The sequence below is a fragment of the Microbulbifer variabilis ATCC 700307 genome (genome assembly GCF_000380565.1).
GTDB lineage: Bacteria > Pseudomonadota > Gammaproteobacteria > Pseudomonadales > Cellvibrionaceae > Microbulbifer > Microbulbifer variabilis.
Genome location: NZ_AQYJ01000024.1, coordinates 1 through 115343 on the forward strand (window position 1 = coordinate 1; position 115343 = coordinate 115343).

A 115343-nucleotide genomic window follows, 5' to 3' on the forward strand; every position below is an offset into this window, starting at 1 on the left:
GAGGATCGTGGTGAAGACCCCGATGGTGATGGCCTGACGAATGCCCTGGAATTTGAGCTGGGTACAAACCCCATTAATCCTGACACTGATGGGGATAATATCCCTGATAATACAGATCCTTCACCGGCAGAGTAGGATATTAGTTGAGTTCTGGAGCCTGGAAGGGAAAGGCAATAATTTCGCTGGTTTAGCAGGGTATTGATAGCTTCGAGGTGATTTTTGGAGCGGCATTTGCCGCTCCAAAAAATTAACGCAATAAGTTGGATTTCTTAACATCCGGCTTCTGCGCCGCACGGTAAATCAATGCAATCTTGCCAATCTCTTGCACCAGTTCCGAGGAGGATTTCGCACAGAGGTCGCCCACGATCTGGTGGCGAACTTCACGGTCGGCAATCATTAATTTGACCTTGATCAGCTCGTGATCTTCAAGCGCACGCTCCAGTTCTTCCATCACGCCATCGCTGAGCCCATTGCCGGCTACAGTCACCACGGGTTTCAGGTTGTGACCGAGAGAGCGAAGAGCTTTTTTGCGGTCGGCGGTTAAAGGCATACAATACTCCATTACCACTTTGTGGATATCGATGTGGAAGCAGCCACAGACCTCGATTGTCACCAGCAGACGTTTGGGACATGCGCGGTCTGTGGCCGCTCTTATAATTAAGCTGTAGTGATTGTAGGCATTGTACCTGATGGGCCGATCTAAGAGCAGCCACCGTTGGTTGCGTGAACATTTTAATGACCAGTACGTCAAGCAGTCCCAAAAAGAGGGCTACCGCTCCCGTGCCAGCTACAAGCTGCAGGAGCTGCACAATAAGGACCGCTTGTTCAAACCGGGCATGACGGTTGTCGACCTGGGAGCGGCGCCGGGTGGCTGGTCCCAGGTCGCAATGGAGCTGGTGGGGCACAAAGGCCGGGTTTTGGCGTCTGACATATTGCCTATGGACCCTCTGGCGGGCGTGGACTTTGTACAAGGCGACTTTACCGAGGAGTCAGTGCTCAATGAGCTGCTGCAACACTTAGGTGATGATCTGGCAGACCTTGTGATTTCCGATATGGCCCCCAATATGAGTGGGATACGCGACGTGGATCAGCCCGCCTCCATGTATTTGGTGGAATTGGCTGTGGATATGGCTCGCCAGGTTCTGAAACCCGGCGGGGCCTTCGTTGCCAAGGTGTTCCAGGGCGAGGGTTTTGACGAGCTGATTCGCGATCTACGCGGCAGCTACAACAGTGTTGTGACCCGTAAGCCCGGTGCTTCCAGGCCCCGCTCCCGCGAAGTCTACTTGGTAGCGCGTGGTTTTAAGGGCGGTTGAGGCGAGCGGTGTATTTCTGGTCTGGGCGCCCGATATGGTATAAGCGATACCAAGATCGGGGGCAGGGCTGTTGACCCCCGCACCTATACTGGTTTGAATCAGTGTCGATGTGACCGGCGTTGCCGGATGAACGGATTTTGAGTGCGAAAGCGAGAGGGCTATCCCTTTGAATGATATGGCAAAGAACCTTGTACTGTGGTTGATCATCGCGGCGGTGCTGCTGATGGTATTTCAGAACTTTAAACCGCAGTCACGGGATGAGGCTCTCAGCTATTCCGACTTTGTTCAGGATGTGCAGTCGGGCCAGATAAAAAGTGTGGTTGTAGATGGCCTGGTGATCACCGGGGAGAAGGCGGATGGCAACCGCTTTAAGACTATCCAGCCACAAATCATTGATGACGAACTCACTAATGAGCTAGTGCGCAGCAATGTGCAGTTCGTCGGTCGTGAGCCGGAGTCCCCCAGTATCTGGCAGCAGCTGTTGGTTGCCAGTTTCCCGATTCTAATCATCATCGCTGTATTTATGTTCTTTATGCGCCAGATGCAGGGCGGTGCCGGTGGGCGCTCTGGCCCAATGGCCTTTGGCAAGAGCAAGGCGCGTTTGTTGGGCGAAGATCAAATCAAAACCACCTTTGCCGACGTTGCGGGTGTGGATGAAGCAAAAGAGGAAGTGCAGGAGTTAGTTGAGTTCCTGCGTGACCCGACCAAGTTCCAGCGCTTGGGCGGCAACATTCCACGTGGGGTCTTGATGTGCGGTCCTCCTGGTACTGGTAAGACTCTGCTGGCTAAGGCTATTGCCGGTGAGGCCAAAGTACCATTTTTCTCTATTTCAGGTTCCGACTTTGTAGAGATGTTTGTCGGTGTGGGTGCTTCCCGCGTACGCGATATGTTTGAACAGGCCAAGAAGCAGGCCCCCTGTATCATCTTTATCGATGAGATTGATGCTGTTGGTCGCCACCGTGGTGCCGGTGTGGGCGGTGGCCACGATGAGCGCGAGCAGACACTGAACCAGTTGCTAGTGGAGATGGATGGTTTTGAGGGTAGTGAAGGGGTGATTGTTATTGCCGCAACTAACCGCCCTGATGTGCTTGACCATGCCCTTTTGCGCCCCGGCCGTTTTGATCGTCAAGTATTTGTGGGTCTGCCTGATATCCGTGGACGTGAGCAGATCCTTAAAGTGCACATGCGCAAGGTGCCTCTGGATGACAAGGTCAATGCCCAGACTATTGCTCGTGGGACTCCCGGCTTTTCCGGTGCTGATTTGGCGAACCTGGTAAATGAGGCAGCCTTGTTTGCTGCTCGTGCAAACAAGCGCACTGTGACTATGGAAGAGTTCGAACGTGCCCGTGACAAGATCATGATGGGTGCCGAGCGTAAGTCCATGGTTATGAATGAAAAGGAAAAAGTGAATACTGCTTACCATGAAGCTGGTCACGCTATTATTGGCCGCCTGGTGCCGGAGCATGACCCTGTACATAAGGTAACCATTATTCCTCGTGGCCGCGCGCTTGGAGTCACCCAGTTCCTACCGGAAGAAGATAAGTACAGCCTTTCCAAGCGTGCGATTGAATCGCAGTTGTGCTCTCTGTTTGGTGGGCGTATCGCTGAGGAAATGACTTTGGGTATCGATGGCGTAACGACTGGGGCCTCCAACGATATCGAGCGAGCCACTGATTTGGCGCGCAATATGGTGACCAAGTGGGGGCTTTCCGAGAAACTGGGTCCGCTGCACTACGGTGAGGATGACAGTGGACAGCCAGGGCAGGGCAACCCTGTTTCCGGTAAGACCTCCAATGAAATTGATGAGGAAGTACGCCGTATTATTGATAGCTGCTACGAACGAGCGAGTAAACTGCTCGAGGAAAACAGGGATATTCTTGAAGCGATGAAAGATGCGTTGATGGAATATGAAACCCTGGATGCAGAGCAAGTTGATGATTTGATGGCTCGCCGTAAGGTACGCCAGCCGCGGGACTGGCAGGACAATAATTTTGGTTCTGGCGGTAACAGCTCTACCGGCGAAGCGGATACTGAGACTCATGAAGCTTCTACCGAAGCCGATAAAAGTAATACCGTGGGCGGCCCGCTGAACGAGCATTGAGCTCCAAACAGAATTACAAGGACATAACTAACGGAATGCCCGATCGGAGATAAGGCGTATGCCTATTCCGCTCTGGCATTCCGTTTTTTTATCTTTGACATGAAAATTATTTGTGGAAAACATGCGCTGGACTTATCCCAGCCTGTTGTTATGGGGGTCCTGAATACAACACCGGACTCTTTCTCTGACGGCGGCAGCTACTATGCTGGCGGAAGCCTGGACCTGTCTCTGGTTCTGTGTCGAGCTGAACAGATGCTGATGGCAGGAGCTGCCATTCTGGATGTGGGTGGTGAGTCCACCCGCCCAGGAGCAAGCCCGGTTTCGGAACAAGAGGAGTTAGATCGGGTTATTCCAGTTGTTGAGGCTATTAGCTCGAACTTTGAAATTGTAATTTCTGTCGATAGCAGTACTCCTGCGGTGATGCAGGCCGCTGCCGAAGTTGGGGCAGGCTTAATTAATGATGTTCGTGCTTTGGAGCGGCCTGGGGCCTTAGAAGCTGCGGCGCAAACTGGATTACCAATTTGCCTGATGCATATGCAGGGACAGCCAGGTAGCATGCAGGCGGCGCCTTCCTATGGAAATGTAGTGGAGGAAGTTGCCGCTTATCTGGAGCAGAGAATCGCGATATGTGAAAGCCGGGGAATAGTACGCGAGCGGCTTATCATTGATCCGGGTTTCGGCTTTGGAAAAACTGATGCGCATAACCTAGCACTATTACGTGGTTTATCTCAGCTGGCCCCCTCCAATATTCCTATCCTTGCCGGGTTATCTCGCAAGTCAATGATCGGGCGGCTGCTAAAACGTGAAGTGGATGAAAGGCTGCCTGGAAGTCTGGCTCTCGCCATGATGGCTGCGCAGCGAGGAGCTAAGATCCTGCGGGTCCATGACGTCGCAGAGACCGTGGATGTGTTGCGCTTACAACAAATGGTTGACCGCGAAGGCTAACCCGTTCCACTGACAAAGTTAAACCGAGCCGCTGGGAAATTTCTGTATTTTCCGCAAAATAAAAAAGCGGTATTTGACGTTACTGAGAAGAGTTATGGAAAGAAAATTTTTTGGCACTGATGGTATCCGTGGGCGAGTGGGTGAAGGCGCGATTACCCCGGATTTTATGCTGCGATTGGGATATGCTGCCGGTAAGGTGCTGGGAAAAATGGCTGGCGAGAAGCGTCCGGGCAGACCCTGTATTTTGATTGGCAAGGATACACGGGTTTCCGGTTATATGTTTGAGGCCGCACTGGAGGCTGGCTTGATAAATGCCGGCGTGGATGTGGGATTGCTTGGGCCAATGCCAACGCCTGCAATCGCCTACTTAACCCGGACTTTCCATGCGCGCGCAGGTATTGTGATCAGTGCCTCTCACAACCCTTACCATGATAACGGTATTAAGTTCTTTAGTGCTGAGGGTAGCAAGTTACCAGATCAGATAGAGATGGAAATTGAGGCGGCGCTGAGCCTGCCTATGGAGACCGCAAAGGATCTCGGCAAGGCCCACCGAATTGATGATGCTGCTGCTCGCTATATCGAGTTCAGCAAGGCATCTACTCCCTGGAACTTCTCCCTCGATGGGCTCAAGATCGTATTGGATTGCGCCAATGGAGCGACATACCATATTGCCCCGAAAGTATTCCGTGAGCTTGGAGCCGAGGTCACAGCCTTGGGTGTCAGTCCTGATGGAATGAATATCAACCTTGAGTGCGGCTCGACCCAACCCCAGCAGCTCCAGAAGGCAGTGCTGGAACAGGGAGCGGATTTGGGAATTGCATTCGATGGCGATGGTGACCGAGTACTATTTGTGGATCGTAACGGTGAACTCGTCGATGGCGACCAGTTGCTTTTTATTATCGGCTTGCACCAGCAAGAGTTCCTTGGTGGGTGTAAAGGGGTGGTCGGCACCCTAATGAGTAACTATGGGTTCGAGCTGGCCTTGCGAGAGCGCAATATCCCATTTGAGCGGGCAAAAGTCGGGGATCGTTATGTCCTGGAGAAAATGTCTGCAAATGGTTGGATGCTGGGTGGTGAATCTTCGGGCCATATTATCTGTGCTGATGCCTCCACCACCGGTGATGGTATTGTTGCTGCACTTCAGGTACTTCGTGCTTTGCGTGAATTTAATGAGCCCTTGCATCAGCTCAAATCGCGTATGAGAATGCTACCCCAGCACATGATTAATGTGCGACTGGGGCATAGAGATGGTGTAATTGAGCACCGGGACGTGAGAGCGGCCGTTAGCGATGCAGAGGGCCAGCTTGCCGATAGTGGACGTGTACTCTTGCGCCCATCAGGCACTGAGCCACTGATTCGGGTAATGGTAGAAGGACGCGACAGTGCACTGGTTGAACAATTGGCAAAACAGATTTCCTCCGTGGTTGAGCGGATAGGGAATAGCTGATTCCGAATTGAAGAAAGCTTGGTAAGCTGGACTGAGCCGGGTATACGGTAAAGTCGTATATTTTTGGTTGTATGTTGGCGGCAATGTCGCTAAGATTTGCGCCCCTTGAAGGAGCACACATGCGAACACCGCTGGTAGCAGCTAACTGGAAAATGAATGGCAGCCGAGAGTTTGCCGAGCATTTTTTTGCAGACCTCGATCTGGAGGGAGTGACTTCCGACGTTGTTGTATGTCCGCCATTCCCTTACCTCCCCTTGGTTGCTCAGGTAGCGAAGGATAAAGGCAGCATTTGGGTCGGCGGGCAGAATATGAGCCAGGAGCCCGTAGGGGCTTTTACTGGTGAAGTTTCTGCAAACATGTTGCTCGACTGGAATGCCCGATATGTAATTGTCGGTCATTCTGAGCGCCGTAGCCTCTACGCAGAAACCAATGAGCTGGTAGCGAAGAAATTTGTTGCTGCTCAGCGGGCTGGCCTGATTCCCATTTTGTGTGTGGGAGAAACCCTTGAAGAGAGGGAAGAGGGGCGTACTCTAGAGGTTGTTACTGCACAAATTGCGGCGATAAGTGATCTTATTGATACAAACGCCTGGAAAGACGCTGTTGTTGCTTATGAGCCAATTTGGGCCATAGGCACAGGAAAAACTGCGACTCCAGAGGAAGCACAGAGTGTGCATCAGTTTATCCGTGCTCAGCTCGGTAATATTGGTGCTGAAGTGCAGATTTTATATGGCGGTAGTGTAAAATCCGCTAATGCCGGCGCGCTGTTTGCGCAGGCTGATATTGACGGTGCCCTTGTTGGTGGAGCCTCGCTTGATGCGAAAGAGTTCGCTGCAATTTGCCACGCTGCAATCTAGATTACAGCGGGTGGATTAGGGAATACTGAAAACGGGTTGGTTCAACCCCGGCAGAGAGTTTCCAGAAAATGGAAAAATTGGTATTAGTCGTACACGTTCTGACAGCGTTGAGCATTATCGGTTTGATTTTGCTGCAACAAGGTAAAGGCGCGGAAGCAGGTGCCTCTTTTGGTGCGGGTGCATCACAGACAGTTTTTGGTAGTCAGGGTAGCGGAAATTTCTTTTCTCGCTTGACAGCAATTTTTGCGACGGTATTCTTCGTCACCAGTTTGGGGCTGGCCTTTTTGGCTCGTCAGAACGCCGATGCTAATGTCGATGCAGACCTGCCGCAAATACCTGCTGTAATAGAGCAGGGCGCCCCTGCTACAGAGTTGCCCGAAATCGAAAGTGATATCCCGCAACTCGAAGCAGATTTGGAATCTGGTGATGTTCCCCAGGCTCCCACTGACAGTGACTCCACAGAGTCTGAAGCTGATCAGGAAAATGAGGAACAGCAGTAAATTTTAAGCCCAGGTGGTGGAATTGGTAGACACGCTATCTTGAGGGGGTAGTGAGCTATGCTCGTGCGGGTTCAAGTCCCGCCCTGGGCACCACATCAAGATCCGAAGAAGTTCGGAATCATCCAGAAAGCCCGGTAAATCCGGGCTTTTTGCTATCTGGAGGGTACAGCCCCCCCGCTCTTGTTCGTTGTCATCCGGTGCTATATTTGGTGCTACCTGGTTCAATTTAGAAACTGGTAACACCACTATGGCTCTGAATGCCCAAACCAAGCAGGTCAAACCAAGCGACAAGGACCAGTGGCTAACAGATGGCCAGGGGTTGTGCTTGTGCTCAAATCTACTGGAGTAAAGTATTGGCCGCGTGGATGCCGATTCCAGGCAAAGCAATGAACGCTGGCTCCGGGATTGCCTATAGCAGAAGTAGTAAAAGTTGCAGGAATAAATTTGCTATTCGTAGGAGGCGTGCCTCTTTTGGTAGAAAGCACATTGAAAAACACCAGGTGAGATTCGAATAGACTGAAATTTTTCTGCAGCTGTGGAAGAGTGATGAAATTATCAAAAAGGGATTTAGGCAGAAGGGATCGCCGATCATGTGCGAGCCAGGTTAAGAAATAATATCTTCTTTCAAATTGGGCAAAGGCCTAACACCTACCTGCATTCCCAAGATGAAATTTCTGTTGTCCGTCATATTGAGGAGCGGGATGTAATGCATGTTGCTCTACGGGTTTTGCGGGATATTCGCTGAATTTGTTGCTATGCCGTTCAGTTTGGCAAACTTGCTCATAGTTCCACAATTGTCTTGGCGGAGCAAAATATAGCTGGGAAACTAGTTACTGTACTTTCACTTCAAGAATCCGTAAGTCAATAATTTAGTTTGACGGCAGGCTTCAGCGAACAGTATGTGGCTATCTAGCACCCAATGATAGATAGGTAAATTTTCCCTGCAAGAAGTGAGGCCATTATTCATTATGTAGCTATGCCAGGGACTTGCAGGGTTCGCACTTGGGGCTTCTTACAAGTCAGCAGATAGAATCAAACTTTAATGTGCTCTTCGGAGTGAGAGCAACCCGAACTCTTCTGTTTAGCTAAGTAAAATTAGCTCCCCAGTCTGATTATTTCTAAATGGCACCGCGGTACATTCTATTAAGAGTAAAGTAGGGGTGAAGTTCAGCGTTTAATTGCCAGCGCCATAAATGATAATTGAGCTGAAATCCTTTGATTTATAGTGCGTCAATGTAATTGAGCTGACTGAGTTCGATACTTACTTGTTAGTAAATAAAAGGGTATTTATACTGCTGCTGCGTATGTTAATTTTTTAAGGATAAAAAATGAAGTGTTTTAAAGTTGTGTTATTGGTGTTGGCTTTTTTGCTCTCCAGCCCATTGTTTGCGGAAGTGGTTGCAATTGCTGGTGTTAAGCATAGTGTTACAGATTTTTTCCATAGTTCAGATACCCGGCGCATTGCAAATATTGAAATCTTCGGTGATAGTGGACAGGAAATTACCTTTGATATTACCGCAATCGTATCAGGTCTAGGAGAAATTAAACCAGACGTCATTTGTCGCTCTTCATACGCCAGAGAAAATTGTTATACCATGGATCGTCCCAAGATCTATGATTTTGTTTATGACATCAGGATGACAGCTAGCTGTATTGCTGAGGATGGTAGCAAAATTGCAATAGGAGCTGATAGGGACAACAAGAATATCTACACCAACGTACCTATTTCAGAGTTGCGTAAAGAGGTAATCTTAACTATCGATAATACCTTAATTACAGAAGGCAAGTGCGATAATTTAACAGTCGATATTCAGGGTGATATGGACGTGATCCAAGATGTAGATTTAGAAGTTTATATTTACGAGGTATTTTAGTTCGTAGATTGATAGTGCCGGTAGAAATACCGGCTATCCTATAGTCGGACTCTGTTTCAATGTAATATCCGTTACTGATTGTGGACTTATTATAAGACCCAAGTTAAACCCTTTGAGAATCTAAAATTACCTTGTATTGAGAAAAGTATGAGACCCCCTATCTTTGAGTAATTACTTAATATTTGGTATGGAGCTGTAGAGCTTGGGTTTTAGTTGTATCTCAAATTAGCTAGGCACTTAATAAGAACATGAGCTTAATAAAGCTGCTATTTTCTATGCGCTCGAGCGCCACTACTCCCTGATAGTTGCATAATGCAATTATATGAATAAATTTTATTTTTCTTAATTTTGTGGTGTTGCTTGCTGGGGGGGCAATGTCTTAACCACATGTCTTAGATAGATCGTCTGTATATCGTAGTTTATAAAAGTTAAGAGCGTTTTCAAAAATCTCTTAAGATTGCCACTTGGTCCTGTTTTGGAATTATTTATTTTTATTAAGCCTGTTTGTTGAAGCCATGATTAATGAGATTCTTTAAGATTTAAGGGGTGTTTACATTGGCCGTTGATAGAAGCTTAAAACTTTTAATATAAGCCTTATAAATCCAAGCAGCCAAAATCCTCGATGAGCTAGTGAAAATAATAGCATCACTTTAAGGGGCGTGAGTTCAATATCCAATAACCACAATGACCTCGGTCTCTATAGGAGGGCAATATTAATGAACTGGACAGTTACTCTACTGCTAAATTAATGAAGAGCCCTGGTCAATAAACGAAAAAAATACCTATTAATTGAGATAGATCATTTTATTGGGAGAAGAATCAATTAAATTTAGAATGTCTATTAGTGAGAGCCGATAGGCCATCAAATATTTATAGCGAGACCTCCAAGTATCAAGGTGAATGTAATTTCTGGTCCTTATGAAAAGGATTGGTAATATTGCTGCAATAAAACTGGATAGTATTTGATCAGGGAGGATCAAAGTGAATCTTATTAGTGACTCATGGATACCGGTAATTCGTCAGGATGGAGCAAGAGTTAAAGTCACCCCCTGGCAGATTACGGATCGGGATAATTCGATCCTTGATATTGTGACAGTACGTGCAGATTTTCGTGGGGCTTTGTATCAGTTTCTGATTGGCCTGCTACAGACTACTTTTGCACCGAGAAATGTGAATTCTTGGGGGAGGCTATATCAGGAATCCCCTTCACCAGAGTCACTCAAAGCTGTTTTTTCATACTATGAAAATGTGTTTGAGTTAATGGCTTGGACCGAGCCAGCTTTTATGCAGGATCTGGGTTTGGTTACTGGTGAGTCCAAGCCGGTTGTCTCCTTATTGATTGAAGCGCCCGGTAATAAAACCTGTAAGGCAAATTTGGATCACTTTATTAAGTGTAACCAGGTTCAAGGTATGTGTCCTAGCTGTGTTGCCACTGCTCTTTTAACCTTGCAGATTAATGCCCCTTCAGGTGGGCTGGGGCATAGAACCAGCCTGCGTGGCGGAGGCCCTTTAACCACGCTGCTAATGTCGTCTTCAGATGAAAGTAGTCTCTGGCAAAAGCTCTGGCTGAATGTATTACCAATGGAGGAAATACCCACTAGGCCGAGTAATAAGGATACCAGTGTTTTTCCTTGGCTGGCTCCTACACGACTTTCCAACACCAACGGGATGCCTACTTACCCCGAAGATACACACCCTTTGCAAATGTACTGGTCCATGCCTCGAAGGATTCGCCTGGATCTGGCGACATTACATATTGGCTCATGCGACTTATGCGGCGAGCACTCTTCTTCTTTACTTAGTCATTTTATATCCAAGAACTATGGTGTCAATTACGATGGTGCTTGGCTTCATCCGTTAACACCCTATCGATTTAATCCAAAGAAAAAGAGCCCACCAATCAGTTTAAAGGGGCAGCGGGATGCAATCGGTTATCAACGCTGGCTTGGCCTGTTATGGCATGACGATACTCTAGGTGATCGTGCCAGTGCAACTGTGCATTATTTTAATAAGGAGTATGGTGAATTAATTAATGAAAAGACTGGTGGTAATCATCTGAGTTTGTGGTGCTTTGGATATGACATGGACAACATGAAGGCCCGCTATTGGTCCGAATACCAAATGCCTGTAATTTTAGTAAAGCAGCACGAACAAGTGCATTTTGTTGAGCAAGTAAGTTTGCTAATAAAGATGGCAAGAGATGTGTTAAAGGCACTGCGCTTTTATATCAAATCTGTGTGGTTTCCTCAATATAAAGAAGCTAAAGGCAATCTTTTATTTATTGATCGAAATTTCTGGAGAATTACTGAGCCGGAATTTTACAAAATGCTGAGCATCCTCTCCACACACTCTCAAGAACTAAAATCTGTGTCACAAAATATGATAGCAAGCTGGTACAGAACTCTTAAAACTGTTGCAGAAGAAAGTTTTGATCGGTGGATACTTGACAATTTTGTAGAAGATTTAAATCAGAAAAGAGTTTTTGGAGCTAGGGAGGGTCTACAAGCCAAGTTAAGTCGTATGGCCAGAGTGAATTTACTGGATAGTGACGCTGAATTTGAGCAAGGAGAGAGCGTGATGGCGAGTTATCAATTTCTCAAAAGTGAAGATGTTTCGAAACTGCGTGCATGGCATACCTGGCTCAATACGTTAGAGGGACGCGCAGACCGTGCGCGGCTACGGCGTGCTGTAGAACCAATGGACGCTTTGGTTACTTCAGCATTCATTCGTTTTTTGAAGGCAATGCCCGACCGTTGGCAAAACAACGAAGATATTCGTCTGGAGGATGCTGCACTTGTAGCGACTTTGGCTGCTCACGTTAGCAGTGATACTCCTAGAGATGTGGCGAAAACAATTGCTCATTCTCTAGCTACTGTTGATGAAGGAAATGGACGGCCGGTGATGAGTGAGATGCGCTTTTCCCAACTGCAACGGAGTAGAGACACTCCTGAATTTTATCGACGTCTGGTCAGGGCTCTAAGATTACTTAGTGGAAAAGCAGATATCGCCAGTCTAGCTAATGATTTGTTGCATTGGCAGCATGAAAGGCGAGTGGCACCGGTGCGAAATGTAAGGGAGCGATTGGCTGTTCGTTGGGCAACGGACTATTACGCAAGGCTGTTAGATTATTAGTTAGTCTCAAGTTTAATATTTTTTAGTCAGCGAGTTGATTTTCAAATTATGAACTTCCTTTAGAGTTCTTATCGGTATCAAAGCTGGCGTGAGTGCTTTTGAGCGAACAATCGTCTCAAAACAAGGAGAGAGTAGTGAGTCGGTTTATCCAATTACATGTTTTGACTGCCTATCCACCAGCTAATCTGAACCGGGATGATTTAGGGAGACCAAAAACTGCCAAAATGGGGGGGTATGATCGACTTCGCATATCCTCACAGAGTCTAAAACGTCACTGGCGCACTTCAGATTTATTCCAGCGTGCCTTAGGGAGAGAGGCAGAAAATGGCTTAGTTGGAACGCGCAGTAAGCGACAAGGTGTTTTGGTTTTTGAAAAGTTACTTAGGCTGGGAGTAGCAGAGAAGAAAGCAAAACTATGGGCTCAGAGGATAGCTGAACAATTTGGCAAACTAAAAAAGTCGGAAAAAGATAATCCAAGTGCGGATCTCGAAATTGAGCAGCTGGTGCACCTGAGTTTGGCTGAGCAAAAGGGTATTGAGGATCTGTTACACAAACTTGCAGCAGAAGGTCGTGAGCCGGAAAAATCTGAGCTGGACTTACTGCGTAGAGAAAATATGGCGGTAGATATCGCCCTGTTTGGTAGAATGCTCGCCTCCAAGCCTGCTTATAATATCGAAGCCGCTTGTCAAGTGGCTCATGCACTATCAGTACATTCTGTAGTCATTGAGGATGATTATTTTACCGCAGTGGACGACCTCAATAATCATGGTAAGGATAATGGTGCAGCTCACCTCGGAGAAGCCGGTTTTGCCGCAGGACTTTTCTACTCTTATATTTGTATCAACAAAGAGCAGCTGATTGATAACCTTGGTGAAGATAAATCACTTGCCGATCGTACACTTGCAGCCTTGACTGAAACAATTCTCAAAATTGCTCCTGCCGGAAAACAAAACAGTTATGCCAGCCGTGCATATGCCTCTTATGTGCTCGCTGAAGTCGGCGATCAGCAGCCGCGATCACTTTCCGTAGCCTATTTAAAACCCGTGGATCGCTATAGCGAGGATTACGCTCAGGAGGCGATTGATGCGCTGCAAGGACAACTGCATAATTTCGACAAGGTATATGGCCAGTGTGCTGACAGCCGCTATATTCTCAATGCCGTAAATGGGCAGGGTAGCCTGCGAGAGTTGCTGGCATTCGTTAGCGAATAGGTGGCTTTATGGAACACTTGGTATTTCGCCTTTATGGCGCCATGGCATCCTGGGGAGAGGTTGCAGTTGGTGGAATCAGGCACAGTGCTTGTTATCCCAGCAAGTCAGCTATTGCAGGTTTGCTTGGTGCAGCATTGGGTATTAAGAGATCAGAGGAAACACAGCAGTTGGAGTTGGCGAGAGGGTATTGTCAGGCAATAAAAATAGTTAACTCGGGAGTTCTGCAAAGAGACTTTCATACAATACAAGCTCCAGACAGTGCCGGTAAATTCCGTTATCGCACACGTAGGGACGAATTGGTAGTGGGCTGCAGCCGGCTGGGCACTATCTTGTCTCAACGCGAATACTTAGCCGATGCTCAAGTATTGGTCGCTCTTAAAGCAACAGAGAGCGCGCATTGGTCGCTGAAAGATCTGGCTGGGGCACTGGCTCGCCCCAAGTTTCATCTGTATCTGGGGCGTAAGGCTTTTCCTTTGTCGGTACCCACTGCTGCTCATTTAATAGAGGCTGAGAATTTTCGGCATGCACTTGATCTGTACCCATTGACTGACGTCTTGCAGTATCAACTTACATGGGCAAGGCAGGAGCGCTGGCGACCTGATGATTTGCCTAGGCAATACTACTGGGAGGGTGATATAGAGGATTTTTCACAGGAAGATGAACAGTTTTCCTTGGGAGCTGTGCAGCAATTGAGTCGCCTGGACGAACCTCTATCTCGCAAGCGCTGGCAGTTCCAGCCGCGTATGGAATATCACTGGCGTTCATAAGGAAGTGACTATGTACTTATCCAGAATTCAAGTGTCCTCCAGTTTAGCCATACAAGCGCAATTGGCGACCCTGTTGAAAAATAACAGCTACGGTATCCATCAGATGTTATGGGAGTTATTCAATGGTAGCGAGCGTTTTCTGTTTCGTGAGGAATCAGCCTGTGAGCAGCTCCTGAGTGAGCGAAGTCTGCCAGTATTTTACCTGCTTTCTCGGAAGAAGCCGATTAGAGATGGGTCGCTGTTTAGTGTAGAGAGTAAAGCTTTTATACCTCGGTTACAGGCCGGGGATCGGCTGGCGTTTCGCCTGCGAGCCAACCCTACTATTTCACGAAAGTCGGCTGTGGCTGGCCGAGGTAAGCGTCATGATATTTTGATGGATGCCCAATATCATTGGTTACGTGATCAATGTAAAACTCATTCACTTTTGCAAAGCGGAAGAAAGGGAGAGTTGAAACAGCGCCTACTGGATGCAAAACCAGGTTTCTATGCAGGTGGGCAAATAGAATCCCGGCTCCAGGAGGTATCCGTGGTAGCTTCTCGTCACTGGCTGATTGATAGGGGCTCGCGCATGGGTTTTGATATTTACCCTCCAAAACTTCACAGTAATGGCTATCGCTGGAACCTTCTGCCGAAAAAAGGACGCGGTGCTGGTTTCTGCTCAGTAGATTATCGTGGAGAACTGCTGGTGACTGATCCAGAGTTATTCTCACAGAAGATTTGTACGGGTATTGGTCCGGCCAAGGCATTTGGTTGTGGTTTGATGCTGATACGCCGCATTTGACTTTTAGAAGAGTGGAGTATTTGCAGGCTGAGTTTTTTTGATGAGGGCGTATATATTAGACACTTTCTCGAGTATGAAACAAGTATTGTCAATTTCCCAGCTCAGGCAGGGCTTTACCGATAAAATCAATCCCGATTGATTTTCTCCAGGTGTGTTCCCCACATGGGTGGGGTTTAGCCGGTAGTATTTTTAAAATACAGATGAAGGCCAATATGTTCCCCGCTATGCGGGGTCAGTTTACTGTGGGAGCAATAGCTTAGCCTAAGGCGTGAGCTTCTCAATGGTCTGGAGGCAGTTGATAAAACTCGACTAAGGCTTTAATAATTTCCCTCCTTGTGTTGAATTACCTATTTAGGGGTAATGCACTTTCATAATTCTAGTGGTAAGTTATCGCGCCTATTTCTGGCGACGTAAATAATTAGCTGATTACTAAATCTTCAAAGTTTGAACTTTCCCTGTGCCCACGGGGATGAACCGACGATGGAGAAATCGTTAGTCGGAGTGTGGATGTTTCCCTGCCTGTGCAGGGTTGAACAAACTCTGGGGAATGATGTTATCTGCTAGAGTGTTTGCCGGGGATGGGGTTTGTGCTGTACGAGTGCAATGGCCAGCAGTCGATGTTCGGCTGCTGGCCACTACTTTTTAGGGCATCCTTTCCTTGGACCAGCTAACCGGATAGTGCTTGCATTCTCTATCTACCAGTTTCAAAAGTGAGGGTATTCTGTATTGGCCATACCTTGTAGGATATGAGGTTTTTAGGTTGTAAGGCCAACACCAAAACTACTTATATATAATGGCTTGATGCTATTACCTCGTAGAGTGTCAGCTTTGCCTGGAGTCCCTTTATATCGTTTTTTGGCGGATCCGATAATTGGGACTTTATATGTTAGCACTTGGTATAGATAGGTCCTTAGGTCGGGCTGCAGCTCTGAACCCAGTGTGACATAGTTATCAATCACAATAAATTGCGATTGTAGTTGGTTTTCCTTGATTAGAGCTAAAATGCAAAGTAGTCCTCGTTTGTGCTTGGTTGTTTTTTTATTTTCGTGTCTGTTCTTTACGGGGTAGCTGCTCCAGATAGTTTACATCAACAGCCCGGATCACTTACCAAGCTCCAGTATTAGAAAAGAATTACTTTCTTTAGAACAAAGTATTTAGGAGTAAGAATATTTCCTGCTTTATGCCTTATCCTGACAGTTCTGCTTTAGCCTGCTTAAGAATATCCTTATGGATGCTGCGGTAAAAACTGTTTGTTTCATCTGCATTTTTTAGGATTCTTTGCAGTATATTCATAGCTTTATCTCCTTGTTGAAGCCTTTTTAAAAAGATTGCATAGTAAAGACCTGCGGCGGGCCCACTATAATAGCTGTACAGTGTCTCGTATTCATGTTCAGCCTCGGCAATCATCTGTAAGGCATCCAGGGTGCGAGCATAGAGTAGATGGGCATCCTGATCTTTAAACTCTGGACTCTTGTCTATCAAAAAATCCAGGGTTTCCTTACAGTTGTTAAATTCTTTGAGCAAAAATAGACATCGAGCTAATCCGAACAAAATCTGAGGGTCATCCTTAAAGGGGCCTTGCAAGCTCTTTTGATATAAGTCCTTGGCTTCCTGGTTCAGCCCCTTCTCAAGGCACTCCTCCGCCATTTTTATATAGTTTTTTATGCTACTGGATTTGGCCAGATTTTGTGCTGCCTGATTGATATCTTGATTTGGATTCATCAGTTTCTGGACTTTTCTACGAGCTTTTTGTCCGTTTCGGGAATTATTCATTTCTGGCAATATTTCCAAAATCAGATAGGCAATAAGTCCCGCCAAAGGCAGCATGACCAGGATCCATATCCAGGTGGTATTGCGCCCGGTCTTCAGTACGTGAATAACAAAAGCGACTTGTATCAGGATGGAGAGAACTAAAAACGGCATATTGGGAAGACATTTATCCGGCTTAGAGGACTACACAGCTACTGCTTTTGCCAGGAACTGCACAAAAGGGGGGTAGGGTAAACGAGCGGCTTCGCTAAGCCAAGACTAAGTATGCCGGCTGTCTGACAGGTGTCATTGTTCCACAATCAGAATCATGGGAGTTCTAAGACTGATTTGCTCTTGTCTGTATTTGTATACGTTCTTACTGGGGCGCTTAAATTGGCATACTTTTACTTGTTCTAATCTGAAATGATGCTTGGCAGTTTATCCTGCAATTCAATACCCAACAGCACCTGCTTTTCTACTATTTGTGGATAGAGCTATCTATGTGCTTGGTTCCAAAGGAGGGAGGATGTCTCGTCTAACGCGTCGGGAGTTTTGTCTTGGTACTGGTGCTATGGCGGCATCGCTATTCACTGGTACAGAAGTAAGGGCTCAGGAGTCTTCTCTTCCTAATGGGGGCAAACGTTTGGCACTGCCTATCCCAAAGGAGTTGAGAGCTGATTCAGCGGGGAATATACATCTAGTGGTAAAACCGGATCAACAGAGTTTTATTCAGGGTTTAACCACACCTACCTATGGATTTAACGGGCCTTTCCTCGGCCCAGCCATACGCTTACGCAAAGGGCAGACAGTTACAGTGAGTGTCAATAATCAGTTAACGCAGAATGTGACAGCCCACTGGCATGGCCTGATTGTCCCAGGCTATGAGGATGGCGGCCCCTATATGCCGATCGTGCCTGGGCAGACCTGGCATGCAAGGCTGCCGATTATCCAGCCGGCAGCTACGCTCTGGTTTCATCCTCACCTCTACCCTACTACAGCCGAGCTGGTGCTTAAGGGATTGGCCGGCCTGATTATTATTGATGATGAAAATAGTGATACTTTGCCTCTGCCAAAAGAATGGGGCGTTGATGATATTCCAGTGATTATTCAGGATCGCCGCTTTAACAAAGATGGTAGTTTCTTTCATCGCTTCAATGAGATAACCGTAGCTGCAGGTTATTGTGGTGATTGCCTCTTGACTAACGGGGCCGTTAATCCAGAGGTGAAAACTCCCCGGGGTTGGCTGCGCTTTCGTATTCTGGATGGATCAAATGGGCGCAATTATCGCTTGAGTACTAGTGATAAACGCCCAATGTATGTGATTGCCAGTGATGGAGGCTTCTTACACGAACCGGTACAGGTGGATATTCTGCCTATTGCGGCGGGCGAACGTTATGAGCTGATGATCGATGCGCGCGATGGTAAGCCTTTTGATTTGATCACCCTGCCTGTGCCGCAGCCGGTAATGCGTTTACCCCCGTTTGATGGCCCTGTGGCATTTCTGAGAGTGATACCTACAGGAGCAGAGGGAAGGGGCACCTTACCGGAACAGTTGGTACCGCTGCCTCAAATACCACAAACATTGCCGCCTATCTCTCAGCGTCTGGTGATGCAAATGAACCGGCAGGCTCAGGCCAATAAACTGATTAACGCTACAGGTTTGCCACAGATGATCGCCACAGGGCGGACAGATCCAGCAGTAGTAGACAAAGTATTGCAATTAGTTACCCAGGCTCCGGCAATGCCGTTAAAGGCACAGCTCACCGCCAATGCAGTCAATGGGGTCTCCTTTGCATTTACCGAGCCAGGATTCAAGGTGCCAATCAATAGAGATCTTCACTGGCGTATTTCAGAAGGCAGTGATTTGATGCTGCACCCAGTACATATTCACGGCTGTCAGTTCCGAGTCGTTAAATTTAATGGGACGTTACCGCCAGCATATATGCGTGGATGGAAGGATACGGTACCTATCTCAGGTGGCGGCAGTGCAGAGATATATGTACGTTTTCCACGGGAAGCGATGCCAGATATGCCTTATATGGTCCACTGCCATGTATTGGAACATGAAGATTCAGGCATGATGACGGAATTCAGTGTTTCTTGAGTACAAGCACTATACCTTTAGATATTCTCTGTAGCTAATTTCGTCTACTAGGTTTGGTGGATTTTACTTTACGGTCTTCCTTGTGCTGCAGTTTCATCGCCTTCTTGATCAGCCCCTGGAAATTGGGGCATTCCAGCTGGTTCTCCTCTGGACAATTAGCCACATGTCGCAAACCATCGCGCATAGCCTTGAGCCGGCGAATGTTTTTGTCCAATTCATCAGCTTTATCAAGTAATTGTTCACGGTCGATATTGGGTTTGCTGCCATAGGTGAACAAAGAGGCGATTTCATTGAGAGAAAACCCGGCATAGCGCGCTAAGGATATCAATGACAGTTGTTCCACTACGCTGCCGGGAAACACCCTGGTGATACCACGCCTGCTGATAGACTTAATTAGGCCTTTCTCCTCATAATATCGCAGTGTTGAGGAGGGTAGTCCCGTACGTTTGGAGACTTCCCGAATATCTATTTCCCGATGATCATCCATCTCTATTGACCTCAAGCTGACTTGAAGTTGTATCCTAGTTTTCACTGTGGTCCCTGGCAAGTCTTAAATCAAAAAGAAAGACAAATAACTCAGGGAGTCAGGGGCTAAGGAGTGTGCAGGGAAGGATGGAATGTATACCAGTTACTCGCTATATACACTTAGCTTATCCACAGTTATATCGGAGCAAAAAGTGGTATATCCGTTAACGAGGTGAGTAAATAGTATTTTTTTCATGATTCTCCATATTTTCTGAGCACACTAATTTTTTATCGGTGTCTGGCTAACCACACTTGGGATTTTATGCTTGCAGTTAAAAGACTTCTGAAACCATTCAGCAAAGGTGCCACCAGCAACCTCTCCAGTCGGGGAATCCTGACCGCTTTATGCCTGGCAACCCTGCTCAATGCATTGGCGGTTAGCAGTGTTAATATTGCGCTTCCGGAGTTAGTTACAGACCTTGGAACCACCTACGCGCGGACGCAGTGGATCATTGTCGCTTTTATGATTTTTCTAACTGCGGCTCTGGCAATTGCCGGACGCGCCAGCGACAAAGTGGGGCGCAAGAAAATTTTTGTTCACGGCATGCTGCTTTTTAGTGTATCGACTTTACTCTGTGCTCTATCGCCAAATATCTGGGTATTGGTTCTCTTCCGAGCATTGCAAGGTATCGGAGCGGCAATGTTTACCGCTGTTTCTATGGCAATTGCCAGTGACGTCTATTCCAGAGCTCGGGTGGGCACGGTAGTGGGTCTCCTGGGAAGTATCTCGGCGGTGGGCACTGGCTCGGGGCCCGTATTGGGTGGACTACTACTGGAAGTTTCCAGCTGGCAAGCAATCTTTCTGGTCAAAGTGCCCCTGGGTGTCATCGTATACTGGCTGGCTCAGAAATATCTTCCCGAGGATGCCAGGTACATAGCTCTCGAACAAGCTCGTCATCCACGTAATATTCTTGCCGCATTCTGTATCTTTTCAGCAATTCTTTTTTATACCCTGTCGATAAAGCCCCTGAATGATAATTATGGAATTATCAATATATTGACTTTTTTATTGTCTGCCATCGGTGTACTGGGTTTATACCTGAGCAGAGGCATCGATCCTGGGCCCGCGCTGGGCGGTTATGTTTTGTATACGAACCTAGCTACTAATCTTTTGGTAGCTGCTTCGGTAATGAGTTCTCTGGTTGTTGGGCCATTTTATCTGACTTTGGCATTAGGATTGAGTTTCTCTCAGACAGGCCTGGTGATGTCTACGGGGTCTTTCGTCGTTGCCGTTTGTTCAAATATTGCTGGACGTTTGGTTGACCGATTCAGATCGCGAAGCATAGTGATTATTGGTTTGTTCTTCCTGGTACTGGGTTCTTTGGGGATGGCTAATTTGCAACAGGTCTATGGTGTAGCTGGCTATTTAGTCTGCTCAATAGCAATGGCCATAGGGTACGGGATCTACTTGTCTTCTAACAATACTTTTACAATGAACGGTGCTAGTAGAAAAGTAAAAGGCAGTATTTCAGGCCTCCTAAATCTATCGAGAAATCTAGGGCTACTTACAGGGGCGTCGTTGATGAGTGTGGTTTTTGCAAAAACCTCACACTTGTCATATTTGAGTTCTTTTGATTCAGGGCTGGTAGTTTCCGGCCTTAATCAAGTGTACCTGCTGGCTTTACTGTTTCTTGTCATAGCCTTTATTGCTCAGACGGTATCTATCCTGGTCAGTCGTAAATTATGAATCTGTGGATTAGTCATTACTTTATATTTGCCCTCTCAACAGCTAATAGGGTACCTGTTGGGTTGTTTTTTGGGTTAAGGCTTCTGGCAGAATTATGAGTAATTTACCTATTGACCTAAAGTGAGCTTGAAGTTGTAACTTATCCCTGTTTGGTGAGAGTACGCAATATACAAAATATCGATTGCAGATTTACGTTACCGGAATCTATTTTCCGATAGATCTCACCAGCTAAACCTAAATTTGACTGGAGATAAGTTATGGTAAGTAATTCTTTGGAGCGCCATATTGCAGAATTACGTAAATACTGGATGGGTTTGAACTCGGATACCGTGGTTCACTGTCGAGCAGTACTGGCTAAGTTGGCAAGCTCCTCAAATTCCGAGGGATGGCTTGCAAAGTTACACCAAAATCGAGAGGCAACGACTGAGCTATATAGGGACTCAGAACTTGGCTTTATATTATTGGCACATGTGGAGACTCAAGGTTTATATCGTAATCCACATAATCATGGCAATGGCTGGGTTTTTTATGCACTTCAGCATGGAGAGGTTGAAATGTCCACTTATGGACTGGTGAGAACTGTAAAAGGCGAAGAGCAGCTTGTAAGTCGGGGTTCTTATACTATGCATCCAGGTGATTGTAGTGCATTCCTCCCAGGCGATATTCATGATACTCGTTGCTTATCTGATTATTCCCTGATGTTTCGTTTAACCAGTTGTGATTTCTCTGAGGAAAAGCGGCAAGGCAGGCTACAACAATTTGCAGAATTATAGTTGGTGGCAGTTATTTATTGGACAAGCTCACATGATGAGGGCCGTGCTAGGCTCTCCTTCTCTTATGTAAGTATGGGTTTATTAGATAGAAAGCTTGACTTAGACAGGTGTTAATGTGGGCCGATAGTGTTTGGATATGAAGAGCGGGTTTTCATCTGTAAAGTGGTGCATTTTCTTGTATAGAAAAAAGTATATCGTGCTTGGGTTATGTCTTATGGTTTTTTGATCACGATTTATAAATAAGGAAGAAATGTGTAAGTTTTTATTTTTGACTTTTCCAGGTTGGATTTTGCTGTTCTCTTTTTTCAAAAGAAAAAATAAATAAAAAATGTAATTTCATTTTAATGTCTTTTGATGATTGATGTGACTCTGCTGAATCTGCCCTCTCTGGGTTTATGTTTTATTTAAAGTGCTTATAGTAGAACATTGTTTTTTGCTGGTGGTTGCTTCAGGTAAAGCTGTATTGCGAATCGGGAACCAATTCTTGCCTTCCTTATCGAATCAGCTGTGCTTGTGTGGGGTGTTATCGGCAGAGCGCAGAAAAATTTTAAGTTTTTGTGAAAATATTAAGAGTTCAATTTTCTGAACTAATAAGAGTAGAACGGGTAAGAGTAAAATGGGGTAGGGTGTCCTCACTCTCAGTGATGTATAAAAATCTAATACTGGTAATTTAGGTGTGGCTTCACTGTATTTAGCCTCTCTAGGAAAGAACAAGGCGGTTTCACACTTTTAGCTATCCAAATCCATTTGCCGTTACACATTATTCACGAAAACTCTTATAAGATTTTTTACTGCAATAACATATGATCTCTGCTGGGTGTCCCTATCGAGTACTGCGGTGTTTGTAATAAAGCCCTAAAAAAGATAACCGGAGACTCTATGACCCCTCTTTTTATTCGCACAGCTATAGCTTCGGCACTGATGATTGGCGCTCAGGGTGCGGCGGCCTCTCAGCCAGCCGATGACTATGTTGCCGGTGAGCATTATCGCGGTGGTAGCCAGGTTTGTTATGCCGGAGACCTGTTTAAAGCGCAGTGGTGGGCTACACCTGATCAGAAACCCTCCGATGCCCTGACAGCGCAAAATACCTGGGATTCTCCCTGGATTCTGGAGGGGGCGGGAGCCTGTAATAGCTCGGGCAGTAACAGCGATGATAATGATACCGGTGGTGAAAGTGATGATTCCAATAGTGACGATGCCTCGGATAACGATGGTACAGATGGTGGCAACCCGGATTCCGGCGATGGCTCCAGCTCAATAGCGACTTATCAGCCCGGACAGAATTACCGAAAGGGAAGTGAGGTTTGCTATGCCGGTGATATTTTTGTTGCCCAATGGTGGGCAAATGGAGATCAGCTTCCCTCTGATGCTCTGATCGCGCAAAACACCTGGGACTCCCCTTGGATTTTAAAAGAAACTGATGGCTGTACTGGCAGCAACGGCAATGGTGGTGATACCGGTAGCGATAATAGTGAGGGCACTGACTCCACTCCTATTTCCCTGAGTGTTTCATCCTCCCAGTCCCAGATCATTGGTGGTGGCACAGTCCAGCTTAGTGCAACTGCTTCTGGAGGAGACGACACACTGAGCTATAGCTGGGCCCAGCTTTCCCCCAGTTCGCCAGAGGCAAGTATTTCTACCGCCACCGGCGCTGTAACTTCAGTGACTTTACCGGCCGCGGCTTATGATATCAGTTATGTCTTTAGCCTGATTGTCAGCGATGGAGAAAGCACTGAAGAAGCGCAGCTAACGATACAGAATTTAGCGGCTGGGGATGACACTGGTGGGCCCGAAGAGAATGACGGTTCCGATGGTTCAGTAACAGCAATTATCTCTACTTCTGAAAATAGCATTGGTTGTAGCGGAACCATCACTCTGGATGGTTCTCAATCCACTGGCGGCGGCAGTATGAGCTATATCTGGAGCCAGACCAGTGGCCCCTCTGTAAAACTGTCCAGCTATGTAGGTAGTTCTACCCAGGCTGTGCTATCTGAGGTTTACAGTGATACAACCTATACTTTCCAGTTGACCGCAACCGACACCTCTGCTGCTAGTGATGTTGATGAGGTTACCATCAGCCAGGCGGGTTGTGCACCTGCAGCGGGCCATGTGATGGGCCAGAATGAATTGGAAGCGGCAGAAAATACCCTTGCCAATAATTCACTCCTGCAAGAAGTGAAAGATACAGTTGAAACCCGTAATAACGCGATTGTAGAAGCGGTTCAACCAGGTCGTAATACCAATCCGGAAAATGTGCTGCGCGTAGAGAGTATTATTTCCGAGGATACCTGGGATTACCTATTCCCTGTTCGGGCCGATGAGTATACCTATACCAACTTTCTGCGAGCGGTGGCTAAGTTCCCAGCGTTTTGTGGGGAATATACCGATGGCCGCGATTCAGATGCCATTTGCCGCAAGGTACTGTCAGTTATGTTTGCTCATTTTGGCCAGGAAACCGGTGCGCATGCGGCTGCCTGGGATGAACCGGAATGGCGTCAGGGCTTGTACTGGATTCGAGAAATTGGTTGGACAGAGGAAACTTCCGGAGGGTACGGTGCCTGTGATTCTGGTAGTAGCTGGGCTGCAGAGGTATGGCCCTGTGCAATCAATGCCGATGGTGGGTACAAGAGTTACTTTGGCCGAGGCGCCAAACAGCTGAGCTGGAACTATAATTATGGCCCGTTCTCTCAGGCAATGTATGGCGACATTTACACTTTGCTGGAGAACCCAGAACTGGTAGCAGATACCTGGCTGAACTTGGCGAGTGCCATATTCTTCTTCGTATACCCGCAGCCACCCAAACCGAGCATGTTGCATGTTGTTGATGGCACCTGGAAGCCAAACAGTATTGATCTGGCCAATAATCTAACTCCAGGTTTTGGAGTTACGACTAATATCGTTAATGGCGCTATCGAATGTAGTAAAGGCAGTGAAGACTACCGCTCGCAATACCGTATGGATTATTACCGGAGCTTTACCGAGTACTTGGGAGTGGATATTCCGGCGGATGAAGAGCTAGGATGTGCCAATATGGGCCAGTTCCAGACTGGTGGTGCGGCATCCCTGAATATCTACTGGGATAAAAATTGGGGATGGTCAGCGGATAACCCCAGTAATGAGAGCTTCGCCTGTCAATTAGTGAACTATCAAACAGCCTATTCTGCGCTCAATGAAGGCGACTATGCAAAGTGTGTGGAAGGCAACTTTGATATGACGATTGACTACCAGAACTAACAATAAGAGGCAGTTTAAATAGCGGCTTTACTCAATCAGCGAGCCCGGCAATAGTTTTATTGCCGGGTTTTTTGGAAGGGTCATCGGCTTCATTTGGGATACGCTGGGAAGTAAGTTCAGCAGTAAAAATGCTGCCAGTTATAAATTTTCACTCAAATTTTCTATAATAGTGCCGAGTCAACATAAACAGTACCTTCGGTAATAAGATTATTTTTAACTTTTACAATTCAGCAGTAGGTATTATTGTAGCGCCTGCCATTTAAAGTGGTGCAGGTGTTCTTCATTTCAGTTGCAGCGTAACGTCCATCAATTAGTGTCCGTTTTACCTTCATCGTCGCCTTTCCTCCTGAAGTACCTCGCCAATCTCTTTAAATGCTCTGTTGTCTCTTGGATGTGTACTTCCTGGCCATATCGTGGGCGCCTCTAATAATCCAGTGCACATTATTGGTAATGTATTCCAGGAATGGTTTTGGATCAGTACGTAAAGAATTAAATACCTCTTATACAAATTTACGTTTAAGCATGCCCACTACTTCCTTAACTAAAGAGAACTGGCGTTCCCTTCCAATAATCGTAGGTGAAAAACGATTGTTTTTAATATGTTTAATTTTTAGGGTGCATTGTTAATAGTAGGATTTTAGTTGACCTATTAGATGACAGAAACATTTGCTGAAACAGAGGGGGGAAGAAGCTTAGGTGATGTTAAGCAGTGCTTTTCTTTTTGGTCCAGACTAAAAGGGTTAATATCCAATGCAAAAAGTGCACTGTAAGATGAATAACTGATGTCTGTCCCTAAAACACCGTTATCCCGACAACAAATTATTGGCCTTACGGCGCTAACTTTTGCTATTTTCCTGATCGCCAATGACTTTACTGCCTTCTCTGTGGCAATTCCCGCTATAGAGAAGCATTTCAATTCCGATATTTCTACTGTCCAGTGGGTGATAAACGGCTATGCATTAGTTTTTGGAGTGCTAATTGTCACTGGTGGACGATTAGCGGATATGTTTGGCCGTCGCAGGCTCTTCTTTATCGGTACCAGCATTTTTATATTTTTCTCTGTTTTGGGTGGGCTGGCAGTCGATGACTGGATGTTGCTGGGAAGCCGAGCCTTAATGGGGGTGGGAGGTGCTTTGATGTGGCCGGCAATCCTGGGTATGACTTATCAATTGATGCCGGAGGATCGGGCGGGGCAGGCAGGTGGCCTGATTATGACCGTATGTGGGTTTGCTAATTCAGTTGGGCCTCTACTTGGCGGGTTCTTTACTGACTTTCTCAGTTGGCGTTGGATCTTCTTTATCAACTTCCCGATTGCACTGATTGCAATGCTTGTCAGTTGGCGGGTAATAGAAGATGATCGGCCAGAGGGTATTGAAGGCAGGGTGGATTATGGGGGTATAGTTTCCCTATCGCTATGTTTATTGACTTTGTTATTGGCACTAGATTTTGTTACTGATGCTGGTATTAGAAACCCGTTGATAATTGGCCTATTTGTGGTCTCAGTTTTGCTCTTTACAACTTTTGCCTGGATTGAATCAAACACCAGGAGCGATCCGCTAATACCAGCGGATGTAGCGACTAGCTGGCGATTTTTTACAGTGGGAATGACTACTCTACTGCTTTCCGTAATTTTTGTTTCTATGTTGTTGTATATTCCCCAGTTTTTAATTAAAGAGCTTGGTTTCTCCGCAGTCTGGTCCGGGGTTGGCCTGTTACCGGTGATGGTGACTTACGGAATTGTTTCCTATATCGCTGGCAGATTATTTGAGATTATGGGAGCCAAAGTAATTCTGTCTGCAGCCGCTATTTTTCTGGGCTTGGGAATGTTTCTATTGTCCGGCTTACTCGAGCAAAGTCGATATTTGCATCTGGTGCCCGGTATGATTTTCCTCGGAATGGGGTTAGGCTTATTTTTCCCCACAATTACCACGGCGGCAGTCACCGCTGTAGGGTCTAGCCGTTCCAGCCTTGCTGCAGCGCTCATATTTATGTTCCAAATTATTGGTGGTGCTATCGGGTTGGCGATGAACACAACAATTGTGGCCCTGGCTCCAAGTCTTGCAGAAGGTATTGACCGGGCCTTCAGTGTCAATGCATACCTTGCCTTGGCCGCACTTCTTGTCTGCATTTTGTTCGTAAAAGGCAAGCCTGCAAAAAGAGGGCCTGTCGCCTCAGGCTGATCTGTCTGTGTGGGCACAAGGCTGGACAGATACCAGGCTTTGTCCCGCATATCTTCGATGACTCTTTCTTCACTGAGGTTTTTCTCTGGCTGAACGCTAATAATGAAAGAGGCTTGCTTTTTTTAGCCTCGGGAGAACCCCAAATAGGTTAAAGTGCAACTTCAACTTATTTGAGGCGCTAAGTTTTATTTAATGCTGTATTTTATGTGGTTTTACTCACTTCATTTTTTTTGTGACTATTCGGTTTGATGAAAAACCTATTTTTTTGTGTGGTTATAGGCTGAAAATCCCCGGCATTTTCCTATTAACTAATCCTGTTAATTAGGTAAAAATAATCCTCTCATTTAATCCTCGGAATGGAATCTCAGGTGTTAATTTGCCTTGCGGTGGCTTATTCCCCATAGCTTTTATGGGAAACAGCGAAGTCAGGATTTTGGTTCCTGGCCAACAGCAAGGTGAATCACTCCGAGAGAGCCCTTTAGGTTGGATAGCCCTTGCGATCGCTGGGTTAATTGTCTCGGGAGAAATAGCCTCCCTTTAGGTAAGGAGAACAGATTGTGATACCCATCGTTGACCGCGTTAGCGCGGAATCCATAGCGCCCTTCTGGCGGATGCCGTTCCGCCCATTTTTCTGGGGTGGGGCACTCTGGAGCATGATTGCCCTGCTAATCTGGCAAATGCAGCTTTCTGGCTGGCAGCTTCCAGCTTTACGTGTCGGCGTAGCCTGGCATTCCCATGAGATGTTATTTGGATTTGCTGCGGCGGTGATAGTTGGCTTCCTCGGCACAGCCATGCAGACATGGACCGGAATTCCCTCACCTAAAGGGGGACAGTTAATGGGCCTGGCGGGGCTGTGGCTATTAGCTCGCTTGGGCTATCTCATAGCGGCAGTACCACTGTGGATGCCGGTTTGTGCTGAAGTGACATTTTTCCTATTGGCAGCCTTTTTACTCGGTGCACGGGTATTGCGCACCCGGCAATGGCGCAATCTGTTTGTATTGCCTGCTATGTTGGCTTTTGCCGGGCTTTCAGCCTGTCATTGGTTGCTGCCCAGCGCGCAGAGCAGGGTAGCTCTCGTGGCTCTGTTGCTGGTTACAGCAATTATTCTGGTGATTGGTGGCAGGGTGATTCCCTTCTTTACTGCAAGGCGCTTTCAGCTAAGTCAGCGCGATAAGCTACCGGTTATCGAGTGGGGTACCCACATAGCTGCTGTGCTGCTTCTGTTGAGTGTAGTGATTGATCTACCCCGTATGGTTTGGGCCTTGTTAGCACTGGTGCTTGGTGGGTTACAACTGGTGCGCGTACTGCGCTGGCACCCGACTAAGATTTGGAGTGAGCCTATGGTTTGGTCACTACATTTGAGTTACTGGCTGGTGGTATTGGGGTGCTTTCTTGCAGCGCTCTCCTGGAGCGGTTTAGCGCCCGGTTGGCAGAGTCCCGCATTACATGCATTTGCGGTAGGTGGTATTGGCGGTTTGATTCTGGCTATGACCAGTCGAGTCAGCCTTGGTCACACAGGGCGTATGTTGAAAGCACCGCGCTTGATGCCCTTGGCATTTGCTGCACTGGCATTGTCCGCGTTGGCTCGTATCTTCTGGGCCCCAGCTCCCAGCGGTTTTCTTGCAGCGATTATTGCTTGGATTGTAGGCTATTCTCTCTTCTTACTGTATTACACCCCGGTTCTTTTTCAGCCTCGTGTAGATGGGCATCCGGGGTAAGCACCTGGATATTCAGTATAGCGACGCTGGCTAGCGACTAGCGAGCGCCGCTCCTGTCAGGCAGCTGTCACTAATTATTCTCAATATTATCCATTTGGGGGAAGGCGTCGAACTTGAGCGCCTTGTCCAGATTCTGGTCCCAGTCCGCTTTACTGGCCATAAAAATATGTGCGGTGGGTTCCATGGAAACCTCACAGTCCAGGCTGCCAGCAGGTACTGCCAGGTAACCACCTTCTTTATCTTCAAAGGGTAGTGCCGAGCCACAATTATTACAGAAACTTTTTACATGGCGTGTGGCTGGCAGCTTGAATACTTTTACCTGTTGTTTCCCAGAGATCCAGTTTAATTTAGCCGATGTTGAAAACAGGCTGGCTGCGTGGGCAGAGCCCGTGTCCTTACGACAGTGGTTGCAGTGGCAAAGAAAAAAATTTTCAAAGTCACCGTCGACTTCGAAATGGATATCTCCGCAGAGGCAGGATCCTGATTTATTCATAGCTGCTCCTTAACAGTTGATTGTGAACCGTTATTTCTATAAGTAGATAGATTGGGTTTATTATCTTTTAGTCCTATTGAGGGTATACCTATAGTTTCAAAATATTTAGAAGTGAAATAAATATATTAAATTTGAATAACTCCCTTTAGGTACTGAATCGCCTTGCCGGAGACAATAACCCTGTCCCCCTTGATTTGGCAGTTGAGCACCCCCCCTCTTTTTGAGGCTTGGAAGGCTGTGAGTCGCGATTTATCCAGCTTAGCGGCCCAGTAGGGAGCAAGCCCCGCGTGAATAGAGCCGGTTACCGGATCTTCAGCCCCACCATTGGATGGCCAGAAGTATCTTGAAATAAAATCAAATTCCTTCGATCGAGCCGTAACTACTACATCATAAGGTGCAAGCTTTTTTAATTTTTCTGCATCTTGTTCCAGTTGATAAATAGTATCTTCGCTGTCATAGATGGCAAAGTAGGCTTGCTGGTTGCGCAGAACTTGTTTGGGAAGGCTGGATAATCCATCGATCAAATCTTCTGGGGTATGCTCTACACGTTCCGGATTTCTGTTGGGGAAGTCCATAAAGATTTCGCCCTCCCTATTTTGGGTAATTTGCATTTTCCCTACTGCTTGCGCAGAAAAATTTAGGGTATCCAGTTGGGGGTGTTTTGAGAAGACCACAAAGGCGGAGGCCAGGGTTGCATGACCACAGAAATCCACTTCGGTTATTGGGGAGAACCAGCGAATCTGGTATTCACTTTCAGATTGTTTGAGCAGGAATGCGGTTTCAGAAAGGTTATTTTCTGCCGCAATAGCTTGCATTTGCATTTCGCTAAGCCAGCTTTTTGTAATTATGACTGCTGCAGCATTACCGCCAAATTGAGTTTCGGTGAAGGCGTCGACTATATTAATTTCTAGTTCCATTCTAGAGTTCCCTTCAATAATTGAAATGCTCAGCTGAAGAAACAGCTATGATAAAGATGGGCGGGATGCCCGATACCACTAATGATTTTTCAATCACCCCCTAAATAGCCCCTTGATCCTGATCTGTATCAGTATTTCAACGGTATTTCCACTTTACAGTCTGCGTCACTTTGGCCGGTGCTGGGCATTTCGCCAGAAGTAAAATCGGTACTTCTTTTCAGTGTTGTCGGATATCAAAATTGTTGTGGAAAAGGGCTTGCTCTAGGGGGTTGGAATGTTGCAAACAGATATTGCTATCGTAGGGGCTGGTCCCGCAGGACTCGCCCTGGCTGTGATGTTGGCCCGGCGCGACATTAGAGTAACGCTTTTGGAGCGCCAGGGCGAGGAGACCTTGGGGAATCCTGATGATGATGGACGAGAAATAGCCCTAACCCATAAGTCGGTCAGAATTTTAGAGAGCCTCGGGGTCTGGCAACGCCTGCGGGATGATGAAGTCGGTGTCTTACAAGCAGCAACGGTGGTAGATGGCAACTCGACTTCCAGCCTGAATTTTGATAGCCGTGGGCGAGGTCCCTTAGGGTTTATTGTACCCAATTCAGCAATACGCCGCACGCTGTATGAGGTTGCTGGCGAGGAAGCGAATATTCAGTTGCGTTGCAACAGTGCCGTTACCGGTATGCACTTGGAAGATAACTGCCGAGTCTTGAATATTGAGGGGGCTGACGATCTGGCTGTTGCGTTATTAATAGCGGCTGATAGTCGTTTCTCTGAGGTACGGCGCATGGCTGGGATTGGGGCTGACATGCGGGATTTTGGCCGTGTGGCAGTTGTAGGCCGGGTGCGGACGGAGCGCGTTCATCAGGGGATTGCACGGGAATGTTTTCGTTACGGTTCCACGCTAGCGCTTCTGCCATTATCTGAGCCCAAGACTTCCTCTGCAGTTGTGACAATTTCGGCCAGCCGGGCCGAAGAAATTATGCAGCTAAGTGATGCTGAGTTTGCTGCTCATGTGCAGCGTGAGAGCACTGCAATACTTGGCTCAGTGGAGCCTTGTGGTAAGCGCCACAAGTATCCGCTGGTGGGGGTTTATGCGCATCAATTCTATGCGGAGCGCTTTGCTTTGGTCGGGGATGCAGCTGTGGGGATGCATCCGGTGACAGCACATGGTTTTAACCTGGGACTTGCTGGCACGGACTCGCTGAGTCGCCAATTAGAAACTGTGGCTCGTTTGTATCAGCCTGCGAAGTTAGCTCGAGCGCTGTCTCGTTACCAGATTCAACATCGCCTTGAATCTCAGCCTATTTACTCGGGTACAAATCGGGTGGTTGATCTGTTCACCAATGATCACTTGCCGGCCAAACTACTGCGCAAGGCGGTATTGCGTGTTAGCGAACATTTTCCGCCGGTGCGGCGAGCCATAGTGCACCAGCTTACCCGTCACTGACCAAAGGCCTGTGCGAAATAGTGAAATACGTGCCTACGGGAGTAGGTTGCGAGCGAGAAAGGAATAGGGCATGGAAGCCGATTCTCGGCCAGGCAGGTAGCCTATTTCTATGCGGTTTAATCTGCAGAGCTTGCGGTGGAGGTACTTTGGGAGGCACTTGGTAATCTGAACACCACCGCGTTGACTGTAATCGAAAGTGATATCGACAACCTGTTGGTTGAGACGAATGTATTTGCAGGTGGTTGTGGGGAGCAAAAAGTATCATTTGCGATTAGTACTCTTTCGGCTAGTTAAAAAACGGTATTTTCATCGCCAAAAAGCCTGATAAGGCAACCAATTACAGAGCGACTGGCATGGGGTAAGGCATAGAGGTGCGCCAGACAATAATGTCAGTGGCAATTACTCCTATATGGTCGGCCCAGCCGTATGCTCACGGCAGATATTTCCATTTCCCGGGCTTTGTCTGATTTGCAGCTTCCGAAGTGAGCTATATTCCGGCTAGCGTTTGGTAAAGAGTGGGCTGTGCGCATGAACATCCCTGAAGCCAACAAGCACTTGGTTCGCGAAGCGTTCCGCCCGTGGGAGGCGGGTGACAGTGGCCCCCTTTTTGACCTGATCGCTGAGGACGTGTTGTGGACAGTGATAGGCACTACATGCGCTTCGGGGATCTTTCACTCCAAGCAGGCTTTAATTGATGATGCTTTCGGCCCGCTATTAGATCACCTGGAGGATGGTCTCAAGACAACTTTTGTCGACCTTGCAGCAGAGGGAGAGAAGGTATTTTTGCGCTTTGAAAGCACCGGCCATGCATTAAATGGCGTAGAATACAAGCAGGTTTACTGTTGGGCGATGGTGATGCGCGATGCGAAAATCGTAGAGATCACTGCGTACCTGGATACCGACCTGCTGGCCCGAGTGTTTACCTAGTTGTTGTGAAGCTGTCGCTTTTCGCTTTGGGTGTGGGAATGACGACAGTGGAGATTGCAGGGATAAAGAAGTAGTGCTCGATGTTCAACTCGCACTTGTTCCCAAAGCCGCAATAGTCGTTCGTACTATGCCCTCCTTTAGGGTTGTCTGTCATATGCAACGAATGGCCCTAAGTGGCCCTTTAGGTGATTCTACGCAGGGGAGTTTTACAGTGATCTCTATGCGGCCAGTAAAGCCCGGAGCATACCCGGAGCATAAAAGTATCTTCGGGGGGCGCTTGGGCCAGAAAAAGGTAGGGGGTTTTACGCGTTAGGCGAAAACAAATGCCAATTACAGCTTGACTCACCAGGGCTGTATACATAGAATGCGCAGCCTCTTGAGTGGTTGGGTTAGTCCCGCCGCAGGGAAACGAAGGTCAACCAGGCTTTGTTTCTTGGAGTTGTTGCGGGGTGGAGCAGCCTGGTAGCTCGTCGGGCTCATAACCCGAAGGTCGTAGGTTCAAATCCTGCCCCCGCTACCAAATTTGCTTTTAAGCAAATACTTTTGATTGCGCATTTGTTGTTGCGGGGTGGAGCAGCCTGGTAGCTCGTCGGGCTCATAACCCGAAGGTCGTAGGTTCAAATCCTGCCCCCGCTACCAAATTTTGCATTTACGCATACTGGCTGCGTAAATGTGCGGTCAAAGCCCCGTCAGGGGCTTTTTCGTATCTGCAAGAAAAGTTGCGGATATTTTTCGAAGTGGGCCGCAGGCCCATTTTTTGTATGTGGTGACGTAAATGGCGAGCAAACGCGAATTGCTGGAAGAGCTTCTGGCGCCGGTGGTGGCATCGCTGGGATGCGAACTGTGGGGTATTGAATATCAAACTCACGGTCGTAACGCGCTGCTGCGCATCTATATCGATTCTGAAAACGGTATTTCGGTTGAGGATTGCGAGAAAGTGAGTCGTCAGTCCAGTGCAGTACTGGATGTGGAAGACCCAATCAGTGGTAAGTACACACTGGAGGTCTCTTCCCCGGGGCTCGATCGTCCTCTTTATAAACTGGAGCAGTACGAGCGCTTTACCGGTGCCCAGATTGAAGTTCGCCTGCGCATGCCGCTGGATGGGCAGCGTAAATGGCGAGGCCTGCTGGCCGGCGTAGAGGGCGATGAAGTAGTTTTGCGCGTGGACAGCGAAAATGAATACCTGTTGCCAATCGACAGCATCGAGAAGGCAAGCATTATTCCCCAATTTACCAAATAACCTGTAGGAGCCTGAGCTCAGGCGATTTTGAGGCACAGTTGCATGAACAAAGAGATCTTGCTGGTAGCCGAGGCGGTATCCAACGAGAAGGGCGTTGACCAGGAGATTATTTTCCAGGCCATCGAAGCGGCATTGGCAACGGCCACGAAGAAACGCTACGACGAGGATTCAACCATTGAGGTTATCATTGATCGCCGTAGTGGCGACTATGAAACTTTCCGCAGTTGGGAAGTGGTTGATGATGAAACTCTGGCGGAACTGGGCACCCAGTTCACCCTGGAAGAAGCTCACGAGAAAGATACTGAGCTGAAAGCAGGTGATATCTACCGCGAGCAAGTAGAGAATGTTGAATTCGGCCGCATCGCCGCGCAGACTGCCAAGCAGGTAATCGTGCAGAAGGTGCGTGAAGCCGAGCGTGCCAAGGTCGTAGACGAATACCGCGATCGGGTTGGCGAAATGGTCAGCGGTACAGTTAAAAAAGTGACCCGCGATTTTATTGCTGTGGACTTGGGTAATAACGCTGAAGCGCGCCTGCCTCGTGATCAGCTGGTTGGACGCGAGATTTTCCGCCTAGGTGATCGTGTGCGCGCAATCCTGCTGGAGATCCAACCGGAAGCCCGCGGCCCTCAATTGATGTTGAGCCGTTCCTGCCCGGAAATGATTATTGAGCTGTTCCGTATCGAGGTACCGGAAATCTCTGAACAGGTTATTGAAATTAAAGGTGCCGCCCGCGATCCCGGCCTGCGCGCCAAGATCGCCGTGAACACCAATGATGGCCGTATCGATCCAGTTGGAGCTTGTGTGGGCATGCGCGGTGCGCGTGTGCAGGCGGTTTCCAACGAGCTGTCTGGTGAGCGTGTCGATATCGTACTGTGGGACGAGAACCCCGCTCAGTTCGTAATCAACGCTATGGCGCCTGCGGAAATTGAATCCATTGTTGTGGATGAAGATACCGGGTCCATGGATGTGGCTGTGGCCGAGGAAAACCTCGCTATGGCTATTGGTCGCAGTGGACAGAATGTTCGTCTCGCTTCTGAGCTTACCCAGTGGCAGATCAATGTCATGAGCACAGACGAGTGGCAAAATAAACAGGAAGCAGAGTCCAGCTCCATTATGCAGGTGTTTATTGACCGCCTGGATATCGATGAAGATGTGGCTGCTGTATTGGTTGACGAAGGCTTCACCTCTCTCGAGGAGGTGGCCTATGTCCCCATTGAGGAAATGCTCGCGATCGAGGGCTTCGACGAAGATATCGCCGAAGAGCTGCGTGCCCGGGCCAAAGACTCCCTGCTGACACAGGCACTGGCCTCTGAAGAGAAGCTGGATGCCTCGGAGCCGCAGGAAGATCTGCTCAACATGGAAGGTATGGAGCGTCACCTGGCCTTCCAGCTTGCCAGTCGTGGTATCGCTACCATGGAGGATCTGGCAGAGCAGGCGGTTGATGACCTACTCGATATCGAAGGTCTCGACCAAGAACGTGCCGCAGCGCTGATTATGAAGGCGCGTGAGCCCTGGTTCGCTGATGACAGCGGCGAACAGGCTTAAACATAACGACACAAGACATACGTATAAATAACCCCCTCCGACCAAGTGACTTTTAGGAGAGAGAATGGCCGAAGTAACAGTTAGCGAACTCGCCAAATCGGTTGGTGCCACCGAAGACCGTCTGCTCAAGCAGATGAAAGAAGCGGGTTTGCCTCACACCTCTGCGACTGCGGTGGTGTCAGATGAGGAGAAGCAGGTCCTGCTCAGTTTCCTGAAAAGTAGTCACGGGGAGCAGGGCGCGAGCCCGCGCAAGATCACCTTAAAGCGCAAGACCACGACCACACTGAAAACCGGCTCTGGCACAGGCCGCAAGACTGTGAACGTGGAAGTTCGCAAGAAGCGTACTTATGTAAAGCGCCCGCAGGCTGAACTTGAAGCGGGAGCAAACACCGCGGAAACCCTGGAAAGCGTTTCAGCTGCAGAGGCCGAAGAGGCTCGACTGCAAGCCGAGGCGGAAGCCAGAGCAGCTGCCGAGGCGGAAGCCAAGGCCGCAGCAGAAGCAGCAGAGGCCGCTCGTCGCGCCGCTGAGGAAGAAGAAGCTCGCTTGAAAGCCGAAGCGGAAGCCAAGGCTGCCGCAGAGGCAGAAGCGAAGGCCGCAGCCGAAGAGAAGGCTGCAAAAGAGGCAGATGTGACCCAGAAAGCTGAGAGCAAGCCCGCGCAGAAAGCGGAGCCCGCAGCTCCAATCCGTTCAAGCTATGTAGACGATATCGAGGCTATGCGTATTGCCGCGATGGAACGTCGCAAGCAGCAGGCGGAGCAGGAGAAGCGCGAACTCGAAGAGAAAAAAGCCAAGGTAGAGGCCGACCGACGTGCGGCCCAAGAGAAGAAGGAAAAAGCTGCACAGGCCGCCAAGGTGAAGCCCGCGAAAGCAGCTGAGAAAACTGAAGAAGTTAAGCCTTCTTTACGTCGCAAGCTCGAGGCTGCTGCTCCGGCTGAGGCCGATCGATCCGAGGATGAGCCGCGTAAACGCCGCGGGCGTCGCTCCAAGTCCGGGCCGAAGAAGTCCAGCAAAACAGCGCTGTACGAGCAGGCCTTGGAAGTATTTGAAGAAGACGAAGCCAGTAAGCGCAGTACGCGCTCCCTGTCCCGTGCGAGCGTGAAAATGAAGCCAACTCACGGCTTTAAACGGCCTACGGAGAAGCAGGTGTACGAAGTTCAGTTGGGCGAAACGATTACTGTTGGCGAACTCGCCAAGCAGATGAATGTGAAGGCCGGTGAATTGATCAAGCGCCTGATGAAAATGGGTGAGATGGTCACTATCAACCAGAGCCTGGACCGTGAAACTGCTCAGTTGATCGCTGAAGAGATGGGGCACAAGGTGGTATACCGCTCCGAGACTGAGCTGGAAGATAGCCTGGTAGCGCAAGCCCAGGCTCAGGAGGGCACAGAGGTTACCCGCGCGCCGGTAGTGACTGTTATGGGCCACGTTGACCACGGCAAAACTTCTCTGCTCGACTATATCCGCAAAACCAAAGTGGCTTCCGGTGAGGCTGGCGGTATTACCCAGCATATTGGTGCCTATCGAGTGAAAACCAGCCAGGGCGAGGTCGCCTTCCTGGATACCCCGGGACATGCCGCCTTTACTGCAATGCGTGCTCGTGGAGCCCAGGCTACCGATGTGGTAATCCTGGTGGTCGCTGCCGATGATGGTGTAATGCCGCAGACTGAAGAGGCTGTAAACCACGCTCGTGCTGCTGGTGTACCGCTGGTTGTCGCCGTGAACAAGTGCGATAAAGAAGCCGCCGACCCCGATCGTGTGAAAAATGAGCTGGCTGCGAAAGACGTAATCCCGGAAGACTGGGGCGGCGATACCCAGTTCATCAACGTATCCGCGCATACTGGCCAGGGTATTGATGACTTGCTGGAGGCAGTTTCCCTACAGGCGGAAATGCTCGAGCTGAAGGCCAAGGTAAATGTGCCGGCCACCGGTGTTGTAATTGAATCCCGCCTGGAAAAAGGTCGCGGTGTGGTTGCCACCCTGTTAGTACAGAATGGTGAGCTGAAGCGCGGCGATATTATTCTGGCCGGCCAGAGCTATGGCCGCGTGCGCGCCATGACTAACGAACACGGCAAGCAGGTTAAGGAAGCTGGCCCGTCTACCCCGGTAGAGCTACTGGGTCTGGACTCCACTCCAAATGCCGGTGATGAATTCATGGTTGTCGCGGATGAGCGTAAGGCCCGTGAAGTTGCCGAGCAGCGCGCTGAAAAAGAGCGCAGTGAGCGTATGCAACGTCAGCAGGCTGCGAAGCTGGAAAACATGTTTGCAGATATGGAAGCTGGCGAGCGCAAGGTTCTGCCGGTTGTTATCAAGGCTGACGTGCGCGGCTCCCTGGAAGCCATCCTGGGTGCCCTGGCGGATATCGGCAACGAAGAAGTTTCCGTAAACGTTGTATCCAGCGGTGTAGGTGGTATTGCCGAAAATGATATCAACCTGGCCCTGACCTCCGGCGCTATTGTATTGGGCTTCAATACCCGTGCCGATGCAGCCGCACGCAAGACTGCCGAAACCGAAGGGGTTGAGGTTCGCTACTACAGCGTAATCTACAACCTGCTCGATGAAGTGAAGCAGGCCCTGTCCGGCATGCTGGACCCGGAAGTTCGCGAAGAGATTGTTGGTATTGCCGAGGTGCGCGACGTATTCCGCTCGCCGAAGTTTGGTGCGATTGCCGGGTGTATGGTGACCGAGGGTACCGTCTACCGTAACAAGCCGATCCGCGTACTGCGTGACAACGTTGTAATCTATCAGGGTGAGTTGGAATCCCTGCGTCGTTTCAAGGACGATGTGCAAGAAGTGCGCAACGGTATGGAGTGTGGTATCGGGGTGAAGGACTACAACGATGTGAAACCTGGCGACCAGATCGAAGTTTACGATATCGTCAAGGTAGCCCGCGAACTGTAAAGCGTTCCGGACCGGATGAAAGAGAAACCCGCGCGGCTTGGCCGTGCGGGTTTTCCTGTCTTTAAACCGCCATTCTCAATAGGTAAACAATGGCAAGAGAATTCCACCGCGCAGATCGCGTTGCCGATGCCATGCGCCGCGAGCTGGCCCAGTTGATTCAGCACGAGATACGTGACCCCCGCCTGGGTATGGTCAACGTCAACGATGTTGAAGTCAGCCGCGATCTGACCGTTGCTAAAGTATTTGTCACCTTTGTGGGTGAGGACGACCGCAGCAAAATTAATACTTCCGTGGAAGTGCTGAACAAAGCCGCAGGCTTTCTGCGTACGCAGCTCGCGCGCGCGATCCAGATTCGCACTATTCCCCGTTTGCACTTCCGCTACGACGAAACCTCGGTGCGTGGCCAGGCGCTGTCTGCCCTGATCGACAAGGCGGTTAAAGAAGATCGCAAGCACCAAGACGACGATAGCGACTCTAACGAAGATTGATCCATGGGCCGCAGACCAAAATGGGGCCGGCCGGTTCACGGCGTGCTGTTATTGAACAAGCCCGCCGGGATTACCGCCAACGACGCCCTGCAAAAAGCCAAACGACTCTTTTTCGCCAATCGCGCCGGTCATACTGGAGCGCTGGACCCCCTGGCAACCGGTGTATTGCCGATCTGTTTCGGCGAGGCGACCAAGTTCTCCCAGTACCTGCTCGATGCGGACAAGCGTTATCGCAGTACTTTTGTTTTCGGCATGACCACTGCCAGTGGCGATGCTGATGGCGATGTACTGGAAACCAAAGATGCTTCCGGTTTGACCGAAGAAGCCGTGCTGAAAGCGATGGAGGCTTTCCGCGGTCGCATCAAGCAGGTGCCGTCCATGTACTCGGCCCTCAAGCACAAGGGGCAGCCGCTGTATAAGTTGGCTCGCCAGGGTTTGGAAGTGGAGCGCGAGGCGCGGGAAGTGGAGATTTTTGAATTTGAACTGCTGAGCTTTACAGCGGGCGCCCAGCCCCGTGCGGAAGTTGAGGTGCACTGCTCCAAGGGCACTTACATTCGCAGTATTGCCGAAGACCTGGGCCAGGCCCTGGGTGTCGGTGCCTATGTGGAAGAGTTGCATCGCAGCGCCGCCGGCCCCTACGACGAAGCGGATTCAGTGACCCTGGATGAACTCACCGAAGAGCGTGGTGAGGGTCGGGCGGAAGAGCTGGACCACCATCTGTTACCAGTGGACTCCCCTGCCTCCTCATTGGCCAAACTCATACTGCCAGATGACTCTGGTTACTATGTGCGACAAGGGCAGCCAGTAATGGATTTACAGGTCTATCGTATCGGTGCGGAAGGTGATATGGTGCGCCTCTTCCTGGAAAATGGTGATTTTCTGGGTGTGGGAGAAATTACTGACGACGGGTGCGTAGCGCCTCGGCGTCTGGTAAGTGGCACCTGAGCACAAGCCGCTATATTGGTGATAACTAATTAAGCGGTGTGAGTGAAAGTGCCGGGCGGTTGCGCCCACAATAGCGATTAGCTGGTCTGTAAATATGCACGGGCCAGCCGGATCTTTTAAAGCATATTACGACGAGGTAATTCGTTATGGCACTGACTGCAGTTGAAAAAGCAGCCATCCTGAAAGAGCACGGCCAATCCGAAGGCGATACCGGTTCCCCGGAAGTCCAGGTAGCCCTGCTGACCGCCAATATCAACAAACTGCAGGGTCACTTCTCTGCGCACAAGCAGGATCACCACTCTCGCCGTGGTCTGATCCGCATGGTAAACCAGCGTCGCAAGCTGCTGGATTACCTGAAGCGCAAGGATCTGAACCGTTACGCACAGCTGATCGCCAAGCTCGGCCTGCGTCGCTAAGACCCTGGAATGCCCGCCTTTGGCGGGCATTCTTTTTTAATGCTTGCTAAAAAGTGGCTTAGTTGTCACTTTTGGCAGACACGCAGCATGGCCTTAAGGGATAAACCCAAATGAAAGTGCTGCGCTTGCACCGGCCACCCTGGTCGGTGGCGGTACATCCCCGTACCGCCCTGGGCAGGAGGTTTGGAGCCCCGGCCCCGGCAAATATGTAGGGGTTACTGGAATGGGCCAGTAACCGTAAGGAAATAGGAAAAACTAGTGAATCCAGTAAGCAAAACTTTCCAATACGGACAACACCAAGTCACCATCGAGACCGGCCGTATTGCGCGCCAGGCTACCGGTGCTGCCCTGGTTAGCATGGGAGAGACTGTCGTCCTGTGTACTGTTGTCGGCGCTAAAGAAGCCAAGCCAGATCAGGGCTTCTTCCCGTTGTCCGTGCACTATCAAGAAAAAGCCTACGCGGCTGGCAAAATTCCCGGTGGTTTCTTCAAGCGTGAAGGCCGCCCGTCTGAAAAAGAAACCCTGACTTCCCGTCTGATCGATCGCCCGATCCGCCCGCTGTTCCCGAACGGCTTTATGAATGAAGTTCAGGTGATGTGTACTGTTCTCTCCGCGGAGAAGGACATGGATCCGGATATCGCTGCCATGATCGGCACTTCCGCAGCGCTGTCTGTTTCCGGTATTCCCTTCGCTGGCCCCATCGGTGCTGCGCGTGTGGGTTACACCCAGCAAGACGGCTACCTGCTGAACCCGGGCTACGAAGCTCTGAAGACCTCCGAGCTGGACATGGTCGTTGCCGGTACCAAAGACGCCGTACTGATGGTGGAGTCCGAAGCCCAGGAGCTGCCGGAAGACATCATGCTGGGTGCCGTACTCTACGCACACCAGGAAATGCAGGCCATTATCAAGGTTTGTGAAGAGCTGAAAGCGGAAGCGGGCAAGCCCCAATGGGACTGGCAGGCTCCGGCGGAAAACACCGAGCTGAAAGCTGCCCTGGACGCTCAGTTTGGCGAGAAGGTTGCCGAAGCCTACCGCATCACCAACAAGCAAGAGCGCAGCACCCGCCTGGCGGAACTGCGCGGCGAAGCCGCTGAAGCCCTGGCTACCGAAGAAATTAGCGCCGATCTGGTAAAAAGCTACTTCGGCAAGCTGGAGAAGAAGCTGGTGCGCGGCGCTGTAGTGCGTGGCGAGCCCCGTATCGACGGTCGCGACAGCAAGACTGTACGTTCGATCGCTGTGGAAGTTGGCGCTCTGCCCAAGTCCCACGGCTCTGCGCTGTTCACCCGTGGTGAGACCCAGGCTCTGGTAGTGGCTACCCTCGGTTCCACTGGTGATGCACAGATCATCGACGCCCTGGAAGGTGAGCGCAAAGACTACTTTATGCTGCACTACAACTTCCCTCCCTACTCTGTAGGTGAAGCGGGTCGTGTCGGTGCTACCGGTCGTCGCGAAATCGGTCACGGCCGCCTCGCTCGTCGCGGTATCGCTGCAGTTCTGCCGAGCCCGGACAGCTTCCCCTACACCGTGCGTGTGGTTTCCGAAATCACTGAATCCAACGGTTCCAGTTCCATGGCTTCCGTTTGTGGTTCCAGCCTGGCGCTGATGGATGCGGGTGTTCCGCTGAAGGCACCGGTAGCCGGTATCGCTATGGGCCTGGTGAAGGAAGACGAAGGCTATGCGGTTCTGACCGATATCCTCGGTGACGAAGACCACCTCGGCGATATGGACTTCAAAGTAGCGGGTACCGCCTCTGGTGTGACCGCGCTGCAGATGGACATTAAGATCGAAGGTATTACCGAAGAGATTATGGAAACCGCTCTGGAGCAGGCCCTGCAAGCGCGTCTGCACATCCTCGCGGAAATGAACAAGGTGATCGACTCTTCCCGTACCACCGTGAATGAGAACGCACCGCGCTACGCGACCCTGAAGATTCATCCGGACAAGATCCGCGACGTGATTGGTAAGGGCGGTGCGACTATCCGCTCCATCACTGAAGAGACCGGCGCCTCCATCGATATCGAAGATGACGGCACTATCAAGGTCTTCGGTGAAGACGGTGAGAGCCTGGAAGCGGCGGTAACCCGCATCGAGGAAATCACTGCGGAAGCTGAGATCGGCGCTATCTACGAGGGCACTGTGGTGCGTATCGTGGACTTCGGTGCATTCGTTAACTTCCTGCCGGGTAAAGACGGCCTGGTACACATCTCCCAGATTGCTGAGGAGCGTGTTAACGCTGTAACTGATTACCTGAGTGAAGGCCAGAAGGTATTCGTAAAGGTACTGGACGTGGACCAGCGTGGACGTATCAAGCTCTCTATCAAAGAAGCCAAAGCCGATCAGGCTGCTTCTGCAGAGGAGAAGCAGGGTTCCGAAGAGGCGTAAGCCTTAAAAGACCTGAAAAAACCCGGCCTTGAGCCGGGTTTTTTTATGGATTTTTTAAGGGGGGCAGAGCCTTTATGGCATTTAGTAAAGATATTTTTAGGTTAGAATCCAAAGAAAAAAGGGGAAAACCTTGCTTAATTTCTGGCTTCTCGACCTAATACTTGGGCTCACCTGCCTGTTGATGGCCAATCAATACTGGTACCTCACACGAGAGCGTTTCCAATCTGCGGCTTTGATTATTGTCGCTGCATTGTTGTGCATGGCCCTCGCAGCTTTGGTCGGTGCTTACCGCTACGGAATAGACCCCGGTATAACCGAGCTACATCGGGCACTCTCACGACTTTCCGGCTTTACTTCTTTTCTACTAATTGGCATCGGCCTCCTTTGGGCTCGGCTAGAGCTAACATGGGGTTCGGATAACCGGGCTCCAGCCTATGTGGTAATGGTGCTGGTCCTCGCCAGCGCAATTGGCTTCAGCGAGAGTGGGATCTTGATGCCTTCGACGGTAGTGGATCTCTACTCAGCCCTGGGTTTGCTGCTCTGGTTATTGGTGGCCCTATTGGAACTAGTTGGATCTGGCAGACTTCCACGAAACCATGCTCTATTACTGGGTGGTGGTGCCTTGCTGGCGGTAATAAACGGGCTTTTGATCGGTACTGGTTCTTCGAAGCTGCTGGGCCTGGCGCGCACGAATTGGTTCCACCTCCTTTTAGCCGTTTCTGTTTTTTCCCTGCTATGTGCGCGGCCGTTGTTTATCCGAGATAAATCTGCTGATGAATGAAATAACTACCAAACTGCAAGGGGGCTGCCACTGTGGAGCCGTGCGTTTTACTGCTCTGTATAAGCGTAACAATGATGACCCCTTGGTAGCTCACGCTTGTAATTGCTCTATGTGTGAAAAGCTAGGCTATTTGCACTTGATAGTGCCTGCGCAGAATTTTGAGCTGGTGAGCGGAGAGGATGTGCTCAGCTGCTACACCTTCAATACAGGTGTTGCCAGGCACTATTTTTGTAGCCGCTGTGGGGTGAAGTCTTTTTATATCCCACGCTCAAACCCTGATGGCTACAGTCTCAATGCTCGATGTCTGGATGAGCGGCCGCGCGGACTTAAAGTGCAGCCTTTCGATGGGCAGAACTGGGAACAGCATGCAGCAGAGCTGGCGCACCTGAGCCAGAATGAGTAATTATCGAGCCCCACCTCTTTTGTATCGCTGCAGTGAAACGGGGCTAACTTGACGCTATTTAAAACCCTCGGTGGAGGGTGACTTCTCCACCGGATGTTTAGCGAATGGAATTTTAAGTCCATGGAATCTGGGCATATTCACGCAACCCTGCTTGATAGGAATGGCTCAGGCCGGGAAATGACCTGGCCTGAAGTGGAGTCCTGGCATCCCCGCCAGGGCTTGCTGTGGCTTCACTTCGATAGCGCTGATGAAGAGGTTTCAGCTTGGATACGCGATAATAGTGGGCTGCAGCCTGTGGTTGTAGAGGCGTTGTTGGCTAAAGAGATTCGACCGCGCACCCTGGCTGTCGATGATGGACTTTTCCTTGCAATGTGTGGAGTGGACCCAAAGCACAAGTCCCGGAGGGAAAACCGGGTCTCTATTCGAATTTGGGTGGAAGAGAACCGTATTATCAGCACCGGTAAAAGACGCCTGTTGGCAGAGGAGGATTTGATTTCCCGTCTGCGCAGTGGTTGTGGACCGCGTGGTACTGCAGCACTGGTAGTGTCCCTGGCTGATCTGCTTGTGCTGCGCATGGGAGACCGGGTTGATGACTTTGAAGAAAAGGTTGACGCGCTTGAGGATCAGTTACTCGAGTGGTCGGTGAAGGGCCTGGGTGCGAATTTAGTCCAGTTTCGCAAGCGGACAATTGCCCTGCGACGATACCTCTGTCTGCAGAGGGAGGTTTTAACTCGTATGCAGCAGGAGTCGGTACCCTGGTTTGATGAAGGGAGCCATGTCTTACTGGCGGATATCAACGAACGCTTGCAGCGGCACATCGATGATATAGATACAGTGCGTGAGCGGGCGGCGATTGCCCAGGAGGAGCTGCTGAGTCGTAATTCCGACCAACTCAACAGTCGTATGTATGTTTTGTCGATGGTTGCAGCAATTTTCCTGCCTTTAAGCTTTTTAACCGGGTTGTTTGGAATTAATGTCGGTGGGATTCCATGGGCGCAAGCTCGAGAGGGGTTCCTGGCATTTTGTATTCTGCTGGCAATAGCACTTGCCGGACAAGTCGCTTTTTTTTACTGGAAAAAGTGGCTCTGAGGCTCCCTCCAATCCCCTGTGAAGGAAGCTCTTTATCTGGCTAGTTTTTTGCCCAGGAAAAATCTACAAAAACTGGATCGTGATCACTTAATCCAGAATAAGCTGGGGACCCGATAAAATAGTTGGTGACTTCCAGTGTGTAGTTGGGATTATTGTTGATAACCACTACATGGTCAGTGTCGTTTTGAAGCTCATCGGCACAGGCCTCCAGGCTGGTATCGCTGCCGGAGAGCATGTATTGGCAGGCGTGCTTGCCTCCGGTCTTCTCAAAGAAGGCCTTCCATGTCTGAAAATTGACACCGCGCCAGTCATTATCATTTTCATCAAATGCCATATTGAAATCGCCGGCCAAAATAACGGTGGCATTACTCGAGTGTGCAACGATCATATCGGCGATTTGATCGAGTTGCTTTGCCTTGGCGCTGAGGTCTTCATCCTGATGGCCTGCATCCATATGGGTGTTGTAAATATGCACATGATAATTTTCAGTCACTTCGACCTTGGCTACGGTGAAGCCTTTTTCGGTATCACAATCGTTGCCTGAGCACTTATTGAAGGTTTCCTCCTCATAGGTCGCGAAGGAATAATCGTTATCATCACGATTGTCCCGATCAAAGGGGAACTTAGAAAAAGTCAGTAGACCGTTGCCAAAAGAGGTGCCACTACCTTTCCAGTGTTTTGAACGATAGGGAACGGTGTCGTTGCTTAGCTTATCGTCGTCATCTAGATAGTTGGCTTTGGTTTTGTTCCAAACCTCCTGCATTAACCACAGATCTTTGGGATTGTCATTGAACGTGCGAATAATTTGTTTGAAATCTGACTTACTATTACCACCTATACATTGTAAAAAACCGTCCATATTGTACACAATCATGTTAAAGGTGCCTGAGTTGGCATCTTTAAAGCTGGTGTCACCATACTCGTAGCCGTCCAGGTCTTTCGAGCCGGTGTCATCGACATCGCCAATAAATTCGAACCAGTTGCACGAGGTAATAGCATCCCAAACGTCTTCAAAATCTGCTGCGCTGGCTGGAAAACTGGTGAGCAAGGCGAGACAAATAAATATTTTTTTTATCATTATTGATTTCTCCACATTTGTTACCGCGAGTTAATTGTGGAGGGATTTGTAAAGCTCTTGAGTTGAGGCTTTGTCCCTCCGCGGGTGGGGATGATGGAAAGCGTAGATTACAAATTGGAGTAAAAAATATTTTCTTTATTTTATTTTTATGTAATGGCGGCGCCAAAATGTACTTTTTGGGAAAAAAATAATGAAATCAATAAAAGAAAAGATGGAATTGCGCCAAACTCGTGGGGCAGGTAAGGATTGAAAGATCTAAGGCACTTCTTCCATAGGCATGGCTAATTCGTTTTTTTAGCCAAAAATTGTGACCATTTGCCGGGACAGGGCGACAAGTTTGCCGCTGACATCCCATAGGCGGGCTTGGATCACAGCGTAGCCATCCCCTGCCTGTTCAACTTCGGCAAGATACTGCCACCAGTCAGATGCCTTGTGATTGGGGAGGGGCTCCATAAACTCCACTGTCCATGTTAATGAGCTGGCTGGAGCTGGTGTTTTAAGCATTGGCAAAGTGGCAGGGGGCCAGGCATCAATCAGGGCGAGGAGATGGTTAATGGATACTGTATTCTCACTGCCATCCTTAAAGCGTACCCAACCGCCCAACTGCCTCTCTTGAGTTCCACTAAAAGGCAATTGACCCAGGGCAATACGGTAATCAAATTTCTGCGTAAACTCCGGCACTACACCTTCAATGTAGGGGAGCGCCATGCATTGTTCAGGCTTGCTAAATTCTGGTGCTGTTGCCACGCCCACCTTCACTGAGGAATCCCTGCCTCGACCATAGCTGGCCAGCCCCGCAAGTACGACAGTGCCGCCTTGGCACAGATGACCCTGCGCTTGAGTGACGGAGCGCCCGGCACGTAAAACTTCTGCGGAGCGTTGTACCGCTTCTGCGCCTACTGGGGCGACAAATGAGAAGGTTGCAGAGCGCAGGCTGCTGTCCTCAGCTACTTCCGCTGTCATTTTTTCCTGGAGCATTGTTGCTACCAGGCCGCCAAAGGTGGCACGCCCCTGGCTCCAGCCTTCGGGGACAGCGATGTTGTCCTGGCCTGGATTCCACTCAAGGAGTAGTTGATCGAAGTTCATAATGTTACCGCTGGGCAGGCAGCCTCCGATGGAGCTGCCTGCGAGAGTGCCGAGGCTGTTTAATGTCCGGGCAAATGATATTAACTGAAAGTGTGGGAGTCGCCAGGGAAGATGCCGAGCTTGACGTCTTCAGCGTACTTGCGCAGGGCCCCGGGGATGTCCTCTGCCTCTACCAGGAAGTTCTTGGAAAATTTTGGCGGTTGTTCGGTGAGACCGAGAATATCGTTGATAACCAATACCTGGGCATCCGTGTCACGACCGGCGCCGATGCCTATGGTAGGCATTGAAACTGTTTCGGTGATACGTTTTGCCAGGGCGGTTGGGACACACTCGAGTACCAACAGGTCAGCGCCCGCCTGGTCTAGCAGGATGGCATCCTCAAGCATCTGTTCTGCATGCTTTTCATCGCGGCCCTGAACACGGTAGCCTCCGAGTTTGTGAACCGATTGAGGAGTGAGTCCCAAGTGGGAGCAGACGGGGATGCCCCGGTCAGTGAGCATCTTAACGGTATCGACCAACCAGGCGCCGCCTTCAATTTTCACCATATGGGCGCCTGCCTGCATGATGCGGGTGGCATTGGTCAAAGCCTGTTCCGGAGTGGCATAGGTCATAAACGGCATATCGCCCATGATCAGGGATTTCTTGTTGCCGCGCGCTACTGCTTCCACATGGTAAATCATTTGCTCCATGGTTACCGGTACCGTGCTGTCATACCCGAGTACTGTCATACCCAGGGAATCGCCCACCAACAATGTTTCTACTCCGGTTTTTTGTGCCATGGCTGCCATAGGCGCGTCGTAAAGGGCCACGGTAATAAACTTTTCACCATTTGCCTTCATTTTGCGCAGGGTCTGAACGGTGACGAGCTTCTCTAATTCAGAAGGTGCATACATAACGATTAACTTCCCGGGTTGTAGTAGTGTCGGCCTTTGGTCACTGTAAGCATGTACTCGACCAGCTGACGGTAATCCTTAGGGCTATCGACAATATCGATTTCCTCACTATTGACGATCAGCAATGGTGAGCTGTCGTAGAAGTGGAAAAACTGGGTGTAGGCGTCGTTGAGCGTTGCCAGATACTCATTGCTAATGGCGCGCTCTGCGGGAATACCGCGGTTGCGAATGCGTGCCTGTAGTACTTCCAGCGGTGCCTGCAGGTAAATTACCAGGTCTGGCTTGGGAGCCTCTAAGGTTAAGTGTTGGAAAACTTGCTGGTAGAGCGCCAACTCGTCCTTATCCAGGGTTACCTGGGCGAACAGCTGGTCCTTTTCGATCAGAAAATCTGCCACCCGTACCGGCTCGAACAGGTCGTCTTGACGCAGGGCCTGAATCTGTTGGGACCGCTGCAGAAGGAAATGCAGTTGAGTCGGTAGCGCGGCGTTATTGGGGTCGCGGTAGAAGCGTTCGAGGAAGGGGTTTTCCTCTGGCAGTTCCAGTAGAGTGTCATAGTTGAAGGTAGTGGCAAGCTTCTTGGCCAATGTGGTTTTACCTACGCCGATATTGCCTTCCACGGCAATAAATTTCGGCAAAGTCCTGTCCGACAGGCCGAATTCACACGGATTGGTTTCGCTGTTGTCGATAACCACGTGTTCGACTCCTCTTGTTGGGGCGTCTTCCCTGATGGGCTGCAGGCGCCAAAGTACTATTAAGCGGGGCGCTCAGTCGAGTACTTTTATCGCGCTATCGGAGGTTGCTCAGATTTTATTCAGGCGGTTTTGCGGACAGTTCTGCAGCAATTGCTGTAATGGATCGCCGTTAGGCAGCTGTAACTGGGGCTCCAGTTCTGCCAGTGGCAGGAGTACGAAGTTGCGCTCTGCCATACGTGGGTGTGGTACTTGCAAGCGCACGTTATCAATTTGCTTTTCTCCAAATAGCAATATATCCAGGTCGAGGGTGCGCGCTCCCCAGCGCACTGAGCGCTCGCGACCGTGAGCGGCCTCAATAGACTGTAACTGGTCGAGTAGCTCAATCGGTGAGAGTGACGTGTTCAACTCAGCCACTGCATTGACATAATCCGGTTGCCCGCTTGGGCCTATGGGGGCGCTGCTATAAAAACCGGAACAGCGCAGTAGGCAGCTGCTGGGGATTTTGTCCATTGCTGTGAGGGCACTGCGCAGCTGCCTCTGTGGCTCAGACAGATTACTGCCGAGCCCGATATAAACTCTTTCCATCACTCAGCTGCCCTGGGTTTGCGCCGGCGTCCACTGCGAGAGTTACGGCCGCGGCGATTACCTCCGCCACTGCGCTGTAGTTTGCGCACCATTTGCTGACGCAGCTCGTCATCGGCTTGCTGGAAGTCCGTCCACCACTTACCAAGGCCGGCCTCAATTTCGCCACTTTCCTCGCGCAGCAGCAGGAAGTCATAAGCTGCACGGAACCGGGGATGCTCCGTTTGGCGCTGAGCGCGGCTGCCACCACGTTGGGGCAGGCGGTGCTGCAGGTCCCAGATCTCACGCATGGGGATAGAGAAGCGTTTGGGTATAGCGGTATGGGCCAGCTGGTTACTGGTAATCTTTTGGGCTGCCTGGGCGAGGGCTGGCGCCGGTGGAATACCTTTTTCCACCAGTTTTTGTTGCTCTTCGTTTACTGCTGGCCACAGCAGGGCGGCATAAAGGAAGGCGGGGGTGACGCGCATATCCGCCTGGATACGTTTGTCTGTGTTGCGCAGTGCTCGCCTGGTCAGCTCCAGGGCAGCGGGGCTCTTCTCAATTTGGCGGGCATTGTCCGGGAACAGGTGCTGCCACAAATGGTAGCGGTGCAAATGCTCAAAAGTACGCTCGCCCTGTCCACTCATTAGTAATTTGAGTATCTCATCGAACAGGCGGGCTGGAGCGATATTGCGCAGCAATGGCGCAAGCTCCTGTAAAGGCTCTGCAGTTTTGCTCTCGATCGCGAAGTCCAGCTTAGCGGCGAAACGTACCGCGCGCAGCATCCGTACAGGGTCCTCTTTATAGCGGGTGGTGGGCTTGCCGATCATACGGATCAAGCGCTTTTCAATATCCTCGACCCCACCAGTGTAATCGTGGATGGCAAAACCATTAGTGGTGTAGTAGAGCGCATTGACGGTGAAGTCCCTGCGCATGGCGTCACTTTCGAGATCACCGTAGACGTTGTCCCGCAGCAGCATACCGTGCTCGGACTGCCTTGCTTCATGCTCTTCGCCATCACTGTGGTGTCCGCGGAAAGTGGTTACCTCAATGACCTCGCGGCCGATACGAGCATGCAGGATACGGAAACGCCTTCCCACAATACGAGCGCCGCGGAATAATTCCTTGGCCTGTTCTGGCGTCGCATCGGTAGCAACATCGAAGTCTTTAGGGTGGCCGCCTAGCATCAGGTCGCGAACACCGCCACCGACAATATAAGCCTGGTAACCAGCATCCTGTAGACGCTTCATAACTGTCAGGGCCGCGCGGCTGATCTCTCGGCGGGAGATATTGTGGTCATTGCGGGCGATGACCCGGGGGCCTTTGTTGGCCGGCTTGCGCCAGCGCTTAATACTACTAATCAGATTGTTGAGCATACGGCTGTCTATTTTGACTGCTGCCATTCGTAAATGACCGGAAAAGCCCTGCTGGTGCTCAGGCCACACTTCCGGTGGCAGCAGGTTTGGTACCCGCGCGTCTCTACCCCTTTTGACCAGGGAGTTCTCTGCGGCACTGCTGGGGCCTCATATACCTGGGCGGGCCCAGGGGGCGAAGTCCGTAACCAGGGGTGCCAATGGCATCGATTGCCGGTGAGTTGGATTCGCGGGCGCGATTCTAACACACGCAAAGGAATGCGCCCGCAATCTGCGGGTGCCGGGAAGTTTGGAGAAAAGATTTGGGAATTATTATTACCAGTATGAAGGCAGCGGCTTCCTTGCGCTCTCAATTTGCTATCAAGCAAACACCCTCTCCCAGGTACAATTCAGTCAGTTTGCAACGCGCTTGTTGTTATTTTTATTCTTTCTTAAGGTTTATTGTTATTATTTATTGTTGTTCTTACGGTTTTGGCCACTCATTGCTTTTATTGTCGGCCTCCCCATTATTCTTATTGTGTTTCGCCCGCTTATTGTGAGTAGTTATAGGGCTTTTAACGGTCATTTATTTTTATTGTTGGCCGTTTTCAAATTTTGTACTAAGGGTAAAGCACTTAGTGTGCCAACTTTTAAAAATTGATATAAATCAATAAGTTACGATCTTTACGAAATTTGACGGAACTTTTTTTAAGTCCATTGCGTTACGTAAAGTGCGGCAATTGTTACTTGCAGGGCGTCTGGGGTAACACTTCTTTTGTTACCGATGTGGTAGTTGAGGAGCACAAAGGGACAGCGTGCGGTACACCCACAGTAGAGGGTGAGTATTTAGAGGGGGTTACCTGGGGGCCGCGGTGAGGGCCTAAGCCCCGAAAGAGGGCATCAGGCCTCTGCAACTGCGCTACGGCGGGTTTTCTTGCGGGGGATGCCCAGTTTTTGACGGCGCTCCCACAGGCATTTGCGGCTGACCCCCAGCTTTTTGGCCAGCTCAGTTTCACTCATAGTGTCTTGATGCTCGATCACGAAGCGGGCGAAGTAATCTTCCAGTGACAAGTCCTCACGGGGGTCTGTGTGCAGGCTTCTAGGGCGAGGAATCTCACCAGTCTCTTCCACAGGCACCAGGTCCAGGTCGATATCCAGTGTCTTGTGGTTAATCTCCCGACTGTCGCGATCGGTGAGGATCACAGCGCGCTGAATAGCGTTTTCCAGCTCGCGTACGTTACCGGGCCATGTGTAGGTCGTAACAGCCTGGATGGCCTCTGGAGATAAGCGGAGCAGGGAACGCTCTATTTTGGTGCAAAACCTTTCCAGTAGGTGCTCTGCCAGTGCAAGCACGTCTCGTCCACGCTCTCTCAGAGGTGCCAGGGTCATTTGTACGACATTGATACGGTAGTAAAGGTCTTCACGGAACTTGCGCTCTGCCGCTAGTTGGCGGAGGTTGCGGTGGGTTGCTGTTACCAGTCGCACATTGACCTTACGTGACTCGATAGAGCCGATAGGGCGTACTTCCCCTTCCTGGATCACCCGAAGAAGGCGAGCCTGGGCTTCCAGGGGAAGCTCGCCAATTTCATCGAGAAACAGAGTGCCTCCATCAGCGGCAGCAACAAGCCCCTCACGGGCACTTTGGGCGCCGGTAAAAGCGCCTTTTTCGTAACCAAATAGCTCTGACTCGATCAACGTTTCGGGAATGGCTGCACAGTTAACAGATATCAGCGGCTTGCCTGCCCGGCGGCTCTCCTCATGAATGGCGCGGGCCACCAGTTCCTTACCGGTACCGGTTTCACCATGTACCAGCACAGTGGCGTCTGTTGGCGCGACCTTGTGGATACGGCTGTAAAGCTCTCGCATCACCTGGCTGCTACCGATCATCCCGGCAATCGTGCCGGTATTATCTTTCTCTGAGGGTGCCTGTGCGCGGCTCTGCTCAGCCTTGCCGATAACTCGCCGCACAGTGGCAATCATCTCATCGTGATCAAAGGGCTTAGCAATATAGTCTGCCGCGCCCATACGCATGGAATCCACCGCAGATCTGAGGCTGGCGTAGCTGGTCATAATCAACACCGGAACTTCGCCAGCATGCTTGAGCAGGTCGGTGCCTGGGGCACCGGGCAGGCGTAGATCGGAGATCACCAAGTCCACTTCATTTACGCGGTATTTGCTCAGGGCCTCGCGTACTGACCCCGCCTCACTGACCTTGTAGCGATGCCGCTCCAGCAGTTTGCGCAGCGCCGTTCGAATAATGGCTTCATCTTCGACGATCAGGATGTGGCTCATGTGTTACGCCTGGTTACAAAATGCTCAATAAGCGCCTAGTTTTACCTGCGCGCCGTTTCTATGCAACTCAAATACTGAGAATTGGTTGCTTTTTGATCAAAAAATATTCAATTTGGCAATCTACGCCTCAACCCGCCAGTGGCAGCTGCACAATAAACTTGGCGCCACGTCCCGTCTCCCGGTTGGCGGGACTCACTAACTCCAGTTGGCCTCCATGCTCTTCAACGATGCTGTATACCATCGCCAGGCCGAGGCCGGTGCCCTCGCCGGGTTCTTTTGTAGTGAAAAATGGCTCGAGTATACGGTCTCGGTGCTTGGCTGAGATACCGGGCCCGTTGTCAGTTACAGAGACACAGGCGCTGCCGTTGTCGATGTAGCCCTCGATCAGAATATGACCGCCATCGGGGCTGGCATCGCGGGCGTTACTGAGCAGGTTGATAAATACCTGGATCAGGCGCTGGTTATCTCCCGGAGCGATCAGGTCCTCAGGTACGGTATTGTCGAAACGCACTTCAGTTTTATCGCGCTGCAGGGACAGAAGGTTTACTGCTTCCTGCACACAGGCATAGAGGTCTACTGGGGCATGCTCGCTCTCCTGACTGCCACTGTGGGAGAAGTTGACCAATGAATGCACTATCCGGCTGATACGCTGGGTTTGACTAAGTATCTGGTCGGCGGTGTCCAGTACTTCTGGGTTGTCACAGTCAAACTGGAGGTTCTGTGCCAGGCAGGCAATGCCGGTCACAGGGTTGCCAACCTCGTGGGCGACTCCGGCAGCGAGGCGCCCTACCGAAGCCAGACGCTCGCTGTGAATCAGCTCCTGTTCCAGTACCTGGGTTTCGGTAATGTCTTCGAGCAATAACATCTGGCCGTCGCCGCGCTCGTTGCGTACACGATCGTTGCGACTGCGCTTCTGGCGCGTCTTGTGTAAATTGAGCCAGTGGCTGTTGCCATCCAGACTCACCTGCTGCTTAAAACGGCTGGCATCAGAGGATTCGGCAAATTCCGCCAGCAGCCCGCGCCAGGGCTCGGCGAGGTACTCCAGCTTGGAGCCGATTACCTCGCCGGCTGCAATACCGGTCAGGTCCTGCATGGCGTAATTCCAAAGCAGTACCTCACCGTCCCGGCCCAGGGAGCAGGCAGCCATGGGCAGCTCTTCCAGCATCTGGCGATGGTAGAGGCGCAGGTTGTTTAGCTCCCCTGCGAGCCCGGTGAGCTGGTGTTTATAGCGCCCCAGGCGCGTTTCTATTAAGTGGATATCCTTGTTAGCCGGTTGATCGCTGTTCTGGAATGGGAAGTGGCGGTCGATAATCTGCCCTGCCAGCACCCGCCCAAGCAGCCCGGAGAGGTTGGCCTCAAGCTTGTTGCGCAGCTGGCGCAGGGCGTAAGGTCGACGCTCATCATCCGGCAGGTCGAGCTGGTTGAGGGCGCGCTTGACCTCTTTATTGGCGGTGGCGGCACCGAGACTCTCCGCAAGACGCAAACGGAAATCTGCTGCGGATTCCACATCGAGACCTAATCGTAACGCTTGAGCAATAGTGTCATCACTACAAAGATCAGCAGCGTATTGCTCCAGGTTACTGGTGCGCGTAAAGAGTGACAGCCCGACAAATAGCAGAATGTTGATGCTGAGGGATAGAGTGGTGATCTGTGTCCAGATCGACATTCCTAGAGGTATCTGAATCGATGTACCGGGCAGAGTGATGCCGGTTAAGTCGAAAATAGACGGCAACATCAGGCCGCAGCCCCAAATCAGCATACCGCCCAGCAGCCCCCCGATAAAGCCGCGCCGGTTGCCGCGTGGCCAGTGAATTACCGCGAATATTCCCGGCAGGAATTGCAATGACCCGATAAACGCCAGTAATGCCAGGTCCGATAGGGAGAGGCGGTTGTTCAACAGAAGGTAGAAGGCAAAGCCGGCAATAAACAGCGCGGCAATCAGCGCACGGCGCAGCCACACCAGCTGGCGATACATATTGTCCTCTGAGTGCCAGCGTGTACCGGGCAGCAGCCAATGATTCATTACCATGGTGGACAATGCCAGGGTAATCATAATGAGCGCGCCGGTGGCAGCGGAGAGACCGCCGATAAAGGCCAGCGTGGTGAGCAGCGCTGAACCACTGGCTCTCGGCACCGCCAGCGAGAAGTACTGCACCGGTTCTGCCACATCCAGGGCGAAGCCCGCCCACATAATCGGAAAGATTGGCAGCGCCATCAGTAGCAGGAACAGCGGGAAGCCCCAGCTGGCGGTACGCAAGGCCTGGCCTGTGGGGCGTTCAGCGATACTGAGATAAAAGATGTGCGGCATGGCCACAGCGGTGGCGATAAATACCAACAGTAAGGTGTGGGAGGAGCCCTGTTCAATGGGGGTGTAAAGCAGCTGTTGCATATCGCTGTTTTCAAGTAGCCACTGGTCGAGCCCCGAGAAACCGCCGAATACACCATAAACGGCATAGCCACCTACCGCAGTGAGAGCAACCAGCTTAACCAGGGATTCCAGCGCCATAGCACTGGCCAGGCCCTCGCCCCGTTCGCGGGTCGCGCCGTACATGCTGGTAAACACCGCCAAAAGCACACAGTAGAAGAAAGCAATGAGGTTCTTGCTGGAAACCCCACTGTCTGGCAAACCGAGCGCGGCAACACTATCCCGGGATAAAAGAGCCAGGGTTTCAGATACCGCCTGTATCTGCAGAGCTACCAGTGGTAACAGTGCCAGTAACATGAACAGGGTGGCGAGAATGCCTACCTGGCGACTGTGGTAGCGAAAAACCAGTAGATCCGCTGGGGAGTACAGTTGGTAGCGCTGGGCAAGCCGCGCTAGCGGCTCTAGAGCTACTGGCGCAAATAAGAACATAGCGCCGGTGCCCAGGTAGTAGGCCAATACGCCATAACCATACTGCCAGGCCAGGTCGACAATACCGTAGAAAGTCCAGGCAGACAGCGAAACCCCCAGGGAGAGGACATAAACGAGTGGGTGGCGTACCCAGCGTGCGGGCAGCCAGCCCTTTGAGGTGGCGAAGGCCACAAAGAACAGAGTGGCAATATAAACGACACCAATCAGGGCGATATGGGCTATTTCAAAGCTCATTCGATTTGCGTCTCCATTGGATAAAAATCGCCAACAGGATCAAAACGAACCAGAGAATAAAAGGGCGATACCAGGCGCCAACGGGATTGATCATCCAGGTAAAAATGGTGGGTGAAAACACATAGCCCACTAGCACGAGCAGTATTAACAGGGTGCGATTGCTCATAGACAGTCTTGGAAACCCGTTTGGGAAAAGGCATTAATGGTGGCCGGGATCACCTTGGATTTAGGGGCAAGGCGCTATTGGGATATGCGTATATTACCCAAAAGGTGGGTGCGGCTGGCGCAAAAATGTTAAATGTCTCAGCAGTTCAGTGCAATTGCCGGTCGCGCTTATCAATTTGGTGTCGTTGCCAACGGGCTGTGGCCCACTTCAGAATATGTTCTGGTTTCTCCTGTCTCAGTGTTTCGGGCACATGGAAACCGAGAAAAATTAATGCGGCGCACAGGTTATCTGCCGCTTTATTGTCATCGATAGCTGGCGCGTGGTTTTGCTTGCTGAGTTTCTGTTTTCCCCCTGGGCCCATTACCAGAGGCAGGTGCCCGAAGACCGGAGGGGTTGTGCCGAGTATGTGGAACAGACGGATCTGTGCGCCAGTGGTATCTAAAAGGTCGGCGCCACGCACCACTTGGGTAACCCCCTGGGCAATATCATCCACCACTACTGCCAGCTGATAGGCGTACAGGCCATCGCGACGCTTCAGGATCGTGTCTTCACGTACCGGTTGGTGTTGTTCCCCGCGCCAGATATCCTCGAATACCTCCTCGTCACCAGCACATTGCAGGCGTAGGGCAGAGGGACCACTGCCACTGTGTTTGACTCTGCAACCAAGGTTGTCGTGCCCGCCATTTTGGCGGATTTGGCTGCGTGAGCAGTAACAGGGATACAGGAGGCCTTGTTCACGCAGTTGCGCCAGGGTCTCTTCGTACAATCTGTGCCGCTTGCTCTGCCATTCCACGGCACCGTGCCAATGCAGGCCGTGGGTCTCCAGGGAATTCAGGATGCGGGTGGCCGCGCCGGGCTCTTCGCGCGGTGGGTCGAGATCCTCCATTCGGAGCAACCAGTGGCCTCCATGGGACTGGGCATCCAGGTAGCTGCCAAGTGCGCACACCAAAGAGCCAAAGTGCAGGGGGCCGCTTGGGGAGGGAGCGAATCGACCAATATAGGGGTGAGTACTTTTCAAAATGACAGGGGGCGGTCCCGTCGACCGCCCCTTCGCGCCGGGTGCCCCTTAGGGATCACCGGATTTCTATTAGTTATGGATCAGCCTGAAATCTGTCTTTCTTTGATTTCAGCCAGAGTCTTGCAGTCCACACACAGGGTTGCGGTGGGGCGAGCCTCAAGGCGGCGGATTCCAATATCAACCCCGCAAGCTTCACAGAAACCGTAGTCATCCTGGTCAATCAGCTCCAGGGTGGCGTCGATCTTCTTGATCAGTTTGCGCTCGCGATCGCGGGTGCGAAGTTCAAGGCTGAACTCCTCTTCCTGACTGGCGCGATCGGCGGGATCGGGAAAGTTTGCGGCCTCGTCTTTCATGTGGGAAACGGTGCGGTCCACTTCCGCCATCAGTTCGGCCTTCCAGGCTAACAGCAAGTTGCGGAAATGCTCCTGCTGCTTCTCATTCATGTACTCTTCGCCCTTAGTCTCCTTGTAGGGCTCAAAGCCGTGCAGAGAATCGGTGCTCGCAGCAGTTTTGGGCATAGTCGTTGCCTCTCTTTCTATACGGGCCCCCGATAATGGGGGCGATACCACCAAATTCAATCTAGCCTAGACCGGAATCTTTTTGTTTGATGCTTTTTTCACCTGTCAAAAAGCTTGCGGTGGCAGGCTAATCCTTGTTTCCGCCGCCGATACCCCGGCGACCGAGAGCGAGGAAGCTATCAAATCTACGCGATTCGCGCCACAAATAGTTGTCTGCTATTTTGTGGCGCTGAAATGTACAAGAGTGCCAGCCCGTGAAGTTTACCCCCTCGTTGCAAAAGGCAACCCTGTTGCGTCGTTACAAACGTTTTCTCGCAGATGTGGAGTCCTCAGAAGGGGAGGTTTTCACTATTCACTGCCCTAATACCGGCTCCATGAAGAACTGTTGGGTTGAGGGTGGCGCTTGTTGGTATTCGGACTCGGGTAATCCCAAACGCAAGTACCGCCATACTTTAGAGATCACCACCACCCCCGATGGCGCCCTGGCCGGTGTAAATACGGGGCGCTCTAATGCTCTAGTGGAGGAGGCAATACGCTCCGGGGTAATTGGCGAACTCCAAGGCTACGAGTCCCTGCGCCGGGAAGTGCGTTACGGGGATGAGAATAGCCGTATTGATTTTCTGTTGTCCGGTGATCAGGGGGACTGCTATGTGGAGGTTAAGAATGTCACCTTGGCAGATGGGGAGCGCGGTTACTTTCCCGATGCAGTGAGTGCCCGCGGCGCTAAACATTTGCGGGAATTGCAGAAATTGGCTGAAGACGGAGTGCGTGCAGTACTCTTTTATTGTGTTCAGCACAGTGGTATCGAAAGTGTTGAGGCCGCGCGTGAGATTGACCCCGCCTATGCTGACGCCCTCGACAGTGCGGTTTCAGCCGGTGTGCAGGTGCTCGCTTACAAGGCGCAACTAGGCGCCAGTGAAATTGTCCTCGCGCAGGAACTGCCATTTCGCTGAGGGGGTTGATATGAATGGCCGGGCAGGAACGGCCCGGCAAGATAAACCCTACTCCGGCAGCAGGGCGTAGAGGCCGTCCTGGGCGTATTCCACAGGCACAGGTGTCAGTGCATCGCCGGTACAGGGGCCAGCGATACACTCACCGGATTCAATCAGGAACAGAGCCCCGTGAGAGGCACATTGGATCAGGGCCCCATCCGGGTCGAGAAACTGGTCTTCCTGCCAGTCGAGGTTGATACCGCGGTGTGGACAGGTGTTCTTATAGGCATAAACCTCCCCCTCTTTCATCACGGCAAAGACATTGTCAGTTCCGGCGGCGGTATCGCCGAGGGAAAAGCCTTTCGACTGTCCCTCGCTCAATTCATCGTAGCGGCACAGGAAGTATTTCTGCATAAAGTCGGCTCTGGGATCTATTATTGCTCTATTGCGGCGCCGCGAGTGTAATCGAGGTGTAGCGTATTGTCCCGTCGCGCATGATACCCAAAGTAATTTCGTCACCTACCTGATGTTTTTCCAGAGCGTTGAGCAGATCGTCGTAGCTGCGGATGGGTTGCTGCTCCACTTCAACAATCACATCCCCCAGCTGCCACCCTCCCTGGCGTGTGCGATAAATGCCTTGTAAGCCCGCTTTCTCTGCGGGAAGCCCCGGGGCTATGCGCAATACGGCTACGCCTTCGAAACCGTAACGACTGCTCCATTGATCCGGTGCGGATTCAATGCCGAGTATGGGGCGAACCAGGCGGCCGTGGGCAATCAGTTCCGGGACGATTTTCTTGACTGTATCCACCGGAATGGCAAACCCAATTCCCACGCTGGTACCGCTGGGGCTGTAAATGGCCGTGTTGACGCCGATCAAGCGCCCGAGGGAATCCAGCAGTGGGCCGCCGGAATTGCCGGGGTTAATGGCAGCATCGGTCTGGATTACATTACGGATGGTGCGATTATTGGCAGCTTCAATTTCACGCCCCAGAGCGCTCACCACCCCAGTGGTGAGCGTGGTGTCCAAGCCGAACGGATTGCCGATGGCGAGTACCTTGCGCCCCACCGAGAGGTTGCTGGAAGTACCGGCTACAAGAGGTTTTAATCGCTCTTTAGGCGCTTCAATTTTCAGTACGGCAAGGTCTTTCTCTGGAGCTGAGCCCACCAGCTGGGCAGGCCATTCACTGCGGTCTTGTAGTGTAATGGTAACTTTGCGCGCACCTTCAATTACGTGGAAATTGGTAACCACGTGCCCCAGTTCGTCCCAAATAAAACCACTACCGGCACCTTTGGGTACAGCATGCAGTCGCAGGGTCCTGCGATCGCGCACCAGGGCTTCGTTGGTAACGTAAACCACCGACGGGCTGGCAAAATTGAACACCTGCATGGTGTTGCGCTCATCATCGGTAGCGAAGTCCTGGACTTGTGCATACAGGGGAGATGTGAGGCAGAGGAGCATTAAGGAAAAAATAATTGGCAGAGTTTTTAGCGCTGTCATGGATAGCAGTCTTTCCTTTGTCAATTTGCTGGAAAGTTTACCTCGCCTGAGCCGGGGGCGAAAAGACAGCGACGTTTATGCAAACCTGTACCTGCAGGATCAATGTATTCACAGGCTTTTTTTTACCAGAATAAAATCTGCACCTGTGGATAATTCGAAACAACAGCGCTTGTGCAGTTGCGTGAAAATCATTTACGGAAATTCTGCAGAACCTGGATGCGATCATCCAGAGGTGGGTGTGTGGCCAGCAGTGCGCCCATGTTGCCAAAGATTCCGAAGGCTTTCATATTGCCAGGCAGTGGCTCTTCGTGGCCCCGCTCGGATTCCACCTTGAGTCTCTGCAGAGCTGCGATCATGGAATTGGGGCTAGCCAGTGTTGCACCTGCGTGGTCTGCCCTGTACTCCCTCCTGCGGCTGAACCAGGCGACGATAATCATGGCAAAGAAACCAAAGACGATATCCATGACGATAGAGGTGATGTAGTAGCCGATTCCCAGTCCCTGCTCGTTGCGCAGGATTACCCGGTCGACAAAAAAACCGACCAGGCGCGCGAAGAACATGACAAAAGTGTTCACGACTCCTTGGATCAGAGCCAGGGTTACCATGTCCCCATTGGCCACGTGTCCAATCTCATGTCCGATAACTGCACGCGCCTCCTCGCGGCTAAAACGCTGTAACAGTCCGGCACTGACAGAAACCAGGGCGTTGTTGCGATTCCAGCCTGTGGCAAAGGCGTTAGCTTGGGGCATGGGGAATATCCCCACGTCTGGCATGCCAATGTTGGCTTTGCGTGAAAGTTCCCGCACTGTCTCTACCAGCCATTGTTCATCGGCACTGCGGGGTTCGGTAATAATCTGGGTGCGGGTGGTCATCCGTGCAATGGTTTTGGAAAGCAGTAGCGAGATGAAAGAGCCGCCAAAACCAAATAGTGCACAGAGAAGTAGTAAGGCGCCGAGGTTCAGGTCAACGCCATTGGCCTGGAGGATACCTCCTATGCCAAAAAGGTTGAAAATAATGCCGACCAGAACCAGGACAGCCAAGTTAGTCAGCAGGAATAGCCCAATGCGTAACATCGGCTCTCTCCATCTAATCGTCTTTGAGTAAGTTTAGATAGGGCGGGGCGTTTTGTGTGACAGTCGGGCGATATGCAATACCATGCCGAGCGCCCTTTCCATCCCCGCAGGGGCTATCCGGGCGTTAAATCGTTGGGAGAAATCTGGGCTGTTCGCGTTAGTCTAAGTTTTGAGTGGCCAGCAGTCGGTCAGCCTCGCTGGCCAGCTTTTGCTTCAGGTCTGGGTCCAGGTCGTTCCAGTGGACGTCCAATAAAGCGCCTTGTAGAGCGTAGAGCATGACTCTGGAGGCATTGATGCCGCGATTGCGAATACTGATAAATGCCTCCACCGGGCCTATGCGGCGCAGGTCTTCATGGGAGCGGATGCCGATAGAGTGCAGGATATTTACAGAGGCCAGGCCCAGGTTTTTCAGTTTCAGTAACTCTGATTGACTCGGGTGCATTCAGTTTTCCCTACAAGGTTTAACGTTCAGTTAATACGATCTCTCCATCGATCGCGGGCTGAACTTAACATAATTTAATTGTCGATCAGTAAACCTAACCATCGGTACCTTTGTGACAGCGCCAATTGCTTTTCCTACAATTCCGGGCTGACCTGCTTATTCCGTATTGCTCTTTGATAGAGTAGGCACCTTGGGTTTGTTCACTTTAGACCGCATTACAAAAATCGCCCGCTTATAGGAGTCAAATGTTATCTGTTCCGCTACAACGTATGCTCTTTGGACTCACCGATGAGCATGTCATCCTCGATCCAACTTCGGGCCAGTTGCTGCACCCCGAGGCCCTGGTGGCCTTCCAGCGCCTGAGACGTGATGCCCGCGAGGCAGGCTTTGATCCCCAGATCGCCTCAGGCTTTCGTAGCTTTGAGCGCCAGCGCACGATCTGGAACGGCAAGGCACAGGGACTCAGGCCGGTGCTCGACAGCGAGGGAGTGGCATTGGAAATTTCCGGATTGCCACCGCGAGAGCTGGTCATGGCCATATTGCGTTGGTCGGCATTGCCAGGTGCTTCCCGCCACCACTGGGGCACCGACTTCGATATGATCGATGCGGCTGCCCTCCCGGAGGGCTACGATGTTCAGCTAACCCCCCAGGAAGTGGCGGACAATGGCATTTTTGGCCCATTTCATCTCTGGCTGGATGAGCGTATTGCCTCCGCGCAGAGCTATGGCTTGTTTCGCCCCTTCGCCACAGATCAGGGGGGGGTGGCCCCTGAGCGCTGGCACCTGAGTTATGCACCGCGTGCGAAGGAATTGCAGGATCTATTGACGATTGAGCGCCTGCAGGAACAGCTGCGCCGCGGTGACCTGGCCCTGTGTGATACCGTGTGTGAGCATCTTGAGGAAATCTATACGCGCTTTGTGTGGATCCCGGATCACTGTTATCCGGAGATTATGCCGCTCTGAGAACGAAGCGGGCGCCGCCTTGTTATGCCCCGGATTCCCCAGTGGGCGGCGCTTGAAAGGTCCTGCCATTCCTGCCAAGCTTCGCGGGGCTTCAGCCCTTGGCATATACAATTGGGAAGTAACAGGAAAGTGGAAAAGACCGGCGAGGAAATCATTATCGACAGCTCGATCGAGCCCCGTGATGTCTGGAAATCCATGCGTGCGGAGGCCGCTGCCGCTGCCAGTGGCGAACCGATCCTGGCGAGTTATTTCCACAATACTATCCTGCGCCACAAATCGCTGGAGCATGCAATTGCCGACCAGTTGGCTGCTGTGTTGGATCACGATGCGCTGACTGCCACTTCACTGCAGGAAGTTATTGCTTCCGCTCTGGAGAGTGATCCCTCAATCTCCAGTCGGATGCATGCTGATATTTGCGCTTGGTACGATCGTGATCCGGCCTGCGATCAATACCTGACTCCGTTTCTTTATTTCAAAGGTTTCCACGCGCTGCAATCCCACCGAATTGCCCATTGGCTTTGGAAGCACGGGCGTTTCACCCTGGCTTTGTATTTCCAAAGCCGGGTGTCGGAGCAGTTTTCTGTGGATATTCACCCGGCGGCGAAGTTTGGCGGCGGCATTATGATTGATCATGCGACTGGTCTGGTTGTGGGGGAGACTTGTGTAGTGGGGGACAATGTATCCATCCTCCACTCTGTGACCCTTGGTGGCAGTGGCCGGGGCTCCGGCGATCGCCACCCAAAAATCGGTCACGGAGTGATGATTGGTGCCGGTGCCAAGGTATTAGGGCCTGTGCGGGTGGGAGATGATGTCAAGATTGCTGCTGGCAGCCTGGTATTACACGATGTGCCCGATCACACCACGGTAGCTGGTGTGCCAGCGCGCCAAGTTGGTGGCCGAATTGAGGGAGCTCCTGCCTTTACCATGGACCAGACTCTGGACCCGGATGAATAACACAGGGATTAAGTAATGTCGCAAGCCACCTATAGCTTGGTTTTCCGCGGTGACCTGATCGACGGATTTACTGCGAACGATGTGAAATCCAATATGGCGCGCCTGTTTAAGAGCACCCCGCAGGCAGTGGAGAAACTTTTCAGTGGTCGTCCACTGATCTTGCGAAAAGGCCTCAGCCAAGCCCAGGCAGAGCAGTTTCAAGCCACTTTGGCCAAAATCGGTGCCCAGGTAACCTTGAAGGATGAGAGTGGGATAGCAACCGCCAAGCCCAAAACCATACAGGCACAGACTGTTCAGCCTGAGGGAACACCTGAATCCGACAGTTCCCCGATACCCAATTGGACGCTTGCGCCCATGGAGGGAAATTTGGTCAAAGATCATGAGCGCAAGCAAGTGGCTGCGGTCGAGGTTTCCACTGACCATATCAGCCTGCGTGCGGCGGAAGGACTTTTGCTTGATAAGAGTGAGCGCGCTGAGGCGGAGGCTGCCCCAGTCAATATTCCCAAGTGGGATCTGGACTAAACATAAATCATTCCCTCTGAGGGAGTCTCCACGCACAAAAAAACCGGCATAAAGCCGGTTTTTTTGTGCCCAAGAGCCTAGCTAAAGGAAGTGGCTCTCAGCCTTCTTCCTTCAGGTAACGCTCACGAGAGGAAAGCACTTCTTTGCGGGCTTCTTCAGCGTCGGCCCAGCCTTCTACTTTTACCCACTTGCCGGCTTCGAGGGCTTTGTAATTCTCGAAGTAGTGCTCGATTTGCTTGAGCAGCAATTCCGGCAGGTCGCCAATTTCCTGTACGTGATCATACAGCTTGGTCAGCTTGGTGTGAGGTACCGCCAGCAGTTTGGCGTCTACACCGGATTCGTCGGTCATTTTCAGAACGCCGATTACACGGGAGCGGATAACAGAGCCAACCATTACCGGGTAAGGCGCGACAACCAGCACGTCGAGGGGGTCGCCGTCTTCGGACAGGGTTTGAGGCACGTAGCCGTAGTTAGCCGGGTAGAACATCGGAGTGGCAACGAAGCGATCCACAAATACGGCGTCAGAGTCCTTGTCCACCTCGTATTTGATGGGGTCGGAGTTGGCAGGGATCTCGATGATAACGTTGATATCGCTGGGCAGGTCCTTACCTGCGGGGATCTTGTCGAAGCTCATTGCTGGTCCTGAACTGGGTAAAACGAAAAATTTGGAGCGCGGATTATATATGCAGTTCGGCACAGCTGAAAGTCACGCCCCTGGGGAAATATCGGGCGTCAGGATTTGGCTGGCGGGTCTATCCTGTAAGTCATTGATAACAACAACGGGGCAGGGACGGAAATGCTAAAAGCCAGGGAGGTTAAAACCGTTCAGGAGGCCCGTGCGATTGTCGAAGGGCGCGGCCTCAGTCATGTCAAAGTGGGCCTTTTCGATATCGATGGTGTCATGCGCGGCAAATATATGAGCCGCGAAAAGTTTTTCTCTTCCTTGGATAAGGGCTTCTCTTTTTGTGATGTGGTGCTGGGCTGGGATGTAAAAGACCAGCTCTATGACAACGCCCGCTATACCGGTTGGCATACAGGGTATCCGGATGCTCCTGTGCGGATACTTCCAGATAGCTGCCGAGATATTCCCTTTGAAGAGAATATGTTGCTGTTTCTGGCTGAGTTTGATCAGCGGGCCCAGGCAGTATGCCCCCGCGCGGCTTTGCGCCGGGTGGTGGAGCGCTGCCGGGCAGCGGGCTTTGAGCCCTTTGCTGCCCTTGAGTATGAATATTTCCTATTCGATGAAACGCCGCATTCCGTGCGCGAAAAGGGCTTTCGCGATCTGAAGCCTTTCACCCCGGACTGGTTTGGCTACTCAATATTGCGCAACTCTGTGCATTCCGAACTGTACGGGGAAATCCTGGATATGGGGGAGCGCATGGATTTCCCGCTGGAAGGACTGCATACGGAAACGGGTCCAGGAGTTCTTGAAGCCGCAATTGCAGTGGATAAAGCAGAGGCTGCAGGGGACAAGGCCGCCCTGTTTAAAACATTTATGAAAATCCTGGCTCAACGCATGGGATTAATGGCGACATTTATGTCGCGTTGGTCCAGTGATTACCCCGGACAAAGTGGCCATATCCACCTCTCATTGCGCAGTGCGGACAATGGTAAATCGGCATTTTTTGATAGAAGCCAACCCACAGGGGGCAGCGAAATTATGCGCCAGTTTATTGCTGGCCAACAGCGCCTGATGCCTGAGTTTCTGGCCATGTTGGCGCCCACTGTAAATAGTTACCGTCGCCTGGTACCCGGCTTTTGGGCACCTACCGGCGCTAATTGGGGAGTTGAGAATCGGACTACAGCGCTGCGCGCTATTCCTGGCAACGGTAAATCGCAGCGAGTGGAATATCGCCTTGGTGCCGCCGATGCCAATCCCTATTTAGCTCTGGCTGCAGCGCTCGGCTCTGGGCTGTATGGCGTGATGCAGCAATGGCAGCCAAGCGATCCTATTGAGGGCAATGCCTATGCACTGACGCCCGAGATCCAGCAAACGTTGCCCGCTACCCTGTGGGATTCAGCCCAGCGTTTCAAAAGCTCTGAAGCTGCTAAGGAGTTGTTTGGCAGTGAATTTGTTGAGCACTTCGCGGCCAGTCGCGAATGGGAAGAGCGTGAATATCGCCGTCATGTGACTGACTGGGAGCTGGATAGGTATTTCGAAATAATCTGATTTAAGCCATTCACATCTGTACTTTAATTGGGCTGTTGCCCGTCTTTTTGAAAGCGTAACCCAGTTGTCTTTCCTTCACTGGTAGGAAACCGGTGAAAATTAATTAAAGGGATTTCCAATATGCACCACCTGCGATGTATTTCCCCTGTAGATAACAGCGTGTACCTGGAAAGAGCGCTGGCTGGCGAAGCTGAAATTCGTGTGGCTTTGGATCGAGCGGCATCGGCCCAGCGGGCCTGGCGCCTAACCCCTCTCATCGAGCGTATCGCTATTGTACACCGCGCAGTGGAATTTTTTGCGGAGCGCAAAGATCGTCTGGCTGAGGAAATTTGTTGGATGATGGGAAGGCCAATACGTTTCGCCCCCGGGGAAATTGATGGTTTTGCCGAGCGCGCTTCAGCCATGGCAGATATTGCGGAAGAGGCCCTCGCAGATATCCAACTGTCAGCCAAGCCGGGGTTTTCCCGGTTTATTCGTCGCGAACCGCTGGGTATTTCCCTTGTAATTGCCCCTTGGAATTACCCTTACCTGACGGCTGTAAATGCAGTGGTGCCGTCAATATTGGCGGGCAATGCCGTAATTTTGAAGCACTCTGCGCAAACTCCTCTCTGTGCAGAGCGAATGGTTGAGGCGTTTAGAGAGGCAGGGCTACCCTACGGGGTATTTCAGTTTCTACACCTGAATCACGCTTACACCCAAAGGTTGGCATGCGCGGAGGAAATCCAGCACATCGCTTTTACGGGTTCGGTAGAAGCCGGGGCAAACTTGGAGCGCACCGTAGCAGGCCGCTTTATTCAGGTGGGTTTGGAGCTGGGAGGTAAAGATCCTGCCTATGTACGGGAAGATGCGGATCTTCAGCTGGCGGTGGAGACAATTGTAGATGGCGCATTTTTTAACTCAGGTCAATCCTGCTGCGGCATTGAGCGTGTTTATGTTCAAGAAAAACTATTCGACGAATTTGTAGAGCGTGCCGTCGCTCTGGTTGGCAAATATCAGCTTGGCCGGCCGGATGATCCGGACACCACATTAGGCCCCCTCGTTCGTGCAGAAGCCGCTGATCGAGTACGTGTACAAATAGACGAAGCTGTGGCCGAGGGCGCCAAGACGCACCTGAGCACCAGTGACTTCCCGCTGGATAAACGCGGTACCCAGTATTTGGCCCCACAGTTATTGACTGGAGTACGCCAAAAAATGCGCCTGATGCGTGAGGAGTCTTTTGGACCGGTATTGGGGGTGCAAAAAGTGCATGATGATGGCGAGGCTCTAGAATTTATGAATAACAGCCAGTTTGGCCTCACCGCAGCAATTTTTTCACAGGATGAAGAGGTCGCCCTGGCAATTGGGGATCATTTACAGGTAGGCACAGTTTTCCTTAATCGGTGTGATTACCTGGACCCAGAGTTGGCCTGGACTGGGGTAAAGCGGTCCGGAAGGGGGTGTACTTTGTCCCGGATTGGATTTGAGCAGTTAACTAGACCCAAGTCCTTCCATTTTAAAATTTAAGGTTAGGGAACCGTTAAAGAGGGAATTTCTGTGAGGTTGATTAAAAGTTGTGTTGCAGGGTTACTTTTACTCAATTCATTGGTGCTAAAAGCGGAACCTTATCTTTATAAAAATATTACTTTAGATGTTCCCGGTGGGTGGTCAAGGTACGAAGACCCTTACAACAAGATAGGAATTCAATTTCGACAGAAAGGCACCGGTAACTTGATGGCCTACATTCTGAGAGAGGGATTATTAAAAGATGGTGGCGATCCTGACGTATTTTTAGAACAACATCCATTGGAACATCCGGTTTCTTCAGTGCAGATTGGTAATTATTCCGGTTATTTCGTCACTTTTAAATCGAAAGGAAAGTGTATGGCAAACTGGTTTTTGGGCGATGGAATCGATTTACTGGTTGCACACTTTCAAAGTGACTGTAATTCGGTGGATTTCTCACCGGTAATCGAAGTGGTTGAATCTATCACAATGAAAGTTCACACCGTTGAATAGTTAGTGAGTTATAAGTTACATAGAGTGAATGTTTGGGTGGAGGTGTTGAGGTGAAGTACATACATTGTTGCATAGTATTGTCATTTTTTTCTCCGTTATTGATTAGTGCCGCGGAATACGAGCTAGAAAATTATTCAATAGACCTCCCGGAAAAGTGGTACATACAGACGGTTGATGGAGAAATGGGCATGGAGCTAAGGAAACGGTGTAGCAATGCGCAACTGAAAATAGGGTTTTCTCAAGGGATAACTGCACAGCAACAAACTGAAACTTTCCTAAATGACTACGACGAGGGTGAGGCGGCCCTTACCGCAATTCAACTGGGACAATTTTCCGGCTATTTTCTGAGCTATGAAGATGAAGGGATGTGTGGAGAGATTTGGTCTATGGCAAATGGTGAGGATCATTTTGGAATAGGGTACTGGGAAGATTGTAACTCGATAAACCGTACATTGATTTTTAATCTGGTTAACTCAATAAAGCCCCGTTTACAGGTTGCAGATTAGCTGTTTTCAGAAAGTCATTGAGGGCATTGGCTGGACTGGATAAATAAAGAGGCAAGTGTGGATAAATACCGGGTAAACTGGAATTTCCCTACCAATATTTGGGTTGGACCCGGGCGAATAGCGGATCTTGCCAAGGCCTGCGTTGAATTGAATATACAGCGCCCCTTAGTGGTGACAGATCCCGGTCTTGCCACTATGCCACTGATTGAGCGTGCCTATACTCCCTGTCGGGAAAATAGCCTAGAACTAGAAGTTTTCTCAGCGATAAAAGGCAACCCTAATAGTGAGAATATTGATCAAGGCGTCGAAATTTTAAGGAGTAAAAATTGCGATGGAGTCATTGCCTTTGGTGGTGGCTCAGCGATTGATGCCGGCAAGGCAATCGCATTAATGGCCAGGCAGAGCCGGTCCATTTGGGAATTCGAGGATATTGGTGATAATTACAAGCGTGTCGATCCTAATGGTATGGTGCCAGTGATTGCAGTACCTACCACCGCTGGAACAGGCTCGGAGGTAGGGCGTGTAGCAGTGATTACCGATGAAGCTGCGCAAATTAAACGCTTGATTTTCCACCCTAATATCTTGCCGGATATTGTGATTCTCGATGCCGAACTTACCTTGGGATTGCCACCAGAAATTACCGCGGCGACTGGGATGGACGCCCTCTCTCACAACTTGGAATCCTATTACTCACCTATGTATCACCCTATGGCTGAGGGAATTGCCCTACAGGGTATGCGCCTGATTAAAAGTTACCTTCCACGGGCCTATATGATAGGCACTGAATTAAAAGCACGTCAGCAGATGCTGGTTGCCTCCTGTATGGGGGCCACAGCCTTCCAGCGAGGTTTGGGTGCGATCCATGCACTCGCCCACCCACTTGGTGGCCTTTACGATAAACATCACGGCTTACTCAATGCCATATTGATGCCCTATGTCCTTGTAGCGAACAGGCCAGCCATAGAGGTTCCCATGGGACAATTGGCACTCTCATTGCAATTGACCGGGAAAGATATGTTTGAGAGCGGCTTTGATGCAGTGCTTAACTGGGTTATTGGCCTGCGTAAGCAGCTGGGTATTCCTCATACTTTGGAAGAAATTGGTATTGGTAGCGATGATGCCGATAAGATTGGACGTTTGGCTGCAGAAGATCCGTCTGCAGCCAGTAATCCCATGTCTTTTAACGCAGTGGAATATCGCGATATTTTCCTGCGTGCTTGCCAGGGTAGTGTCACACTGTAAGAGTTTCACCCTGTAAGCCGACAGAAGATTACCTATCAATAGAATTGTCCACAGGAATTAGTTATGCGCGGCGTCTTTACTCTGTTTATCTTCCTGGCTGCCACCCTCGGATATGCCCAGGATTCCCCAAATATCCGTACCGCTATTTTTGCCGGTGGTTGTTTCTGGTGTATGGAACCACCCTATGACAAAGTAAACGGCGTGCTGGAAACCACCTCAGGTTACAGCGGTGGTCACGTGAAAAATCCCACTTATGATCAGGTCTCCGCTGGTGGTACCGGTCATGCTGAGGTGGTTCAGGTTAAGTATGATGCTAACAAAGTGAGTTACTCGGATTTACTCAATATCTTCTGGCACAATGTGGACCCATTTGATGCTGGTGGACAGTTCTGTGATCGGGGTGACCAGTATCGCGCTGAAATTTTCTACGGCAATGAAGAAGAGAAACAACTGGCCGAAGAGAGTAAGAAGAAAGTAGAGGCCGAGCTGGGTAAGAAAGTGGTGACCCAGATAAAACCCGCAGCTACATTTTATCCTGCGGAAGCTTACCATCAGGATTATTACCAGCGTAATCCACTGCGTTATAAGTACTACCGATTCCGTTGTGGGCGAGATCAGCGACTGGAGGAAGTCTGGGGCAAAGCGCCCGGTTAATCAGGCTGGTGCAGCATTTAATTACTTTCTCTATAGTGGTTTCTTTAACCCTGCATCGAAGCATGCCTGTAGGGCTTCAGTCTTGGTAAAGAGATGAAAAAAATACAGCCTGGGATATTGCAAGAAGGGGAAGTCTTGGGCTCTGCAGCTGGCTTTCCTGTTCTTTACCGATATATTGCTGCGGAAAAATCCAAACCTTTAATGGTGTTCATACCGGGTAACTCTCATCTGGCACGTATCTTCTATGGCTGTCCTGAGGCCAGGGAAGAGGATTTTATCAGTTACTGGGTTCATCGCTCAGGCCATCCCTTCCTGGCTGTCTCTTTCCCAATTGCCAATAAGGTTTTTGATGGCTTCTATCCCAGCTTTACGATTGCCGATTGGGGAAAGCAAGTCGCTGAAGTGATTGATGAGGTGGTTTCTAGGAATAACTTACAACGTGAGGTGATCGTTTGCGGCTGGAGTATGGGATGTAAGATTGCCGGAGCTCTTGGGAAGGAGGTTATTGGAAAGAAGATTTCAATTGCGATGTTTGTCGCAATGTCTGGAGATCCTGCAGTTCCCGGCTTTATGCCAAAGGCTAATTCAGAAAATATCACCATGACACCCGAGGGCTTAGCCAATCGAGAATGTCTCTATCCTTGGTTTTTTCAAGCTTTGGAAGATCAAGGTAAATATAATGGCCATCCTATTCTAAAGAAAGAAGTCTATCGAGAGCGTATGCTGGGGGCCACACCAGTAGGCCTGATTGGCACCGGTTTAATGTATAAGGAAAACCGCTTTATTGATGATATTCAAGGAAGCATCCAGTCAGCTAATACTTTTGGTTATGAAGACTATCCTTTTCCTGTAGTTATCCACGGAGATTCACTTTGTGATGCGGAAAACGTACTGCTAAATACAGCCGATTGGGCATTTATTAGAAGTCGAGTTTTAATTAGGGAAGTGCTAAGAGATAAGAGTTTTAAGGAGCTTTCTCTAACACGTTGGGAAGAACTAAAGCGCTTAGTTAAGACTTCTGAAAACTATCTCTCAGAGTCCCTTCCGGGAGGCCATTTTTTCTTTTTGGGTAAAGCTGGGGCGAGATCAACCATTGATAAAATTCTGCTACTTTCTAAGCAAATGCGAAATCTTTTAGAATTGCGAGGTGTTTAACTTAGCCTCATAACTTACTATATCTTCTTCTAATTTTAGTTTGATTTTCCTGGAATGCAGACTGATTATAATATTTTCGATAGTGTTTCTTAGCTTAAAAATCGCTCTTGTTCGAAGCTTATGTCGTCGTGTCATGTTTAATTTAAGTGGTTACACCTGTGTATCTTCCATTTTCTGATATATCGGGTCTAGCTTGATGGTTCTGTTATCTTTGTGAGGTGTTCGTCAGTTTTAAGTTATTTTTCTGGATTTACTCAATTAAAAAATAATCGAATTAATATCAGGTATGATGATGGAATCAATATAATTTTAGATTAAATGTAAAAAAGGATGCTGGGAAAATGAATATTCGATCTAATTTTAAATTTATATTGTTAGCTGCAGGGTTGGTTTGCGCCAGTCAATCAAAGGCTGCAGGTGTGGGTGTTGATAGGGTCTATCTCGTCAGTCCTTCTGGGACTTATATGAAGACCAATGATGAGGGTATTGGCTTGCCCGAAGTAGTTGATACAAAGACGGAAGCTGATAGGTATGATCTTAATTTACACTTCAAGGGATTCGGAAATAATAATCAAAATTGCTTGGAAGATAAAGACATAATTAAGGTCAAACAGTATCTGGCAGATCAAATATTATTTGTTGTAGATGAAAAAGAGCCTCTGATAGACACTGCCGAATTTTATGATGAATTACCAAAAACGAGTGGCGAGATATCAGATTTATTCTATATCGTTAGCGATACAAGCGGCTGTATAGGTGTAAACAGTACTGTTAAGCTTTCGGCAGTTCCACTCTCCGGCGATTACTATATTTATTTCCCTGACGTCAATCCCAGTGCCCGTTGGACCTGGGTTGATCAGAGTGAAAGCGGCACAGAAATTACGCTTATCAGATAATTTTTTTAAAAATTCTTTATGTGCTATTTGGCAGGTATCAATAGATATCTGTCTTTAAAAGTAGTTTTATAGTATTAGTTTGTTCTAGCTAAAGTAGCGGCTTATCAAATGGGGTACTTTATCCTCATGTTGTATTTTTAACGAATTTTTTTCTACGGATTAATTATGTGAATGATAAAGTGAGGAGTTGAGCCTGGCCAGATATCATTTTAACCAAGTTTAAATCTAATTGATGGTTAGAGCGTTGTGATATCTTTTCTAAAGATATCTATAAGTATCAATATATAAAATAAAGGAATCAGTGCGAGTGCTGCAAAATGTAATGCCAGTATATCGTTTTCTTTACTGATGGCTCCTTCAGAAAATAAAATTATTTCCAAGATGAAAAATAAGACAAAAAGTAGGCGTTTATCCAGGTTAGATATGGATTCAAACACCTTTGAACCAAGCAGCCAGTAATGCCAGGATTTGTATTTCAAAGCATCAAAAAGATAGTAGAGGCCACAGGTTAAGCTCACTAACGTTGTGAGTAGTAGCTCAAACACCCAGGCCGGGGGCTTGCCAGGTGCTGGGGGCCAAATATTGGTTACTCCGAATTCGGTAAAGGAAAGAATGGCGAATAGCCCGGTGGTCAATAGAACAATAGGGAAACGAAAAACTAATATGACCATGCAGATTGCAGCAGAGACTTCGAAAACCCTTTGAATGGGCATAAAAATATTGGCATGCTCTGCAACCCAGGCTAATGCGTTGCGAAACCATAACGGGGTGTTTCCGTATTCTACATAGGAGTTCACCAGCCCCCTATAGCCCTCTACGGTAAACCAGTTCAGTAAGCTGTCTTCATAAACCTGGAAAATCAACATAACACCAATGGTGATGGTGAACAGGTTAATCCAACGCCCTACCAGCAGATTGGATTGTTGTGTCTGTGCGACTACGCGATATCGGTCTAAAAATTTCGAAAGTATTGCTAGGACGGCAATGGTGATACTGGATAATAGGCTGGCTAGAAGTATGTGATTGCCACCATTGCGCGACATCAAAAATATCGCAAACAGCACGCTAGATACCACAATCACCCAGAGGCACCAGGACAAAAAGCTTATATCGGGTGCCAGAATACCGCCCAATAGACGCTGGTAATAGGGCGTTGGATGAGATGAGGGGTGATCGGATGGTTTCTGAATATTTGGGGTGAGGCCATAGCTGCTTACCGCTAAGACTAATGCATACAACGCCGGTGATAAAAATTCAAAGAACCAGCTATTTTCGCCCATATAAGTAAAGCCCCATAATACTATGAAGCTCACAAACATGAGTAGGGCGCCTAGGGGCATTAATATCCGCAATATTAAGAGTGCCCCGGCAAGTAGAATGGCAAAATGCAGTGAGTAGGTCAGGCTGGTGATGTGCGGCGTAAAAAATATGGCTAAAGATTGAATGGCTGTGGGGGCTTCTTCCGCTTGAATAAGCTGCTCTAATGCGGCTGCAAAGGCCTGCGGTGCCACCTCGCCATTAAGGTAGCGCGTAATGACCAGTTGGATACAGGCGGCGCCTAAAAAAAGGCTTATCATGGCTAGCCATGCAGTTGACGAGGTTGCCGTTTTTGTTTGGCTAGTATCTAAAGTTTGGCTGGAATTGTGCATAAACCCTAGCCTAGTTGAATTCGATTCCCATAGATCAATACTTGTGCCAAAAAAAGTTCGCTATTTCAGCGTGTATTCATCCCAGTTGTTGTCTTTATCGGCAATAGGAAAGTGTGGATAACTTCAGGCTAGGGTTGATCAGGCATATGCAGGGTGAGTGTGCATAGGAGGTGCACTAACAGTATTTTCTATTGGTCATAGCATAGAAATGCTGTTGCCAATAATAGTGATATTGAAAGTTTACTAGCTGGATGAGTTTGTCAAAAAACGCTGCAGAAGATCTATACAGTCCTCTCGCTGCTGTTTACTGGTATTGGCGAACCCTAATACCAGGCCATGGTTCAAGGATTTGTCGGGATAGAAAAAAGAAAGTGGAGTGCTACCGATGCGGTGTTCGGCTAATTTCTTTGACAGTTCTAGGTCATTCCTGCCGGGCGTGGCGAGTACCACGTGCATTCCGGCACTACTTGCGATGAGTTGCGCCTGGGGTTCAAGTTTATGTCGTGCCAAATCGCAAAAATGCAGCCATTTTTCCCGATAGTTGATGCGCATTTTACGCAGGTGTCGTACGAAATGTCCCTCTTCAATAAAGTCGGCAACTATGGCTTGGGAAAGAAGGGGTGAGTGACCAGATAGCATCTCTTTGGCGTGGTTAAATACCTGTATCACTGATTTGGGAACCACCATATAGCCCAGACGAATACCGGGCTGAAGAGTTTTGCTAAAGCTGCCCATATAAAGTACAGGTGTGTCCTCCGCCATTCCTTGCAGCGCTGCCACGGGTTTGTGTACAAATGAGAATTCGCTGTCGTAGTCATCCTCCAATATCCAGGCTTCAGAGCTTGCTGCCCAGTCCAGCAGCCTTAAGCGGTCACTGGCAGGCATTACTCCACCCATCGGATATTGGTGTGTAGGGGTGGTATAGAGAAGCTTGGCGGTGTGATTGTGCTTTGTCAGTGATTCTACATCCAGAGAGCCATTTTTTAGTCCTGCCAAATGGAGGTCTGCACCGGCAGATTGAAAAGCGATGCGTGCTCGTCTGTAGCCGGGGTTTTCCATGGTTACGGTATCCCCCGGATTTAGTATGACTTGTGCACAGAGACTCAAGGACTCCTGGGCACCGTTAGTAATAATGATTTGCTCGGCGCTACAGCGGACTCCCCGGGAGTTACGTAAGTATTCTGCCAATGCCTGTCTTAATGGCTGATAGCCCTGACTGGGGCCATAGCCGATGAGTGCTGTTCTGTCTTGATGCCGCCGATAGAGGCGATTCCATAGATGAAAAGGAAAGCTGTCGAGATCCGGTAATCCCGGTGTAAAGGGCAATAGCTTCTCCCTGACAAGCGGTGCATTTCTTAACGATTCCCCGAAAGTTGACAGCTGTGGCGGATGATCAGTATCCGATTGCCAGCTCATTCGCTGGGGGGCTTCCACATGTGGCGGCAGTGATGCACAGACAAACACGCCTTGACCAGATCTACTGGTGAGGAAACCTTCGGCCTTTAACTGTTCCAATACCTGCGTAATGGTATTGCGACTCACTCCCAGAGACGCCGACATTCTGCGGGAAGATGGCAATTTACTGCCGGTGCTCAACCGACCACTGCAAATGCGCTGTACAAGCATTCGATACAGCTGGGCCTGTAGTGGTTGGGCCCGATCCAGGGTTAGGTCAGTGAAGTCTGGAACGCTCAAAACTGGCACCATGAAAGAGCAAAAACTGGACCTTTTCAGAGTACCAGCAACTTCTTAGATTGGCGACATAGATTAAATGAGCAGCGGTTAGTAAGGAGGTTTCTATGGACACTACCAATCATTTTGGCCCTGAGTTGCCTGCCACTGCAAAGAGCAAGATACGTCGGGCGGCAAAGAGAGCCAGCTATCAAAGGGAAGTTGTGTATCAGCTGGTAGATGAGCTAAAGCTCGGCCATGTTGGATTTATACAGAATGGGGAGGTGGTCATTATTCCATTGACTGTATGGCGGAAGAGAGACTTCCTGTATTTCCATGTGGCAAATAAAAGCCGTTTGCAGAAGCTGGTAGATGCGGGGGAAACAATCTGTATTTCATTTGCACAATACGATGAATGGGTGCTGGCAAAATCTGCTTTTCACCACAGTGCCAACTATCGCTCGGCAGTGTTGTTTTGCCGTGGGGAACGTGTGCATGACTCCCGGGAGTTCGATGAGGCTTTTAAAGTCATAATGAACGATATTGAGCCTGACCGATGGGAGCAGGTCCGCCCTCCCAACATCCAGGAACGCAAGGGCACAGCGCTAATGCGATTGACTATAGAGGAGGGCTCTTTTAAGAGCCGGAGTGGAGCGCCTACCGACAACAAGGAAGATCAGAGCTTAACCGTTTGGAGCGGAGTTAAGCCTGTTTGTCCATTTCGCTAAGTAATCATAACTCCATGCTCTAAAGCTACTGGTACGTACAGGGCTCAACTTGGACTTCTGTATTGGAGAGGTCGATTATGGCAAGCATGTCCTCGTTATCGTCATCTATTCCAACTTCTACAAAGCCAAAGCTAGAGTAGAAATCTTTAGCAACTGGGTTTTTGGGGTTGTAGCAAATCTTTATTTGCTTAATATTGGGGGTCTGCCTGATCTCATGCAGGGCTAACTTCAGGGCAGCCCTGCCTATTCCCTTTTGCTGGTATTTCTGGTCAACCATAAAACGCCATATAGACATCTTTTCATGGTTTTCCTTGACCCACATAAAAAAACCAACTGGATTTTCTCCAAAATAAATTGCGCGGGTTTCATACCCAGTATTGAACTGTGCCTCTACCAGTGACCACAGATTGCATGCGACATATTCCTGCTGCTCCAAGGCAACATCTAGATCGTAAACAGCCTCGTAATTATCCTTGGTTATTAGTCGAAGGGAGGTGGCCATCATTAATCCTTAAACTCCATTACCGAGGTCCTTGTAAACGATTCACGATTAATTTTGTTTTTTTATCGTTTTTAGAGCAACCTGTAAGCTATCTTGATCACCGGTCTCAATATCTGGATTTACACCGTGCCCTTCCCAATTAACCGGGCCTTCAGTCAATGTAGAAACCGGGCGGCTACTGGGAATGCCGATCTCAAATCCGAAGGGTAGGGATTGGGGTGTATCCATCATGTGCGCCCCACCGGCGCTGGCAGTGCCGATAATTTTGGCTCTACCTAATTGCTGCAACGAGAATGCAACACTTTCAGCGGCGGAGAAGGAGCGGTCATTAATCAAGATCACCAGTGGTCTCTCCGTACCATAGGCTGGCCAGGGTAGAGTGGTGATACGACTTGGTTTTATTTTCTTTTCCCTGCTTTCTATTACAAAGGGGAGCGGCTTAGTGGTATCGATAAGGGATTCCAGAATAGCGCCTGCAGTATTTTCATCGCCTCCGCCATTGTTACGCAGGTCCAAAATTAGGCCATCACTATGTTGGATCAGTGTAAAAGCTGCCCCTAGGGTGGACTTGGCATTTTCAAAAGTATGGAAAGAGGAAAGGGATATATAGGCGATATTGCCAGATAGTATCTCGATTTTCTTCACTCCATAATTATTTTTTGGGGCTTCTATTCGCCATTGTTCTATCCAGTTATTTGACTCATCCTGGTCTCCAACATGTTCCAAGTAGAAGTGCTTGTCGCCGGATAACTCGCGGATTTTATCAGTGATTTTTTTGGAGAATATCTGGGTATTGTTGCAATACTGCTCTAATTCGGCGGAGTCTGCTAATTCAGCTATTTGTTTCGACAGGATATCAGCTTTATCTGCCAGTACGTATTTATCTCCGACAGCGGCAGATACCGCTTTGATGACTGAATTGGTATTGAACTGGCATTTTTCTTCAGCTTGGCCTGAATGGGCAGAGAATAGCAAGGGCAGGAAAAGCGCTATGACTGGCTTCATTGTTTCTTGATCTCCTCGGGTAATTGCCTCTGTATACGATCTTGAAAACGGCTTCTTTCCAGGGCGTTGATGGCGGTATCCAGCAAATCTGACAATGGCATGGGTAGCTCTGCATTTAAGGACTTTTCTGCAGATACAGTGGCTTGCCAGTGAGCTTTCAAGCGCGGTAGAAGTAATGCGCCTTTGTGGGTCAGTCTAACCTTGCGCTCTCTCGCATCTACTCCTTTCACTATTTCTACCAGATCCTGTTTCACCATATCTTTAACGGTTTGACTGACGGCAGGTTGGGACAGTTGAGCACTGGCTACTATCTCGCCGATGGTAACGTCGCCTTTTTGCATTAGAGTGCGCATTACTGGGGTATACCGCGGTTTGTAATTTTCTATACCGCAGCTGCTATAGCTCTTACTGACATCGCCATCCAGTAGCTCAAGCAGGTGTCTGAGGCGAGTTCCCAATTGACTGTAATCCATAAATTAATATTTATATAAGTGCTTATATAAGTGACTATATACTGTCTGGTGACAAATGCAACTATCAGCTTGTCTTTTTGTTAAAGGGAGAGAGCTTGCTACTCAAGTTGAGTGCAAATTGAGGATGAGTCGCCAAGTCGAGTCACTGAAACTTAACCTTAACATTTGTTTCATCGAAATTTAGGAATTCCCCGCCACTCTTTGCGCCGCTAAATGCGAATCCGGCAATTGGGAAAAATGGCGATGAAAGAATTTGGCTTGGCTGCTCTGGCAGCCCTGGGTCTTCCACTGATGGCTGAAGAGGTCCAGGCCAACGACCTCATAATCTCGGAATATATCGAGGGCAGCGGCAATAACAAGGCACTGGAAATCTATAACGGTACCGGAGCGGCTGTAGATCTGGGTAATTACTCGATACAGCTTTTTTTCAATGGTTCCGATTCTGCCGCTGTAAATATCACACTCTCTGGAACCCTGGGTGATGATGAAGTGTTTGTTCTCGCTCACGGCAGCTCTGATGCAGCCATGCTGGATGTGGCCGACCAGATTTATAGCGGTGGCCTGTTCAATGGTGACGATGCGGTAGCACTTGCTGGCCCTAACGGTTTCGTCGATGTAATCGGTCAAATTGGTACTGACCCCGGTAGCCAGTGGGGCAATAGCAGTGTCGGTACCCAGAATCAGACTCTGATACGCAACCTGGATGTGGTCAGTGGTCGTACCGATGGCAATAGTGCGTTCAATCCCGCCCAGGAGTGGTCCAGTGTTGGCCAGAATAACTTCGGCCACCTGGGTTGGCATATTGAGGGTGATACAGGCGGTGGCGATGGCAGCGGTGGAATCGAGTTAGGTGCCTGTGGTGATACAGCGACACTAATCAGCCAGATACAGGGTGAGGGGTTCGCAAGTTCGCTGGAGGGTGAACGCCACGAAATTGAAGCCGTAGTGGTTGGCAATTTCCAAGATTCCAATACCGGCCTTGCCGGCTTCTTCCTGCAGGAAGAGGATGGTGATCAGGATGGCCAGGACTCGACTTCTGAAGGTCTGTTTATTCACGATAATGCTTTCGGGGTGGATGTTCAGGTTGGAGATCTGGTACGGGTTGGCGGTATTGTTGATGAGTTTTACGATTTTACCGAGCTGAATCAGGTGGACGGCGTTAGCGTTTGTGGTAGCGGTTACGAGGTAACGGCTGCCAATGTGCAGATGCCATTTAACTCAGCCCAAGAGCAGGAGCAGCTCGAGGGTATGCTGGTAAAATTCCCGCAAAGCCTGACAGTCAATGGTCACTACAACCTGGGCCGTTATGGTGAGATTGTTCTTTCCAGCGGCAGACTTTACATCCCTACCCACAATAATGCTCCCGGCTCAGCGGCTATTGCCCAGGCAGCGGCCAACGAGCTCAATCAAATTATTCTGGATGATGGCTCCACCGTACAAAACCCTGAAGAAATGCCTTATCCGGCACCGGGTTTGAGCGCATACAACACGCTGCGCAGTGGCGATACTCTGGAAGAACTTACCGGCGTGATGGCTTATGGGTTTGGTGCCTATCGAGTACACCCGGTTGAGATACCGCAGTTCTCTCCCATAAACCTGCGTGAGGAAGCTCCTGTACTGCCTGGTGAAGGCAGTTTGCGTATTGCCAGTTTTAATGTGCTGAATTACTTCAATGGCGATGGCAGCGGAGGCGGCTTCCCCACAGCTCGTGGTGCTGACACCCCGGAAGAGTTCGAGCGCCAGAGAGATAAAATTATTTCTGCAATCCTGCGTATGGATGCCGATGTCATTGGCCTGATGGAAATTGAGAATGATGGCTACGGTAGTGACAGTGCAATCCAGGACTTGGTCAATGGATTGAACAGCGCAGGCTCAGGGCAGAGCTACCAGTTTGTAAATCCGGAGCTCCCACAGCTCGGCGACGATGAAATTGCCGTAGGTATGATCTACCGCAGCGACCGTGTTATGCCGATCGGCAGTGCTGTCACACTGCAGGATTATCCCTTCGACGATGGTAATCGCCAACCGCTGTTACAGGCATTTGCTGAGATTTCCTCCGGTGAGCGTCTTGTCGTGGTTGTGAACCACTTTAAATCCAAGGGCAGTTGCCCCAGTGATGGCAGCCTAAACAGCGATCAGGGGGATGGACAGGGCTGCTGGAACTCCCTACGCACTCTGGCTGCGGATGCCTTGGCTGGCTGGATCGATAGAGACCCTGCAGGAACTGGCATCGATCGCGTGCTGGTATTGGGTGATCTCAACAGCTACGCCATGGAAAACCCCATTACCGCGCTTAAGGGTGCAGGTTATACCGATCTGCTGGAATGGTACGGAGCAGGCGAAGCTTATTCCTATGTGTATGACGGCCAGTCCGGTTACCTGGATCATGCTCTTGCCAGCGCTTCCCTGGCTCCACTGGTAACTGCCACAGTGGATTGGCATATCAATGCCGATGAGCCGCGTGCGCTGGATTACAACACCGAATATAAAAGCGTAGAGCAGCAGGAAAATCTGTACTCCGCGGGGCCTTACCGAGCATCGGATCACGACCCTTTAATCGTTGAGCTGGACCTGGGTGCAGACAACCTGGTCCCCACGGCTGAATTTAGCTGGGCGTCTGAGGGTCTTATATTCCACTTTATCGACAACAGTAGCGATGAAGATGGGAACCTGGTGAGCTGGTCTTGGGACTTTGGTGATGGTGCGAGAAGCACAGAGCAAAACCCCAGCCACAGTTTCGATATCCCAGGTAGTTACTTGGTACGTTTGCAGGTAAAAGATGATCGTGGTGCGATATCCACTATTGAGAAAATTATTGAAGTGAAAGATGACGTTGCCTCTCTGCAAGCGAATTTTAAATTACATCGCTTTTTTCGCTGGGTATGGGTAGAAGATCGCAGTCAATATAATGGCGATAACAAACTTCAATATCAGTGGAATTTTGGTGATGGCGTACAACGTAGTGGACGCTGGGCGTTACACCGTTACTCTCAAACTGGAAATTACGAAATTACCCTCACAGTGAGTGATGGCGATGGTGCTGAAGATAGCGCCTCTCGTGAAGTCAAAATTTCCTGGCCACGCTGATATATATCAATTTTTGATTAATAATAAATATTCTGGTTGTCCTGGCGATGGGGTTATCAGCTCCCTGTCGTCGCTTCTCCAGGATTCTTGAAGTTGATAGCTTTTCCCTAGAAGCGAATGGCCGCACCCTGGTGGTGCGGTCCTTTTTATTTCGCTCCCCTCAAAAAATTAATCACTCTTAATAAATTTTTAAGCTCCTGGATTTCTGCGCCCCGAAAGAACGGCCATACTTGAGTCTGTTCATACCAATTGGATTGCAGGGGGGAGTCCCTTCTATGTCACGTACATTTGAAAGTCTTGTGGGATTAAGTCTGGAGTGGACTGGCACCCATTACTCCGAAGGGGGAGATTTTCCCGATTTATCCACTCATATTGTCAGTTATGAAACCGAGTCCAGTTGTTATGTTACTGCGGGGGGCAAACTGGTCGGCAAAGCCAGTTATTCGTATGCACCAATGGGAGTACGCATGGCAGCACTGGTTTATCGTCCGGATATCTACCAGGGACGAAGTGGAGTTGTTCTTTACGCCATGTTGGATTTTGATCTGATGATGGATCGCGCAGTTATTATGCATAATGACCAACCCCTGGCGGTGGCCAATGGCAGTTTCCGAGTTGTGGACACGCCAGATAAGCCCATCACGGATTAGGATGTCATTTAATTAGAATACCGGGAGAAGGTTATATGGATAATCACGAAAAGATTAATTATGTAGAGTTCCCATCGAAGGATCTGGAAAAGACCAAGGCTTTCTTTTCTGAAGCTTTTGGCTGGGAATTTACGGATTACGGCCCCGAGTATTCTGCTTTTTCTGGTGCAGGGTTGGATGGTGGTTTTTTTCAGGCGAATCTGCACAGTTCAACAGTCAACGGTGCAGCGCTGGTAGTGTTATATAGTTCTGACCTAGAGGATACCTTACAAAAAGTCGAGAGCTGCGGTGCCAAAGTAATAAAACCTATTTTTTCCTTTCCTGGAGGTCGGCGCTTTCACTTTGCCGAGCCCTGCGGTAATGAATTTGCAGTTTGGTCAGATACAGGATTACAAAAGTAATTTTTCCAGCTGCGCCAATAAAAAACCCCCGGTTTTATTCGGGGGCTTTTTTGAACCAGGGCTAAAGAGTTTTTAGATTACGCTTTAAACTCAGTGTCCAGCTTCTTTTCCACCAGCTGCTTTTTCAGTTTTGTGTACTGGGGGATGCCGTTTTTGTAGGGGGGGTAATCCTCACCCTGGATCAGCGGCAGCAGGTACTTGCGTCCCGCTTCAGTGATACCGAAGCCGTCTTCGCTGATATATTCTTCAGGCATGAATTTTTCCACGTTGGCCACTTCAGACAGCGGCGCTTCCGCGATAGACCAGCTGTACTCTTCACCTTCTGCACGGATAATTGCCGGCATAATCGCGTTCTTGCCGGCTACCGCCATTTCTACAGCGGCGCGACCAACGGCGTAGGCCTGCTCCACATCGGTGGCGGAGGCGATATGGCGGGCAGCGCGCTGCAGGTAGTCGGCCAGTGCCCAGTGATATTTCAGGCCCAGTTCGCTCTTGATCATATTGGCAAGAGTCGGGGCTACACCGCCCAATTGCTTGTGGCCAAAAGCATCGGTGGTGCCGGCATCGGCGAGGAAGGTGCCATCTGCGTACTGGGCGCCTTCTGAGGCGACAATAACGCAGTAGCCTTTTTCATCCACGGTCTTCTGTACTTTGGCGAGAAACTTTTCTTTATCGAAGGCCACTTCCGGGAACAGGATAATATGCGGTGCATCGCCTTCTTCTTCCTGGGCCAGGGCACCCGCTGCGGCAATCCAGCCTGCGTGGCGGCCCATCACCTCCAGGATAAAGACTTTGGTGGAGGTGGCGCACATGGAGGCGACATCCATTGCGGCTTCCTTGGTGGATACCGCTACATATTTGGCCACTGAGCCAAAGCCGGGACAATTGTCGGTCAGCGGCAGGTCGTTATCCACAGTTTTGGGAATGTGTACGGCCTGGATTGGGTAGCCCATGGTTTCAGATAGTTGGGATACTTTCAGGCAGGTATCCGCAGAATCTCCGCCGCCGTTATAGAAGAAGTAGCCGATATCGTGGGCTTTGAACACTTCGATCAGGCGCTCGTATTCCGCGCGGTTTTCTTCCAGGCTTTTCAGCTTGTAACGACAGGAGCCGAAGGCGCCGGATGGGGTGTGGCGCAATGCGGCGATGTCTTCCACACTTTCCTGGCTCACGTCGATCAGTTCCTCGCGCAGTGCGCCGAGGATGCCGTTCAGCCCCGCGTAGACTTTGCCAATCTTGTCCTGGTTTTCACGGGCAGCTTCTATTACGCCGCAGGCGGATGCGTTGATCACGGCAGTCACACCACCGGACTGTGCGTAAAAGGCGTTCTTCTTCGACATGGTTATCCTGTATACGTAGAAATCTAGGGAAGTGTCCCGATCCGGTAATTCTTCCCAGTACTCACTATTCAATTAGCGGTACTAGTAGGGAATTCCGGGAGCTCGTATCGGGTGTCGGCCATTGTTGGAAAATTCCTACCACCGTACAGGGGATGAGGCCGACCAGTGCGGGGGCGGAGTCTAATGGAATAGCGAGTAAATTGCATTGCAAGTGCGGGATTTGGCAATTACTGGCTTGATTTGCCGTGTTAAGCTTGCGCCGCAACCAGCAGGAGTACACATTTCCGCCATGCATATCCACATATTAGGTATTTGCGGCACATTTATGGGCAGTCTGGCCCAGTTGGCCGTGGCCGAAGGACACCGGGTCACCGGCAGCGATGCGAACGTCTATCCACCAATGAGCACCCAGTTGCAGCAGGCGGGTATCCAGATCACCGAGGGTTATGACCCGGCACAATTGGAGCCAGCCCCGGATCTGGTCATTATTGGTAATGCCATGTCCCGGGGTAATCCCGCAGTAGAGACGGTGTTGGAAAAAGGTTTGCCTTATACCTCTGGCGCCCAGTGGTTATGTGACCACTTCCTCGGTGGACGCTGGGTGCTGGCAGTATCCGGTACCCATGGCAAAACCACCACTGCCAGTATGCTGGCCTGGATTCTGGAAGCGGCAGATATGCAGCCTGGATTCCTGATCGGCGGTGTGCCTGGCAATTTCGGTGTGTCGGCACGTATGGGGGAGTCTCCCTTCTTTATTGTGGAAGCGGATGAATACGATACTGCCTTCTTCGACAAGCGCTCCAAGTTTGTGCATTACCGCCCACGCACAGTGATCATCAATAATCTGGAATTTGATCACGCGGATATCTTTGATGATCTGGCGGCGATACAACGGCAGTTTCACCACCTGGTACGTACCGTACCGGCCAATGGTCTGATTGTTGCTGCAGCTGAGGAAAATGTTGAACAGGTTCTCGAGCAGGGCTGTTGGACTGAGGTGCAGCGTTTCGGTGTTGAAGGCCCGCCGGGCATTCGCACGGGAGACTGGTTGGCTCACGATATTGCGGCGGATGGCAGCAGCTTCTCTGTGCAGCTTGAAGGGGCTGAGGTGGCGCGAGTGGAGTGGGAACTCACTGGTATGCACAATGTGCGCAATGGCCTCGCCGCCATGGCTGCAGCTCGACACGTGGGTGTTGTACCGGAATTGAGTGCCGTCGCATTGGGGCGTTTTGAGGGGGTGAAGCGCCGTATGGAGTGCTTGGGTGAAGTGGCAGGCATCCGTGTTTACGATGATTTTGCCCACCACCCCACAGCAATTGAATCCACCTTAAATGGGCTCAGGGCCAAGGTGGGGGAAGATAAGATCATCGCCCTGATTGAGCCGCGCTCCAATACTATGCGAATGGGCGTGCACCAGGGCCAGCTGGCAAACTCCTGTAGCGGTGCGGATATGGTGTTGTGGTATCAGCCACAGGGAATGAACTGGTCTCTGGATGAAGTCACCCACCACTCCCCGGTTCCAGCCAAAGTTTTTGACACCATTGAGGGGGGAGTGGAATCTGCGCTCCAGCTTGCGGGTGAGGGCAGCCATATTGTAGTGATGAGCAACGGAGGTTTTGGTGGTATCCACCAGCGCCTGATCGGCGCTCTGGAACAGAAATACCATCGCCCAGTCTAGAAAAGAATACCGGTGGGCAACCCCTGGGTTTCCCATCAAGAAACCCGAGGGATTGACCTTGCAGCAACCTACTTTTGATAAAACCGTTACCCTGGCCATGACCGGGGCCTCTGGAGCCCAGTACGGCCTGCGCTTGTTACAGTGCCTGCTCGCCGCTAACGTGCGTGTCTGGTTGTTATTGTCTGATGCGGCTCAGGTGGTAATCAATACGGAAACAGACCTGCAGCTGCCCGAGGGTGATGATGATATCCTGCAGGGCTTTCTTGCCGATCGCTTTGCGGCAAAGGAGGGGCAGCTGACCCTGTTCGGTAAACGGGACTGGTTCTCTCCTGTGGCCTCAGGCACAGGAGCGCCGGCAAGTATGGTGGTTTGTCCAGCCAGCGGCGGCACTCTGTCAGCAGTGGCCTGTGGAGCCTCCAACAATCTGATTGAGCGAGCTGCTGATGTAGCCCTGAAGGAGCGCCGCCAGCTGATATTGGTTCCACGCGAAGCACCTTACTCGGAGATTCATCTCGAAAATATGCTCAAACTCACTCGTATGGGCGCGATGATTCTGCCCGCCAGCCCCGGTTTTTATCAAAAGCCGAGCACAGTTGAGGATATTGTCGACTTTGTGGTGGCACGACTACTAGACCAGCTGGGGGTAGAACAAAAGCTGCTTCCGCATTGGGGAGAGTAGACTGGAGGGAGGCTAGAACCGTGAAACCGAGCATCACGATTCATTACTGTGTGCAGTGCAACTGGATGCTGCGAGCCACCTGGATGGCCCAGGAACTACTGTATACCTTTGCCGATGACCTCCAACAGGTTGCATTACAACCCGGAACTGGAGGAGTATTTGAAATCCGTATTGGTGAAAATTTGATCTGGGAGCGCAAGCGTGATGGCGGCTTTCCCGGAGCAAAAGAACTCAAACGGCGCGTTCGGGACTTGCTGTTTCCCGAGCGCGATCTGGGACATATCGATACTCCCTGAAAATATTTCCAATAGCGCCGTGATATTGCAAATTTTATATTTGCGTATTCACCGCCAGGGCGATCAAAATATGCGCCGCATCGCGGCCCACTGATTTATTGGATATAAGCGGAAATTTATGCTGTCAGCTTTCAAGACCTGCTACGAATACCTGGTGACCAAACGGCCTGTGGCTGTGTTAATGGTTGTTGGCTTACTCACCCTTGTGGCAGCTATGGGCCTGCCCCGCTTTAAGATCGATGCCTCCGCTGACTCCCTAACTCTGGAAGCGGACAAATCCCTGGACTATTTCCGTGAGATTGCCGAGCGCTACGCCAGTGGCGACTTCCTGGTAGTGACGTACCGCTACAACGATGGTGATCTGTTCAGCGACGAGTCTCTGCAGACTCTCGCCAAGCTGCGCGATGAGCTGGCCGGGGTAGATGGCGTTTCCAGTGTACAAACCATTCTCGATGTGCCCTTGTTGTACAGCCCCAAGCTGTCTTTAACCGATATCACTGACGAGATTCGCACCCTGTCCAATCCGGATACTGACAGGGACCTGGCTCGGCAGGAGTTCCTCTCCAGTCCTATTTACCGCGAGCTTATTCTAAGTCCAGATGGCCAGACGACCGCGCTGCTTGCCAACCTGAAACTGGACAGCCGTGGTATCGAATTGGTGCGCGAGCGCGACGCCCTGCGCCGCAAGCGCAATAGCGAGGGTTTGAGCCCGGAAGAGGCTAAGCGTCTGGAAGAGGTAAGCGCAGTTTATCTGGAACACCGAACGGCCCAGGAGCTGGAAGCGCGGGCACGGGTTGATGAGGTGCGTGGGATTCTCGCCAGTTATAAAGGCGAGGCGGAACTGTTCCTCGGTGGTGTAACCATGATCACCTCAGACATGATTACCTTTATCAAGAGTGATCTGGTGGTTTTTGGTGTGGGTATCCTCGCCTTTATTATCCTTACCTTATTACTGATTTTCCGCCAGCCGCGCTGGGTACTGTTGCCGCTACTTACCTGTGTCACTACAGCAGTGATGATTTTGGGACTGCTCAGCTGGCTCGACTGGCGCATGACGGTGATCTCCGCCAATTTTGTTGCGCTACTGCTGATTATTACCCTGGCGATCACCATCCACCTGGCAGTGCGCTATCGCGAATATATTGCGCAGAATCCGCAATGGGGGCGCGAGGAATTGGTGCTGCAGACGGTGCGCTTTATGGCCAAGCCCTGTCTGTACACTGCCCTGACCACGATCGTTGCTTTTGTGTCGTTGGTGGTGAGCGGTATCCGTCCGGTGATTGATTTCGGCTGGATGATGACCATGGGTGTAACTCTGGCCCTGGTGTTGTCATTCCTGATTATCCCCAGCTTCCTGATGATCCTGCCCAAGCGCCAGGGCAAGGTGAGCCAGGATAATTCGCACGCGTTTACCCTGCGTTTCTCCAGCTTTGCTGAGCGCCATAAATTCATCGTACTGGGCGTTTCCCTGTTGGCAGCTGTGGTCAGTGTGGTGGGTATTTCCCAGCTGAAAGTGGAAAACCGCTTTATCGATTACTTTGATGACTCCACTGAAATCTACCAGGGCATGTTGGTGATTGACCGCCGCCTGGGTGGCACTGTGACCCTGGATATTATCCTCGACAAGCCGGAGGAAGCGGAACCGGCCTTCGAAGGTGAGGAGGATCCTTTTGCCATGGAGGCGGAGGAGGACCCGTTCGCGGTTGAAGAAGATCCCTTCGCCTCTGATGATCCTTTCGGTGGAGAAGAGGAGTCCCAGGAGCAGAGTTACTGGTTTACTGTGGCCGGCCTCACCAAATTGGAACAGTTACACGATTACCTGGAGCAGCAGCCGGAAATTGGCAAGGTCCAGTCCCTGGCGACCCTGTTTAAGGTGGCTCGCGATTTAAAAGGCGGTCAGCTCAATGACTTTGAGTTGGCAGTAGCCAACACCAGCCTGCCGCCTGAAATCAGTAGCGTGCTGGTTAATCCCTATCTCTCTGTTGAGAACAACCAGGCGCGTATCACTTTGCGGGTGATGGAAACCGATCCGAATTTGCGCCGTAGCGAATTGATCGAGCGTATCTACAACTACGCCCACAATGAAATGGGCATAGCGCCGGAAAATATCCACCAGACCGGCTTGCTGGTGCTGTATAACAATATGCTGCAGAGCCTGTTTAAGTCCCAGATCCTGACGCTGGGTGCGGTATTTGTGGGCATCCTGCTGATGTTCCTGGTGTTATTCCGCTCCCTGTCGATCGCTATTATTGCGCTGGTGCCTAATATGCTCGCTGCTTGTGTGGTATTAGGTGGTATGGGTCTCGCCGGTATTCCACTGGATATGATGACTATCACCATCGCCGCGATTACTGTGGGTATCGGTGTGGATCATGCGATTCACTACCTGTACCGATTCCGTGCGGAATTCGCCAAAGACGGCAATTACCTGGAGACCATGCATCGCAGCCATGCGACTATTGGCCGCGCGATGTTCTATACGGCAATTACGATTATTGCCGGCTTCTCAATTCTTGCGCTGTCCAAGTTTGTGCCTTCAATTTACTTTGGCTTACTGACCGCACTGGCGATGTCTGCAGCATTGCTTGGATCACTCACTCTGCTGCCGTTGTTGCTGGTGATATTTAAGCCGCTGGGTGCTGGCTCTTCAGTGGACAAGGGAGAAGTGGACATTCCTGAGGGCGCAGCCAAGGCCTGAGGGAATTCCCCTCTCTACAAATAAAAAGCCGGGCTGTTGCCCGGCTTTTTATTTGTAGATTAATTCGCAAGCAATTAATCCTGGCGGCTGGTAATTTCCAGCAGGTGGTAACCGAACTGGGTTTTCACCGGGCCGTGCACCTTGTGGAGCTCCTCGGAGAATACGACCTTGTCAAATTCGGGCACCATCATGCCTTTGCTGAATTCGCCCAGGTCCCCACCGGAACGGCCTGATGGGCACTGGGAGTGCTGTTCGGCGATTTTGCCGAAATCTGCACCATTCTCGATTTGTTGCTTCAGTTCCAGGCACTTGCCTTCGCTCTCTACCAGAATATGGCGGGCTGTTGCTTTGGGCATCAATAGTCTCCATTCGGTTGATAAACCGCAGCAGCTTAATGGGTGTAGGGCGAGCATGCCACCGGCAATTACTTGGATAAAGCGGAAACTCTGTCGCAGTTCTGCGGATTGGCGCTAAAACGCCCTTCCTATTTATCTAGGAGTAGTACTGTGGGTGGTATCTTTACAAAATGAGCTAACTGGTGAGAACAGCATTGCAAAAGATTCCCCTTTTTCCCCTGAGTATGGCCCTGTATCCGGGGGTCACCCTGCCATTGCGTATCTTTGAACAGCGTTACCTACATCTTGTCAGCGAGTCACTGAAAAGTGATAGCGGCTTCGGCGTTGTATTGATCCGCTCCGGAGGGGAGGTAGGACACGCCTCCGTATGGCCGCTCGGTGTCTATGTACACATTGTCGACTGGAGCCAGGGAGAGGGGGGATTATTAAATGTACAGGTGGTTGGTCGGCGTCGCTTCCGCATTGCCAGCACCGAGCGCGCTGATAACGGTTTATTGTTCGGGGAGGTTGAATGGTTGCCAAACGAAGAGCCCAAACCCATTCCCGCAGACTGCGATGGCTTGCTATCGGTGCTTGATGAGCTGAAGGATCGCGCTGAGATGTTGTCACTCAAGTTCGATAGTGTCGACTCTGCAGATGCCCTCTCCTGGCAGCTCGCCCAGTTGCTTCCCCTAGAGGATAAGGCGCGAGTAGAGTTGTTGGCCGTTGAGGACCCCTTGATGCGTCTCGCTAGTATCGCCGAGAACCTGGACCGCTGGGCGAGGGAGTAAGAATGCGACCTGTTTTCCGTTGGCATCCTATATTTATGCCGTTTCAACCCATAGCCACTGGGGTATACTGCGCGGCCGACCGGATTTCGCACGGAGCGCCAAGTGACCGCCACCAATACCACTGATCAGCAATCCACCCGCGTCAAACTCGAACAGATGGGCCGCGCCGCTCGCTCTGCCTCAAGACTAATGGCGAGAGCCGATACCAGTAGTAAGAACCGCGCTCTACGGGCAATTGCCGCAGAATTGGAAGCTCAACGGATTCAACTGGCTGAGGCCAATGCTCAGGATATGCAGGCGGGTCGTGAACGCGGTCTGGATGCGGCGCTGCTCGATCGGCTGGAACTCAATGATGAGCGCATCGACGCAATGATCGAGGGGTTGTTGCAGGTTGCGGACCTGCCTGACCCAGTGGGAGAAGTTGAGGACTTATGTTATCGCCCCAGTGGTATCCAGGTGGGCAAGATGCGTGTACCCCTGGGAGTGGTGGGGATTATTTATGAATCCCGCCCTAATGTGACGATTGATGCGGCGAGTTTATGCCTGAAATCCGGTAACGCCACTATTTTGCGTGGTGGCAGTGAGGCATTGCACTCGAATCAGGCGATCGCGGCCTGTATTACCCAGGGGCTCCGGGAAGTGGGATTGCCGGAAACGGCGGTGCAAGTGGTGGGCACCAGTGACCGCGAGGCAGTTGGTGCCCTGATCTCCATGCCAGATTATGTGGATGTGATCGTTCCTCGAGGTGGCACTGGCCTGATTGAGCGGGTCAGCCGTGAGGCCAGAGTACCGGTGATCAAACACCTGCACGGTGTTTGTCACGTTTATATCGACGACTTGGCCGATGAACAGAAGGCGTTTGAGATTGCCCTGAATGCCAAAACCCATCGCTATGGCGTGTGCAACGCCATGGAAACCCTACTGGTGGCGGAGGGGATTACAGAGCGAATGCTGCCGCGTTTGGCAGAAGCCTATGAGCTTAAAGGTGTGGAATTGCGTGGCTGTGCCCGTACCTGCGAGATACTGCCCCAGTGCGCAGAGGCCAAAGAAAGTGATTGGAGTGAAGAATACCTGGCCCCGGTACTGTCCATTCGGGTGGTGGCAGATATGGATGCTGCGATGGACCATATCGCCCGCTACGGCTCAGGACACACTGAGGCGATTGTTACTGAAAATTACACGCGCAGTCGTCGCTTTCTGGCGGAAGTGGATGCCAGCTCGGTGATCATCAATGCATCAACACGCTTTGCCGATGGATTTGAATATGGACTGGGGGCGGAAATCGGCATCAGTACTGATAAAATCCATGCCCGAGGCCCGGTGGGGCTGGAGGGGCTCACTTCTCAGAAGTGGATTGTGTTTGGGGATGGGCACATTCGCCGTTAATTCCGGCCCTCATTCATGAGCCAGTAACGAGGTAATTTTGGCGACTAAGCGGCATACGATAGCCCTGTTCGGCGGCACTTTTGATCCGGTGCACTTTGGCCACCTGCGCATGGCGCTGGAACTGCGCCAGGCCCTGGATTTCGATGAAATGCGCCTGCTTCCCAGCCACCAGCCACGCCATCGCCAAAGTCCCGGGGTTTCCTCGCGCCAGCGCAGCGACATGTTGGCTTTGGCCCTGCAGGGCTGTGATGAGCTGCAGCTGGACGAGAGGGAGCTAAATCGTGGCGGTGATACCTATACGGTGGATACCCTGGAGGAGTTGCGCAAAGAACTGGGTTCGGACGTATCCATCAGTTTTTGTATGGGCTCTGATTCCCTGTTGACCCTGCATAGGTGGAACCGCTGGCAGAGGCTATTGGAGCTTGCACACCTGGTGGTAGTGACCCGCCCCGGCTGGCATCTTCCAGAAAGCGGTGATGCGGGGGGCAACCCAGAACTGATGGACTTGCTACAGAGCCATCAAGGGGCAGCAAAAGATTTGCGCGAGCAGGCATATGGAAGCTTGGTATTGCGCGAGCAGACCATGTTGCCTATCTCGGCGACTGAAATTCGCCAGTTATTGAATAGTGGTCGGTCGCCGCGATTTTTGTTGCCGGCCACCGTATTGCAATACATTGAAGACCATCAACTCTATACAAAAGCGGTTGCCATTGGTGACCAGTAATGAATCAAGGTGTTATGACAAATATTAAAGATATCGCGCTCAAGGCTCTGGAAGATCTGAAAGGCAAAGACATTGTTGCGCTGGACGTATCTGAACTCTCCGATGTAATGGACAACCTCGTGATTTGTACAGGTACCTCCAGCCGTCAGGTGAAGTCCCTGGCAGAGAACGTGGTGGATGAACTTAAGCTGGAAGGTGTGCGCCCGATTGGTGTTGAGGGCAAAGAGCAGGGCGAGTGGGTTTTGGTGGACTATGGCGATCTAGTCGTACATGTCATGTTGGCTGATGTGCGTAATTTCTACGACCTGGAAAAGCTCTGGTCGATGACACCGAATACCCGTGATGATGCCGATGGCAGTGACCCTCACAAGGACTAAGTGGGGTGAAAATCCGAATTTTCGCCGCCGGGGGGAAAATGCCCGGCTGGGTTCAGGAGGGATATGCCGAATACGCCAAGCGTTTGCCCCGCGAAATATCCTTGGAAATGGTGGAAATTCCTCTTGGGCAACGCGGCCAGAAAAGTTCTGCAGCGTTGATCGAAAAGGCGCGGAAAAAAGAGGGGGAGGCAATGCTTGCAGCCCTCGGTCCGCGCGATCATGTAGTGGCACTGGATGTGAAGGGCAAACCCTGGAGTACCGAGCAGCTTTCTGGTCAGCTGCGCGACTGGCAACTGCTGGGAGAAAATGTCAGCCTGCTGATCGGTGGTCCCGATGGCCTCTCCCAAGAGTGCTTGGCAAATGCACATCAGCGCTGGTCCCTGTCACCACTGACATTGCCACACCCTCTGGTTAGGGTGGTTTTGGCAGAGCAGGTTTATAGGGCCTGGACACTTTTGGCGGGGCACCCTTACCACAAGTAAAGTGTTTGCGATGAATGGCGGAGAGATTTGCCAATTCAAGTTCTCTCTCCGTACATTCCCTGTGGTAATGTAGGCGATTAGACTTTTCGCGCGCCAGTCAAATTCATTCAAATAAATTCTAATGCCTCACGACCATCACCTTAAGGACCCACACACGGAGCAGCGGTTATTTCGCAACCGTATGTTGGTGGCTATTGTCGGTGTGATCGCCTTACTGGCTGTTCTGGTAGCTCGTTTCTATAACCTGCAAGTTGTTAATTACGACGATTACCGCACCCAGTCCGATGAGAACCGTATTCAGGTGCGCCCGGTGGCTCCCACACGGGGGCTGGTTTACGACCGCAATGGAATATTACTGGCTGACAACAGAGCCAGTTTCAACCTTTCTATTGTCCGTGAACGAGTGCAGGATCTGGACGCAACCCTTGAATTAATCGGTCATTTAATTCGCCTCGAAGATAGCGATGTGTCTAAATTCCGCAAGCGCATGAAGCGCCGTCGGCCGTTTGAGCCGGTGCCTCTCCGCTTTCGTTTGAGCGAAGAGGAAATCGCACGGATAAGCGTTAATCAGTTTCGTATGCCCGGCGTTTCAGTGCAGGCCGAATTGGTGCGCTATTACGCGCTGGGGGATTTGTTTGCCCATAGTGTTGGCTATGTAGGTCGCATTAGCGATCGCGACCTGAGTAACTTCACTGAAGAAGACGTGCGTCTCTATCGCGGTACCAATAGTATCGGCAAAGTGGGACTGGAGCGCTCTTACGAGAAAACCCTGCTCGGTGAGGTGGGTTATGAAAATGTGGAGATCAATGCGCGGGGAAGGGTATTGCGCGTATTGGAACGCCAGGATCCCAAGCCCGGCGCCGACTTGACCCTGCACCTGGATGCGCACCTGCAACAGGTGGCTTCCGATGCACTGGGAGATCGCCGTGGGGCTGTAGTGGCGATCGATGTTAACACCGGTGGTGTTTTGGCATTTGTCAGCAAGCCCTCCTTCGATCCAAATCTGTTTGTAACCGGAATTAGCTTTGCCGATTATCGGGCCCTCAGCGACTCACTTGATGTGCCGCTCTTTAATCGCGCAGTGCAAGGACAATATCCGCCCGGCTCAACCCTGAAGCCATTAATGGGACTTGGAGGGCTTGAGGCGGGACTTATCACTCGCGAGACCAAAATCAAGGACCCGGGTTTCTATAAACTGCCGAATGATCCTCGTATATATCGGGATCATGTCCGCTGGGGGCATGGTGAAAAGGTGGACCTGATCCAGGCGATGGCACAGAGCTGTGACGTTTACTTCTGGGATATGGCACACCGCTGGGATATCGACGGCATGCACGACATTGCAACCCACTTTGGCCTGGGCTCCAAAACCGGTATTGACCTGCCGATGGAGCGTTCCGGCCTTTTTCCCTCTCGGGACTGGAAGCGCGGTGCGCGAGGCATGCCCTGGTTCCCGGGGGATAGTCTCAACGCGGTGCTGGGACAGGGATTTGTACTGGCCACTCCGCTACAGTTGGCAGTTATGACCGCTACTTTAGCGAATCGCGGCACTCACTATCGTCCCCAGATAGTGAAAACTATTAATGGGGCCGAACAGCCTCCGGAAATACTGCACAACCTGGAAGCTCATCCGGATAATTGGGATCTGGTATTTGAGGGGATGGATGCTGTAGTTAATCGAAGCTATGGCACAGGTAAGCGAGCTGGCAAAGATCTGGATTTTCGTGTCGCTGGTAAATCAGGTACTGCCCAGGTGGTGGGTATCGCCCAGGGAGCTCGCTATGACTCTGAGGCGCTACAGGAGCGTCATCGCGACCACGCGCTGTTTGTGGCCTTTGCGCCGGTGGAAAAGCCACGTATCGCTGTTGCGGTATTGGTAGAGAACGGTGAAGCCGGTGGTGGGGTGGCTGCGCCGGTGGCTAGGGAATTATTTGCTGAGTGGGTGCCGCGAACCGAATCAGCAGTCAATACGACCGCAGATGTAAGTTTTTCTGAGGGGGCGGATAATGGCTAGCCGTGATTTTTCCCACCGGCTGTCCGATGCACATGGCAGCCTCAGGAAGCCGGTAAGCCTGGCTCGTCGCCTGCATATTGATGTGCCCTTGTTAGTGCTGCTATTGGTGTTGGCTTCGGTTGGCCTGGGAGTGCTTTTTAGTGCTTCCGGTGGAGATATAAACTATGTGCGGCGCCAGTCTATTTTTATGTGTCTGGCATTTGTGGGCATGTTTATTGTTGCCCAGATACCCTTGGATTTTTACCGGCGTTGGTCGCCATGGGCTTATTTAGGGGGCTGCGCCTTGCTAGTCGGGGTGCTGCTATTTGGCACTGGTGCGAAGGGTGCGCAGCGCTGGCTGGAAATTGCCGGCTTCCGCTTCCAGCCATCAGAAATTATGAAGTTGGGGGTGCCGATGATGGTGGCTGCATTCTTGCACCAGCGTGCGCAACCACCATCTTTGATGACTGTTTTTGGAGCCTTGGCCATTGTGGCAGTGCCGGCTGCGCTGATTGTGCGCCAGCCTGATTTGGGCACTTCAATTTTGATTGCGGCCTCAGGCCTGTTTGCACTTTATCTCGCTGGTTTGAGCTGGAAAATGATTGGTGCTGCGGGCTTGGGTGTTCTGGTTTCGGCTTGGCCGATCTGGCAGTGGGGCCTCCGTGACTATCAGCGCCAGCGAATCCTAACTCTGCTCAACCCCCATGATGACCGCTTTGGCGCAGGGTGGAATATTTTTAATTCCAAAGCTGCTATTGGTTCGGGTGGCGTCTATGGCAAAGGTTATTTACAGGGAACTCAATCTCAGTTGGACTTCCTGCCGGAAAGCCACACCGACTTTATTATTGCGGTACTGGCGGAGGAGTGGGGTATGCGCGGTGTATTGTTGCTGCTATTACTCTACGTCCTGGTTATAGCGCGTGGCATTTATATCAGCTTTATGGCGCAACACCTATTTGGTCGCCTATTGGCGGGGAGTATAACGCTCACTTTTTTTGTCTATGTGTTTGTAAACATTGGTATGGTTACAGGATTACTGCCAGTGGTGGGGGTACCCTTGCCAATTATCAGCTACGGGGGAACCTCACTGATTACCTTGATGGCAGGATTCGGTATCCTCATGGCTGTAGGGACAGAACGGCGCAGAGTGCATTTTTGAAAGTTTGCGCTGACCATTAATAACTGGATGTGTAGAGACGCGAGATGAAGACAGGAGCGGTCGTTTTGAAGTGGACCTCGGGACTATTGGTTGGGATGGGGCTGGCCCTGGCCGCCTGCGCACAGGAGCCCGGTCATGGTGACAATGCGGATGCACAGAAATTCGTAGAGTACATGGTGGAAGAGCACCAATTTGACCGCAAAGAGCTGCAGGAATTAATGCGTGAGGCCAAGCGCAAAGACTCGATACTCAAGGCAATCAGGCGCCCGGCTGAAAAAGCCAAGCCCTGGTATGAATACCGCAAGCTATTTCTGACCCCACAGAGCATCGCCGGTGGTGTTGATTTCTGGGATAAGAACAAGGAAGCCCTGGCTGAAGCCGAGAACAAATACGGTGTGCCGGCTGAAATGATCGTTGCCATCATCGGTATCGAAACCCGCTACGGTGGCAATATGGGAGGCTACCGGGTGCTGGATGCGCTTTCTACACTGGCTTTCAATTACCCACGCCGCTCACAGTTTTTTACCAAAGAGCTGGAAAATTACCTGCTTCTGACCCGGGATCAGGAAATGGACCCCCTTGCACTTAGGGGCTCCTATGCTGGTGCAATGGGGTACGGGCAATTTATGCCTTCGAGCTACCGTGCCTATGCCGTGGACTTCAGCAATGACGGCAAGGTGGATATCTGGAATAACACTACTGACGCTATTGGTAGTGTGGCTAACTATCTAGCCAAACATGGCTGGAAACCCGGTGAGCCGGTTACCGTGCTGGCGAGCCCGCGCCCCAATGCGGATATGACAATCGTCAATGACACCCTGTTGCCAGAGTGGACTGTGGGAGAGCTGGCAGAAAAAGGCTTCAACGCGACGAGTCAGGTTGCTCCGGAAATGCCGGCAATTGTCTTCTCCCTGCAGACAGAGCAGGGCAAGCAGTACTGGTTGGGGCTCAATAATTTTTCCACCATTACCACTTATAACCGCAGCCGCCTCTACGCTATGGCGGTAAATGAATTGGCTCAGGAAATCGTCAAAGCGCGTGGAGGGAAATCCTAGGCAGAGCTTAATAGCCGCATACCGGCAAAAACTGCCAGTATCGTGGAACCAATGGCGCCACCTGTAATCAAAAACTTTCTATTTTATTAAGTAGTTTCAGATAATAGCGGCTTGGAGACGGCAACTAGTGGTTGCCGCGCGCCGGGGGGATTATGTTTCAGTGCAGTTTGCGGCGTGGGGCCCTCCTCGCCGCTTTATTCTTGATGGCCTGTGGGGGGCCGCAAACCCAGCCGGGTAAGCAAGCCGATTCAGATTTCGACAGCGTTGAGGATAGTGGTCCAGCAGCCCCGGTGGATATGCTGGCTACACCTGAACCAACTCCTGTACGCGAGCCCATTGGCCCAGCCGGAAACAAATCTCCCTACAAAGTAAGGGGCGTTACTTACCATGTGCGCAGTGCGGTCAAAGGTTATAAGGAGAGGGGCCAAGCCTCCTGGTATGGCACCAAGTTCCATGGCCGCCGTACTGCCAATGGGGAAATCTACAACATGTACGCCATGTCCGCGGCGCACAAAACTTTGCCACTACCCAGTTATGCCAAGGTAACCAACCTGGATAATGGCCGCAGTATTATTGTGCGCGTAAATGATCGTGGCCCCTTTGTGCATGGGCGTATTATCGACCTAAGTTATACTGCCGCTCAGAAGTTGGGGTATGTGGATAAGGGGATTGCACGGGTTGAGGTAGAAGCGCTGGACCCGGCCTCTCTGCCACCTGTGACTGAAACTATACTGGCCGGTGACGTTACACGTAGCCTGCCGCAGGATACGACGATTCAGTTACCGGAAAATACCTTTCTTCAGGTTGGTGCATACCGTAATGCCAGCCAGGCGGAGAAGATCCGTGCACAGCTGACGGCTTCAATTGACTATCCTGTTTCTGTCAGTCCTGTAACGCGTAGTGGCAAGACATTTTATCGGGTGCGTATTGGGCCAATTTCTCAGCAGAGGGCTCTGGCTACCGCTCGGGAAACCGTGCAGAAGAACCAGTTGGGTGATCCCCAGGTGGTATATGAATAAATAGCCAAGTCTGATGTTTCAACGAGCCCTGCACTAGGCTCTGGCAGTCAGCGACCGCTACTATAGGTGACGGTCAGTTGAATAGCCGTTTACAAAATACTGCGCAATGGCGCGAATTTTCTTGTATTTTGTCAACATTCCTGGCTGACGGCATTTGGTGACAGACCATGGTCGTGTATTAATCTTTTAAAATGAATATTGGGTTAACAGCCAGCCTACGAACACGAGGATTAACGAGACTCTCACCTATGATCACACGGATTATCGCCTGCTCTTTCCTGTTGCTTTGTGCGGGCCTGGCCCAGGCGCAATCACTCATTCCGGCTCCGCCCCAGCTGGCGGCCACCTCGTACCTACTTGTGGATGCCAATACCGGCCAGGTGTTGGTAGAGCACGAAGCGGATAAAGAGGTGCCCCCCGCTAGTCTTACCAAAATGATGACGGCCTACATTGTCTCGGAAGAGATGCTCAAAGGCAGTATCAAAGAAGATGACAAAGTGCGTATCTCCGAGAAAGCCTGGCGGAAGGGCGGCTCGAAGATGTTCGTCAAGGTTGGCGACCAGGTTCCAGTTATGGACCTGATGCGCGGAGTTATTATTCAATCCGGAAACGACGCCAGTATTGCCCTGGCGGAGCATGTCTCTGGTAGTGAAGAAGTGTTTGCTGAGGTAATGAACCAGCAGGCAGAACTTCTGGGTATGGAAAATACCAATTTTGTAAATGCCACTGGCTGGCCCGCTGAAGGGCATATGACTACTGCCCGTGATCTGGGCATCCTGGCCCGCGCGCTGATCGCCAATCACCCTGAGCACTACGATATCTACTCTGAAAAGTATTTCAGCTATTCCGGTATCAACCAGCCCAATCGCAATCGCCTGTTGTGGCGTGACTCTGCGGTAGATGGCATCAAGACCGGTCACACTGAAGAGGCCGGTTACTGCCTGGTGGCCTCTGCGATGAAGCGTGGTATGCGCTTGATTGCAATCGTGGTGGGTACTGACAGTGACGAGAAGCGGGCTTCGGAGACTCAGAAGCTGCTAGCTTACGGTTTTCGTTATTACCAGACCCACAAGGTGTACGGCCAGGGTGAAGTCCTGCAAACCGAGCGAGTGTGGGGTGGCAAGGAGCCCAACGTTGGTATCGCAGTGGAGAAGGATATCTTTGTCACTATCCCCCGCGGTGGTGAAGAGGGTATTAAAGCTGATCTGATTGTTGATGGTGAGCTGGAGGCTCCGATTAAGAAAGGCCAACCAGTGGGCAAAGTTGTTGTGACTCTGGATGGCCAGACAGTTGCCGATGTGAAAGCCGTAGCGGCGGAGGATGTGGAGCGCGCCGGTTTCTTTAAGCGGATGTGGGATTCCATCAAGCGCTTCGTGATCAGCTTCTTTAACTAACTTCACCAAGCTTATGAGATAGGGGTGGCTGTTAGCCACCCCTGGCCAGCTCCCCGAACTCTCTGCCTACTTCCCCCTGCCACTCCCTGTCCACTGCACACTGCTCGCTGTATAATCGCCGCCCGGCTGTGCCTAAGCTTCTTCTTAATACCTGACAGCCGGACCTCGGAGAGTGGTATGAGCCAAGACCCCAATCAGCAACCCCCGAAAATTGAGTTTCCCTGCGAAGACTATATGGTCAAAGTGGTGCGGGATGCCAATGACCAAGCGCACGAGTTTGTACTGGAAGTGATGCGTCGCCATGCCCCCGGGCTGGATGAAGATCGAATTACCCTGCGCAACAGTAGCACCGGTAAATTCACCTCAATGACATTCTTTATCCTCGCTACCGGTGAAGATCAGCTCAAAGCCCTGTTTGAAGAGTTGAAAGAGCACCCAGCGGTGCATATGGTGCTTTGATGACCGTTGTGCGCAACCTCGCCAAGCGAGATTACGAGACCGTCTGGCGCGCGATGTCTCGCTACACTGACCTCCGCGATGAAAATAGCTCTGATGAGATATGGTGTGTGGAGCACGAGCCTGTATTCACCCAAGGACAGGCCGGCAAAGCTGAACACCTGCTGAATACTGGTGATATCCCGGTAATTCAGGTGGATCGTGGTGGGCAGGTTACCTATCACGGCCCTGGGCAATTGGTAGTTTATCCACTTCTGGATTTGCGTCGGGCCAAAATTGGCGTGCGTGACCTTGTGACGGCACTGGAGAGCGCCACTGTCGCGATGCTTAAGGCCTTTGGCATTGCTGCCGCCCCCCGCGCTGATGCTCCCGGAGTGTATTTGACTGAGGGCGGCCCCCGCAGTGGTAGCAAGATTGCTTCCATTGGGCTGCGAGTACGCCGTGGTTGCAGCTTCCACGGTATCGCCATCAACATCGATATGGACTTGGCCCCCTTCCACCGGATTAATCCTTGTGGATACGCAGGTATGGAAATGGTGCAAATGGCCGAGTTACTGCAAGAGACACCTACTTGGAAGCAAGTGGCAGAAATTTTTGTGTGCGAATTGTTGCGCACGCTCGAGCTGCCTTCAGCAGAGTGGCAGCCACTAGACGAACACACTTTGGCGCAACTGAGCGCGGAACAGCAGGAATTAAGTAATGGCTGAAAAACCCGATCTGGTGCCGGTAAAGCGCACCCGCCGCCTCCAGCAGGGGGAAAAATTACGCGACGGTGATAAGGTCGAGCGTATCCCAGTCAAGGTAATTGCCAGTGATACCGTTTTGCGTAAGCCGGATTGGATTCGTGTAAAAGTCCCAGCCTCCAAAGAGGTGGACCGTATCAAGAACATATTGCGCTCGCAAAAGCTCTCCACAGTGTGTGAAGAGGCAAGCTGCCCAAATCTTGGGGAGTGCTTCAGTGGTGGTACAGCGACCTTTATGATCATGGGGGAGATTTGTACGCGCCGCTGCCCATTCTGCGATGTGGGCCACGGTAAACCCAATCCCCTCGATCCGGAAGAACCCAAAAATCTGGCTGAAGCCATTGCCGCCATGAGCCTGCGCTATGTAGTGATCACCTCGGTGGATCGTGATGATTTGCGCGATGGCGGTGCTGAGCATTTTGCGGAATGCATCCGTGAATCTCGCCAGCTGTCACCAGATCTGCAGGTGGAAATCCTGACTCCGGATTTTCGTGGCCGCATGGATGTTGCGCTGGATATTCTAGAGAAGGAGGCACCGGACGTATTTAACCACAACCTGGAGACTGTGCCCCGTTTATATCGGGAATCCCGTCCTGGAGCTAATTACAAATGGTCCCTGAAGTTGCTACAGGAATATAAAAAACGCCGCCCGGATGTACTAACCAAGTCTGGTTTGATGGTGGGCCTGGGTGAGGAAAAGGAAGAAATCTTCCAGGTAATGGATGATATGCGTGAGCACGATATCGATATGCTCACCATCGGCCAGTATTTACAGCCGAGCAAGGAGCATTTACCTGTACAGCGCTATGTCCACCCGGATGAGTTTGAAGAATATCGCCGCTATGCAGAACAAATCGGTTTCAAGCACGCAGCTTGTGGCCCGTTGGTGCGCTCTTCTTACCATGCGGATAAGCAGGCACACGGGGAGAAGGTAGGCTAGTGCAGACCAGGGGCAAGTGAAAATTTTTCATTTGCCCCTGGTAAATCTTTTGACTGAATACCTCTAAAGCTGTTTCTCTTCTTTTCTTACTTAAAATTCCGGACAGCATCTGTAAACTGTTAGAGTTTGTAGTTCACTCCTTCACATGCTTTCTTCTGTTTTTTCGCCTCTTCGTTTTCTAAGGTTTTATAAGCTATATCAATGGGCGTTTTATTTGGGGTAACAATAGTAAGAAATTTGATATTAATGTCTTTTAAAGTTGTGTATAGGTTTGTCTCTCTGTTTTAAATTGTTTATCAATTTGTATAGGTTTCTATCCTGGGAAAAAATTTAACATTTGTATGGCGGCAGGCTGCAAATATTTACACTAATTAGGGGTGCTCTAAAATCTGAAGTTTAATGTTTAAAAACATGTTGATTGCCTTATTAACTAGTGGCTCGGTTTTCTTAACTTCAGTGCTGCCGTTGCTAATCGTACAGTTGCCTAAGTCGACAAGTCACAGATTATTTCAACAAAATTATTGAGACTTCAATTTGGCGAACTTTCCTACCTACCTCACAGACTGATCAGTCTAATTTTATCTAATAAAAAATAACTGTTTTTAGGGTGGCACAAGGAATTGCACTAACCGCATATCTTCAGTAACTTTGGATGAATAATAAGGATAAGAAGATTCTGCCTTTCTTATGTGTTGCGACTGCCATACCTTAGTTCTGGTCTTAGCCAGGGCTGACGATAGTGGTAATTTAGTTCTAAACGGTAACTAGGGTAAATACTCTGGGCGCAACATACTGCACTGATATGGTACTTAGGTGCAGTAATAACACATCAGATCACAATAAACACAATAATGAGTGAGGAAAGCGATGACCCCGGAAGAACGATACGAAAAGGTGAAAGGCCTCCAGCCTCTGGAGCTCCTCTATAAGAGAGAGGCCGAAGAGCCAGAAACAGTATTTCTCCGCCAGATGCAGCGGCGTCAATGGAGAGAATACACATGGTATGAGGTGATGGACAAAGCCCGAAGGATTGCGGGTTACCTGCTTAGCCAATTTGAGCCTGGGGACCGTATCGCGATCCATGCCAAAAACTGTGCAGACTGGATTATCGTGGATGTAGGTATCATGCTGGCGGGGATGGTGAGCGTACCCCTATACCCTGGGCAGTCTGCGTCTTCCATGTCCTATGTCTTGCAGCACTCTGAGTCAAAACTACTTTTCTGTGGTGCCACGGATAACAATGCTGCATTGCAGGAAGTTGCAGACTCTCTGCCGAGTGTAGCGATTCAGCGTTGTGAGATTCATTGTGATCAGGAACTCGAAGCGGTTATAAACGCCAGTGAACGTTACGAGGAAAGCCCGGTATTCGATGAAGACGATCTCTTTACCATTATGTATACCTCTGGAACCACCGGCAATCCGAAGGGGGTTATGCACACCTGGTCTTCAGTAATTTTTGTTGTACCAAATATGATTCGGGGTTACGGGTTTAATGAGGCTGATCGTGTTCTCTCTTATTTACCACTGGCCCATGCTGCAGAGCGTATCCTGGTAGAATTTCACTGCCTCTACTCGGGTACCCCGGTGCATTTTCCCGAATCCCTGGATACGTTCCTTGAGGATTTGCAGCGTACTCGACCCACGATGTTCTTTTCAGTCCCCAGACTATGGACCAAGTTTAAAGAGGGTATAGATGAAAAAATTCCACCAGCATTACAAAATGTTTTACTGCGCATACCAGGATTGAGCAGCTGGCTAAAAAATAAGGTGCGTACAGGTCTTGGTCTGGACCAGGCGAGAATGCTGGTAACAGGAGCCTCGCCTATTTCTATTGAGTTGTTGCGCTGGTATGAGCGTATGGGAATGCAGATTGCCGATGGCTATGGCATGACAGAAAACTTTATCTATGGTTGCTTTGTGTTGCCGGGGGAGGAGCCAGTACCGGGTACGGTAGGCAAAACATACCATGGCTGTGAGTTGAAGATTTCTGATGAGGGAGAAATATTATTCAAGAGTGGCTCCCTCATGAAAGGCTACTACCTGGAGCCTGAGAAAACAGCGGAAGTTATCCGTGACGGCTATTACCATACCGGAGACTCGGGCTATATTGATGGGGATGGGCTGTTACATATTACCGGCCGAATTTCTGAGACTTTTAAAACCAGTAAAGGAAAATTTATTCAGCCCAGTCGCCTAGAGGGGCACTTTGGGAATGAGACACTTCTGGCGCAACTTTGTGTGCTTGGTCATGGAATGGATCAGCCGGTAATGTTGGCAACACTATCTGAAACTGCAGAAAAAATGCCTCGTACCGAAGTCAATGAACAGCTCCAAAGAATATTGGAGACAGTAAATGAACGCTTGCCTCATCACGAACGCATCAAGACTATATTTATCTGCAAAGAGGAGTGGACTCCACTAAATGAGTTCTTAACTCCCACCTTGAAGATTAAACGTAAAGTATTGGATGCCCACTACCAGTATCTATTTAAGCAGTTTGCAGATGTGGAAGGTATTGTGTGGGAGACACGAGATAGTGATAGCACTCAGAAAACAAAGGCTGATTTGCAGGCGGTGAATTGAATTTGGCTAAGACATAAACTTAGAAGCCAACATATATATGCAAAAAAGCCCGGCAATCTATTATTGTCGGGCTTTTTTTACGAATGACTTTCGATGATCAATTTAATGAGTGTAACTCAGGCAGTTGTTTGTGTTGCCAGTGTGGCCAACTTCAATACTTTCAGCGGAGCATTCGAAATCGTCATTGAACTTACAGTCTTCCATTTTGCATGCGCCAACGCCGGCAGTGCGAGAGCTGCTAGTATGTTTCGAGTTGGTAAAGAATGTATCGCAATCGGGATCTGTCCCGTGGCCAATAGTGATAGCTCTGGCATGGCAGCCATCGTCAGCATTGTAGGCACATTGAGTGGCGGCACACCTGCTGACTTCAGGCATATCTGTCGCGATAATCATGGCTGTCTTCTCCTGGTTGGTAAAAGGAGACTAGCCCAGCTTTCGGGTATGTCAACGAGAAACCTTAGATATTGTAAGGTAATAGAGAGGGGCACTCTTTTCTGTAAGAGAGAAACTCTTCCAGGAAGCGGGCCTGACAATAACAGTCAATAACTTTCTTATATGAAACAATCTGTTGCTATGCCTTAGAGCAGTTATTCTCAGCCTCCCAGGCCATTAGCAGTAGTTCCTCTGTCTCTCCGGGCAATGTGACCCTCTTTTCAGTTTTGAGTCCGATTTTTTCCAGAAGCTTTATTGAGGGTGTATTATCTGGTCGAGTGATTGCGACAATACGCAACAGGCCTAAGGCTTTTTGGCCGTGGAGCATTATGGCCTGTGAGGCCTCCAGGGCATAGCCTTTGCCCCGGTACTGCGGCAGGAAAGCGAAGCCGATATCCACATCATCTAGACCATTACGCCTGATCAGGCCACAGATGCCGATTGCAGTTCCATCTTTGAGCTCCACTTTATAAAGGCCAAAACCATGCTGTCGGTACATAGACACGGGGCCGTTCTCGATATATTGGCGAGCCTGCTCAAGGTTACGCACACCTCGATCACCAATATTCTGTAAAAAGTCGGAGTCGTTGAGCAGGTTGAGCATCAGCTCTGCATCATCATTTCCTAGCTCGAGTAAAACCAGATTGGGCGTTTTAATTTGGAACATTCAGGGCGCACAGTTATATTGAGTTGAACACTTATTTTGCCTTGGCAGTCAGCAGTTGGCGAGAGTTGAGTCTGGCTGTTTCGAAGAAGGGCGTGGAGAGAAGAGTGTGCCTCCCAGTTGGGAGGCACATAAACATAAAGGCTATCGCAGGACTAGAAGCGGTAGGTTACGTTGACGGAAGCCGACTCTGCCGTTGGGCGAGAAGTCACATTCGCGCTCAGTGCAATAGACTCAGCGGCTTGCCAGCGAATACCGGCGATCAGGCCCATACCGTCGTCGAACAGGCCCTGATCTACGCTAGAGTAGCTGGGCATGGCATTCATATTGCCCGCCATGGACTTAACACCAACTTCCAGAGTGTCTTCGTCGGTACCACGAGTATCTTCATACCAGAGCTGGGCGTAGGCGTTAACGGTATTCCAGCTCTTATTGGCAAAGGCGCCAAAACGCATGGTGGTGTAACGACGTTCCTGGTCTCCATAGTTCATACCCAGCGGGTCAAACTCGTTGCCATTCAAGTCGCTATAGGTGAAGCCCTCAATCGCGTCTTCGGTATAGCCATCCACTTCCATAGTTGCACGAGTTAAACCAACAAAGGGGCCGAACTGGAAGCTGGAGTAACTGAACAGATTGGCACCTGCAGTTAAACTCAGGGTGGTGTTTTCTCCGGAAGTATCTCCTTCCAGTTCTGAGGAGAAGCTATTGCCAAGAGCCAGGGCGCGGTTCACCTGGTCGAAGTCCACGTCCGTCAGGGTGGCGCTACCTTCTACGAAGAAGATATCGTGGTGGAAGCGGCCGAACAGGCTGTAGTTAGTGGAAGTGGACTCGATATCGGAGCGGGCGTTGTCCACATCAATATCGGAGCGGCTCACTGCCAAACCTAGTTCGAGATTGTCGCGCAGGGCGTAGGTCATTCCCATCAGGTTAGCATTGCTATCTCCGCTCATATCTGCGGCAAAACCGTTATCGTAATCAATGTCACCGAAGACGCTGCCCACAAACACGCCAGTTTGGGCTTGGCTATAACGAACACCGGCCAGGTTTTCATCCAGGCTGTTGGTGTGAGTGCGGGCCGCCTGGGCACCGATATCAGGCAACTGACCGGCAACCTGGGCCGCGTTAACGATAGCGGTGTAGTAGTCGGCGAGTACCTGCTGACCAACTTGCGTCGGGTGTACTGTATCGTTGAATATCAGTTTGGAGGCGTCAGCAGTATCCTGGCTGATTCCGTAAACCGGGTGCTCAATACATTCACCACCGCTACCGTCGTAACAGTACTGGCTTTGGTCGAACTCAGCGGAAAGGCCCAGCTGGCCGGCGTTTTCCAGTGCCACCTTGAGCAAGCCGGCCTGATCGACCATCAGCACGCCATCAATATCTTTGGCTTGTGCTAGCAGGCTGGCGTTAAAGGCTTCGGAGGCTGCGCTGGCTTGCTGTAAAGAAGATTCCAGCTTTGCATCAGCCTGTTCCTGAGTCATGAGGCCTGCTTCTACAGCAGTATTTAAATCAGCGGTAATCTTTGCATAAACAGCAGGTGTCTTACTGATATCGGGTACATTGGATACCAGAATATAGTTGGCGCCTGCACCAGACAGGGCTCCGGCTGCAGTTGCCAGCATGGCGGAAGCTATACCGATTTCAGCGGTAGCTTCTTCAATGCTCATCTCACCGGCAGCGAAACTACTAAAACCACTAAGCAGATCATTGCCGCCGCCATTGACCCAGTAGAGGGCATTGGCATCAGCTGTTCCAGAGGTGGTTTCCAGGTAACCACGGCCTAATGGGTGTGGGTTTCCAGAGGTACCGGTGGAGGCAACAATCGCTTGTAATGCCTGCCCGGCTTCATTTTTGGCTGCTTCCGCTTGCTTTCCTAGATCAACTGCTGCGGCCAAATCACCTTGTAATTGTGCAGTTTTCGCTTTAATTGCCAGTTGCTTAGCTTCTTCCTGCTTTAGAAGCAGTAGGCCCAAAAGCTCAGAATCTGGGTAGGCTGGACGGCCATCAGCTCCGACATGAGGCATCAGCGCACTGAGGACGTTGTGTCGGGCTGGGCTATCTTGCAATCCATTGGCTTCAAGGAAAGCTAAATAGTTCTCGGTGCCAATCACATTCATTAATACATCAGCAGCTTTGTGGCCACCTACAGCCCAAACACTACCGGCATTAAGCGCACCGCTGGTAACTTGCATTGAAACTGAGTCTTCAAGTTCCGCAGGGCTCAATGTTGGATCAACAGCTGGTAGGCAGAAAGGAGATTGCATTCCAGAGCAGGAAGCAGTCACAGGCCCCAGCCCCAGATTTTGAGAGAGGATGTTGATGGCAATATCGTTGGCATCACCACCATTGGTAAATACGTCGTAGTTGCCTACGTCGGTCAGACTGTCACCAAAGGCAATAACCTGGCTGAAAGCTGATTCCTCTGCAAAAGCAGAGGCGCTGGTCATGGTCGCAAGTGCAATAGCGGCCGCGAGGCTGCGCTTGACGTTGGGCATGGTTTTCTCCTAGTCGCGGTAATCGCACACCCAGAGGAAACATCGGGAGGAATCCAGAGGAAACAACGGTGTGCGTCTTTATTTTTTTTGTTCCTGTACCTCAAGGAAGCGTGGCAATACTAGCGGATTTGACCCAGACAATAAAATAAGTCACGGGCAAAGAGGCTGGCTGCTTGGTCACTTTAGGGATGAAGTGGCCTTGAGAGACACTCTACAAAAGTGGCGCAATAGTACTGGATGATTTTTTTTTGGTAAATACATCCTAACTTTAAAATTACTCACCTCGTTCTCCACATTGCACTTTATTTGCGTGAAGAGTCCTAAGGAGGTAAATAGGTACACTTGTATTGTACTTGTATTTTTTCTATCGCCAGGAGTTAGCTTAAAATGCACAGGTATGCAAGGACTTATCACTTGCTGATGTGTTTGAATTGAACTTAAAGGTGAAATGTTGGGCACCCGGCGACGAATCCAGATACCTCAGGATGAAATTCAATTGAGTGCTGTGCGTTCACAGGGCGCGGGAGGTCAAAATGTTAACAAGGTATCCAGTGCTATTCATTTGCGCTTTAATATCTATGAATCCTCGCTGCCAGAGAATATTAAACAGCGGCTTCTGCAAATAAGAGATAGGCGGATCTCCTCTGATGGCATTGTAGTAATCAAGGCCCAGACTTTCCGTACCCAGGAAAAAAACCGAGAGGATGCCCTCTCTCGGTTGCAACAGCTAATTGAGCAGGCTGCTGAAGTTCCAAAGCGGCGTATTCCTACCAAGCCCAGTCGCGGAGCAAAAGAGAGAAGGCTGCAAAGCAAAAATCGACGCTCTCAGGTAAAGGCGATGCGAGGAAAGATCAAAGAATAAGTTCACTTGTCAAAGTTTTTTTCATCGTTGATTGTGTGCAAAATTAATACTGCATGGCTATAGAATTGATTATTTTGAATTGAATTTAATACCTGTTTTTTCGCTAAATAGCCATTTGAATAAGAAATATAAACAAAGGAATTTTATGGGAGAGATTGAGCAGATTCTTGATTTCTTGATAGAGGTGGAAAAATTGAAAAGTGTTTTGCGTCAAACTCGGCCGGTCGGAATCAATCGTCGTGAAAATTCAGCTGAACATAGCTGGCATGTTTGTCTAGCTGCGCTGGCGTTAAAAGACTATGCCAATGAGGAGGTTGATATAGATCGAGTTATCAAAATGTTACTGATCCATGACCTGGGCGAAATAGATGCTGGCGATAAGATTATTTATTTTGCTGAGACTGATAAGCAAAAAGCCAATGAGAAACAGGGGATCGAACGCTTATTGGCTAAGTTGCCAGATGGCCTAAAGGCAGAGTGTCTGCATTTGTGGCAAGAATTTGAGGCTGGTGAAACAGCAGAGTCCCGGTTTGCTCGGGCGATTGATAGGGTGCCACCACTATTACAAAACTGCCATAATGAGGGGCACACGTGGAAGGAATATGAAATAAGTAAAAGCCAGGTATTTTCCCTAAATAGCCGAATTGGTGCGGGTAGTAAAGAGCTATGGGGAGTAATAAAGGGGAAACTAGACAGTGCAGTAGAGAAAGGCTTCCTAAAATAAGACGCCTTTCACTAGTGAAAATTACCAAGTTATTAGTGGTAAGGTGAGCTTGCAAGAACATCCTGGTACTCTGCTTGACGCTGGCCTAAGGCAAAAAGCAGGTCATTAATTTCAATCCCCAGCTCAGTGTGGCGTATTTTTAGTCGGGCAATATCTGCTAACAAGATAACCCTTTCATCCCGACTGGTTTCGTCAAGCACAATAAGAGCGCTCATCTCCGTAATGTCATCAAGGATGTGCTCACGCTCCAATTCCAGGTCGTGAATTGTTGCTTCGAGCTCTTTTACTGCGTTGTGCGCTACGAATATATCCTGGCCGGCCTCGTAACCGCGCAGGAACAAGCCTTCCAAGTCAGCTGGGCATACCCCATTGTAGTTTTCTCCAGAGCGCCCCTCGGCAAAGCCGCGCAGCTCTGTGCAAAATAGCCCTAACCCCTCATCGCGACCACTGCGATAGGCACCGGTATTAAGCTGTACACCATGTTTCGCGCAGGCTTCACGACGCCGGCCCATATACCCTAAATCCTTGCCCGCTGCACCGTCCTCAAAGCCTACTGCTTGCCAATCCGCCATTTGGCACTCATCTTTACTCATTGTGGCGCAGCCCGTAATCAGAAGTGAGAGGGAGGCGAGAAGGATTCCATATCTTAACTGCACAGTTGCTTCCTGTTGTCTGGTTGTTAATAGAGCTTACTGACTGGAACCTGACTGTAGGCTGAAGATATGAAGAAAACCTCTGGCAGATTATTTTGATGGTGGGCTTGGTGGTCTCAGTAGAAGAGTGGGGTAGAGCGGTAGCTCGCCTATATCGTTCTTCCAGGTTTCAAGCGGAGATGTAGCGTCAGGGGTTTATTCAAGTTGGTTGTTACGGAGTTAGTCCATTGTCCGTATTGGTGTTGCCGATTGTCCTGGAATTAATAAGTGTCAATATGCTTTGAGTGCATCTTCACTGTCAGGTAATGGAATGTAGCAGAAGAGTTGCTTATGCAATTTCAATAGTCGTTAAATTTACTTCTCTCTATTGAATGCCTCGTCTCAAAGTAGTAGGTCACAATAAGTCCCCATTTTATCTTGCCAATCTCGTTATATTCGAAGAAGTTTTACTTTTCGCTTATTGAGTATATTTTTTTACAGCAAAGATTTCATGATATTTTTTTATGAGATATGCCTAGTTCAAATTGCTATTAGTGGATTTTTTATATTCTTATTTTTTTTATCTTTTATCTTTTATCTTTCTTAAAATTTATGATTTATTTTTTGGTGATTACTGCTAAATTATTTCAGTATTTGTTTGTATGTGTTACGGTTTTAGTTGCCAGCTATTCGAGTTGGTTTTACTTGGCTCCTCCGCGTTTTCAAAATTTGAATAATAAAAATAAATCTGGATGACCTGTAGTATTTCCTTTTAAGTCAGGTTGCGTCTCCAAATTCAATAATTTGTATGTTATTTGAATGTTGTTGGTTTTCGGCATTGCTGTTTGTGCAAGATTTTTGCATGGGTGTACGGTGCCCGTCTGTGTTTTCTTGGGTTTTGCCGATTTGCGCAGGGGGCTAAATCAATGTGGAGAAGATAATGAAAAAAATGATTCGTACATCGCTAATAGGGTTCCTGGCAGTGCCTGGTATAGCCTTGGCGCAGGAGTTGTGGATAACCATTGGTAGTGATGGCTATCAAACCCTGAAAAAAAATAGTGCATTAATGTCAAAACAGCCGCTGGTTGCACAAGGAGAGCACAATGATATAACGATATTAAAGGTAGATGAGGGTAATTTATCCGATATTTCTACCATTATGCATAATAGCCACAATCGCTGTGGTGGCTTTATGGTACATGAATCACTGGAGGAGGCGCAGGCTGCGCAGCTTTCACCGCTAGTGAGTACGGTAGAGAGTGTTGCCAGTTATACGATTGATAATGCGGATGTGGTCAGTGCATTACAAGGAAAAATCTCAGAGGCAAATATTCGCTCGACTATTGAAACCCTGTCGAGCTTTACCAACCGCTATTACACAACGACAACCGGGGTGGATGCTGCCGAATGGATTCGGGATAAGTGGCAGGATCTAACCAGCTCAAGAAGTGATGCTTCAGCGCAACTTTACAATCACAGCTGGGCCCAGCCCTCAGTTATTCTCACTATTCAGGGACAGACAGATCCCGATGAGATAGTGGTTTTGGGGGCCCACCTGGATTCAACAGTAGGGTTTGGCACCGGGGAGGGTACACGAGCACCGGGTGCCGATGATGATGCCTCGGGTATTGCAACTTTGACCGATGTGATTAATGCAATAGTAGTTTCGGACTATAAGCCGGAAAAAACTCTGGCATTTATGGGGTATGCGGCTGAAGAAGTTGGGCTGCGTGGTTCCGATGATATAGCTACAGATTACAAGAACCAGAATAAGAACGTGATTGGTGTGCTACAGCTGGATATGACCAATTACTATGGTTCGAATAGCGATATTTATATTATCGGTGATTACACCAATGGTGCCCAGAACACATTCCTTAAAGATCTGGTGCAAACCTATCAGGGTGGCCTCAGTGTCGGCACTACTAACTGTGGTTATGCTTGTTCTGATCACGCTTCCTGGCACGATCAGGGGTATGCGGTTTCCTTCCCTTTTGAGGCGACTTTTAATGGTTCTAACCCATATATCCACACTGTAAATGACACTCTTGCTAATAGTGGTGGAGATGCCAATCATGCCGTGAAATTTGGCAAACTGGCGGCAGCCTATGTGGCGGAACTGGCCAAGGGGTATATTGGCAATGATCCTGGCCCTGACCCCGATCCAGATCCTGACCCCGATCCAGGCCAAGAGCAGACCCAAAGCTTCTCGGGCAACGTGTCGCGAGGTGGTGAGGAGCATTACGGGGCATTTAGTGTGACGCCTGGCACAAATTTTGTTGCGGATATGACGGGAACAAATGATGCCGATTTATATGTGCGTTTTGGGGCTGCACCCACCTGGCGTTATTACGATTGCAGGCCCTACGAAAATGGCTCTGATGAGAACTGTACTTTACAGGTGCCAAATGGTGATAGCGAAGCTTACATCATGGTTCGAGGCTATAGTCGTCAAACGTCCAGTTTTGAATTGAATGTAACCCATACCCCGCAATAATGGCGAGTGGCCTGGGAGTGTTTCTTCTCTGGGTATGTGAATCCTATCAATAATATTTACTGGAAAATTGAAAATTTGACACACCTGGCAGCAATGACCATTAGTCAGGTGTGTCAACTATTAACATAAATAAATTTAAACGCCATGAGTTTTGGTTTCCAGAGTAACTGTTGTCTAATCAGGCGAGGGAAAATGTCAAAAATTGAGAGACTTTTAGCACTGACGCGAAAATTTTCAGAGATAAGGGTAGGCTGATATATTCCCATAGCAAAAAAGTGCTCTGTAGGTCTCAGTGCGCGCAAGAATAATACTGCTCATCACTATTCAAGGTTATCCAGTGGTGTGCTGTCCAAATTAATAATGAAAAGAGAGGACGGGCAACATGCAAACCTATTTGCTAAGACCTTTGTCGCTGGCAATCGCTGTCGTACTTACGGCTCCAGGCGTCTTAGCCCAGGAGCAAAGCGAGCAGCCCCCGGCTGTCGATGACCGGGCGATGGAAGAGGTGATTACTACCGGTACACGCAAGGAGGGTGTCTCTCCCACAGAAACTCTGTCCCCAGTCGATGTGGTCGGTGGTGATAAACTGGCTGATCAGGCCAGTTTCGATCTGACAGAGTCTCTGGCAAAAATTGCCCCTTCCTTTAATACCCAGCGTTTCCCAATTGCGGATGGAACAGCATTTATTCGTCCGGTGACCCTGCGCAACTTATCTCCGGACCAGACACTGGTGCTGGTTAACGGTACACGTAGACACCGTTCAGCCCTTGTAAACTTACAACTTGCTCCGCTGGGAACGGTTAACCAAGGTGCTCAGGCTGTGGATTTTTCTACGCTGCCATCTATGGCCATAGAAAGGATAGAAGTACTGCGTGATGGCGCCTCGGCCCAATATGGCTCTGACGCTATTGCCGGAGTAGTGAATATTATCTTAAAGGATGATGCAGAAGGTTTCGGCTTTTCTGCACAAACTGGTGAGTATTTTGAAGGAGATGGGGCTCGTAACAGCTTGGCGGCCAATGCAGGCTTTAATCTCTGGGATAAGGGCTTTGTCAATGGCACTGTGGAATATTCCAAGGCCGATAAAACCTGGCGCGGCGTCGCTCGTCCTGATGCCGAGTTTGTCGGATCTGTGGTTGGAGAGGACCTGGTGCCGCTCGACGGGCTTGGCCAGCGCTGGGGTGATCCAGATGTGGAGACATTGAAATTTTTTGTAAACAGCGGCCTGGATATTAATGATGATGTCGAGCTGTACGGAAATTTTGGTTACTCAACCAACGAAACTATTTCAGACTTCTTCTATCGTGGCCCAGTACTTGACCCGGAACATCAATTTACCGCTCGCGGTACTTTACAGGTGGATATGCCCAGTGATCCTAATGACCCTGGAAGTGTCGACTATTTGCCAGATCCGGCACCACAGTCGTTGATTGATTACATTATCGGCCAGGGGTTAAACCCATCCGATTATTTGGTAGCCGATAATTCCAGCCCCAGTGGATATGTGTTGCGCAACCCCATCTACACCCAGTTCCCTGGCGGCTATAACCCCCAGTTCGGTGCAGAAATTCATGATATTTCCGCCGTGGTAGGTGCTCGAGGCGAAATGCAAAATGGACTGACCTGGGACCTGCGCGTGCGGGTTGCGGAGAATGAGGTGGAATATGTACTGAAAGATTCTATAAACCCTAGCCTCGGTTTATTGTCGCCCACCAGTTTCAAGCCGGGCACTCTTACCCAGGAAGAGTCCAGCCTTAATGCGGATTTTGTGAAACCTGTGGATTTGGCTTTTTTAGATTCGCCGCTTAACGTGGCCTTTGGTGCTGAGTGGAGAGAGGAAACCTATTCAATTGGCGCAGGTGATTCTGCTTCCACTGAAGTGGGCCCGACTGCGGCCCATTTTGGCGTCGGCTCGGATGGATTTCAGGGTTTCCCCACTGAGGCTGTCGGCAGTTACAGTAGTGAGAGTATTGCCGCCTATATTGACCTTGAAGCGGACGTAACTGATGCACTGACGCTAGGTACGGCACTACGCCTTGAAGAATATGATGAGTTTGGGTCTACCTCTGACTGGAAGATTTCAGCCCGCTATGACATCAATGAGCGTTTCGCCCTAAGGGGTACTGTAAATACT

The 115343-nt window shown here is 50.2% G+C and carries 101 protein-coding genes and 3 tRNA genes (1 of these 104 running past the window's edge); 72 read left to right on the forward strand and 32 right to left on the reverse strand.

All coding sequences use genetic code 11. The features are described from left to right. Positions 1-135: hypothetical protein (locus G367_RS27095; RefSeq protein ID WP_020412373.1), on the forward strand; the 135-nt coding region annotated here is incomplete at its 5' end. A 112-nt stretch (positions 136-247) separates the two neighbouring features. On the opposite strand, the gene yhbY is transcribed toward G367_RS27095, so the two are convergent. Further along, entirely contained in the window at positions 248-550 is a 303-nt protein-coding gene (yhbY, locus tag G367_RS0106840; protein WP_020412374.1) for a ribosome assembly RNA-binding protein YhbY, read from the reverse strand. Positions 551-689: 139 nt separating this feature from the next. Here yhbY and rlmE point away from each other — a divergent pair, with 139 nt between their 5' ends. The 12 genes from rlmE (at position 690) to cas6e (ending at position 14925) form a co-directional block, all read left to right on the forward strand. Then, positions 690-1313, forward strand: a complete 624-nt coding sequence (gene rlmE, locus G367_RS0106845) for a 23S rRNA (uridine(2552)-2'-O)-methyltransferase RlmE (protein ID WP_020412375.1) — start codon at positions 690-692, stop codon at positions 1311-1313. Positions 1314-1488: 175 nt separating this feature from the next. After that, positions 1489-3414, forward strand: coding sequence for an ATP-dependent zinc metalloprotease FtsH (ftsH, locus tag G367_RS0106850; RefSeq protein WP_020412376.1), 1926 nt, complete (start codon positions 1489-1491; stop codon positions 3412-3414). 99 nt (positions 3415-3513) lie between these two features. Beyond that, positions 3514-4359, forward strand: a complete 846-nt coding sequence (folP, locus tag G367_RS0106855; protein ID WP_020412377.1) for a dihydropteroate synthase — start codon at positions 3514-3516, stop codon at positions 4357-4359. A 94-nt stretch (positions 4360-4453) separates the two neighbouring features. Further along, entirely contained in the window at positions 4454-5806 is a 1353-nt protein-coding gene (gene glmM, locus G367_RS0106860) for a phosphoglucosamine mutase (protein ID WP_020412378.1), read from the forward strand. A gap of 119 nt (positions 5807-5925) precedes the next feature. Then, positions 5926-6660, forward strand: coding sequence for a triose-phosphate isomerase (gene tpiA / locus G367_RS0106865; RefSeq protein WP_020412379.1), 735 nt, complete (start codon positions 5926-5928; stop codon positions 6658-6660). Between the two features lie 68 nt (positions 6661-6728). Further along, complete coding sequence (gene secG, locus G367_RS0106870; protein ID WP_020412380.1) at positions 6729-7160, forward strand: preprotein translocase subunit SecG; 432 nt, start codon at positions 6729-6731, stop codon at positions 7158-7160. A 7-nt stretch (positions 7161-7167) separates the two neighbouring features. Then, positions 7168-7253: transfer RNA gene (locus tag G367_RS0106875), tRNA-Leu, on the forward strand. A 1235-nt stretch (positions 7254-8488) separates the two neighbouring features. After that, positions 8489-9034 carry a hypothetical protein gene (locus G367_RS0106890; protein WP_020412382.1) on the forward strand — a complete coding sequence of 182 codons (546 nt, stop codon included), beginning with the start codon at positions 8489-8491 and terminating at the stop codon, positions 9032-9034. A gap of 981 nt (positions 9035-10015) precedes the next feature. Next, positions 10016-12166: a type I-E CRISPR-associated protein Cse1/CasA gene (gene casA, locus G367_RS24960; protein WP_020412383.1), complete on the forward strand. Its 2151-nt coding sequence runs from the start codon at positions 10016-10018 to the stop codon at positions 12164-12166. Positions 12167-12300: 134 nt separating this feature from the next. Next, complete coding sequence (gene cas7e, locus G367_RS0106900; RefSeq protein ID WP_020412384.1) at positions 12301-13377, forward strand: type I-E CRISPR-associated protein Cas7/Cse4/CasC; 1077 nt, start codon at positions 12301-12303, stop codon at positions 13375-13377. 8 nt (positions 13378-13385) lie between these two features. Next, complete coding sequence (cas5e, locus tag G367_RS0106905; RefSeq protein ID WP_020412385.1) at positions 13386-14144, forward strand: type I-E CRISPR-associated protein Cas5/CasD; 759 nt, start codon at positions 13386-13388, stop codon at positions 14142-14144. Positions 14145-14154: 10 nt separating this feature from the next. Continuing rightward, positions 14155-14925 (forward strand): type I-E CRISPR-associated protein Cas6/Cse3/CasE, encoded by a 771-nt coding sequence (gene cas6e / locus G367_RS0106910; RefSeq protein ID WP_020412386.1) that lies wholly within the window; start codon positions 14155-14157, stop codon positions 14923-14925. 1185 nt (positions 14926-16110) lie between these two features. On the opposite strand, the gene G367_RS0106915 is transcribed toward cas6e, so the two are convergent. Beyond that, the gene (locus tag G367_RS0106915) at positions 16111-16752 is read right to left on the reverse strand and encodes a tetratricopeptide repeat protein (RefSeq protein ID WP_169337098.1); all 642 of its coding nucleotides are present in this window, start codon (positions 16750-16752) and stop codon (positions 16111-16113) included. Positions 16753-17200: 448 nt separating this feature from the next. Between G367_RS0106915 and cueO the strand changes: the two genes are divergently transcribed. Then, positions 17201-18778 carry a multicopper oxidase CueO gene (gene cueO / locus G367_RS0106920; RefSeq protein ID WP_020412388.1) on the forward strand — a complete coding sequence of 526 codons (1578 nt, stop codon included), beginning with the start codon at positions 17201-17203 and terminating at the stop codon, positions 18776-18778. A gap of 34 nt (positions 18779-18812) precedes the next feature. Here cueO and G367_RS0106925 read toward each other — a convergent pair whose 3' ends face one another. Next, on the reverse strand, positions 18813-19310 hold the full coding sequence (locus G367_RS0106925) for a helix-turn-helix domain-containing protein (RefSeq protein ID WP_245556666.1): 498 nt from the start codon (positions 19308-19310) through the stop codon (positions 18813-18815). Positions 19311-19565: 255 nt separating this feature from the next. Between G367_RS0106925 and G367_RS0106930 the strand changes: the two genes are divergently transcribed. The 5 genes from G367_RS0106930 (at position 19566) to G367_RS0106950 (ending at position 28895) form a co-directional block, all read left to right on the forward strand. Then, complete coding sequence (locus G367_RS0106930; protein WP_020412390.1) at positions 19566-20990, forward strand: MFS transporter; 1425 nt, start codon at positions 19566-19568, stop codon at positions 20988-20990. A gap of 257 nt (positions 20991-21247) precedes the next feature. Continuing rightward, positions 21248-21763, forward strand: a complete 516-nt coding sequence (locus G367_RS0106935; protein WP_020412391.1) for a cupin domain-containing protein — start codon at positions 21248-21250, stop codon at positions 21761-21763. Between the two features lie 879 nt (positions 21764-22642). Then, the gene (locus tag G367_RS26610) at positions 22643-24997 is read left to right on the forward strand and encodes a chitinase (RefSeq protein ID WP_020412392.1); all 2355 of its coding nucleotides are present in this window, start codon (positions 22643-22645) and stop codon (positions 24995-24997) included. 782 nt (positions 24998-25779) lie between these two features. Next, on the forward strand, positions 25780-27177 hold the full coding sequence (locus G367_RS0106945) for an MFS transporter (RefSeq protein WP_020412393.1): 1398 nt from the start codon (positions 25780-25782) through the stop codon (positions 27175-27177). Positions 27178-27734: 557 nt separating this feature from the next. Further along, positions 27735-28895 (forward strand): NnrS family protein, encoded by a 1161-nt coding sequence (locus G367_RS0106950; RefSeq protein WP_020412394.1) that lies wholly within the window; start codon positions 27735-27737, stop codon positions 28893-28895. Between the two features lie 70 nt (positions 28896-28965). Here G367_RS0106950 and G367_RS0106955 read toward each other — a convergent pair whose 3' ends face one another. Both G367_RS0106955 and G367_RS0106960 read right to left on the reverse strand, forming a co-directional pair. Beyond that, complete coding sequence (locus G367_RS0106955; protein WP_020412395.1) at positions 28966-29388, reverse strand: GFA family protein; 423 nt, start codon at positions 29386-29388, stop codon at positions 28966-28968. Positions 29389-29513: 125 nt separating this feature from the next. Beyond that, a complete protein-coding gene (locus tag G367_RS0106960) occupies positions 29514-30305 on the reverse strand; it encodes a PhzF family protein (protein ID WP_020412396.1) in 792 nt (263 codons plus the stop codon). Between the two features lie 274 nt (positions 30306-30579). Here G367_RS0106960 and ubiM point away from each other — a divergent pair, with 274 nt between their 5' ends. The 14 genes from ubiM (at position 30580) to G367_RS0107040 (ending at position 44864) form a co-directional block, all read left to right on the forward strand. Then, complete coding sequence (ubiM, locus tag G367_RS0106965) at positions 30580-31749, forward strand: 5-demethoxyubiquinol-8 5-hydroxylase UbiM (protein ID WP_020412397.1); 1170 nt, start codon at positions 30580-30582, stop codon at positions 31747-31749. 528 nt (positions 31750-32277) lie between these two features. Then, a complete protein-coding gene (locus tag G367_RS23285) occupies positions 32278-32676 on the forward strand; it encodes a nuclear transport factor 2 family protein (RefSeq protein WP_020412399.1) in 399 nt (132 codons plus the stop codon). A gap of 443 nt (positions 32677-33119) precedes the next feature. Next, positions 33120-33196: transfer RNA gene (locus G367_RS0106985), tRNA-Met, on the forward strand. A gap of 42 nt (positions 33197-33238) precedes the next feature. Continuing rightward, a tRNA-Met gene (locus G367_RS0106990) sits at positions 33239-33315 on the forward strand. A 136-nt stretch (positions 33316-33451) separates the two neighbouring features. Beyond that, a complete protein-coding gene (gene rimP / locus G367_RS0106995; RefSeq protein ID WP_020412401.1) occupies positions 33452-33916 on the forward strand; it encodes a ribosome maturation factor RimP in 465 nt (154 codons plus the stop codon). 42 nt (positions 33917-33958) lie between these two features. After that, entirely contained in the window at positions 33959-35461 is a 1503-nt protein-coding gene (nusA, locus tag G367_RS0107000) for a transcription termination factor NusA (RefSeq protein WP_020412402.1), read from the forward strand. Positions 35462-35525: 64 nt separating this feature from the next. Then, positions 35526-38360 carry a translation initiation factor IF-2 gene (infB, locus tag G367_RS0107005; protein ID WP_020412403.1) on the forward strand — a complete coding sequence of 945 codons (2835 nt, stop codon included), beginning with the start codon at positions 35526-35528 and terminating at the stop codon, positions 38358-38360. An 89-nt stretch (positions 38361-38449) separates the two neighbouring features. Continuing rightward, positions 38450-38848 carry a 30S ribosome-binding factor RbfA gene (gene rbfA, locus G367_RS0107010; protein WP_020412404.1) on the forward strand — a complete coding sequence of 133 codons (399 nt, stop codon included), beginning with the start codon at positions 38450-38452 and terminating at the stop codon, positions 38846-38848. 3 nt (positions 38849-38851) lie between these two features. Next, positions 38852-39793 (forward strand): tRNA pseudouridine(55) synthase TruB, encoded by a 942-nt coding sequence (gene truB / locus G367_RS0107015; protein ID WP_020412405.1) that lies wholly within the window; start codon positions 38852-38854, stop codon positions 39791-39793. Positions 39794-39939: 146 nt separating this feature from the next. Beyond that, positions 39940-40209 (forward strand): 30S ribosomal protein S15, encoded by a 270-nt coding sequence (gene rpsO, locus G367_RS0107020; RefSeq protein WP_020412406.1) that lies wholly within the window; start codon positions 39940-39942, stop codon positions 40207-40209. Between the two features lie 258 nt (positions 40210-40467). Next, entirely contained in the window at positions 40468-42591 is a 2124-nt protein-coding gene (gene pnp, locus G367_RS0107025; RefSeq protein WP_020412407.1) for a polyribonucleotide nucleotidyltransferase, read from the forward strand. A gap of 130 nt (positions 42592-42721) precedes the next feature. Beyond that, the gene (locus G367_RS0107030; protein ID WP_020412408.1) at positions 42722-43372 is read left to right on the forward strand and encodes a hypothetical protein; all 651 of its coding nucleotides are present in this window, start codon (positions 42722-42724) and stop codon (positions 43370-43372) included. Then, positions 43365-43775, forward strand: a complete 411-nt coding sequence (locus G367_RS0107035; RefSeq protein WP_020412409.1) for a GFA family protein — start codon at positions 43365-43367, stop codon at positions 43773-43775. Before G367_RS0107030 ends, G367_RS0107035 begins: the two co-directional genes overlap by 8 nt. Positions 43776-43895: 120 nt before the next feature. Then, positions 43896-44864: a zinc transporter ZntB gene (locus tag G367_RS0107040; protein ID WP_026304979.1), complete on the forward strand. Its 969-nt coding sequence runs from the start codon at positions 43896-43898 to the stop codon at positions 44862-44864. A gap of 40 nt (positions 44865-44904) precedes the next feature. On the opposite strand, the gene G367_RS0107045 is transcribed toward G367_RS0107040, so the two are convergent. The 6 genes from G367_RS0107045 to pcnB form a co-directional block, all read right to left on the reverse strand. After that, positions 44905-45942: an endonuclease/exonuclease/phosphatase family protein gene (locus G367_RS0107045; protein WP_026304980.1), complete on the reverse strand. Its 1038-nt coding sequence runs from the start codon at positions 45940-45942 to the stop codon at positions 44905-44907. Positions 45943-46236: 294 nt separating this feature from the next. After that, complete coding sequence (locus G367_RS0107050; protein WP_020412411.1) at positions 46237-47028, reverse strand: acyl-CoA thioesterase; 792 nt, start codon at positions 47026-47028, stop codon at positions 46237-46239. A gap of 80 nt (positions 47029-47108) precedes the next feature. Next, entirely contained in the window at positions 47109-47921 is an 813-nt protein-coding gene (panB, locus tag G367_RS0107055; protein WP_020412412.1) for a 3-methyl-2-oxobutanoate hydroxymethyltransferase, read from the reverse strand. A 5-nt stretch (positions 47922-47926) separates the two neighbouring features. Next, the gene (locus G367_RS0107060) at positions 47927-48613 is read right to left on the reverse strand and encodes a deoxynucleoside kinase (RefSeq protein ID WP_020412413.1); all 687 of its coding nucleotides are present in this window, start codon (positions 48611-48613) and stop codon (positions 47927-47929) included. Between the two features lie 108 nt (positions 48614-48721). Next, entirely contained in the window at positions 48722-49198 is a 477-nt protein-coding gene (gene folK / locus G367_RS0107065) for a 2-amino-4-hydroxy-6-hydroxymethyldihydropteridine diphosphokinase (RefSeq protein WP_020412414.1), read from the reverse strand. Next, positions 49198-50577, reverse strand: coding sequence for a polynucleotide adenylyltransferase PcnB (gene pcnB, locus G367_RS0107070; protein WP_342664457.1), 1380 nt, complete (start codon positions 50575-50577; stop codon positions 49198-49200). The genes folK and pcnB overlap by 1 nt, the downstream gene beginning before the upstream one ends. Before the next feature lie 6 nt (positions 50578-50583). Here pcnB and G367_RS26080 point away from each other — a divergent pair, with 6 nt between their 5' ends. After that, on the forward strand, positions 50584-50874 hold the full coding sequence (locus tag G367_RS26080; RefSeq protein ID WP_157533403.1) for a hypothetical protein: 291 nt from the start codon (positions 50584-50586) through the stop codon (positions 50872-50874). Between the two features lie 552 nt (positions 50875-51426). Here G367_RS26080 and G367_RS0107080 read toward each other — a convergent pair. From G367_RS0107080 to dksA, 5 genes are all read right to left on the reverse strand, one after another. Beyond that, the gene (locus G367_RS0107080) at positions 51427-52818 is read right to left on the reverse strand and encodes a sigma-54-dependent transcriptional regulator (protein ID WP_020412417.1); all 1392 of its coding nucleotides are present in this window, start codon (positions 52816-52818) and stop codon (positions 51427-51429) included. Between the two features lie 127 nt (positions 52819-52945). Next, positions 52946-55906: an ATP-binding protein gene (locus G367_RS0107085; RefSeq protein ID WP_020412418.1), complete on the reverse strand. Its 2961-nt coding sequence runs from the start codon at positions 55904-55906 to the stop codon at positions 52946-52948. After that, positions 55896-56072, reverse strand: a complete 177-nt coding sequence (locus tag G367_RS26450; RefSeq protein ID WP_169337099.1) for a hypothetical protein — start codon at positions 56070-56072, stop codon at positions 55896-55898. The genes G367_RS0107085 and G367_RS26450 overlap by 11 nt, the downstream gene beginning before the upstream one ends. A 145-nt stretch (positions 56073-56217) precedes the next feature. After that, positions 56218-57090, reverse strand: a complete 873-nt coding sequence (gene gluQRS / locus G367_RS0107095; RefSeq protein WP_020412420.1) for a tRNA glutamyl-Q(34) synthetase GluQRS — start codon at positions 57088-57090, stop codon at positions 56218-56220. An 80-nt stretch (positions 57091-57170) separates the two neighbouring features. Further along, the gene (gene dksA / locus G367_RS0107100; protein WP_020412421.1) at positions 57171-57608 is read right to left on the reverse strand and encodes an RNA polymerase-binding protein DksA; all 438 of its coding nucleotides are present in this window, start codon (positions 57606-57608) and stop codon (positions 57171-57173) included. 254 nt (positions 57609-57862) lie between these two features. On the opposite strand from dksA, the gene sfsA reads away from it, so the two are divergent. Next, positions 57863-58561 (forward strand): DNA/RNA nuclease SfsA, encoded by a 699-nt coding sequence (sfsA, locus tag G367_RS0107105; protein WP_020412422.1) that lies wholly within the window; start codon positions 57863-57865, stop codon positions 58559-58561. 48 nt (positions 58562-58609) lie between these two features. Here the strand turns inward: sfsA and G367_RS0107110 are convergent, their stop codons facing one another. The 4 genes from G367_RS0107110 to G367_RS0107130 form a co-directional block, all read right to left on the reverse strand. Beyond that, the gene (locus G367_RS0107110) at positions 58610-58954 is read right to left on the reverse strand and encodes a Rieske (2Fe-2S) protein (protein WP_020412423.1); all 345 of its coding nucleotides are present in this window, start codon (positions 58952-58954) and stop codon (positions 58610-58612) included. A 28-nt stretch (positions 58955-58982) separates the two neighbouring features. Beyond that, entirely contained in the window at positions 58983-60038 is a 1056-nt protein-coding gene (locus G367_RS0107115; protein ID WP_020412424.1) for a S1C family serine protease, read from the reverse strand. A 188-nt stretch (positions 60039-60226) separates the two neighbouring features. Then, positions 60227-61111, reverse strand: a complete 885-nt coding sequence (gene htpX / locus G367_RS0107125; protein ID WP_020412425.1) for a protease HtpX — start codon at positions 61109-61111, stop codon at positions 60227-60229. Between the two features lie 157 nt (positions 61112-61268). Then, complete coding sequence (locus G367_RS0107130; RefSeq protein ID WP_020412426.1) at positions 61269-61553, reverse strand: TfoX/Sxy family protein; 285 nt, start codon at positions 61551-61553, stop codon at positions 61269-61271. 245 nt (positions 61554-61798) lie between these two features. On the opposite strand from G367_RS0107130, the gene G367_RS0107135 reads away from it, so the two are divergent. The 3 genes from G367_RS0107135 to G367_RS24970 all read left to right on the forward strand — a co-directional run bounded on the left by G367_RS0107135 (position 61799) and on the right by G367_RS24970 (position 63991). Beyond that, entirely contained in the window at positions 61799-62515 is a 717-nt protein-coding gene (locus tag G367_RS0107135; RefSeq protein ID WP_157533404.1) for a M15 family metallopeptidase, read from the forward strand. A gap of 129 nt (positions 62516-62644) precedes the next feature. Beyond that, a complete protein-coding gene (gene cysE, locus G367_RS0107140) occupies positions 62645-63469 on the forward strand; it encodes a serine O-acetyltransferase (protein ID WP_020412428.1) in 825 nt (274 codons plus the stop codon). Between the two features lie 15 nt (positions 63470-63484). After that, a complete protein-coding gene (locus G367_RS24970) occupies positions 63485-63991 on the forward strand; it encodes a hypothetical protein (RefSeq protein ID WP_020412429.1) in 507 nt (168 codons plus the stop codon). Between the two features lie 97 nt (positions 63992-64088). Here the strand turns inward: G367_RS24970 and ppa are convergent, their stop codons facing one another. Then, entirely contained in the window at positions 64089-64625 is a 537-nt protein-coding gene (ppa, locus tag G367_RS0107150) for an inorganic diphosphatase (protein WP_020412430.1), read from the reverse strand. 162 nt (positions 64626-64787) lie between these two features. Between ppa and G367_RS0107155 the strand changes: the two genes are divergently transcribed. From G367_RS0107155 to G367_RS0107190, 8 genes are all read left to right on the forward strand, one after another. Continuing rightward, the gene (locus G367_RS0107155; protein ID WP_020412431.1) at positions 64788-66161 is read left to right on the forward strand and encodes a glutamine synthetase family protein; all 1374 of its coding nucleotides are present in this window, start codon (positions 64788-64790) and stop codon (positions 66159-66161) included. Between the two features lie 120 nt (positions 66162-66281). Further along, a complete protein-coding gene (locus G367_RS0107160; protein WP_020412432.1) occupies positions 66282-67664 on the forward strand; it encodes an aldehyde dehydrogenase family protein in 1383 nt (460 codons plus the stop codon). A gap of 30 nt (positions 67665-67694) precedes the next feature. After that, the gene (locus tag G367_RS0107165; protein WP_020412433.1) at positions 67695-68156 is read left to right on the forward strand and encodes a hypothetical protein; all 462 of its coding nucleotides are present in this window, start codon (positions 67695-67697) and stop codon (positions 68154-68156) included. A gap of 50 nt (positions 68157-68206) precedes the next feature. After that, positions 68207-68662: a hypothetical protein gene (locus tag G367_RS0107170; protein WP_020412434.1), complete on the forward strand. Its 456-nt coding sequence runs from the start codon at positions 68207-68209 to the stop codon at positions 68660-68662. 57 nt (positions 68663-68719) lie between these two features. Then, the gene (locus tag G367_RS0107175; RefSeq protein ID WP_020412435.1) at positions 68720-69904 is read left to right on the forward strand and encodes an iron-containing alcohol dehydrogenase; all 1185 of its coding nucleotides are present in this window, start codon (positions 68720-68722) and stop codon (positions 69902-69904) included. A 63-nt stretch (positions 69905-69967) separates the two neighbouring features. Then, a complete protein-coding gene (gene msrA / locus G367_RS0107180) occupies positions 69968-70558 on the forward strand; it encodes a peptide-methionine (S)-S-oxide reductase MsrA (RefSeq protein WP_020412436.1) in 591 nt (196 codons plus the stop codon). Between the two features lie 93 nt (positions 70559-70651). Next, positions 70652-71713 carry an alpha/beta fold hydrolase gene (locus G367_RS0107185; RefSeq protein ID WP_020412437.1) on the forward strand — a complete coding sequence of 354 codons (1062 nt, stop codon included), beginning with the start codon at positions 70652-70654 and terminating at the stop codon, positions 71711-71713. Between the two features lie 341 nt (positions 71714-72054). Beyond that, positions 72055-72609 carry a hypothetical protein gene (locus tag G367_RS0107190; RefSeq protein ID WP_020412438.1) on the forward strand — a complete coding sequence of 185 codons (555 nt, stop codon included), beginning with the start codon at positions 72055-72057 and terminating at the stop codon, positions 72607-72609. A 236-nt stretch (positions 72610-72845) separates the two neighbouring features. Here G367_RS0107190 and G367_RS0107195 read toward each other — a convergent pair whose 3' ends face one another. Further along, complete coding sequence (locus tag G367_RS0107195) at positions 72846-74258, reverse strand: hypothetical protein (RefSeq protein WP_157533405.1); 1413 nt, start codon at positions 74256-74258, stop codon at positions 72846-72848. A 243-nt stretch (positions 74259-74501) separates the two neighbouring features. Next, positions 74502-75953, reverse strand: coding sequence for a MocR-like pyridoxine biosynthesis transcription factor PdxR (gene pdxR / locus G367_RS0107200; protein ID WP_211214908.1), 1452 nt, complete (start codon positions 75951-75953; stop codon positions 74502-74504). A gap of 104 nt (positions 75954-76057) precedes the next feature. Between pdxR and G367_RS0107205 the strand changes: the two genes are divergently transcribed. Next, a complete protein-coding gene (locus G367_RS0107205; protein ID WP_020412441.1) occupies positions 76058-76657 on the forward strand; it encodes a pyridoxamine 5'-phosphate oxidase family protein in 600 nt (199 codons plus the stop codon). Between the two features lie 25 nt (positions 76658-76682). Here G367_RS0107205 and G367_RS23295 read toward each other — a convergent pair whose 3' ends face one another. Genes G367_RS23295 through G367_RS0107220 form a run of 3 tightly spaced genes read right to left on the reverse strand, consistent with a single transcriptional unit; the run spans position 76683 to position 78622 of the window. Further along, the gene (locus G367_RS23295) at positions 76683-77162 is read right to left on the reverse strand and encodes a GNAT family N-acetyltransferase (protein WP_020412442.1); all 480 of its coding nucleotides are present in this window, start codon (positions 77160-77162) and stop codon (positions 76683-76685) included. Between the two features lie 45 nt (positions 77163-77207). After that, entirely contained in the window at positions 77208-78164 is a 957-nt protein-coding gene (locus G367_RS0107215; RefSeq protein ID WP_020412443.1) for a S41 family peptidase, read from the reverse strand. Then, positions 78161-78622, reverse strand: coding sequence for a MarR family winged helix-turn-helix transcriptional regulator (locus G367_RS0107220; RefSeq protein ID WP_211214909.1), 462 nt, complete (start codon positions 78620-78622; stop codon positions 78161-78163). Before G367_RS0107220 ends, G367_RS0107215 begins: the two co-directional genes overlap by 4 nt. A 258-nt stretch (positions 78623-78880) precedes the next feature. Here G367_RS0107220 and G367_RS23300 point away from each other — a divergent pair, with 258 nt between their 5' ends. The 3 genes from G367_RS23300 (at position 78881) to G367_RS0107235 (ending at position 82775) form a co-directional block, all read left to right on the forward strand. Next, on the forward strand, positions 78881-81724 hold the full coding sequence (locus tag G367_RS23300; protein WP_020412445.1) for an ExeM/NucH family extracellular endonuclease: 2844 nt from the start codon (positions 78881-78883) through the stop codon (positions 81722-81724). Positions 81725-81999: 275 nt separating this feature from the next. Beyond that, positions 82000-82374, forward strand: a complete 375-nt coding sequence (locus tag G367_RS0107230; protein ID WP_020412446.1) for a hypothetical protein — start codon at positions 82000-82002, stop codon at positions 82372-82374. 35 nt (positions 82375-82409) lie between these two features. Next, on the forward strand, positions 82410-82775 hold the full coding sequence (locus tag G367_RS0107235; RefSeq protein ID WP_020412447.1) for a VOC family protein: 366 nt from the start codon (positions 82410-82412) through the stop codon (positions 82773-82775). 77 nt (positions 82776-82852) lie between these two features. On the opposite strand, the gene G367_RS0107240 is transcribed toward G367_RS0107235, so the two are convergent. After that, positions 82853-84115, reverse strand: a complete 1263-nt coding sequence (locus G367_RS0107240) for a 6-phosphofructokinase (protein WP_020412448.1) — start codon at positions 84113-84115, stop codon at positions 82853-82855. A gap of 289 nt (positions 84116-84404) precedes the next feature. Here G367_RS0107240 and mpl point away from each other — a divergent pair, with 289 nt between their 5' ends. From mpl to G367_RS0107260, 4 genes are all read left to right on the forward strand, one after another. Continuing rightward, the gene (gene mpl, locus G367_RS0107245; protein WP_026304983.1) at positions 84405-85793 is read left to right on the forward strand and encodes a UDP-N-acetylmuramate:L-alanyl-gamma-D-glutamyl-meso-diaminopimelate ligase; all 1389 of its coding nucleotides are present in this window, start codon (positions 84405-84407) and stop codon (positions 85791-85793) included. Between the two features lie 97 nt (positions 85794-85890). Further along, positions 85891-86472 (forward strand): flavin prenyltransferase UbiX, encoded by a 582-nt coding sequence (locus G367_RS0107250; protein ID WP_051089485.1) that lies wholly within the window; start codon positions 85891-85893, stop codon positions 86470-86472. 20 nt (positions 86473-86492) lie between these two features. Next, positions 86493-86768, forward strand: a complete 276-nt coding sequence (locus G367_RS0107255) for an Rdx family protein (RefSeq protein WP_026304984.1) — start codon at positions 86493-86495, stop codon at positions 86766-86768. 118 nt (positions 86769-86886) lie between these two features. Further along, positions 86887-89466 carry an efflux RND transporter permease subunit gene (locus G367_RS0107260; RefSeq protein ID WP_020412452.1) on the forward strand — a complete coding sequence of 860 codons (2580 nt, stop codon included), beginning with the start codon at positions 86887-86889 and terminating at the stop codon, positions 89464-89466. Between the two features lie 74 nt (positions 89467-89540). Here the strand turns inward: G367_RS0107260 and G367_RS0107265 are convergent, their stop codons facing one another. Then, positions 89541-89822 (reverse strand): peptidylprolyl isomerase, encoded by a 282-nt coding sequence (locus G367_RS0107265; protein ID WP_020412453.1) that lies wholly within the window; start codon positions 89820-89822, stop codon positions 89541-89543. 182 nt (positions 89823-90004) lie between these two features. Between G367_RS0107265 and G367_RS0107270 the strand changes: the two genes are divergently transcribed. The 14 genes from G367_RS0107270 (at position 90005) to G367_RS23315 (ending at position 104903) form a co-directional block, all read left to right on the forward strand. Further along, positions 90005-90592, forward strand: coding sequence for an LON peptidase substrate-binding domain-containing protein (locus G367_RS0107270; protein ID WP_245556667.1), 588 nt, complete (start codon positions 90005-90007; stop codon positions 90590-90592). Positions 90593-90694: 102 nt separating this feature from the next. After that, positions 90695-91978 (forward strand): glutamate-5-semialdehyde dehydrogenase, encoded by a 1284-nt coding sequence (locus G367_RS0107275; RefSeq protein WP_020412455.1) that lies wholly within the window; start codon positions 90695-90697, stop codon positions 91976-91978. A gap of 37 nt (positions 91979-92015) precedes the next feature. Then, positions 92016-92702, forward strand: coding sequence for a nicotinate-nucleotide adenylyltransferase (gene nadD / locus G367_RS0107280; protein WP_020412456.1), 687 nt, complete (start codon positions 92016-92018; stop codon positions 92700-92702). Next, the gene (gene rsfS, locus G367_RS23305) at positions 92702-93079 is read left to right on the forward strand and encodes a ribosome silencing factor (RefSeq protein WP_020412457.1); all 378 of its coding nucleotides are present in this window, start codon (positions 92702-92704) and stop codon (positions 93077-93079) included. Before nadD ends, rsfS begins: the two co-directional genes overlap by 1 nt. A gap of 5 nt (positions 93080-93084) precedes the next feature. Further along, positions 93085-93561, forward strand: coding sequence for a 23S rRNA (pseudouridine(1915)-N(3))-methyltransferase RlmH (rlmH, locus tag G367_RS0107290; RefSeq protein ID WP_026304986.1), 477 nt, complete (start codon positions 93085-93087; stop codon positions 93559-93561). Between the two features lie 121 nt (positions 93562-93682). Further along, entirely contained in the window at positions 93683-95575 is a 1893-nt protein-coding gene (gene mrdA / locus G367_RS0107295) for a penicillin-binding protein 2 (RefSeq protein ID WP_026304987.1), read from the forward strand. Then, complete coding sequence (rodA, locus tag G367_RS0107300; protein WP_020412460.1) at positions 95568-96713, forward strand: rod shape-determining protein RodA; 1146 nt, start codon at positions 95568-95570, stop codon at positions 96711-96713. Before mrdA ends, rodA begins: the two co-directional genes overlap by 8 nt. Before the next feature lie 44 nt (positions 96714-96757). Next, positions 96758-97768 carry a lytic murein transglycosylase B gene (mltB, locus tag G367_RS0107305; protein ID WP_020412461.1) on the forward strand — a complete coding sequence of 337 codons (1011 nt, stop codon included), beginning with the start codon at positions 96758-96760 and terminating at the stop codon, positions 97766-97768. A 152-nt stretch (positions 97769-97920) separates the two neighbouring features. Next, entirely contained in the window at positions 97921-98787 is an 867-nt protein-coding gene (locus G367_RS26925; RefSeq protein ID WP_020412462.1) for a septal ring lytic transglycosylase RlpA family protein, read from the forward strand. A 248-nt stretch (positions 98788-99035) separates the two neighbouring features. Continuing rightward, complete coding sequence (locus G367_RS0107315; protein WP_020412463.1) at positions 99036-100181, forward strand: D-alanyl-D-alanine carboxypeptidase family protein; 1146 nt, start codon at positions 99036-99038, stop codon at positions 100179-100181. Positions 100182-100358: 177 nt separating this feature from the next. Further along, positions 100359-100640: an HP0495 family protein gene (locus G367_RS0107320; protein ID WP_020412464.1), complete on the forward strand. Its 282-nt coding sequence runs from the start codon at positions 100359-100361 to the stop codon at positions 100638-100640. Continuing rightward, entirely contained in the window at positions 100640-101344 is a 705-nt protein-coding gene (gene lipB / locus G367_RS23310; RefSeq protein ID WP_020412465.1) for a lipoyl(octanoyl) transferase LipB, read from the forward strand. The genes G367_RS0107320 and lipB overlap by 1 nt, the downstream gene beginning before the upstream one ends. Then, the gene (lipA, locus tag G367_RS0107330; protein ID WP_020412466.1) at positions 101337-102320 is read left to right on the forward strand and encodes a lipoyl synthase; all 984 of its coding nucleotides are present in this window, start codon (positions 101337-101339) and stop codon (positions 102318-102320) included. The genes lipB and lipA overlap by 8 nt, the downstream gene beginning before the upstream one ends. Before the next feature lie 867 nt (positions 102321-103187). Continuing rightward, complete coding sequence (locus G367_RS23315) at positions 103188-104903, forward strand: AMP-binding protein (protein WP_020412467.1); 1716 nt, start codon at positions 103188-103190, stop codon at positions 104901-104903. A 102-nt stretch (positions 104904-105005) separates the two neighbouring features. Here G367_RS23315 and G367_RS0107340 read toward each other — a convergent pair whose 3' ends face one another. From G367_RS0107340 to G367_RS0107350, 3 genes are all read right to left on the reverse strand, one after another. Next, the gene (locus G367_RS0107340; RefSeq protein ID WP_020412468.1) at positions 105006-105296 is read right to left on the reverse strand and encodes a DUF1540 domain-containing protein; all 291 of its coding nucleotides are present in this window, start codon (positions 105294-105296) and stop codon (positions 105006-105008) included. A gap of 178 nt (positions 105297-105474) precedes the next feature. Further along, entirely contained in the window at positions 105475-106002 is a 528-nt protein-coding gene (locus G367_RS0107345; RefSeq protein WP_020412469.1) for a GNAT family N-acetyltransferase, read from the reverse strand. A 152-nt stretch (positions 106003-106154) separates the two neighbouring features. After that, a complete protein-coding gene (locus G367_RS0107350) occupies positions 106155-108494 on the reverse strand; it encodes an autotransporter outer membrane beta-barrel domain-containing protein (RefSeq protein WP_020412470.1) in 2340 nt (779 codons plus the stop codon). 448 nt (positions 108495-108942) lie between these two features. Here G367_RS0107350 and arfB point away from each other — a divergent pair, with 448 nt between their 5' ends. Beyond that, positions 108943-109356, forward strand: coding sequence for an alternative ribosome rescue aminoacyl-tRNA hydrolase ArfB (gene arfB / locus G367_RS0107355; protein WP_020412471.1), 414 nt, complete (start codon positions 108943-108945; stop codon positions 109354-109356). A gap of 115 nt (positions 109357-109471) precedes the next feature. Then, positions 109472-110080 (forward strand): HD domain-containing protein, encoded by a 609-nt coding sequence (locus tag G367_RS0107360; RefSeq protein WP_245556668.1) that lies wholly within the window; start codon positions 109472-109474, stop codon positions 110078-110080. A gap of 32 nt (positions 110081-110112) precedes the next feature. Here G367_RS0107360 and G367_RS0107365 read toward each other — a convergent pair whose 3' ends face one another. Continuing rightward, on the reverse strand, positions 110113-110736 hold the full coding sequence (locus G367_RS0107365; RefSeq protein ID WP_020412473.1) for a DUF2799 domain-containing protein: 624 nt from the start codon (positions 110734-110736) through the stop codon (positions 110113-110115). 916 nt (positions 110737-111652) lie between these two features. On the opposite strand from G367_RS0107365, the gene G367_RS0107370 reads away from it, so the two are divergent. Then, the gene (locus tag G367_RS0107370; RefSeq protein WP_020412474.1) at positions 111653-113209 is read left to right on the forward strand and encodes a M28 family peptidase; all 1557 of its coding nucleotides are present in this window, start codon (positions 111653-111655) and stop codon (positions 113207-113209) included. Positions 113210-113591: 382 nt separating this feature from the next. Further along, positions 113592-115343: the 5' portion of a TonB-dependent receptor plug domain-containing protein gene (locus tag G367_RS0107375; protein WP_020412475.1), read on the forward strand. The gene runs 870 nt beyond the window's last position; only the first 1752 of its 2622 coding nucleotides appear in the window; it begins with the start codon at positions 113592-113594; its stop codon lies beyond the right edge, outside the window.

Bases quoted from the DNA above. Each gene is read 5' to 3' on its own strand.
- yhbY (WP_020412374.1), bottom strand. From the start codon at position 550: ATGCCTTTAACCGCCGACCGCAAAAAAGCTCTTCGCTCTCTCGGTCAC.
- rlmE (WP_020412375.1), top strand. From the start codon at position 690: ATGGGCCGATCTAAGAGCAGCCACCGTTGGTTGCGTGAACATTTTAAT.
- ftsH (WP_020412376.1), top strand. From the start codon at position 1,489: ATGGCAAAGAACCTTGTACTGTGGTTGATCATCGCGGCGGTGCTGCTG.
- folP (WP_020412377.1), top strand. From the start codon at position 3,514: ATGAAAATTATTTGTGGAAAACATGCGCTGGACTTATCCCAGCCTGTT.
- glmM (WP_020412378.1), top strand. From the start codon at position 4,454: ATGGAAAGAAAATTTTTTGGCACTGATGGTATCCGTGGGCGAGTGGGT.
- tpiA (WP_020412379.1), top strand. From the start codon at position 5,926: ATGCGAACACCGCTGGTAGCAGCTAACTGGAAAATGAATGGCAGCCGA.
- secG (WP_020412380.1), top strand. From the start codon at position 6,729: ATGGAAAAATTGGTATTAGTCGTACACGTTCTGACAGCGTTGAGCATT.
- G367_RS0106890 (WP_020412382.1), top strand. From the start codon at position 8,489: ATGAAGTGTTTTAAAGTTGTGTTATTGGTGTTGGCTTTTTTGCTCTCC.
- cas5e (WP_020412385.1), top strand. From the start codon at position 13,386: ATGGAACACTTGGTATTTCGCCTTTATGGCGCCATGGCATCCTGGGGA.
- cas6e (WP_020412386.1), top strand. From the start codon at position 14,155: ATGTACTTATCCAGAATTCAAGTGTCCTCCAGTTTAGCCATACAAGCG.
- G367_RS0106915 (WP_169337098.1), bottom strand. From the start codon at position 16,752: ATGCTGCCTTTGGCGGGACTTATTGCCTATCTGATTTTGGAAATATTG.
- cueO (WP_020412388.1), top strand. From the start codon at position 17,201: ATGTCTCGTCTAACGCGTCGGGAGTTTTGTCTTGGTACTGGTGCTATG.
- G367_RS0106930 (WP_020412390.1), top strand. From the start codon at position 19,566: ATGCTTGCAGTTAAAAGACTTCTGAAACCATTCAGCAAAGGTGCCACC.
- G367_RS0106935 (WP_020412391.1), top strand. From the start codon at position 21,248: ATGGTAAGTAATTCTTTGGAGCGCCATATTGCAGAATTACGTAAATAC.
- G367_RS26610 (WP_020412392.1), top strand. From the start codon at position 22,643: ATGACCCCTCTTTTTATTCGCACAGCTATAGCTTCGGCACTGATGATT.
- G367_RS0106945 (WP_020412393.1), top strand. From the start codon at position 25,780: ATGTCTGTCCCTAAAACACCGTTATCCCGACAACAAATTATTGGCCTT.
- G367_RS0106955 (WP_020412395.1), bottom strand. From the start codon at position 29,388: ATGAATAAATCAGGATCCTGCCTCTGCGGAGATATCCATTTCGAAGTC.
- G367_RS0106960 (WP_020412396.1), bottom strand. From the start codon at position 30,305: ATGGAACTAGAAATTAATATAGTCGACGCCTTCACCGAAACTCAATTT.
- ubiM (WP_020412397.1), top strand. From the start codon at position 30,580: ATGTTGCAAACAGATATTGCTATCGTAGGGGCTGGTCCCGCAGGACTC.
- G367_RS23285 (WP_020412399.1), top strand. From the start codon at position 32,278: ATGAACATCCCTGAAGCCAACAAGCACTTGGTTCGCGAAGCGTTCCGC.
- rimP (WP_020412401.1), top strand. From the start codon at position 33,452: ATGGCGAGCAAACGCGAATTGCTGGAAGAGCTTCTGGCGCCGGTGGTG.
- nusA (WP_020412402.1), top strand. From the start codon at position 33,959: ATGAACAAAGAGATCTTGCTGGTAGCCGAGGCGGTATCCAACGAGAAG.
- infB (WP_020412403.1), top strand. From the start codon at position 35,526: ATGGCCGAAGTAACAGTTAGCGAACTCGCCAAATCGGTTGGTGCCACC.
- rbfA (WP_020412404.1), top strand. From the start codon at position 38,450: ATGGCAAGAGAATTCCACCGCGCAGATCGCGTTGCCGATGCCATGCGC.
- truB (WP_020412405.1), top strand. From the start codon at position 38,852: ATGGGCCGCAGACCAAAATGGGGCCGGCCGGTTCACGGCGTGCTGTTA.
- rpsO (WP_020412406.1), top strand. From the start codon at position 39,940: ATGGCACTGACTGCAGTTGAAAAAGCAGCCATCCTGAAAGAGCACGGC.
- G367_RS0107035 (WP_020412409.1), top strand. From the start codon at position 43,365: ATGAATGAAATAACTACCAAACTGCAAGGGGGCTGCCACTGTGGAGCC.
- G367_RS0107040 (WP_026304979.1), top strand. From the start codon at position 43,896: ATGGAATCTGGGCATATTCACGCAACCCTGCTTGATAGGAATGGCTCA.
- G367_RS0107045 (WP_026304980.1), bottom strand. From the start codon at position 45,942: ATGATAAAAAAAATATTTATTTGTCTCGCCTTGCTCACCAGTTTTCCA.
- G367_RS0107050 (WP_020412411.1), bottom strand. From the start codon at position 47,028: ATGAACTTCGATCAACTACTCCTTGAGTGGAATCCAGGCCAGGACAAC.
- panB (WP_020412412.1), bottom strand. From the start codon at position 47,921: ATGTATGCACCTTCTGAATTAGAGAAGCTCGTCACCGTTCAGACCCTG.
- folK (WP_020412414.1), bottom strand. From the start codon at position 49,198: ATGGAAAGAGTTTATATCGGGCTCGGCAGTAATCTGTCTGAGCCACAG.
- pcnB (WP_342664457.1), bottom strand. From the start codon at position 50,577: ATGGCAGCAGTCAAAATAGACAGCCGTATGCTCAACAATCTGATTAGT.
- G367_RS26080 (WP_157533403.1), top strand. From the start codon at position 50,584: ATGACCGGAAAAGCCCTGCTGGTGCTCAGGCCACACTTCCGGTGGCAG.
- G367_RS0107080 (WP_020412417.1), bottom strand. From the start codon at position 52,818: ATGAGCCACATCCTGATCGTCGAAGATGAAGCCATTATTCGAACGGCG.
- G367_RS0107085 (WP_020412418.1), bottom strand. From the start codon at position 55,906: ATGAGCTTTGAAATAGCCCATATCGCCCTGATTGGTGTCGTTTATATT.
- G367_RS26450 (WP_169337099.1), bottom strand. From the start codon at position 56,072: ATGAGCAATCGCACCCTGTTAATACTGCTCGTGCTAGTGGGCTATGTG.
- dksA (WP_020412421.1), bottom strand. From the start codon at position 57,608: ATGCCCAAAACTGCTGCGAGCACCGATTCTCTGCACGGCTTTGAGCCC.
- G367_RS0107110 (WP_020412423.1), bottom strand. From the start codon at position 58,954: ATGCAGAAATACTTCCTGTGCCGCTACGATGAATTGAGCGAGGGACAG.
- G367_RS0107115 (WP_020412424.1), bottom strand. From the start codon at position 60,038: ATGACAGCGCTAAAAACTCTGCCAATTATTTTTTCCTTAATGCTCCTC.
- htpX (WP_020412425.1), bottom strand. From the start codon at position 61,111: ATGTTACGCATTGGGCTATTCCTGCTGACTAACTTGGCTGTCCTGGTT.
- G367_RS0107130 (WP_020412426.1), bottom strand. From the start codon at position 61,553: ATGCACCCGAGTCAATCAGAGTTACTGAAACTGAAAAACCTGGGCCTG.
- G367_RS0107135 (WP_157533404.1), top strand. From the start codon at position 61,799: ATGTTATCTGTTCCGCTACAACGTATGCTCTTTGGACTCACCGATGAG.
- G367_RS24970 (WP_020412429.1), top strand. From the start codon at position 63,485: ATGTCGCAAGCCACCTATAGCTTGGTTTTCCGCGGTGACCTGATCGAC.
- ppa (WP_020412430.1), bottom strand. From the start codon at position 64,625: ATGAGCTTCGACAAGATCCCCGCAGGTAAGGACCTGCCCAGCGATATC.
- G367_RS0107155 (WP_020412431.1), top strand. From the start codon at position 64,788: ATGCTAAAAGCCAGGGAGGTTAAAACCGTTCAGGAGGCCCGTGCGATT.
- G367_RS0107160 (WP_020412432.1), top strand. From the start codon at position 66,282: ATGCACCACCTGCGATGTATTTCCCCTGTAGATAACAGCGTGTACCTG.
- msrA (WP_020412436.1), top strand. From the start codon at position 69,968: ATGCGCGGCGTCTTTACTCTGTTTATCTTCCTGGCTGCCACCCTCGGA.
- G367_RS0107185 (WP_020412437.1), top strand. From the start codon at position 70,652: ATGAAAAAAATACAGCCTGGGATATTGCAAGAAGGGGAAGTCTTGGGC.
- G367_RS0107190 (WP_020412438.1), top strand. From the start codon at position 72,055: ATGAATATTCGATCTAATTTTAAATTTATATTGTTAGCTGCAGGGTTG.
- G367_RS0107195 (WP_157533405.1), bottom strand. From the start codon at position 74,258: ATGCACAATTCCAGCCAAACTTTAGATACTAGCCAAACAAAAACGGCA.
- G367_RS0107205 (WP_020412441.1), top strand. From the start codon at position 76,058: ATGGACACTACCAATCATTTTGGCCCTGAGTTGCCTGCCACTGCAAAG.
- G367_RS23295 (WP_020412442.1), bottom strand. From the start codon at position 77,162: ATGATGGCCACCTCCCTTCGACTAATAACCAAGGATAATTACGAGGCT.
- G367_RS0107215 (WP_020412443.1), bottom strand. From the start codon at position 78,164: ATGAAGCCAGTCATAGCGCTTTTCCTGCCCTTGCTATTCTCTGCCCAT.
- G367_RS23300 (WP_020412445.1), top strand. From the start codon at position 78,881: ATGAAAGAATTTGGCTTGGCTGCTCTGGCAGCCCTGGGTCTTCCACTG.
- G367_RS0107230 (WP_020412446.1), top strand. From the start codon at position 82,000: ATGTCACGTACATTTGAAAGTCTTGTGGGATTAAGTCTGGAGTGGACT.
- G367_RS0107235 (WP_020412447.1), top strand. From the start codon at position 82,410: ATGGATAATCACGAAAAGATTAATTATGTAGAGTTCCCATCGAAGGAT.
- G367_RS0107240 (WP_020412448.1), bottom strand. From the start codon at position 84,115: ATGTCGAAGAAGAACGCCTTTTACGCACAGTCCGGTGGTGTGACTGCC.
- mpl (WP_026304983.1), top strand. From the start codon at position 84,405: ATGCATATCCACATATTAGGTATTTGCGGCACATTTATGGGCAGTCTG.
- G367_RS0107250 (WP_051089485.1), top strand. From the start codon at position 85,891: ATGACCGGGGCCTCTGGAGCCCAGTACGGCCTGCGCTTGTTACAGTGC.
- G367_RS0107260 (WP_020412452.1), top strand. From the start codon at position 86,887: ATGCTGTCAGCTTTCAAGACCTGCTACGAATACCTGGTGACCAAACGG.
- G367_RS0107265 (WP_020412453.1), bottom strand. From the start codon at position 89,822: ATGCCCAAAGCAACAGCCCGCCATATTCTGGTAGAGAGCGAAGGCAAG.
- rsfS (WP_020412457.1), top strand. From the start codon at position 92,702: ATGAATCAAGGTGTTATGACAAATATTAAAGATATCGCGCTCAAGGCT.
- mrdA (WP_026304987.1), top strand. From the start codon at position 93,683: ATGCCTCACGACCATCACCTTAAGGACCCACACACGGAGCAGCGGTTA.
- rodA (WP_020412460.1), top strand. From the start codon at position 95,568: ATGGCTAGCCGTGATTTTTCCCACCGGCTGTCCGATGCACATGGCAGC.
- mltB (WP_020412461.1), top strand. From the start codon at position 96,758: ATGAAGACAGGAGCGGTCGTTTTGAAGTGGACCTCGGGACTATTGGTT.
- G367_RS26925 (WP_020412462.1), top strand. From the start codon at position 97,921: ATGTTTCAGTGCAGTTTGCGGCGTGGGGCCCTCCTCGCCGCTTTATTC.
- G367_RS0107315 (WP_020412463.1), top strand. From the start codon at position 99,036: ATGATCACACGGATTATCGCCTGCTCTTTCCTGTTGCTTTGTGCGGGC.
- G367_RS0107320 (WP_020412464.1), top strand. From the start codon at position 100,359: ATGAGCCAAGACCCCAATCAGCAACCCCCGAAAATTGAGTTTCCCTGC.
- lipB (WP_020412465.1), top strand. From the start codon at position 100,640: ATGACCGTTGTGCGCAACCTCGCCAAGCGAGATTACGAGACCGTCTGG.
- lipA (WP_020412466.1), top strand. From the start codon at position 101,337: ATGGCTGAAAAACCCGATCTGGTGCCGGTAAAGCGCACCCGCCGCCTC.
- G367_RS23315 (WP_020412467.1), top strand. From the start codon at position 103,188: ATGACCCCGGAAGAACGATACGAAAAGGTGAAAGGCCTCCAGCCTCTG.
- G367_RS0107340 (WP_020412468.1), bottom strand. From the start codon at position 105,296: ATGATTATCGCGACAGATATGCCTGAAGTCAGCAGGTGTGCCGCCACT.
- G367_RS0107345 (WP_020412469.1), bottom strand. From the start codon at position 106,002: ATGTTCCAAATTAAAACGCCCAATCTGGTTTTACTCGAGCTAGGAAAT.
- G367_RS0107350 (WP_020412470.1), bottom strand. From the start codon at position 108,494: ATGCCCAACGTCAAGCGCAGCCTCGCGGCCGCTATTGCACTTGCGACC.
- arfB (WP_020412471.1), top strand. From the start codon at position 108,943: ATGTTGGGCACCCGGCGACGAATCCAGATACCTCAGGATGAAATTCAA.
- G367_RS0107370 (WP_020412474.1), top strand. From the start codon at position 111,653: ATGAAAAAAATGATTCGTACATCGCTAATAGGGTTCCTGGCAGTGCCT.